Source organism: Neorhizobium sp. SOG26, assembly GCF_003491345.1.
GTDB lineage: Bacteria > Pseudomonadota > Alphaproteobacteria > Rhizobiales > Rhizobiaceae > Neorhizobium > Neorhizobium turbinariae.
The window spans coordinates 458,723-542,500 of sequence record NZ_CP025513.1; the positions used below are offsets into that span (position 1 = coordinate 458,723).

Genomic DNA, 83,778 nt, shown 5'->3' on the forward strand with positions numbered 1-83,778 from the left:
AGTTCTACGGCTACCGCCGTGTCGGTGCGGCCCTGCGACAGCAGGGTCTTGTCGTGAACCACAAGAAGATCCGTCGCCTCATGCGCGAACACGATCTGCGTCCGAAGATCAAGCGACGTTTCATTGCCACGACCGACAGTGACCACGACGGCCCGATCTTCCCGAACTTGGCGAAGGACATCATCCCGAGCGGTCCCAACCAGCTCTGGGTCAGCGACATCACCTATGTCGCTTTGCCGGCCCGGTTCATCTACGTCGCCATCATCCTCGATGCCTGGTCGCGGTTGATCGTCGGTTACGCCATCGGTCGGTCGATCGACGCACGGCTGACGATGGCAGCCTTGAAGGCGGCCATTGACCAGAGAAAGCCGCCGCCGGGCGTGGTCCACCATTCGGATCGCGGCTCGCAGTATGCTGCCGAGCTCTACCGCGAGACACTGGCCGTCAACGGCTTGATCGGCTCGATGGGCCGCCGCGGCAATCCGTACGACAACGCCAAGGCCGAAAGCTTCATGAAAACGCTGAAGGTCGAGGCGGTCTATCCGATGGCCTTCGAAACCTTCGAAGAGATCACCGAGCACCTTCCCCACTTCATCGAGGAGGTCTACAACAAACGCCGGCTCCATTCAGCGCTCGGCTATTTGAGCCCGCAACAGTTCGAGGATCAACACATCCGGCAGACTGGCAAATCAGCAGCCTGATCCTTGTCCACCCCAAGGGGCGCACTCCATATCGGCGTCCAATATTGACCCCTCCTACAGACGATCAGCGCTTGGCCTGCCCGGCGCTGGCCTGGGTTGCAGAGGGCAGGCCAAGTGCGGGTGATGGTTATCTTCGGCTTTAGCCTTGAGAGCGGTTCTTGAAGCGCCAGGACTCGTTACCGGTTTCGACGATCTCGCAGTGGTGGGTCAAACGGTCGAGGAGTGCCGTCGTCATCTTGGCATCGCCAAACACCGACGGCCATTCACCGAAGGCAAGGTTCGTGGTTACGATGATTGATGTGCGCTCGTAGAGCCTGCTGATCAGGTGGAACAGGAGTTGGCCTCCGGCCTGGGCGAACGGTAGGTATCCCAGTTCATCGAGAATGATGAAGTCAAGGCGTGTGAGGTAATCGGCGGTCCGTCCCTGCTTGCCGTTGCGCGTTTCCGTTTCCAACCGATTGACCAGATCAACGACGTTGAAGAAGCGGCCGCGCGTGCTGTTGCGGATGAGTGCGCGGGCAATTGCGATGGCCAGATGGCTCTTGCCGGTTCCCGTGCCGCCGACGAGAACGACGTTGCGCTGGTCGGCGACAAAGGTGCCCGTGGCCAATTCCCGGACCAGGGATTCATTGACGGGCGTTTCATCGAAGTTGAAGTCGTCGATATCCTTGGCGAGTGGAAGCTTGGCGATGCTGAGCTGGTACCGGATTGAGCGGGCCTGCTTCTCGGCGATCTCCGACTGCAGGAGGTCACCGACGATGCGCGGTGGCTCGTGCTGCCGTTTGATGCCGTTTCCCATGACCTCGTCGTAGGCGCTGCGCATTCCATAGAGCTTCAGCGTGCTCATCAGTTCGAGAACCTGCGTGCGTTCCATCAACTTGCCCTCCTGAGCCTGTCGTAACGGGCGCAGTCGGCGACCGGCTCATGGGCAAGCCGAAGCGCATCCGGGATTTGCAGGGTTACAGCGGGAGCCGGATCGCGGCTTCGAGCCAGAATGTTGATGATCACCGAGGCCGAGCAGACACCGTGATCAAGCGCTTCCTGGCAGGCAGCCTCAACTGCCGCCAAGCCATCGGCGGGAACACATCCGAGTATGGTGACCATCTGCCGATCACCGTCGTCTACGTTCTTCAGCCGTTTGCGAACCTTCTCCATCGCGGCTGGCAAAACCCATTCCCGGAAGGGAGCGCCGTTGCGCAATGCACCGGGTTTGCGAGCAAGGACAGGGACATAGTGCCAGGGATCATAGACGGTATCACCACGGCCGAAGCTGCGCTGATGTTCAGCGACCGTCACGCCATCCTGCTTGATGACGATCCGATCCGCATAGGCATGAACCTCAACTGGGCGGCCGACGGCCGTCGACAGGACCGAGTATTTGTTGTTGTCGAAGCGGACAGTGCAGGTCTTTGACACTGAGGCGGGCACGCAGTGGAAGCCGTCGAAGGGTCCCACATAGTGCACGAGGCTGCCGCGTTCAGCTTCGAACATCTGCCAGATCGTCTGTGCTGTCTGTTCGGGATGGCTATGAGCCTTGGCATAGGCAATGCACTTGTCGAGCAGCCAGACATTCAATTCCTCCAGGCTTTTGACCCTGAGGCGCGGCGTGAAGAAGCGCTCCCGCACAAGGCCGACCTGGTTCTCGACCTGTCCTTTCTCCCAACCGGATGCAGGCGTGCAGGCAACTGGATGAACGAGGTAATGGCTGCACATCTGCAGGAAGCGGCGATTGTAGAGCCGCTCCTTGCCGATGAAGACTGTCTCGACTGCCGTCCTCATGTTGTCGTAGATGCCGCGCGTGCAGGTGCCACGGAAGAAGGCGAAGGCCTTGTCGTGGGCATCGAAGACCATCTCTTGGCTCTCACGCATGTAGGCGCGGGCGAACATCATCCGGCTGTGGCAGAGCCGGACATGAGCAACCTTCACTGTCGTCGTCACGCCCTGGATCAGAACAATCTCGTGGCTCCAGTCGAACTGGTAGGCCTCGCCGGGCGCGTAGTAGAGTGGCACGTAGGCTTGCGCCGTCACAGCCCCTCGATCTTTCGACCATCCCTTCGCATAGCGCCGGATCGCATCGTAGCTGCCGTTGTAACCCAGCGCCCGAAGCTCTTCGTAAATCCGGATCAGCGTCAACCGTTCACGAGATGGTTTGCCTTCGTTCGCAGCCAGGAAGCGCTCGATCTCGGCCTTCCACCGGCCTGTCTTCGGTAAAGGTTGCCGCTCTCGCTCGTAGGAAAAGTCCGTCTCATTGGATCGTAGAATCTTGCGCACCGTGTTGCGGGACACATGCAACTCCCGGACGATCCTCTTCACCGACCACCCCTGCACATGGAAGGCCCGACGAACACGCGCAATCGTATCCACTCGCTTCAACTCCCCCTCCATCCGCCAGCAAAAGGCGGATGGTCAGACGAAACAGGTGGGGGGTCAAAATTGGACGCCGATCACCCCGCCAGAGGGGTCAATATTCCACGCCGAAACACAATCACTGGTCCTGTACGAGAGTTTTTTTTGCGAAGTAACGAAGCTCTGCGGCAGCAGACTGGTTCTGGGCGCGCCGAGTCATCGGCAAAACCTCCCTCATGCTCCAGACAAGCTCGTGAGGCCGTCGCACCTGCGAGCTTCCAGTATGTGAGATGATCAGGATATGCGGTTCATTACAGGCCCTCAGAGTTGGCAGCATGCAAAGCATGCGGGCCCCCTCTGTCATCGGCCTGAGAGTTTGATCACCACCGATACGCAGCAGTGACTTACACCTTCGGCGGGAGCGACTGCTCCACCTTCCAGAGTTCTTCTCCAGCGAACGGTCCATGTGCCTGAGAGTTTCCGGGGCGGTTGCTCCTTCGGCGGCCGCCTACGGCGACTCTCTCCCACTCGCTGTCTGCACCAAGAAGGCATCACGGAGATGTTTCCAGTGAAGCAGGACCCAGCGCGACTTCATTAAGCATTAAGTAAGCCGTTAATGCAACATCAATTGCATTAATCGTCGCGAATTATCCTTGGCCCGAATCTCGGGAGGGATTCCAAAGCGTGACTCGGGACGCGAAAGGAGCAGCGCATGGCAACGATCTCCCATATATTCAGGCGTAGGAGCCGATCGCACCTGCGCCTGGAAGCGAGTGGTCGTCCTGAGGCTCCTATTGTTCTTGCTAGGGCCACCCAACAAGTTCGGATGGGCAAGCACCGGCTTGGCCTGATCATGTTCTCGGTTGCAGCCATCTATCTGGTAATAGGAGGCCGGCTGGTTCAGTATGGCCTGGCAGCATCCGAAACCACCCATTCCATTAATGCCATCCCGCCTCCCGCGGCTCGCCCTGACATCATCGATCGCAACGGCGACCTCCTTGCAACCGACCTCAACATGATGTCGCTCTATGCCGAGCCGATCAGGATCGTGGATGCCAACGAGGTGGTCGAGAAGCTCGCAACCGTGATTTCCGACCTCGACTGGGGCACCACCCACCGCAAGCTTCGCTCCAAGTCAGCTTTCCAATGGCTCAAACGCCAACTCACCCCTCGACAGCAGGCCGATATTCTCGCGCTCGGCATCCCAGGGTTAGGGTTCCGCCCCGAGAAGCGCCGCTTCTACCCGGGAGGCCCCACTGCCTCGCACATTCTCGGCCACGTCAACGTCGACAACCGCGGACTGGCAGGCATGGAGCGCTACATCGATCGCCAGGGGCTTGCCGACCTGATGGCGGCAGGCATGACAGGCGACACACCACTCGAACCGGTTCGGCTCTCCATCGACCTTCGCGTCCAGAGCATCGTTCGCAGCGTCATTCAGAAGGCGATGAAATCGTACCAGGCGGAAGCCGCCGGCGCGGTTGTGCTTGATGCCCACACAGGAGAAGTCCTGGCAATGGCATCAGTGCCGGACTACGACCCCAACGAGCCATCCCGGACATTACCAGACGGCAGCATTGACAAGGAATACGAGAAGGGCTGGTTCAACAGGATGAGTAATGCGACCTTTGAAATGGGGTCGACCATCAAGAGCTTCACGATCGCCATGGGGCTGGACAGCGGCAAGATCGGCTTGGGGTCCATTGTGGATGCGTCGCGCCCGATCAGGATGGGCGGCTTTACGATCAACGATTTCCACGGTCGCCACCGCCCTCTCACGATCCCGGAAGTGTTCCGCTATTCTTCCAACATCGCTACGGTGAAGATTGCCGACATGGTCGGAATTGAGGGACACAAGGAGTTCCTCACCCGGTTGGGGCTCCTGACAAGACTGGAAACAGAGCTTCCTGAGATCGCTACACCGACGCAGCCTCGAGTATGGAAGAAGATAAATTCTGCGACCATCTCCTACGGTCATGGGATGGCGACGACACCATTGCAGACGGCCGTCGCCGCGGCCGCACTGGTGAATGGCGGGAAGCTGATCGCGCCTACCTTCCTGGCACGGAACCAGGAGCTAGCTCCTGCGGCTTCGGTCCCTGTCCTGCAGGAGAAGACCAGTGCACATATGCGCCACCTCTTCGACTGGAACGGCAAGACGGGTTCTGGCCGCAGCGCCGACGTGCCTGGCTTTCATGTCGGTGGCAAGACCGGTACTGCCGACAAGGTCGTCAACGGTCGTTACGCGACCGACCTGAACTTCAACGCCTTCCTCGGCAGCTTTCCCATGCACGAGCCCCGCTACGTCGTGCTGTCGATCATCGACGCTCCCCTGACCGGCGAATCCGGTCGTCGCCTGGCGGCCTACACGGCAGCCCCCATGATCAAGGAGATCGTCAGTCGTGCAGCACCATTGCTCGGGGTCAGGCCTTACTTCGGATCGGATCCATCAACTCTGCTGACCGGCTACTGAGCCCCATCCTCGTAGAGGACATAGTCTTTGATGGAGGCCTGAGCATCGAAAGGTCGAATGCCTATCGGCGACTGCAGCGCGTTGTGGACGAGCTCCGCCTGATACTGGCTAGAGATCGTCTGCCCTGCGAAGAAAATCCGGTAGATGACGGGGGCAACGAGGAGGTCCATGAGGCGGTCGGGGATCGGTGCCGGTTCACCTCGGCCCTCGCATCGACCGCACAGCAGGACCAGGTTCTGATACGCATAGCCGGCTGCGACCCGCGCAGCCCGCACATCCGTCATCCGTTCACGCAACAAGGCATTGCCGGGCCCTGAGGAAAGGTCGTCCACTAGATGCTCGAGCCAGAGCGTCAGATCACCTTCCAGGGTCCCCGTATCAATGGGCAGCGTGTCCGGCAGAAAGCGCTCGCTTGCGACGTCGGCAAGGAGTTGCTGGAGTGTCTGCCAGCGGCGATAAATTGTTGAAGGGGGCACCTGCGCCCGTGCCGCGATCATTGCCACTGTTAAATGCTGATCGAGCTGCTCTTCCGTCAGCTCCCGGACCGCTTTGTGTACCGCAAGCTGTATGCGTTCGCTTCTACCGCCGGGCCGGATCAATGTTCGCGCCAAGAGGATCCCCCTTTTCTTGCTAACGACGAACTAGCACAGGCTCACGGCTTCCGAAACAACAAGCGTTTCAAGCTTCGGAAACAGCGCCCTCTCGGCTCAATAGTCGGCGTCACCGTAGATGAACTTCGGTAGGCTCCAGTGGAAGCGGATTGCCGCAACTCTCAAGGCTAGTCCGATCAAGCTCGCCCCCAGAAGGGCAAAACCTTCGCCGACGCCCGATGTCATCAAGGCGAGATAGGTCAAGGCGACAAGCACAGAAACTGTCGCGTAAAGCTCTGCCCGAAAAAGCAGCGGCACTTGAGCACAGAGTACGTCTCGCAAAACACCGCCCACGCAACCCGTGATCACGCCAGAAGCAACCACCACGATCAGTGGAAGACCAAGGCCTTCCGCAATACGGCAGCCGATGATGGTAAACACCACGAGCCCTATCGCATCGAGGAAGAGGAACAGGTGACGCAGTCGCGGCATCAGTTTGGCAATGGCGATCGTCGCAAGTGCTGCTCCACCCGTGACGAAGAGGAGGTAAGGCCGCTCCACCCATGAGAGCGGATGATGATCCAGCAAAATGTCCCGTACTGAGCCACCCCCAAGTGCTGTGACGCTACCGAGCACACACACGCCCAGCCAGTCCATCTGCCTGCGACCGGCCGCGATAGCTGCGGTCATTGCTTCAACGACTATCGCGACAAGATAGAGAACACTGATGACTGTCTCAACAGAGATACTGTACACATCAAACCCAACTGTTGGAGCGCACCGTCCTCCCCGCTGCGCGCCCATAGACTGATACATTAGGATCCCGGATAGCAGTGAAGAACAGAAAGAGGAAGCTCCGTGGGCAGCGACAGTGAGCCTGGTGGACGCGCAGGCGCACAAACGCGCCTCAACTAAAGCAGCCATTCGATTGGCAGCAGGCCAAGCAGCGTAAGAGAAAACCTCGAGAAAAAACTCGTCTCGGGCTCCTGCCCATGTCGCACGACCGATCCGTCTGCCGCTATTTCTTGCCACACAATCTCGCCGCCGTTCAATGCGGGGATGTAGCTCGCTGCCGGGAAGCGCTCCGAGAAGGCACGCGAGAGGGAACCGGCCAGGATGGGGCTGTCTATGACAACGCCCATTTCTGTATTGAGGAGCAGCGAGCGAGGATCGAAGTTGAAAGAACCGACGAAGATGCGGGTCTTGTCCACCGCCAGCGTCTTGGAGTGCAGAGACGAGCGTGACGACCCGGAGGGGCTGACTGTATCCGGTTCACGTGCCGTTCCGAACGTGGGCTTCAGTTCATAGAGTTCCACGCCGGCTTGCAGAAGTTCGGCCCGATACTTTACGTAAGCGCTATGAACGACGGTCACGTCCGTTGCCGCCTGTGAGTTCGTCAGGATTCGGACACGAACGCCGTTCCGTGCCAGTTCCTCAAGCTTGGCCGTGAACTGACGCCCGGGAACGAAATAGGCCGACACGAGATCAATCGAACGAGACGGATGCGACAGCAGGTTCATCAATTGCGGGAACAGGAGATCCTTTTCCTTGGCCTCGCCCAGCCCCTTGGCTGGATCGTCACTGACCAGATAGACCTTGGTCCACTCGAATGCCAGCTTCCCTCCGGTCAACTGCCCTACGAATGGTGAACTTTCCAGCCGCTCAGCGTAGAGTTTTCCCTCCGGCGAATTTGCTGCAGTATGCGCCTCTTGAACCAGATCGCGCAGCGCACTAGCAGAACTCCCGCTCACCACGCGATCTAACGGATGCGCTGATCGGCTATGCCAATAACGATCGAAATCGGCTCCTATCGCTCCAGCCACCGCACCGGTAACCATCACGTCCGTGTCGATGAACTGGATGCCGGATCCGAAGCCGAAATACACGTCACCGATGCTGCGCCCACCCAGGATGCCTACGGCTCCGTCAGCCGTCAGCGACTTGTTGTGCATCCTCCGGTTCAGCCGGACGAAGTCGAATGCGTAGCCCAGCTGCTTTATAGTCCGGAGGATGAACGGATTGAAGAGCCGGACCTCCACCCCTGTGGCATGGCAGCTAGCGCCGCAAGATCGCCATCCAACCCGGTGATCCCGTTATCATCGAGGAGAAGCCGGACACGCACTCCTCGTTCTGCAGCCTTACGCAGTTCATCCAGCAGAATGAGCCCGGTATCGTCGCGCTGCCAGATGTAATACTGCACATCGACCGCGACTTTTGCCGCGCGAATCAATGCGATCCTTGCTACGAATGCGTCGGGCCCACTGAGTAAGGGTAGAACGCCACTTTGCTCAACCTGTCCGTCAGGCCGCGACAATGCCACCCTGCCAAGAGGTGTTACATCGCTCGCCTGCACGGCATACGTAACGGTACGTCCTTCGAGAGAGGGCGTCTGGAAGGCAAGATGTGCGACCCCCAATGACGCAAGCGCCGCAGCAATAGCTAACGCAAGGGTCCTGATCACGATGACGCAGGATGGTTTGTCAATAGTCGGCTGCAATGCCGATCATTGCCGGCGTCATCAGACGCACCACGCTGTCCGGCAGAGATCATTGACGTCTCCATTCAGCCTTGTCCCTTTCAAAAGAAAGTAGCCGACGCTGCTTCATTGATCTGCTGGTTGATCAGAGGATAATCTGGGTGAGTTTGCAAGGTCTCAGCGAATGGAGGATGTAGGTCCCTCTGCGGCAGGAAGACGCGCTCGCCCAGTTTGACTTTGCGTGCTGGATGTCCGAGACAACGGCCATGTTCAGGTTCCTGCTCATACAATCTGTGAACTTCAGGGCTAGCTGCAAGATCGGCTAGTTGCCTGGCGCCACTACCTGCAAGTGCAAGAGCGGCGCCAGGTCTTTGAACCCCACCTCATCATTCGTGCGACCGCGCCCTCCTGCGAGAGGATGCGCACAATCGCGCGCGACAGATTGGATATCATGATCATGACTTTCAGATGCAGTTGCACCTTCCCCATCAGCGGCCCCAACAAGTTGCTCCGCTTCAAGCAATGGGCAGCAGCGAACGCTCCGGGCATCGCGTTCAGCGCACCTCCGCAAGTGCCTGTCAAAAGCGAGAAGATGACGATACGCGTACGATCGATCGCGGACCGCGACTCGCTGATGGCTTTGCTGGAAGGGGTAAAGCTCTAGGATTGGAGGATGTCAGCTCTTGGGCTGCCATCCTCCCCCGCCGAACATCGCTGCGTGCAGACGCTTCATCGCCGATGCGGCTGTCAGTTGACGCCGGGGACAGCGCTCGCCAGCGGCGTCATGGCCAGGCAACGCGGTCAGGCCGAACGATGCCGCCCTCACCTTCCAGGACGGCCAGTCGCCGCGCCGTTTCGCAGTCAAACTTCAAGCGGACACCGACACCCACTCCTCCCCTCGTCTCCGGCAAGAAGACCGCTCCTGCATATTCGAGGGCGTTCTTGAGTTTACTGATCACGTCAGCGGGTGGCTGGGAAATCTTCCTCAGAATTCTGAACCAGAGTCACATCGACATTGGCAAGCTGTGCAAGCCTCGCCGTGGACATATCAACCAGCGCACGGGCAGCATGGTCTGCCCCCTGAAAAGTGGTCCTCCCTGAATTAGGCTATTGAGCCATTTGAGAGGACGTTGGAATGCCCCAGAAGAAGCACAAGCCCGAAGAGATTGTCGCAAAGCTGCGCCAGGTCGATGTTCTGTTGTCTCAGGGCCGATCTGTTGGCGAAGCGGTTCGTTTGATCGGCGTGACGCAGTTCACCTATTACCGCTGGCGCAAGGAGTTCGGTGGCCTGAAGGGTGACCAGGTAAAGCGGCTGAAGGACCTTGAGAAAGAGAACGAGCGGCTTCGCAAGGCGGTGTCGGACCTGACGCTCGAGAAACTGATTTTGAAGGAGGCTGCCTCGGGAAACTTCTGAGCCCTTCCCGCCGCCGCCGATGCATTGACCATGTCATGGCGAAGTTCTCCGTCTCGGAGCGCTTCGCCTGCAAGGTTCTGGGCCAGCACCGTTCGACCCAGCGCAAGAGGCCTGGAGGCAGGCCAGATGAAGAGGCATTGACCGCCGACATCATCCGGCTCGCTTCCCGCTATGGCCGTTATGGCTATCGCAGGATCACCGCGATGCTGCGGTGCGAAGGCTGGACGGTGAATGCCAAGCGCGTCGAGCGCATCTGGCGGCGGGAGGGGCTTAAGGTTCCCCAGAAGCAACCGAAAAGAGGACGTCTCTGGCTGAATAACGGATCGTGCATCCGGCTTCGACCGGAGCACCCCAACCATGTCTGGTCCTATGACTTCGTCGAGGGCCGCACCCACAATGGCAGGAAATTCCGCATGCTCAACATCATCGACGAGTTCACCCGGGAATGCCTGGCAATCCGCATCGATCGCAAGCTCAACTCCACCGACGTCATTGATGTCTTGTCGGACCTGTTCATCCCGCGCTGCGTGCCGGGTCATGTTCGTTCCGACAACGGCCCGGAGTTCATCGCCAAGGCCGTGCGGGAGTGGATTGCTGCTGTCGGTGCGAAGACCGCATTCATCGAACCAGGAAGCCCATGGGAGAACGGCTACTGCGAGAGCTTCAACTCGAAGCTTCGCGACGAACTGCTCAACGGTGAAATCTTCTATAGCCTCGCCGAGGCAAAGGTCATCATCGAAGCTTGGCGACGCTACTACAACACCGAGCGGCCGCACTCATCGCTCGGATATAAACCGCCGGCACCGCAGGCCACCATCTGGCCTGCGCCGCCGCCCGGATCGACACCGCCATCTGCCCAGGCCATGGCCGAAAAGCCGATCATACATTAAGACTGAAACCGGGCCACCTAATGGGGTCAGGCCAGGCTGATCCCAGCGACGAGCGTTCAAGCGTCACGTTCAAGGTGAAGCTGCAGATCTCTTGGTAGAGCTGTTCCTGACAGGAGCGTCGACAACGCTTCTTGCCGTCATCGCCGGTGAGGCTGGCGCCTTCTCAATGCCCATCGATGGCGCCCCAATCCGGATCAGATGACCTGCGAGGGCGCCCTGAAGAGATTGGCAACCTCGTGGTTTGCACGGTCGGACGTTGTGTGGTGGTGCTCGCGCACCACGGGCATCGAACGGCGGCCCGAGGGACGCTTCGATGGCAGATATAGCAGTTTCTTGATCTCAGCACGGTATCTCCGGTATCGGCGAGGCGCCGATTCAAACAGACAAAATGAACTGTCGATGGCCCGGAGGATCAGGCTTAGGAAAAGCTCCACGACCTCCGGGCGGAGACATCCGATTGCAACGGTGTTTGGTGCATTGTCTTAGGCATACCATTAACTTAGGCGTTCTCGCCGGAAGTCCAGGGTCGGCTAGGTGCGACCCTTTGTACCGCGGCGCAGGCGCCCCTCGAGCATGGTGATCTTGTTCGACGGCATCTTGATGCCGCTGTAACGATAGATGAACTCTGCCATCTGGTTGAAGGTGGCGAGGTCCAGGGCTTCGGATCGCTGCCTTTGGCCGACGCCGGCATCCACAGCAAACGTTGTTACCTGCAGAATCGCATATTCCGGGTCTGACAACGCGAAAAAGCGATCATGAATCGCGACAGGATAAATTGAGATGAAGCGTGTTGATGTGCAGGCAACGTAAATCACCCGTGATCCGAAGGACCCTGCGTCGTAACAACTTAGCGGCAAATGGTTGCGATGACGTCGACGCAACCGCCTGAACCATGGGACATCCTCTCTTGATGTGGCATGAGCCAGCAACCTGCAAATGAGCTTCGAACATCCGGAAACAGCTTAGCTTCATAGGAGGTCGGTACGTACGTTAAATCCCATACTGAATGATCTGCGGAAGGTGGGTTTGATACGTTTCAGTGGGCGGTTGAACGGTTCACCTCTGCTTCCTGGTCTCCTCTTGAAAGCCGCTCATTCTGACGCTATATAGCGTCATAATCATTGGCTCCAAAAGTTGGAGGTAAAGCCATGGGTATCGCGCAATACGCTGACGAAGGGCTTTTCTCGCCACGGAAGATTGCCGACGTCCTGCGCACCACGAGCGAGGAAATCGCCCGGACGGCCGGGCTCGGCAAGGATGCAATCCAACGGAAGGATCGGATTCGGTCCGACAGGACGCAGCGCCGTCTGCGCGAGATGACCGAGGTCGTCAACAAGATGGAGCCGCGCTTCGGATCGGCCCTTATGGCCTATGCCTGGTATCGCTCAGAACCTTTACCGGGCTTCTCAGGAATGACCGCGATGCAGTTGGTCCGGGAGGGCCGTGCGGACGAGGTTCTCGATTATATCGACGCGGTCGATGCCGGCATCCACGCCTGACAAGAGGATGCGATATGAAGGCACACTCTATCGAGCCCTGAACCCGATCTATGCACGCGAGCCAATGTCCGGGCGGGGGGCGGAGCTGTATGGAGGTCGCTTCAACAAGAAGGGCACACCAGCGCTCTACACCTGCCTCACGGTGATGACTGCCCTTCGCGAGGCCAACCAGGCCGGTAGCCTGCAGCCGACGACGTTGATCTCTTACGACGCCGACATAGGTCGAGTATTCGACACCAGGGATGAGATCGCATTGCTGGCCGAAGGGATGACCCCGTCATCTCTCGCAGACCCGACATGGCGAGACCAGATGAAGGCGGGCGGCGAGGCCCACACCCAGGCTTTCGCCCGACACCTCGCCGCCGCAGGTTATCACGGCCTGCTTGTCAGAAGCTTCGCGCCCGGCGCGAACGCGGATGATCTCAACCTGGTCCTGTGGCAATGGGGTGCAGTCGGCCCCGCCCGCCTGACGCTGATCGATGACGAGAGGCGACTCTCCCGATAGCGACAGGCGTCGTCGGCCTCATTGCCGCATGGCGAGAACCAACTGCACCGTCTCAATACTGGTCGAAGGCCTATCAGGCGGATCGCGGCAATCGTTCTTTCGAGCTTCGACCTTCCTCGAACACTATTGGATCGCGCACGAGACAGCGTCACCGGCTACGTCAAAGACGTAGATATCTTTTTCCCGAACAGAGACCGAAACGTCCTGCGCGCGCGAAGGCTGTCTCTCCATCCACCTTGACAACGAATTTCTCGCTGTTTCCAGGTTTCACACGGCCCCAACGCATAAGTTGATCCCCCGCAGGCCACCGAACCTGGCACCTCGTCCTCCCCAAAGTTGACCGATGGGCTGTTACCCTCTGCCTACACCACCGGACGCGGAAATAATTTCCGCATCCGTTCCCCCCTGTGATCTCCCGGTGAGGAGCCCTTTGCCGGGTACATCACGTCTACATTGCGCGGATATTCCCGCACCACCGCCTTGCTCACCAGATTAGCCACGATCCCGGCAACCGGCGCCATGCTTCCGCAGGAGGTTCTGTTGTGGCACCACGTCAGACAAACTTCCCAAGCCCGTTATTTTTCTGGCTGCAGGACGCGGAGTTGAAACGGGTGACGGCTCCCTAGAGACCCTCAGAACCCGCTAGCTCCGCCGAAGGGTGGCAAGAAAAGCCAGGCTTTTTTCGATTCCACCGCATACGCCGTGATAGGGAGTAACGGGGGAGACGAGATGTAGGATGAACGGCGTTTGCGGAAGTAGCAGGACGGACCGGCGGCAGGCTCGGATCTTGGAGTTCTTCTGGCTGCGAGCCGCCGTAGTTATCAGCCACGAGCGCGCTTGAATAGTTGTCTCGGCTTCGTCGAACCCGCGTGCTCGCTCGGAGCGCCCCCGCTGCTGGCGCACTGTCTCTGCGGCGTGCGTTTCTGCTCCTCTGAACCCCTTGACGTCTTGGCTCCTCGTTATCGCCGGCAGCCTCAGTGTCGGCCGACCACTGATACATCATGAAGCCGGATCGCTACCTTTGGCCGACGGGATCCACTGCAAACGTTGTTACCTGCAGAATCGCAGACTCGTGGTTTGACAACGCGAAACGGCGATCATGAATCGCGACAGGATAAATTGAGACGAAGCGTGTTGATGTGTAGGCAACGTAATCACCCATGATCCAAAACACCCTGCACTAAAGCAACCCGGCCGCGGCAGCGCCGCTGAGGCCTACAAGTGAGACACGCCCGCCTGCAGCCCTCGCTCTTGAGAGGAATCGATCGGGCGACCTTAGAACGTGATCTCCGGCTTCATCAGCATCAGCCAGAAAATCCCGATCACTGAGAAGAACGCGGGGAAGCCGCACGCAACCCAAACGCGGTAGAGCCTGTACCATTGCTCCGGCAGAGGACCGTTGCGTGATGCCGCCAGCCGCGCAAGGTCGCGCAGCTGGATCTGTATCCAGACCACCGGGAGCCAGAAAAGCCCGGTCAAAACATACAGAAATAGCGACAACACAATCCAGCTCTCGGTCAGGGGCCAGCCGACCGTTCTCGCCAGAAGATATCCGGTCACTGGCTGCACGAGGACAGCCGTCGCTGTGAAGACGGTGTCGGCAACGACCACTGTGTTGGAGACGTGGGCGATCAACGCTGGATCATCCGTGCGGCGGGCCATGACCATGAAGAACGCGATACCGGCACCGGTGCCAAACAGAACTGTCGCGCCAATGACGTGAACAAGGCGCAGCCATGGTTCGAAGTCCATCAGCGTTCATCCAGTATGGCAAGTGCAACGACGCATAGGGACAGGAACGGCAGAACTTTCACGAGAGGTCCTAAGGGATCGAGCCAGAGGTCAGGCTTCAGGACCGTTCCTCCAAGCAGGTATGAGAGAGCCACAACCAGCATGGCAATAAGTGCCTTTCTGGTGAAGGGTCGGATCAAAATGAGCAACCCCAACGCAATGTCTATCGCGCATGTTGCAAGGGTCAGGGCCAGAGCCAGCGACGGGGTCATGAAAGGCTCGAAGTGCGCTGCGGCCCGCGAGGGGTCTGCTAGTGGAAATGTCCCAGACAGAAACCAGAAGGCTGAGATCGAAACGATGACGACCGGCTTCAATAAGTACAGCCGGGCGAACCATAGGTCCTGAACACCGGAGGGATTGGCGCCGAGAGCCTGTTGAGCTGTACGAAGTGCATGACCTGCGGGAAGATCGGGAAGCTCAAACTGCGTCGTTACTCCATGCTCCATGACCGCCAGAGCCGTTGAGCGAAGTGGTGAGCGCCAACCAAGGCGTCCCGCTAAATCGGCAAAGCGGGAAATCATGCTGCCAAACCAGGAGGGAACTTGAACCACCCTTGCCGAAGGTAGCCCCAGCCACTGCCGATGCAGTTGCACAAGTTGCCCCAGTGTCAGCCGCTCCGGCGCGGCCAATTCGATATCGGTCCCGCTCGGAAGAGCGCCTTCCACCGCCATGGCAACTATATCGGCCACATCGTCCACAGCGACGGTTTGAACCGAGCTGTCAGCATGGAGAAGCGGAACGGCGAAAGGGGTGCTGGCAAGAGCTCGGATTAGAGCGCTGCCGCCGTGCGCATTGCGGCCAAGGACCAAGGCAGGTCTTAAGATGACATACTCGACACCGCTTGTAGCCAAGGCATCATCAGCGCGGCGTTTGGTCGCCATGAAGGGCAAGTGGCCGGATCGACTATTGTCCGAGGCAGAAATCTGCACGATGCGTTTGTTGCCAGCCGAACTGGCTCGTTCGTACAGGGCTCGCATGGACTGCTCCTGCGTTGCCGCAAGATCGTCTGAAAGCCCATCTTGGAGAGCACCAGCACAATTGACGATGACGTCATGGTCTTCCACCAGACTTCGCCAATCATCGCTATGCAACATCTTGGAAAGATCGCTCTTGATCCATCCTGCGCCAGGCCATTTGCACGCTGCGCGATTAGGATGCCTCGCAAGACCAGTAACGGCATGCCCACCGGACATCAGGCGCAACAGGATTGACGAACCGATGAAGCCGTTCGCGCCTAGAAGAAGTACTCTCATACTCATTGTGACCCAGCCGCTCTACAACGCTGCCAGATGACATCCCCAAGCAGTCTTCTCCCTCATCCTTACGTGATCAAGTGCGGGGCTCGCAAGCACCAAGCCTCCATGTCCCCTGTTGGCGCTTCCAGGCCATCCTGCCCCGTCTCGTGTCGGCGGATAGCGGTCTTGGGAAGTCACCAACCAATCACGTGGCTGCGTGTGTTGAGCGGCAGGAACTGCCTGTATACTCAGGCCCAGGATTGAGACCTGGTGAAGCTCGCACACGCGGAAATTGTTTCCGATATCGGCCCAAAGCCAACTTCCTGCACGCGAAGATCGTCATACGGTTGACTTCATCCTTGCGCGGTTCCCCAAACTCTACCCCGAGCAGGTGTCACACTGACGTTACATCTGTAACCTATGAAGGCCTCATTGACGGACGCTAAGCCGTTCGCTGCCTGTTGAGCAGGTACGCACGCGGCGGTTGAGTTTCGGATTAAGAACCAAAGCACTCCAGAAGCTTTGGCGTTTCACCAAGGATGGACAGTGGACAGAATGGTGACAGATCTAGTCATTTTCGATTGTGACGGTGTTTTGATAGACAGCGAGCCGGTTGCAAGCAGGGTGCTGTCGAAAGTGCTGAACGACGCGGGCGTCTCGATTTCGGTCTCTGAAGTTCATCGTCGCTTCACCGGCTCCTCCGAGGACGACGCGCAGCGGATCTGCATCGCTGAGCTTGGGTTGGCCGAACCCGCTCCAGTGTTCAGAGCTTACCGCAACGCGCTATATCCGCAGTTCGCTTGCTCCCTTACGTCGATGCCAGGTGTGCATGATCTCGTCCGGGGTTTAGCGATTCCCAAGTGCGTAGCGTCGAACAGCAGCATGGAACGCCTTCAGAACAGTTTGGGCCTTCTGGATCTGTGGCATGAGTTTGACGAGCACATTTACAGCGCAGAAATGGTTGCTCACCCGAAACCCGCCCCAGACCTCTTCTTGCTTTGCGCAAACGAGTTCGGAACCGCTCCGGGCCGCTGCGTCGTAATCGATGACAGTCCACACGGGATCGTTGGGGCAGTGGCGGCTGGCATGGCGGCGATCGGCTTTGTTGATCCGGCTGACCCTCAGCCAGGTCGTCCGACAGTTCTTGCTGAGGCTGGCGCGATCGCGGTCGCGACAGGGTCTTTAGAACTGCGGAAAGTTCTGGAAACGTTGCTCCCGGAGACCGCCTTTAGAAGCTCACCGCGGCTAGCGGCGTTGGCCTGAACATCCAGAGCCGCGACCTCTGCGGCCTTCCTGACACATCATGAGCCCATCGATCCCTGCGTCCAAGAGGCGCGGGAGGAACTCGGCTTGCCCATTTTTGATCCCATAGGAGATTATCGATGCTTTCCATCAATCGACGCGGCGCTCTCGGTCTGATCGGCGCGGCCACCAGCACTATTGTCCTGCCGCGGATGTCTTTCGCTCAAGACAAGCGCCCTTCGGTCAAAATTGCAGTCCAGAAAATCACCAACAACAACACGCTTTGCGTATGGAATGAACAGTCCAACGCGGGTGAGCGGGTGTTCTTCCCGAACCTTTGGGAGGGTCTCATTCTTCGTGACTGGATGGGCAATCAGGGCCCTGTCGCCGGTCTTGCGACCGAGTGGAGACGTATAGACGACAAGACGCTTGAGCTTAAATTGCGCAAAGGCGTCAAGTTTCACAACGGTGATGAGTTGACGGCAGAGGACGTTGCGTTCTCGTTCTCCAAGGAACGATTGTTTGGAGAGACTGAGCCGAAGGGCGGGAAGACGATTTTTGCTGACGAGCACAAGCCCGCGACAGCCAAGGAGCTACCGGCTTCCGTGCCCGGGATCGGTCGCCGTGTGTGGCCGGCGCTTGCGGGCGTCGAAGTCATTGATAAGCACACTGTGCGCTTCCACAATGCAACACCCGACGTGACGCTTGAAGGCCGCCTCTATGCCTTCGGGTCACAAATCACAAACCGCCGTGCCTGGGATGAAGCAGCCTCATTCACGGAATGGGCACGCAAGCCCATTACCACCGGCCCATACATGGTCGAAGACTTCAAGCCGGATGTTTCCCTGACCCTCGCTGCCTTTGACGAATACTGGGGCGGTCGTCCGCCGCTCGAAAGGATCCAGTTCGTTGAGGTTCCGGAAGTCGCCTCGCGCGTCAACGGGTTGCTGTCCGGCGAATACGACTTCGCGTGCGACTTACCGCCAGATCAGATTGCAACGGTTCAGTCCGCATCCGGCTTCGAGATCCAGGGCTCGACGATCCTCAATCACCGCATCTCCGTATTTAACACGCAGAATCCGGTGCTCGCCGATCCGCGGGTGCGTCGGGCAATGACACACGCGATTGATCGCAAAGCGATCGTGGAAGCTTTGTGGGGTGGTCAGACCGTTATCCCAGCAGGTCTTCAATTCGAGATCTTCAAGACAACCGATATGTTCATCGATGGCTGGCAGGTGCCGGAATACAACCCGGGACTCGCCCAGGATCTGCTGAAGCAGACCAATTACAAGGGTGACGCCATCCCATACCGCCTGCTCAACAACTACTACACGAACCAGACAGCTAACGCGCAGATCATGGTCGAGATGTGGAAGCAGGTTGGACTGAACGTCGAGATCCAGATGAAGGAAAACTGGGCGCAGATCCACGATCCTGAAGGGATCAAGGGCGTCCGCGACTGGTCGGCATCGGCCAATATCAATGATCCGGTCACGCCGATGGTCACGCAGTTTGGTCCAAATGGCGAGATGCAGCAGAAGAAGGACTGGACAAACGCCGAAATGAACGAGCTGTCCGTGGTGCTGGAAACGTCGACGGACCGGGCGTTGCGCAAGAAAGCGTATGCACGCATGCTGGAAATCTGCGAGCGCGAGGACCCGGCCTATCAGGTGCTGCACCAGAACGCCGTCTTCACGGGCATGAAGTCCTCGTTGAAGTGGAAGGCAGCACCTGCCTTCGCCATGGACTTTCGCTCCAACAACTGGGCCATGTAACGGGCTGCTTCTCGTCGGCGAGCTAAAGGCTCGCCGACGGACCTTCCGACGCACGCAGTTGTCACAATGACCTCCCGTGCGATCAGGCAATGAAGAAGGAAAACGCCATGTCTCATCTGGTGGAAATCCGGGACCTGAAGGTTGCGTTCGACAGCGTTCAGGTGCTGCACGGAATTGATCTGAATGTCGGCCGGGGAGAAGCAATCGGTCTCGTCGGAGAATCCGGTTGCGGTAAGTCCGTCACCTGGCTTGCCGCACTCGGTCTCCTGCCCGGGAAAGCGGCCGTGTCAGGTTCGGTTCGCATCGAGGGGCGAGAGCTCCGCGGGGTGCACCGATCCGCGCTGGAGAGCGTTCGCGGCGGACGCATCGCCATGATATTCCAGGACCCGTCAAGCGCGCTTAATCCGGTTCTTCGGGTCGGCCGTCAAATCACTGAAGCGGTGAGCCTTCACCGTGGCCTACGTGGAGAGACTGCAAGAGCTGAGGCGCTGCGGCTCATGGACATGGTCGGAATTCCTGACGCGCGCCGACGCTTCGATCTATACCCGCATGAGTTTTCCGGTGGACAATGCCAGCGACTGATGATCGCCATCGCGCTTGCGGGCGAACCCGACCTGCTGATTGCCGATGAGCCCACCACTGCGCTTGACGCCACCATCCAGGCCCAGATGCTCGACCTTCTTATCCAACTCCGTACCGAGACCGGCATGGCAACCGTCTTCATCAGCCATGATCTCGGCGCGGTGAGCCAGGTCTGTGAGCGCGTCTGCGTCATGTATGCTGGTCGTATCGTGGAGCAGGCCTCGATCGCGCAGCTTTTCGCCAACCCGCGACACCCGTATACCCGAGGTCTCTTCGACGCGATCCCGCGCCTCGATGGGCCGCGCGATCGGCTGATCCCTATCCCGGGAACTGTACCGGACCCGAGATACCTTGCAGCCGGCTGCGCCTTTGCGCCACGCTGCCCCAATGCCGCAGCATACTGCGACTTCCAAAGGCCGGCTCTTGATACGCTGGCGGACGGACGGCACCTGGCATGTTTCAATCCTGTACCGCCCGCTAATTCTCTGCCTGTTCGGCGGAAGATACTGGAGGGCGTGTAGAATGGTCGCCCCGCTCATTGAGGCCGCAGCGCTTTCTCGCGTCTATGAGACGCGGCGCGGGGTCTTCGGCAAGGTCTCCTCGGTGCGCGCCGTTGACGATGTTTCGTTGAAGGTATCGCCAGGCGAGACGCTGGGTGTTGTCGGCGAGTCCGGTTCGGGGAAGTCCACGCTCGGCCGGCTGCTGCTCGGCATCGATCCGGCGCAGCACGGCAGAGTAACCTTCGAAGGAAAGCCTATGCCGACATTCGGAACAGCCGAATGGCGAGCATCTCGTGCAAAAATGCAGTTCATTTACCAGGACCCGTTAGCAGCGCTCGACCGGAGGCTGACGATCGCGACTCAGATCCGGGAGCCGATGGATATCCATGAGTTGTTCGAGGGCAGTGCGCGCACGGATCGCGTCGCGGCCCTGATGGCAGCGGTCGGACTACGGCATGACCAGGCTAACCGTTACCCGCACGAATTGTCCGGCGGGCAACGTCAAAGAGCAGTGATTGCCCGGGCTTTGGCTACTCGCCCGAAGCTCATTGTTTGCGACGAGCCAGTTTCGGCGCTTGACGTTTCGATCCAGGCACAGGTGGTGAATATGCTGCGCGACCTGCAGGACGAATTGGGACTCGCCATGGTCTTCATAAGCCATGACCTCAAGGTGGTGCGTAACGTGGCCAATCGGGTCGCCGTCATGTATCTGGGGCGGATCGTGGAGGAGGCTCCTTCCGACATGATCTTCGCATCGCCACGTCACCCCTATACTCGGGCGCTGGTGTCGAGCGTCCCGGTTCCAGGGCAGCCGCTGAAAGGTCGAATGATCCTGCAGGGCGAGCCACCAAACCCTGCCGACCGGCCCTCCGGCTGTGCCTTCCATCCTCGTTGTCCGTTTGCGATCGAGCTTTGCCGGGCCAGCGTCCCGGAACTGCGGCCGGTCGAGGATCTCCGCGCCGCAGCCTGTCACCTCGTAGACAGCGCGAACGCGCCTATTGCCGCTTGAGGAGCGTGGAATGATCCGCTTCGTTTCTATCCGCCTGCTGCGGGCACTCGTTACCATTCTTGCGGTTGTCACCTTTGCTTTCGTAGTGCTGAGGATATCCGGTGATCCGGCCCAGGTCATGCTCGGCCCCGACGTACCGCAGGACGCGGTTGATGCCTTTCGAGAAGCCTGGGGACTCGATCAGCCATTGTGGATCCAGTATCTCGCCTATATCCACTCCATCTTCACCGGCGACCTTGGCATTTCGATGCGGGACAAGGAGTCTGCGCTCCAACTGGTGCTGGAGCGAATCCCTGCGACGCTGCAACTGACGATACCGGCGCTGCTCTTGAAGCTTATTATTGGTATCCCGGCAGGAGTTTACGCAGCACTCCACCGGCAGAGTGGTATTGATCGGGGCGTGATCATGCTCTCGATCCTCGGGTTCACCATTCCGTCCTTCGTCATGGGCCTGCTTCTGGTCCTCATCTTTTCCGTGACCCTTGGTCTACTTCCTTCTGGCGGCCAAGGCACATGGATGCACAGTCTGCTTCCGACGATCACCATGAGCATCGGCGGAATAGGCCTTCTTGCCCGCTTTTCGCGCAGCGCGATGATCGAAGTGATGGGCCAACCGTATATTCGCACCGCCTCCGCCAAAGGACTGAGATGGTCCGACGTCGTCTGGCAACACGCCCTCCCGAATGCCGCGGTTCCGATCGTCACTATCGTTGGCTTCATGGTTGGTGCGTTGCTTGCTGGCGCGGTCGTGGTGGAGTCGATCTTCTCCTGGCCCGGCATCGGTCGCCTGCTTGTGGTGTCTGTCGCGAACCGCGATCTCGCTGTCGTTCAGTGCATTCTTCTGTTGATCGCCGCTACCATGGTGGTCTCCAATCTCATCGTTGACCTGCTTTACGGCTGGCTCGATCCGCGTCTTCGCGGACAGGCCGCGCATTAGGAAGGCAAATCGTGACTCCTGTAGAAATCACCCACCCATATGGTGGGAAAGCCCGCCGGCCGAGCTGGACCGCGATCCTTCGCCACACTGTCCCGCTGTCGATTTGTCTCGGTATGCTGTGGCTTTTGACAATGGTGCTGGTCGCCGTCTTCGCCGATCTGCTCCGGCCCTATGGTATAACGGCGATGGACCTGTCGAACCGCCTCGTTGCGCCGGGTAGTACAAGGCACTGGCTTGGGACGGATGAACTCGGCCGCGACGTGCTGGCTCGCCTGATCCAGTCAATCCGGGTCTCACTCGTCATCGCCTTCAGCGCGACCATACTCTCCGCTTTCTTCGGTACGGCACTGGGTTTTGCCGCAGCGAAGTTCCGCGGCATCGTGGAGCACATTGTGCTTGTTCTGGCAGATTTCCAGGCGGCGCTGCCTTTCCTCATCATGTCGCTCGCGGTGCTCGCGTTCTTCGGTTCGTCCATGACGCTGATCGTTTGCCTGATGGGCTTCTATGGCTGGGAACGCTACGCGCGTATCGCACGTGGATTGGCCGTTTCAGCCAGCGCGCAAGGGTATGCTTCTGCCGTGGTCCAGCTCGGCGCATCACCGTTCAGGGTCTATTTCCGTCATATCCTCCCGAACGTCGCTTCTACCCTGATCGTCTCGATGACACTCACCTTTCCGGAGATCATCCTGATGGAAAGCGGGCTTTCGTTTCTCGGCCTCGGCGTTCAGCCGCCGGAGACAAGCCTCGGTAACATGGTGGGCTTTGGCCGCGAATACCTGACGCGCGCGCCCTGGATCATGCTCGCGCCCGCTACCGTCATCATGCTTACAACGCTGTCGATTTCGCTTGTGGGCGATTGGCTGCGGGACAAACTCGATCCGACCGTTCGCTAACCTCCAATCAATATCCGGGGCAAAAGACATGACCTTGATCACCGGCCACCGCGGCGCGCGCAATCTCTGGCCCGAAAATTCGCTCGAAGGCTTCAGCAACGTGCTCGGCCTCAGAGTCGATGCGGTCGAGTTCGACGTCCATATGACAGACGCCGGCGAGCTTATCATCATCCATGATGCGACTTTGGAGCGCACGACGGAAGGCCGGGGGCCTGCCCGCGCGATCTCGCCCGAAGCACGTCGTACCACAAGGTTGAAGCACAGCGACGAGACGTTACCCACCCTTGCAGATGTCCTCGACGTTCTAGGGCCAGCGGACCTGCCTCTGCATGTCGAACTCAAGAATGACGAAGCCGGAGACCCCTACGATGAGATTGTGGCAAAGGTCACGACCCAACTTTTCGACCGCGGCCTTTCGCAACGCAGTTATCTTACGTCGTTCGACGTCTCTGTCCTGAAGGAGTGCCGCCGCGTAGCCCCGGGGATCAAGCGCCTCGTCTCCGTCAACACCGCATCGGCCGAACGGCACGGCGGGCTCAGCCGCTTCATCGAAACCGTCGATGAACTGGTCGAGATTGTCGCGGTCCACCACGACCTGCTGGAAGCCGAATGGGCGCTGATCACCGACCTACTGCCACTCGAGCGGCTTTGTGTGTGGACGCTCAACGACGAGGCAATGATTGCGAAATGGCTAGAGCGCGGCATTGGCCACCTCACCTCTGACAATCCAGACAAGGCGATACGGCTTCGACAGACTTTCGCATCCGCAGCGTAAGCGGCGTCATCTTTGCCAAACTACCCGGAGAACCAACATGGGCAATATAATTGCAACCGGATTCAATGCCGCTTCCAAAACTGGGGAGGTCGACAGCCTGGAAGCCGATCTTCGTGCACTCGCCGAGATTGGCGTGGACACCGTAGAGCTTGGCGTGACCACACTCGATGTAATAGCCGGCGGCCGCATCATGAGGGACCGCGCAGATCGACTGGTCGCGATGGCCCGTAGCTTTGATCTTCGCTATACGGTGCATGGGCTGGTCTCATCGAACTTCATGGATCCAACCACCTGCCGTTACCAGCTTGATGCGGCCAAGGCCTTGGTCGAACTCTGTGATCGCCTCGAGGCTCGCATCCTCGTGCAGCACAGCGGCTCCCTACGTGCTGATCAGATCTTCGACCGGAGCGAAGCCGATAGCCGCGAGCGCGAAGCGCTGCTGGAACTTGCCGACTTCGCGAAGCCCTATGGAGTCAGGATCGCACTAGAGAACATTTTCACCACGGAACCCGGCCAATATCGCCAGACTCCGGCACAGGTCGCCGAGACGGTGAAGGCCGTCAATCATCCCAACGTCGTAGCGCTTATAGATTTCAGCCATGCCTATATCGAATCGACGTATCGCGGCCTGAACTTTCGCGAACAAATAGCCGCGATGGCACCAGTTGCGGGTCATCTGCATCTGCATGATAGCTTTGGCCGTCCGCAAGGCTTCTACAAGGGCTTCCACCCTCAGGAGAATACGGCCATGGGCCTTGGCGACCTGCACATGCCGCTCGGCTGGGGCGACATCGAGTGGGAGAGCATCTTCAGTGAACTAGACTTCCTTCCCGGCACGATTGCGATGATGGAAATCGGAGCCCGGTACAGGGCCGAGCAGCCAGAGTGCCTGGAACGCGCTCGCAGGTTGATGGCGATCAACAGCAGTGATCCCGCGATAGCGGCAGAGTAACAGCGCCCGGTTCCTTGACAAACAGAACAACGTTCCTCGAAGAGGCTGTTAGAGGCCTTGGAGCAGGTTCTGTAAGAAAGGCTGCGAGGAGAGCTTTGAATGATCCCGCAGCTAGCACACGCGGAAATTATTTCCGCGTTCGGCCCTGAGCGGACAGAGCAATGAGGGTCAGACCCATCCTCTATCCTGTTCAAAGAAAGCGAGTGAAGCCGGGATCGGGCGGCAATGAACGCACCCTGACCGCATTTGTTCGTGAGACGCTTTCCTCCGAGGAACAAGCTGTCAACGAAATCGTCGCTACTCTTCGCGAGTATGTTGAGGAGCTACAGCGGAAGGGCGATCCCGTTCCTTTTCAACGCGTCGACATCGTCGATGAGGATGGTGCGCTTGTCCAATCCTTCTCGTCAGCAGAGTGTTTTGCATCCAATCATTGGCTGCCGGTATTAAAGGAGCCGAAACATTAGGCGGACCCGGCTCCGGCTTTCTTATGCCTTACCGGAACCTCGGCGCACGTGGCGGGGAATTAGACCTCAACTCATGGAGTGCGGCGCGCTTACCAAGAAGGGCTAGCAACTTCTTCTGCTCGGCCAGCGTCACTCCCGACTTTCTGCAATACTCAACGACGCAATGGTCCTGAGCCGGTACAAGTCTTACAATCTTCGGCCTTCGATGGTCCGACATTTTCGTCTCCTCCTTGGCCCCATGGGTAAGATGATGCTCACGAGAATGACGTTCAACTAGGCCTTTTGAGCTAGCGCTGCAGCCGCCCGGGACGTGGAGGGACTTTGGTCCCATTGCTCCGGAAGCGTCGCACGCTAGCTTCGTGATCACAGCCATCGTGGCTCCGGCCGCGACGCTGGGTTCAACTTTGAGCGTCCCTTCAAAGAGAACATTGGCCCGTGTCAATCGGCGTCCAATATTCCACGCCGAAACACAGGCCCGCTCCGGCGGGTCTTTTTTTGCTGGTTTGCCACCGTCCGAAATAGTCTCAGAGAATTCGGAGGTGCGCACCGGGCTGGAGAGGACTCAGCCGTTTCGCGGCTGAACCATCTCTTGTCCCGTGAGCGATGACGCACCGCAAGCTGAGACAATAGATCTTTGGGTTAGGTTGCCGCGTTACTGTAGAAGCGTACAATTCTGACTTAGCCGGGCAGCGAGGAGCCTCGACTTGTCAGGAGCGCGTGTTCAGTGGCATGGCACGCGCTCCTAGCACTCTCCGTGGAAGGGGAAGCATATGCAGGAGATCACCGGCGGACAGCACTGGAGGTATCCCGTCACCATCAGGATCGGTTATGGGCTACCTGAGGCAATTCGAGGCCCCTTAGAGGCCATTGAGTGCCTGGAGCACCGATGGCCTCAAAACGCAGGTCTTTATTTCGAACTGGCACTCCGACGATGCGAGACAGCTGCGAGACGAGCCTCCTCAAATGAGGAAGCTCGCGAGATGTTCATGTCAGCGGCAATAGAGGCTTACGTCTTGGCCTGACCCGCTTCCCATCCTGCAATGACCATCCTTTCCGCCGTTGCAGCTAGACGGCCGGATCGTGCTGCATCGGTCCGGTCGTCGACTACTCCCGGAGGGGCATCTGTGAAGAAGAGCGCACCGCAATTGCTGAAAGTGCGGATCGCGTTAGCACAGGCGATTGCCGCATCGCTGATCCTCGGCATTACCTCTTACCTCTGCACCTACGATGTATTGACAGCAGTCTGGTACACCCTGGGCACGCTTGTTCTGATGCAGATCTGGTACTTCGCCAACGTGGTCCTGCTCGTGTGGCAGGAGCGAAAGAGGAGCAATTGAGAAAGGCGGCAGCAAACGAGGGTATGTGGCAGGCGACTATCCCGTACTCCTATTTTTGCCTCCGGCGAGAAGACGATGGGGCTTCCAACAGCCACGCCTGAGATGCAAGATCTAGGGCTCATCCCGTAACGCTAAATTAGGACTGACAAAGCATTCGTTGTGCTCGATAGCATGCCGAGTGGACGTCCTGCCATGCGGAACAAGACAAGTTCGCTCATCCATAAAGGTATCATCGCGGTCCTTGCCGCAGCTGCAGCTGCTTGCTTTGGCGTGAGCCTGTTCAAATGTGCAGCTTTCGCGATTTCAATGCTATTGATGTTTCAGATCGTGTCGTTATTGGCCGAAGCAGTCAGCAGACTGGGTGGTTCCCCTGACAGTTCCCCAGGGAAGGTTTCGAGATAGAACATTAACCATCTTCTGCGACAACGGCTGCGGGTAGTAATGTCATGCGCCCGTTCGATAGACGGGCTCAGACGGGAAAAACGGCAGAGCCCTTCAATCATTTAACGATCGCTCATCCTTGGCCGCACAAGGTTCAACACCTATCCAGCGCCTGCCTCACCGCCAATCGAGGCACTCAAAGGAGAGCTGCCCCCGCCCCGGGTAGCTCTCCTTTGCTTGTTCACCGCCCGCCTTAGACGTTGGGGTAGTGGATCACCCGAACGGTAATGTTAATGTCACAATGAGATGCTTTACTGCCTCCTGAGGCTCCTGTTTGCCTCCATCTCTGAACTTTCGCCAAACCCAAGGCGAGTTCTAGTCCGCGGGGCGGGATTACTCAGGTTGACCACCGGTCAGGCTGCTGCAGGCTTGGACGTGGGTTTCTCGCCCTATACCCATTCGGGAGTCGTCCCTGATCCACCAGGGGTGGCTCCTTCTCAACATTGAAGCGAAGGTGCTGTTTTGGGCAAGAAGCTAGACCGGGTTTACCACGCCATCATTGAAGGGGCTTCCAAAGGCCTGTACGGCGACGAACTATGTAGATACGTGATCGATGTCTACCCGAAGGCTTCCAGCAAACGCATCGTGCGAGCGTCTCTGTTGGCTCTGACTGACCCTGACGTTACGGACAGGAATGTCCTTAGCGTTGTTTACGCATTGGCCATAAAGCACAGAATGATCTCGCTCGGTGCGGACGAGGATCAGCATGAGGACGATGAAGAGGGGCCCAGCACGGCTTCTGTAGCCGCAAAGAAAAAGAAGAAACTTGAGACATCGGCCGCTGACATTCCGTCGTCACACACCTGAGCGATGATCAAAACGCCGGATGATCCTCCCATTTCTTCTTCTCGGCTGCATAATATAGCACGCTTCGTGCGGGCTTTTTTATTCGCTTCACGCCCAAGGGCAGGTGCCACAGAATAAGCCGGCTGCCCTACTGCCCGGAGCCTACCGCGCTTTGGGCCATCTATCGAAAGTTAGTCATTAAACCGAGCGCATGGGATACCCACCGCTGAAGGTCGCGCTGCCGTCTTGCGCTTGCTCCGCCAGAAAGCGTCGAGTCTTGATCAGATGCAGCAGGCGTTCGACGCGAAGGACTCAGTAGACTTCCTTCACACTTTCATGGGCTATAAACGTCTCCGCAATGAAACGGTGGCCGTGATCATGGCGAAATCCTGCAGAAGCATCGGACCTTGGTCCGATCGAAGCAAGCAAGCACGGCGTCATATCCCTTGGATGAAGATCTGACCGGAAATTCTCGCATTACTGATCGCGATCGTGCTAGTCGCCGTTGCCGGTTTGGCGCTGGCTGAACTGGCTGATCTAACCCTGTCTGCAAGATTTAGCTTTTGATGTTTTGCAAGTTGGACATGCAGCTAGACGAGGCTCAAATACCAGGACCATACAAAGTATGACCCAAAGGCCAGCGCCACGAGCCAGATGCAACCGATCGCCATCAGCCCACCTTTACTGATCGGCCGGTCCTCTCTAGCCTTCGCCTGCTCACGGAACTCCTCCATCAATGGCGTAGGAATCAGCCGAACCGCCAACATGATCCCCAAAGGCAATAGGATGACCTCGTCCAGATAACCAAGGATCGGGATGAAGTCGGGGATGAGATCGATGGGCGATAACGCGTAAGCTGCGAAAGCCCCTGCGAGAAGCTTAGCAGCAAGAGGTGTGCGAGGATCGCGTGCTGCGATCCAAAGCGCCACCGCGTCTCGCTTAATCGTCCTCGCCCAATTCTTCAGATCGACAAACAACGCCATGCCTCATCGTAGATTGCTGCGTTGGAGGCTAGCTTAACTCATCCACTCGCAACTGAACGGCCCAAAGCTGCCCGCCTTTAGATGCTGGAGCGGCGGAATAAGAATACTGACCTCGTATTACTACCTTCGGACGAACAGACGAACAGACGAACAGACGAACAGACGAACAGACGAACAGACGAACAGACGAACAGACGTCCCATGAGGGATTTTGGCCGTAAAGGAGCGGACTACATCATGTTCAGAATTATCCGTTTATTTTTTCAAGCGCGTAGGCCAGCACCTAAAATGATTGCAATGCACGTCGGCCAGCAACCATCGCTCTTGAAAGCATTCAAACCACCGGCCCCACGCGATCGTGGTCGATCAGCTTAGCGGCAGATATTCCAGCCATTCCTGCGCGCCTCGTAGTACACGAAGAATTCGAACTGTCGTCTCGGTGAGGGCGTAGGCGGCGATATAAGGCATACCGTTGATGACGATTTTGAGGTCCCCTGCGCGCCATTAGTCAGGCACGCCATGGGTCCACGAGGACAACGCCGGTGCCTTGGAAATCTTGAATGTTGCGTGTAACGACCACAAACCCGTGCACGACTGCCGTGGCAGCGATGAGTGCATCAGCTTCATTGCGGCGATCCGAAATATGCATGTGGGCACATCGCGTCGCAATCGCTTCATCGATAGCAATGATGCGCTGAGCGAACTCCGGGCGTACTCGGCTATCCATCCAGGCTCGTAAGCGAGCGCCCTGCTCAATGTCACGCCGTTGAATGCTGAGTATCCCGCGCTCAAGTTCTAGAATTGTTATGGCAGAAATATACAGATCGCGGGAATCCTGCGCGCTTACCCAAGCGGTCACGTTCGGATCAGCTTTACCGTCACCAACCTTACGGAGTTCGGAGACAACGTTTGTGTCGAGCAGAAATTTCAAGACAGATCAACTTCGCGAGTTGCGATGACTGATCGAGACGGATCGAAATTGATATTCGACAATCCAGGCATGGAAAGGGCATCGACAAGATTGTGACGCTTACCTGTCAGACGCTCAAACTCACCGTACGTCATCAACACGTGCGAAGGTCGGCCTCGATCAGTGATAACGACAGGTCCCGCTTCAGCAGCTTTTTTTGCTCTGCCAACATCATGATTCAATTCGCGGCTGGTCAAGCTAATAGTGGCCATATGCGCCTCCGTGTAGGAACATACCTACATATAGCGCCTTCATGCTCCCTGCGCAATGCCCCCTGTACCACGTAGCTTCCCACGCTTTTACGCCTTGGCTGGAACCGCGGAAAGGTTCTTCAGCTTTGCTCCGCCGGAACACCGCCGAAGTGCGCGGAAAAAACATGCAAAGGATGACAAGATGGCGACGACTTCCTGTGTTTGGCCGCTTTACACAATTTTAAGCGCCCGCCCCTAATTCCGCACGCCCTCGGCCTGAGGCCCCGAGAAAAGATGCGGAATGACACATGCCAAACGAAGACCTTTTCAAACGCCATTTTCAGAAGAAGATTTCGGCTTACTGCGACGTCCGCCTTGCTCCCGTCGCGCCTGATTGGGTGATGGACAACATCCGCTCCTACCTCCTGGCGTTGATCACATTTCGAAAGACACCCGCTCTCTCGAACAATCGCTACGCCTGGCGGCAGATCGCACACGATTGCGGGATAGATGAAGCGCTGACGACAAAGTTGAAGAAGCAACTGCGGCCAGCGCTGGATGCGATCATGCGCTGGCTAAAGGAGCCGCCTGTAGAAGACGACGCTCCGAAAAACAAAAGACCGCATGCAATGCCGAAGGCCGGTGCCAGGAAAAGGCTCTCGCCTTCCTCGACAAGCCAACATCACGAAGTCGAGGAGGTCGAGAACTCGCCCTCCCCTGGCCGCGCCGGCCCTAAGCCGAAACCAGTTTCTGGTAGACCAGAACCATTGTTTGAGGCGAAGGAAGATCCGAGTTCGTTCGCCGATGCACTGGCCTATCACATGCGTCGCTTTGGCGAGAGTTACTGGCAACTCCACCGGGCGGTCGTTCGCATAGACGAAACTTTCGATGCAAAGACCTTGCTATCGTGGATCGAGGGCCATCGTGTGCCTCGATCCATCGCAAGCTTCACCATCCTCGGCCGGGTCGAACACAGGTACGGGCTGGCGCAGGGATACTTCAAAGCCAAACTGCCACATCAGTCCCGGTCGCTCTATGGCCACGATCTAGATGACGTTAGTCCGGCCGAACGCCGTCGCCTTGCCTGGCATCTTCCCGACGACTTCGGCAGCATGCCATTTTCAAAGCGCGAAGAGATCCTGGAATAGGTCCGGCGCGTCATCATCTCAGGGTCGACGGATTACAGACGTTTCCAGGCGGCAGCGACGAAGCAGCGCTACGCGATCCGGTTCCCTGGGGTCACATATGGCGGGAGTGCACTCACTCCTCGACCAGCGGCTTCCAAAGGGCTACGGGATAATGACGAAGAGGCCTCTACGACAGAGGCGCTCGCAGATCCCGATCTGCTATCCGGCGTCGTCGATGCACCCCCTCGCCTAGCCATGGAGATGGCCGACCTCATCCGCTTCAAGACGTCGACACTGACCGAAATCGGCTACCGCAGGAATGGCGTCTGGAATGAGGAGACAGCGAGCCAAAAGGTCGAACACCTCGGCCTGATGTTTGGGGCACTTGCGGCATCCCCAAACGGGGTTGTCAAAGGTCGAGGCGTGCCGCTCAGCCAACTCACCTTCGGTCTCCTGATCTTCCCGGGGGTGTGGGATTGGTATCTGCAATGGCGGGAGCGCCGTCGCGGCTTCTTTACCAAGTGGGAGGATGACATGCTGATGGTCGCCATGGCCCTCACCCGCGCTGAAGTCGGCTGGATCCGCCAGCACCCGGAACTGCTGCGCCACGTAAAGCCGATCGAAGGACTTATCACGCCAGACGAGATTGGGGCGGCTCATCGTGATTGGGATGGCGCCTGCGAGGCCTTCCATCGCCACGCCGCCAATCGATCGAAAGAAATCCAGCGGGTTATGCGTGTGCACCGTGATCCGTTCGAGCCGATCATGTGTGTATTGGAGGCAGACAGCCCGCTTGCCGAGTATCGCAAGATCACCGAGGAGATCTTGAAGCGAATGCCGGATGAGGACCGTTACCCGAGAGCAGCCGCCGAAGCTGTCCGGTCCTTTCTGATGCTGAGGCTGGGCTTACATCTCGGCCTCAGGCAGAAGAACCTTCGGCAATTGCTGCTCTGCCCCCGCGGACAATTTCCGACAGCAGAACGACGGCTCGAAGACTTAAAGCGCGGTGAGCTGCGCTGGAGTGAGCGCGAGCGCGGCTGGGAGGTCTTCATCCCGTCCAATGCCTTCAAGAACTCCGGCTCTTCCTTCTTCGGACAAAAGCCATTTCGCCTGGTGCTACCGGATTTGCTTGATCTCTACACATATCTCAATGCCTACATCGATCGACATCGGAAGGTGCTACTGGGTCGCGCACCCGACCCAGGCACGCTGTTCGTCAAGACAGTAAAGACGACCAGCGTTGACGCAGCTTACAATCAGACGACGTTCTATGAGGCTTGGCGGTTGGCGATCCAGCGCTACGGCATCTACAATCCGTATACGGGCCGCGGCGCGATCAAAGGTCTGCTACCACATGGCCCTCACAACGTCCGAGACGTGCTCGCCACGCACATCCTAAAGCAGACAGGATCCTATGAGCAGGCAAGCTACGCGATCCAGGACACGCCTGACGTCGTGCAGCAACACTACGGACGCTTTCTGCCGCAGGACAAGGCAGCACTGGCAGCGAGGATTCTAAATCAGGTATGGGAGGCAGCGTAGTGTGCTGACTGTGTCGTTTAGCCAACTGCAGGCAGATGCCAAAAAAGTGTTCTCGTCCGTCTAGGACACTGCCTATCGTCTCGCTCTTGAACGGTATCGAACCAGCGATCCCGTGCCACTGCTTCCGGTTTAAACCATCCCCGAGGCCGGCCACATCCTTGATGTGCTCATCCTGCTAATGTCGCCACTTAGGTGATGCCAGCTGGAAGCGCTCGAGGCCACAACGCTGCCTCGTTCTTCGTCGATGAGAGGCCAGAGGAACTCCAAAAAAGACGCGCGCGGCTTTCACCCCGTGCTCTGCTACCCGAAATCTACACGACAGCCGCGACCTCGATTGCGCTGAGCACTGTCGGCACTAGCTCAAGCGTATCGATATTAGCACCCGGGAGAGAAGCGCCTTCGCATTTCGAGCGCATCAATGCCCCAAAGCGGCACGGGACCGCTCGGACAATCATCTGACGGGCGGCCCACTGCGACCGGCAGCACCTCGACCTCACGGCAGCTTCCATCATCAGCCAAAGTCAGTCTCGCCGCAGCACTTCGCCAGACATCGACGCCCTTTTCATCATAGGTTGCCGGACGACGGGTATGGAATATAAAATTCCCAAGGCCCGGCATGATGGCTTTGCCACGATGAAAGGTGATCGACTGCATCACTGGCGCACCGGTGCCGACCATAAGGTCCGCACCGTCATCGATCAGGCCACGGCAGAGTTCAAGCAGCCAAGTCGGCGTCACCGTCCAATCCGCATCCCAGTGGTGACAGTGAAGTGCAACGGCCACAAGATGACCAGCCGCTTTCGCCGCCTCAATACCACGGATCAAACGTGCCCTGTCGGTCTCGTCAGCACTCCAGTGGGAGGCAATCTCGTCCCCTAAAGCTACTGCCGTGCCGAAGGCTTCCAGATCGGGACGCTTACCAACGTCATAACCAACAGCAAACCGTGCGGCGTTACGCCTGTCGTCGCCAAGCGTCGAGACGATTTTGCGCAGCATCTCGAACTCTGCGGTCGGAACGGTAACGGTTCGCCTCATGCGCAGCGGTGCGATGCCGGCTCGATCGGCAGAGGCGTAGTTGATCGCGGGTTGTGGCCCGAGGTCTACTGAGAAGATAGCCAGAGACTTCCCGTGACTCTGCACGACGACTGGTGCCGCCGCTTCCTCGATATCCGATCCGCTGCCAGTGAGTTTTAGGCCTGCAGCTTTGGCCGCTGAGCGCGTCGCGGCTATGCCGGGCGGCCCAAGATCGAAAGAATGATTGTTGGCATGGGAGACTGCATGGAAACCCAGTTCCCGAACCGAAACGAGCGCATCCGGCGACGCCAGATGCAGCGTCTTGGCTTTGGTCGGCCACGCCCCTGTTGCTTCGACGGTCGCTTCCAAATTCGCGAACGCGACGTCCGCCTTCAGGAATTCCATCACCACCCGCTGCCCGTGACCTGAGAGGTCGAGGGGGCGATGGAGAAGGATTTGGCCGGTGACGGCGACGGTCAGCGGCATGGCCTACTTCCCGAGCGGCGGCAGTGCTGTGAGCGCATCTCCTGCTACAATAGGCAGGCGGATGGAAGACGGCTTGGCCGCGTCGCAGAAGACCGTATTGCGGGCTACCTGCGTGGTCCGGCCACGGCCCTCAGGTGCATAGGTGTTCGGGTTGACATCATACTTAGGAAAATTCGATGACGAAATATCCAAACGAATACGATGCCCCTTGGCGAACAGGTTCGCCGTGGCGAAGGGCTCAATTGTGACCTTGAAGACCTCACCCGCAACGATCGGTTCTGGTTTCTCGAACGACTTCCGGTAGCGGCAGCGGATGATGCCGTCGGTGATATTCAGGGCATAGCCGGTCGGGTAATCCTTGCTCGGTGGGTAAACGTCAACAAGCTTGGCAGTGAAATCCGTATCCGGCGCATCGGAGGACACATAAAGCGTAACAGTTATGGGACCGACCACCGCGACATCCTCCGCCAGGACATCCGTCTCAAACGACAGCACATCGGGACGCGCCGAAAGCGGCAGGCCCGGGTTCTTCGAGCCGAAGAACCTTTCGTCCTCACGTTGATCGAAACCACCCCCTTCGAATATCGGCTGGCCACTGGTCAGTGATCCGCCAATGGTAGGCACGGGATCCTTCGGATCGAAGTCGTAGATGAAAGGTGCAACATCCGCCCGTGGCGTGTCGGTGGACAATGAGCCGTTGTGGTGGACGTAGAAGTCGCGGTACTCTGTGCCTGGCAGTGGCCAGTCAGCTGCCTCAATCCATCTGCCGCCGTGATCAAGCAACCCTTGTGCATCTCTTGCGCCCGACCCGCCACCCATCAAGAAAGCTCGCACCGTCGGCTGTTCTGATATCCCGTTGTTCTCGCCCTTCAGCCAGCGATCGAACCAGTCGCGGCGGAAGGCGAGCCAACTCTTGGTGACGTTGCCCCCAAGTGGAGCAGACGACCCGAAGGACGTATCGCCGGCCAGCGTCGTATTGCGGTTGCCATGCAGCCAGGGACCCATGATGAGCTGCATTGGACGGCGCTCGTTGCCGGAAAGGCCACGGTAGTTGTCGAGGGTTGATTTGACGTAAGCGTCGTACCAACTGGACATCAGCACACAGGGCACCTCCGGGAAAGTCTCGTAGTAACCTTCCATATAGAGGCCGACGCGGCGCCAGCTGTCGTCAAAAGTGCCGCTGCGCCATTGCTCCAGCAGATAGCTTTCGTATTCCGGCATCCAGCGCACTGGCGAGACACCTTCTCGCCACGGCAACACTGAAAACCATGCCCGGATATCCTCGGCCTCTATCGCGGCGCGAGTAAAATCATCCCCCTCCCCGATCGCCTGGTTGTAGGCCCACGTCGCCTGCTTCAACTCGAACGCACCTCCTTGACGAATGCCGCACTGGTAAGCATTCGAGAAGCCCCCTGAGTCCATCACCATGCACGCAAGTCCAGACGGATTGAGGCAGGCCAGAGCCGCTTGGGTATGCGCGGCGTAGGAGAGACCCATGGTCCCGAATTGGCCGTTCGACCAAGGTTGCTTGACCAGCCAGACAGCGGTGTCGTAGCCATCTGCGGCTTCGGATATGTATTTGCTGAACTTGCCTTCGGAATTGTAGCGGCCACGGCAATCCTGGTAGATGACGGCGTAGCCGGCGCGCACGAAGTAAGACGCCACCTCATGGCGTTTCATCGGCACGTCCATGCCGACTTCAATTTCGGAGCGGGACCGCTCGCTTTTCCCATACGGCGTGCGTTCCATAATCGCCGGAAGCCTGCCGTCGATCACCTTACCGTCCTTTGCCGGTCGATAGACGTCGGTCGCAAGCCTTATCCCGTCTCGCATGGTCACCATAACGTCGCGTTCGACGACAACGTCGTCGGCAATCACCTCAAATCGCGATGGCGTCAGGGTATCCATGTCCGTTTCCTTCAAAGTCTTGGCAAGGAATCCGAGCCAGCGCATGTGAGCCAACCGGATAGAAGCCACCCTGCGTAAGCAGGGTAGCGACCAGTTTTGAGTTCTTATTTGGCGAGGCCGGCGAGCGTCGGAACGGTATCTTCCGTCATGTTGGCGACATAGGTGAGGTTCGCCTTGCCGGCCCAGTGGACCTTCTGCCAGAAGAGCGGAATGACCGGAACGTCGGAGAACACAAGGCTTGTCGCCTTCTGCAGCCCCTCGATACGCTTGGCGGCATCAAACTCAGCCGTCGCAGCCCGCATGGCCTCATCGAAGGCCGGGTTCGAGTACTTCGTCCGGTTGAAGGAACCTGTACCGGCCTCCTTGTTGACCGTCATCAACAGGTTGCGCAGGCCCGTCGCAGAGGTTGGGGTCGAATTGCCGAGCGAGAAGATGAAGGCAGAGAAGTCGCCGCCGGAAGCGCCCTTGGTATAGACGTTATAAGGCTGCGCCACGACGCCGTTCACCTTGAGGCCGCCGCGGGCGAACATCTGCCCGAGCGCCTGTGCCGTATCGGCATCTCCGGGAAAGCGATCGTTGGACGTATGGAGTGTGATGCCGAAGCCGTCCGTATAGCCGGCCTCTGCCAACAATTTCTTGGCGCCTTCGACGTCATAAGCCGGAGCTTTGACCGACGGATCGTTTCCGGCGACACCGTTCGGAACCAGTTGGCCAGCCGGCTCCCCCGAGCCCTCAAGGATGCGGTCAACGATAAGCTGCCGATTGATCAACTGGGAGAGCGCCTGACGGACCTTCACGTCCTTCAGCGGGTTCTTGTCGAGCGGCTTGCCATCCTTGTCAGTGATGAAGGGGCTCTTGTCACGGACACTGTCGAGCGCGAGGTAGATCATGCGGGACGAAGCAATGGAGAAGACCTTGAGGCCCGAGATGCCCTCGAGCGTCTTCACATCACGCGGCGGAACCGCATCGATCAGATCGACCGACCCCGAACGCAAGGCGGCCACCCGCGAGGCATCGTTGGAGATGAACTTGATCGTGACGTTCTCAAAGTCTTGGCTGTTGCCCCAGTACGCCTCGTTCTTCGTCAGCGTCAGGTTGTCGCCCGGCGACCAGGCTTTGAACTTGTAGGCGCCAGTCCCGATCGCCGCCTTCCCGCTGTTATAGTCTTCGATCGTGGCGCCTTCGGCCACCTTCTTTTCGAGGATGTAGACAAAGCCTATCTGCTCCATGAAGTCCGGCGTTGGCTTCTTCGTTTTGAACTCTACGGTAAGGTCATCGAGCGGCCTCATACTGTCGATCGAAGCAACGTTGCCCGAGAACGGAGCGGGACTGTTAGGGACGTCCTTGGCGCGCGCTAGGGAGAAGATCACATCTTCAGCCGTCAGCGGATTTCCGTCGTGGAATTTAACGCCTTCCCGAAGCTTCACCTGCCAAGTCAGGGGATCCGTGTTGGTCCACGAAACCGCGAGCGCCGGCTCCATGTTGATTGCCGGGTCAGTCTGGACGAGGCGGTCGAAAATCGCCTGCGCCACGTTCTGGTTGTTACCGGTGCGCGAGAATAGCGGATCGATGGATGACGGCTCGGTGGCGCTGCCGATCGTCAGATCAGCGGCGTAAACGGAATTCATCGTCGTGACGGCCGCGGCAACGCCCGCCAACAGCAGTTTCATAGGCTTCATATTGTTCCCTTCCTCTTTTAGATGGCCGGTTCGGCCGTTGCTGTCTCGTTGTTGCGCGCCGGGAGATCGTTCAGATGACAGGCACTGACATGACCGGCGGAATTTGGCTTCAGGATCGGTCGCTCCCCCCGACAGCGGTCGAACGCCTTTGGGCAGCGGGGATGGAAATGGCATCCCGAGGGTGGATGAAGCGGTGACGGAATCTCACCTTTGATCGGCGTGAAGACGCGGCGGCGATCGGTGACGGATGGCAGTTCCCGGATCAGAGCCTGCGTATAGGGGTGCCTCGGGTTGTCGAAGAGGTCGTCGGGCGTTGCGCTCTCAACCACCCGACCGAGATACATAACCACGACGCGGTCGCATATATGCTTCACCACTCCGAGATCATGGCTGATGAACAGATAGGTCAGGCCGAATTCCCGCTTCAGATCCATGAAGAGATTGAGGATCTGCGCCTGGATAGAAACGTCGAGCGCCGCTACGGACTCGTCGCAAACGAGAAGTTTCGGCTTGACGGCCAATGCGCGGGCAATACCGATGCGCTGGCGCTGGCCGCCGGAAAACTGGTGAGGGTAGCGGTCAAGATAGGACGCATCCAGACCAACGCGCTCGGCAAGCGAAGCGACATATTCGCGGATCTCGCGAGCCTTGATTATGCCGTGCACCTTCGGCGCTTCGCCAATCAGGTCGATGACCTTCTTACGCGGATTGAGCGTGGACATCGGATCCTGGAAGATCATCTGGGCCGCAAGACGCATGTCGCGCTTCTCCTGCCCCTCGAGAGCCATCAGCGGCCTGCCCTGCCAACACACTTCGCCACCGCTCGCCGGCATGATGCCAGCCATCACCCGGCCAAGCGTCGATTTTCCGCAGCCGGATTCTCCAACTAAGCCAACAACTTCACCCGGATAGACAGCGAGATTGACGTCATCGACCGCGTGCACCGTCTTTTCTTCAAGACCCGCACCAAAGAGGTTCGCTATCTTCTCCGCGTGGTCGAGCTTTCGGGAGAACCGACGGCTGACGTTAACGGCTTCGATAAGGGGCATCTTCATGCGGCTCTCTCGACGTGCGGATGGAAGCATCGGAACTCACGGCCAGCCGCAATCTCCAGAGCAGGTTCGGTGGAGCAGATCTCCGTTGCCCTCACGCAGCGGTCGCGAAAGGCACAACCGGAGGGGCGCGACAGGGGCGATGGAGCAAAGCCCGGGATCGGCCGCAATGGCTCGCCCCGCGGGACCGCGGCGGGTATCGCGCTGAGGAGACCGGAAGTATATGGGTGACGGGGCTCAGTGAGCACGCCATCGACCTGCCCGGCCTCAACGATCCGGCCCGCATACATGACCATCACCCGGTCCGCGAGTGCGGCGACGACGCCGAGGTCATGGCTGATCCAGATCAGGGCCATGCCGAACTCGGTCGCCAGCCTCTTGATCTCGAACAGGATCTGCGACTGGATCGTAACGTCAAGCGCAGTGGTGGGCTCGTCTGCGATGATCAGGTCGGGCCTGTGCAGGAGTGCGATGGCGATGGCGACGCGCTGGCGCATGCCACCAGAGAACTGGTGCGGGTAGGAATCGAGCCGCTCTTCCGGCGAGGGGATGCCGACGAGGCCGAGCGCATCACGCGAGCGTTGTCGCGCCTCGGTATGGGAAACCCTGTCGTGCGCCTGGACCGTCTCGATCATTTGCGTGCCGACCGAAAGCACCGGGTTGAGCGTCATCATCGGATCTTGGAAGATCATCGCGATGCGCTTGCCACGGATCGTCCGCATCGCTGCCGGGGGCATCTTCAACAGGTCTTGGCCGTTGAACAGGATCTGGCCGGAAACGACCCTGCCCGGCGGATCGACGAGGCCGAGGATCGAGAAGCCGGTAATCGACTTGCCCGACCCGGATTCGCCGACCAAGCCGACGATCTCCCGCTGGCCAACCGTGAAGCTTACGTCGTCCACCGCCTTCAGAACGCCGCGTCGGGTCATGAATTGGGTGGAAAGGTTCCTGACGTCCAGTACGGGTGTCATCGCGCTCACCTTTCACCCAGACGAGGGTTCAGCACTTCGCGAAGGCGATCCCCAACGATGTTGATCGAGAAGACCAACACGAGAAGCAGCACGCCCGGGTAAACGCTGATCCAGTATTCGCCGGACATCAGCAACTGATAGCCGTTGGCGATCAGCAAGCCGAGCGATGGCTCGGTGATCGGCAGCCCGATGCCAAGGAAGGAGAGCGTCGCTTCTGCCGAAATTGCATTGGCAACCTGCAACATGCCGATGACGATCAGCGGCGGAAGACAGTTGGGCAGCAGGTGGCCGATAAGGATGCGCGGCGTGGAAATTCCGAGCGTACGTGCCGCTTCTATATAGTCCTTGTTTTTCTCGACCAACGCCGCGCTTCGCACGGCGCGCGCGAATGTTGCCCACTGAACCAGGACAAGCGCGAAGATGACCTTCCAGAGCCCCTGCCCCAGCAGAGCCAAGAGCATCAGCGCGACGAGAATGGTCGGAAAACCGAGCATCAGATCAACGATGCGCATGATCAGCGCATCTATGCGGCCGCCGAAATATGCGGCAATCAGGCCGAGGACCGTGCCAACCAGGAGCGCCACCATACCTGAGAAGACGCCGACGCCGAGGCTAGTCCGCAAGCCGTAGATCATCGCGGAAAACATGTCGCGGCCCTGGCCGTCGGTGCCGAGCCAATAGACGAGCCCGTCCATGCTCTCCGAGCCCGGCGGCAGCTTTGAATCAAGAATATCGAGCACAGCGAGATCGAATGGGTTCTGCGGCGTCAGGTAAGGACCGACGATCGCGGCGAGCAGGAGGACGACACAGACCACCGAAGCGAGGATCGCCTTGGGACTACGCGAGATCCCCACAATCAAGCGGCCGAGCATCACGTCATCGCGGAAAAGCGCGGTTATGCTCATGATGCTTCTCCGATGCGGACACGTGGATCGACCAGTGAGTAGAGCACGTCGACCACGAAGTTGATGAAGATGAACAGGCTGACGATGACCAGCAGGTAGGCGACTACCACGGGACGATCCAGCCGCATGATGCTGTCGATCAAGAGCTTGCCGATGCCTGGCCATGCAAAGATTGTTTCGGTAACGACGGCGAAGGCCAGCATGCTGCCGAGTTCGAGGCCAATCACCGTGATCAGCGGGATCAGGATGTTCTTGAAAACATGCACGAAGACGATACGGTTTTCCGACAGGCCCTTGGCGCGCGCGAATTTTACGAAGTCGAGCGGCATTGTTTCGCGCACGCCGGTGCGGGTCAGCCGGATCACCAGTGACACCTTGAAGAGTGAAAGATTGATCGCCGGCAGGATGAGGTGCTTGAGGCCGTCGAGCGTAAAGAGGCTGGAATGGATGCCCAGCAACTCGCCGACCTGGCCGCGCCCCGTTGAGGGCAACCATCCAAGCCAGACCGAAAAGATCATGATCAGCATCATTCCCTGCCAAAAGCTTGGCAGAGAAAAGCCGAGGATCGAGCCCGTCATGATCACTTCGTCCGTGGCGGTATTTGGGTTGAGACCCGAGATCAGGCCAAGCGGTATGCCGATGATCAAGGCTAGGCAAAGCCCGAACAGTGTCAGTTCGAGAGTCGCCGGCAGGCGCTCGAGAATCAGAGTGATCGACGGGCGGTTGAAGACGAATGAACGCCCTAAGTCACCGTGAAGTGCATTCCAGATGAAGGTCCCGAACTGTTCCCAAAGCGGCTTGTCGAGGCCAAGCGAGGCGACAACCTGGGCACGTTCCGCCGCGCTCGCATCCGGAGCGATCAGCATCTCGGCCGGATCACCGATCGCATAGACGCCGATGAACACGATGATCGCAGTCACTGCCAGGACGGCGATGCTCTGGAGGAACCGGCGGATGACGAAGACCGTCATAACGCGGATTCCTGCTGTCGGCTCGTCCCGTGCGGACCCAGTATCGGCATGAGAGCTGTTCCCGTTGTTCTGTTTTGTTAATCGTGACCATAGCGGTACCGGGCGGATCTACAATACTATGCGTGTGGCGCATGATCCTATGCGTTTTCAGAGGTTCACCTTCCGACGTATCCACTTGTGTTCCCTACGGCCTCCCGTAGGATCGACGGATGAATTTCAAGCAGCTCGAAGTCTTCAAGACCATCATGGATACCGGCTCGACCATGGCAGCCGCAGCGCAGCTAGGTCTGTCGCAGTCCGCCATCAGCAGACAACTTGCCTCGCTTGAGGCGGAGATTGAGCGCGAGCTTTTTCTGCGTGACAAGGGGCGCCTGGTCCCAAGGCCAGAGGCCCACCTACTTGTATATGAGGTTGAGGAGGTAGCAGAAGCCGTTGGGCGCCTACGAATGAAGGTTGGCGACGTTCGCTCCGGCGCGTTCGGCGAGGCGCTGCTACGGGTCGCGTTCCCGCACAGCTTGTCTACAACGATGCTGCCGCCCGTTATCGCGCGCTTCAAAGCAGATCACCCACGAGTAACCGTGGAAATCCTCAGTGGCCCATATGCAGCTATCGAGGGAATGGTCCGTAATCGCGTCGCCGATCTGGGCTTCGTCCGGCTTCCGCCGGAAGAGCACTCGTTTGACACCCGCCCACTGTTTTCAAGTGGCACGACCTGCGTGATGCCATTCGGACATCCTCTTGCGGCCAAGCAAGCCATCGACGTCAACGACCTGGCTCGCAATGACCTGATCTTGCTCGGCCGACAGCGCATCAATCGCAACGAACTTGAGCATGAGCTACGGCGCATGGTCCCGACGTACCGCTGCAGCCTGGAAGTTCATTCTGTTGAGACCGCCTGCGCTTGCGCCGCGCGTGGTCTCGGCATTGCGATTGTACCCACCTTGATCGCGGAGTTCTTCCGCAGCGGCGCAATTTCAATGCGACCCTTCATTCCCGACAAGCCCGCAAATTACGGAATTATTTCAATGGCAGGCGTTCCGTTATCATGGACAGCCGAGGCGTTCATCGAAGCATTGAAAGCCGATGGTACGAGCGCAAGCTAAACTAGAGCAGGTAACGAAGGTCCGTGCATCGCGACCGGTCTGCAACGATAGAAATCCGCCGCATGCTCCAGTCAAATACTTCCCTCAATCTCCCGCTTCGGGGTAGCGATCTTTATCGGCAGTAGTTTGCCTCAGAACTGCGTGTCGATGAAGGGTGACCACCTGCATTGAGTGTGTCGACGGAAAGGGGTGAGAAGAGACTTGTCTGATCGGAAAAGATTCATAGATCGGCGGAGCTTCTCGAGGCCGCAGACCGGCATCGACCGATAGATCGCCAGGCCCGCAAAGATGTCGGCGAGCAGGTGGAGAACCTCTAACGGAAGGTGATACAAGAACTGGTCACGACCCATCTGCGAGAGCCGCTTGCAACGCAGGCGAACCGCGTTGAAGTCGCCGCTTGTTGATGAGATACGAACCTGTGACCTACTATTGGGAATTCATAAGCCGGCGCCTTCATTAGGTCTTCACTGACGCAAGACAGATCGCGGCGACCTTTGGATCAAGCGTCGCCGCTGCGATGCATCGGCTGTTCACGGGCTCCAAGCGCATGTCGGCGCTTTGCGCTATCAACTTGCTTCTTCTCACCTGGATGACGCTCAACGATAGCGTCTAAGCGTTCAGTGCGTTGCTGAGGTCTTTCAATCCGATCATCAGCATCATCGGATCGGACGGAGAAGGCAGAAATCCGACAGCTTCATAGAAGGCACGTGCATCATCCGAAATGGCATGCACCAGTACGCCTCGGATACCAAGTATTTCGGCGGCATTAAGCAGGCGCAGGCCTGCATCACGGACCAACGCCCGACCTAGACCTCGACTCTGGTAAGATCGATCAATAGCCAATCGACCAAGTACTGCGACTGGGATCGGGTCCGGCATGTTTCGCCTGAAACGGCCTGGTGCTTCTGCCGGCTTCACTGCGCCGGAGGCGAGCGCGTAGTAGGCAATAACGCGATTTCCCTCGCAGGCCACAAACGTACGAGATGCCCCACCTGCCTGATTGGCACGGGCTCGTCGACGCAACCAATCGTCCAGTTGTGGAACGCCGGAATCAAACTCGTCCAGTTCATGATAATCGGCTAAAGGAGCAGGCGCAGTTAGTATCACGCCTCGTCCCACGGCGCTTTGGTCGACATTGTGCGCTTCAACCGCTCATTCGACTGGGCGGGCGCATCGAGGCGAGCAAGGTATTCGGTATAGACCTCGGGGCTTACTGTGAAGACGGTGCGGTCTAGCAGCACTTCCTCAGCTCGCCGTTCAGAGGCCTCCAACATGAAATCCGTGCGCGTCTTGCCGAGCAGCTCAGCCGCACGATCAATAAGGTTGCGAGTCGCAGGCTTGATACGGATATTCAATGGAACACTTGCGTTCACATTCTTGCTGGTGTGTGACGTCGGCATGGGCAGCTCCTATGTCCTAACGCTATCTAGTGTAACGACACCGTCATTACAAGAGCCGCAACGATGGTGTTGCTCCGGTGTGGTTGTCGGCGCATTAAACCTAGTCATTCTCGCCTTGAAAGGAATCGAACCCGCTCCCCCTTCGATTCGTCCCTCTACGTGTGGCTGATTGACTTCTTATAATGCCAGGGTTCTAGCGGAGCCTCGTAGTCCTGACCTGAGCTTTCCCTCGCCGGCTGCGTAGGATGGCCTACCCTCGCGAAAGTTCCTCATTTAAGTCTTAGCTTTTAGCCCCCACCGCTCGATTGTTTGCGGTATCCAATCGAAGCGCTGAATTCTGCCGTCTGTTGAATGAGCAGGCTCGAGAGGAACTCCTCCTTGGTCGGCTCAAACCGGATTTCAGGAACGGTAATGCAGAAGCTGCCAATAACTTTCCCATCGCCGCTGCGGACAGGAGCGCCGATACCGATTGCTCCAGTGACTTTTTGGCTGCGCGTGAGTGCATAACCTCGAGCTTTGATGGCATCCAGTTCAAGCTTCAGGTTGTCAAAATCAGGCGGGAGTGCGCCTGTCGAAGGTGACGGTACTCCCGTCTCAACGATAGTCTTCTGCTCGTCATCTGGAAGAAACGCAAGTATCGACCTGCCTGTTGCGCCCCACAAGACGGTGTGCGGTACGTACAACTCGATCTCGTAACGCAGAGGATGGAGCGAGTTGATCGCTGCCATGATACTGACCTGCTGCGTTGCTGGCAGATATGCGACAAACATACAGGCCTCCCCGCAGGCCTCGGCGATCTTCTGCAAGTATGGCAGTGTCTGGTCCTTGAAACCCTTCTTGTAGCTCAGGAGCGTACCGAGGCGTTCAAGATCGATTCCAGCGCGATAGCGCGACGTCTTTGGGTTCTTCGCGACCATGCCTTCCTGCATCAGCAGGCGTAAAAGCCGGTGCGTGGTGCTTGCCGGTAAGTCGAGATGACTAGCCGCGTCCTTGATTGAGATATCCGTATCGATTTCAGCAAGAAGGCGGATGAGCTTCAGGCCGCGAACGATCGGTCCGTCGAGACGAGCGGCGTCTTTCTTGGTCATAAATAGTTTCCGTCAGTTCGCAACGAATATGCCGCACCTTTTTTCGGGAGCGGCATATTCATGTCAATATTCAGCGCGGTCCAAGCAGCAGATCTGGAAGCCACAAACTGATCTGCGGGAATATCATCAAGACGATGAGCATCATCACGAGCAGAAGAGTGTAGGGCAACGCCCCCTTCACCACGTCGCTCATTGGTTGCCCGGATATCGCTTTCACGATGAAGAGGTTCATGCCCACCGGCGGGGTAAGCAACCCGATTTCCGTGTTGACGACGAAGATGATCGCGAACCAAACCGGGTCGTAGCCGTAGGAGGTGATGACCGGGAAAAGCAACGGGATAGTGATGACTGTCATCGCCGCGCCGTCGAGGAACATCCCCAGGAACAGAAGCAACAGCATGATCCAGATCATAACCATCCAGCCGGGCTGCCCAGCGCCCTGGATCAGGTCAACAAGGTCCTGTGAGATCTCGAGCATTGTGATGGCACGACCGAGGATAAGACCACCGAGCAGGATCGTCCCGATCATGGTAATCGAATAGATCGAGCGGACGGCGGCCTTGTGAACGCCGCTCCAAGTCAGGCCCTTCAGGACGTAGACGCCGATAAGCATGGCCGAAAGGGCACCAAGGGCCGCTGCTTCCGTTGGGGTGACGACGCCAAAGAAGATGCCTCCAAGTACAGCAATCATGAGCACGATCGCCGACCAGATCTGGCGTAGCGAAGCCCAACGTTCGACCCAGGTTACGTCAGGCTGGCTGATGAACGGCGCCTTGCGTTCCTCTGCGCGCGAGACAATCATGGTGTAAATCATGAACACCGTGAGGATAGCGAGCCCGGGTACGATACCCGCCATGAAGAGGCGCGCAACGGACGTTTCCGTGAGCTCACCATAGATAATGAAGCCAGTGCTCGGCGGAATGAGCACGCCAAGCGTGCCTCCAGCGGCGACCGCGCCCATGCCGCGTTTCACGTTCAGGCCGCGGCGCTGAAACTCCGGAATGACTACGCCGCCGATTGCGCCTGCAGTAGCGACGCTCGAACCTGAAAGGGTAGAGAACGCGCCGCAGGCGGCCAGAGCTGCGTTGTACAGCGCGCCAGGCATCTTTGAGAACCACTTGTCGGTAAAGTCAAGCAGCTTGGGGCCCATGCCGCTTTCGGTAATATAGGCGCTCATCAGCATGAAGAGCGGGATCGCCAGGAGGCTTGAGCTGGATAGATGCATTGTCGCGCCGGAGGTTAGCGCAATCCATGCGCTAGAGCCGCCGGTGGCAGAATAAAGCCCAAATATGCCGGTCAAGCCCAAGACATAGGCAATTGGAATGCCAAGAAGAAGAAGGGCTAGAAGTCCGGCGGTGACGACGCCGGCGGAAATGCCAAGGTTCATGAATGTATCCTCCCGATTTGGCGATCAATCTTGCGTTTTGAAGTCACGGAAAGACGCCCGTAAAACTCGCCGCAGGAGATGAAGCAGAAGAAGAAGGATAAGCAGGCTGCAACCGAACGGGACGACCGCATTGAACGGCCACAGCGTGATGTAAGGCTGACTCGGCGTCGTGGTACCGCGCATGTACATCTGTAAGGTCGTCTTCCAGCCCGACCACCCGAGCAGCCCAAGAAAAATGATGCTGGCAAGCGGCACCAGATACCCGTTGATGATGGATGTCAGCGATCTTGGAAGAACCGCGAGCAACAGGTCAACCTTGACGTGGCCACCCACCATGTGCGTACCGGCTAGCCCGAGAAAAACGACAATCAGGAGCGAAAACCGCGCGCCTTCATCGATCAAAGGAAAACCGCCGCCGACTGTGTAGCGGTAGAGAGCATTGACGACGAGAGCAACAGCCGCAATTTGCAGTACAATGGCTGCGATATGGATCGCACCGGTTGCTATCTTTTCGAGCGGGTTCTGACCGGCCGGCTCGACTGAGCCGTCCGCATGGCCGTTGTTTTGAGACATCTGGTTACCCTCGTCGTCGATCGATCAGCGAGCGGCTTCTACGACCTTGAGAACTTTCTCAAGGACCGGCAGCTTAGCCTTATAGTCGTCATAGACCGACGCTACCTTTTCTTTCAGAGCAGCCTTCTGCTCGGGCGTCGTGACCTGCACGTTAACCTTGCGCTCTTCCCAGTCCTCGAAGCAGTCCTTGGATTCAACACGTTCCATTAGTTCCCACTGGACTGCTTCCATCTCAGCAGCGGCGTCCGTAACGACCTTCTGCTGAGCTTCGGTGAGACCGTCCCAGACGTCGAGGTTAAGGCCCAGGCCCTCAACGTCATTTTTCAACGAAACGATAGATGCATACGGCGACTGCTCAAACCAGGAGCGGCCGATATGAGCAACGCAGTTGGTGACAATACCGTCCACGACGCCCCTCTGTAAGCCTTGGGTAACTTCGGTCGTGGGCAGACGAACAACGTTTGCACCCAGCGCTCGCAGAACGTCGTCAGATGCACCACCAACGCCACGAATTTGTGCGCCAACGAAATCCTCCGGAGCCATCAGGAATTTCGATTTGTGGAAGACCTGATCGTTGCCCTTAGGGAAGAACGACAGCAGCTTGATGCCCTTGCCTTCGTACCAGCCCGATACCAACTCGCGTAGACCTCCGTCGACCGAGCGCTTGTAGTGGGCATAGTCATCGAACAGGAACGGCATGGTGATAGAAGCGAGTTCGGGAATGTCGCCGGTCTGGAAGCCACCGATCATATTGGATGCGGAGACCGATCCCGAGGACACCGCGCTGAAGGACTCGTCCGAGCCAATCAGCGTGCTGCCAGGGAAAACCTTTACCTTGATGTCGCCATTGCTGAGCTCTTCGACGCGTTTAGCCCAAAGATTGTAGCCATCGCCGATCGGTTGGGTAGATGGATACTGGTGAGCGAGCGTCATCGTCACTGACTGTCCGTACGTGGTGCTGGACGCCAGGACCAAGGCTACCGCGCCGGCTGCAAGTGTGGCTAAGAATTTGCGGGTCATGCTTATTTTCCTCCCTTTGGATGAATTCTGAAGCGCGCCGATCTTCCGCGCGCTTCGCGAGATTTCGGCAATCAGTCGACCAGGATTTTACCGTCGCTAGAAACCTTGATCCCATCGACTGTGATCTCCGGCTTTGAGATTACCCCTTCAAGGCGGAGCTTCGCGTGGCAGGTGCCGCCGAGCGTAATGGTGTCACCCATTCCAATGTGCGCGGTGCCGTACATTTTCTTGTCGGTGCGCATGGAGCCAACCGGCTTGACATTGGGATTGAGCCCAAGCGCGATTTCCGCGGGGGCGTTGTAGCTTCCGGCGTCGCCGTGTTTCTCAAGAATGCTGCGCCAAACCTCTGCCTGAGCACCGCCTTCGATCTTGGTGACGAAGCCCTTCTCGATGGTCAGGATGATGTGCTCTTTGAGAGCTCCGACCGAGTGCGCGGTAAGATCAAATACAACTCGGCCATCGCCGGTGCCTTCAACGGGGCAGATGTGCGTCTCGCCATCCGGGAAGGCGCAGCCGCCGCCGCCGTTTTCACGCATCTTGAAGACGGTTCCGGTGATCGCGCGGCCAGGACGACCTTCGATGCTGGCGGTGAGATCCGTTCCGTTCGGGCATGTGACGCGGATAGTCTTGCCCTCGGTGAAGATCTTCTCGACCTTCTTGCCTAGAACGTTCATCGCCGGATAATCCGCGCCCGCAGGACCGTCAGGACGCAACATTGCGGGCGTCAGCTCTTCCATCAGGAGATGTCGCTTACCAATCTCGAGCAGGCGAGCGTTGAGAGGGGAATGCGCAAGCGCCGTGCTGGTGAGGTAAACCACCAGATCCGTCTCCGGATCTTCCGCAGCCGTGCAGATTGCGCTCGTGGGGTTGAGCGCATGGGTCGCCCGCGGCGACATCAGCGCAACCGTGTACTCGATGTTCATCGTTCCAGCCGCAGCTGCGAAAGCCTGCCAGACGATCGGATCAATCGCAGTGTCGGTGACGATCAGGATCTTGTCACCAGGCTTGCAATTCAGCTCCAGTGGCGTGCGCAGCATCCGGACAAGATCGATCATTTGTATGCTCAAGAGTGTACTCCGTAGGTCAGTGTCAAAGTGGGTCTTCGGGTCAGTTGGAAAGCCAGCGGTTAAGGCTAAGGTCGCCAGCGCGCTCCAGGATCGGGAAGCTGGAGCGATTGGTGTCGTTGTAGATGCGCAGACAACCGGCGAACTTCTCGCGGAGCGCGGCGAAAGCTGGCGGATCAAGCGGTGAGCCAGGGAGCGCAGAGCGGGTGAAAACGCAAGGTGCGTGCCCCTCCTTCATCACGGTAAACGTGACGGTTCCGAACTCAATATCTCCCGCACTTGGCTGCGTGTCGTCCTCCAAGATCTCGATGCGATCAATTATGGACGCGACCTGTGCATCGGCGATGGCCGCATCAGCGAAGTCCGCAAGTGTCGGGGTGCCGCGAAGTAACGCGACCGCCACTGGATAGGTCGGGGAAAATTTGGCCTGCATGCTGTCTTGCGGGCGGTGATGCTTGAGAAGACTGATGCTGCTTGCTGGAACGCTCATTACGTAGCGGGTGTCTGCATCGGAGATCGACGCACCGATCTTGGAGCGCGCGTCGAGCGCGATCGCGACCAGTCGGTGCGAGGCATAGCAACACGGATAGAGCTTCACGGAGATCATATCTGGACGCAACTCAAAGGCGCTGTCCGTAGGATTATCATCACCATCCCCGGCACCATAGAGCGCGGCATATCCACGCTCGCGGAAGATGTCGCGTGAGCCGGTTACACCAGCCTTGGCGAGCCGTGCCGCACGGTAGCCAGCCGAAGCTGCGAGGCCAGCATGGACCGGCTTTGTCTGCGTCGAGAAATTGACCTGAAGACCTGCCGACATCGAAGCAGCGAGGGCGAATGCATTCGCCATCTCGTCGGCGGTCAGGCCTGCGAGGCGGCCACATGCCGCCGCCGCAGCAAACGTGCCAATCGTCGCAGTGCCATGGAATCCCTTGTGATAATGGCCAGCGCCGACGCGGCGCGCGACGGCCTTGGCGGCAATTAGACCTGCGGCAAACGCTTCAAGTATAGCTTCAGGATCATTCACGCTCGGACGTAGCACCGCGGGGACCAGCACGGTGCTGATATGCGCCATGCTCTCCAAATAAACGTCGTCAAAGTCGAGTGCATGCGCAGCTGCACCGTTTACCAGGATTGCTGCTTCCTCGCTCTCACAAGGCTCGCCCGACCATGCCACGGGTCCGTTACCGCCGTACGCCTTCAGCACGTTGCGCGTAACCGGCTCTGGGAAACCCGCAGCTGCGACAGCAAGCGTATCAGCAATGGCGCGTATGATAAGATCGCGGTTCTCATCCTTGGAAAGGATATCGGGATTGAGCACCGAGTCACAAAGGCGGTCTAGGAAGGTCTTGGGCATGCGTTAACCGTTATCCTGAACCCGCGTTCGGGCGAGGTAGATTGAGTGAGCAAGAGCGATGTCGAGTGCAGTTGTGCCCTGAACGATCGCCATAACGTGACTGTCGGTTTTGATAGCCTCGAGTTTTCCAACGGCGAGCTCTGCGACTGTCCCTGTCAGATTTGCCTGGAAGGCTGACTGAGAAAATTTGCCTTCCTTGATCCAGGCGGCGGCATCACCCTGATGCAGCGCGTAGCTGAGGTCATCAACATACCGGGCCGAGGCTGAGGCCCAGACACCGTGCGCGACTTCGAGCCCGCCGCCCATTGAAAGCACAACGGCACCCTCTGAGACGTGCTCAGGGCGCACCAACTCCTCATTCGCGTTAGTGATGGTTACGATAACGTCGGCGTTCGCCGTCGCCTCTGAAATTGTCTCCGCAACGACAACCGGTTCACCACGCTTTGCCGCGTCTGCCGCGAAGCGCTTCGCGGACGCGACGCTACGGGCGGAGACCGCAATCTCCGTGGGTCGAAAGGTCTGGTGGATAGCAGAGGCAATCTGCTGTGCAATTGCCCCTGCACCGATGATCGCGGCGCGCTCGAGCTTCCGATCTTGTAGAAGGTACTTCGCGACCACCGCTGCAGAGACACCCGTGCGGAAGCGGTACATCTCACTCTCATCGAAGAACGCGACCGGCTCTCCAGTCTGGAGTGACCAGAGCATCAGGCGCGACGCCTTCCGGGAGGTGATGCGGACGCCCGCTATGTCCAGATGGTTGAGGACCGCTCCCTTAGCGCCAAATCGAAAAGGTGTCGACCCGACCCGCATCATCGAAGGCGACGATGCTTCGACGCGCCCCTGGCCTATCGCGCGATAGGTTTCATCGAGCAGCGGCGCAGCCCGCGCGACGCTGAGCATACCTCTCGTGTCCTCTTTGGTGAAATTGAGCATCGTTCCTCCCGCTGCGTGGGACGATCTTTCATATCAACCGCGTCATGTCAATCAACGAAAATGCATTCTATTCAGCGGAATAGTAGCGTTCTTCAGATTGGGTGCCGTCTGAACGTATGAAAGCAACTCGTCTTCCAGCTTAAGGAGTAGGTGGGAGTTAGCGCCGACATGACGGGGACACGTGCGGATTACGAACATACGGCCTCCTTAAGCGCGGAGGCTGCTTCGTTCGGCGGTAGAGGTGAGGCAATAACGGCACAAGCGCGTCGCTGCACTCGGCCGGCCGTGGTGCTTACTTCCGACGTTGACAGGGAGATATTTTCGTGAACTATATTCGCTTGGAGGAATACTTTTTCGCTGATGCGAAAACGTTAAGATGAAGAGTCAGGCTCGTTTAGGCGTGCTATCTGGGAGAGAGAGAATGAACAGAACTGATCTGTCGTGTGGACTTGATCGACGATCCCTGCTCGCTGGTACGGCGTCCTTCGTTGCCGCGGCTCTTGTCGGGCCCGCTTTCGCGCAAGGTGCGCCGGCAATCAGGCGGCTCGAGGTCATCATCCCGCTGTCGGCCGGCGGCGGCAGCGACATCCTGGTGCGGCAGCTGATGGAACATGTTCGACCGCTGCTTTCGTCACAGATTGCAATCTCGAATGTTCCTGGTGACGGATCCCTGCTTGGTCTCAGCCGCGTGGCGCGTGCCAAGCCGGACGAAGCAATGATCGGCGTGCATAACCCGCCGAATACCGTATTGTCCCAGTTGGCGCGCGGCGCCTCGGCACCGGTGGACATCCGCACACTCACCCCGATCGCCGGCTTCGGTCGCACCTTTACAGTTGTAGCCACCTCCACAAGGTCCGGCATCGAGTCCTTCAAGCAATTGCAGGGAGCCTATGCCGGCGGTGCCCAGCGTCTTCTCGGCGGGACCGACCGCGCCGGCTCATCCGAACTGACGGCCGAACTGCTGAAGAGCCAGGCCGAACTGAAATTTGCCGAATACGTGGCCTATGACGGCAGCGGTGCCGGCAATGCTGCTATTGCACGAAACGAAGTACCCGCTGGTCTTGCGTCCTATGATGCGGTCATCGACGGCATTGCCTCCGGCACGCTGCGGCCGCTGCTGGTTCTCGGCAATGTCGAGCGCGTCGAAGGCATGCCGGACACGCCAACGGCCGCCGAGCTGGGCTATCCCTCGATGGCCGAGGTTGCAGCCCCCATCCGTGTCATCGTCGGTCCGCCGAACATGGAACCGGCGCTGCGCGATTATCTGGTCGGCCTCTTCCGTGACGTCGTCACCAATCCCGAGGTGGTCAAGACGCTGGGCGATGCGGGCGTCAAGCTCGAATACATGACACCGGAGGCCGTCGGCCAATCCATCAACGACGCTTTCGACAAGCTCGAAAACCTGCCTGTGCTTCAGCAACTTCTGAGCCGCAAGTAAACCGAGATCATGACAGCAAAGACCCTGACCCGGGTCCTGGCCGACTATGTCGCCGGAAGCTCTTATGAAAAGCTTCCGGCCAATGTGGTCGAACGGACCAAGCTCATCATTCTCGATGAGATCGCCTGCGCCATTCTCGGGCGCGAACTAATCGCTGGCGAGCTAATTGGCCGATATGTGGCAGCACAGGGAGGTAATGCCGAAGCCACGATACTGGGCGCCCGCCATCGGGTTCCCGCCGCCATGGCCGCCCTCGCCAACGGCACCGCCGGCCATGCCGATGAATTCGACGGCGCCCATGTGACCGACGGCCATCCGGGCGCGGTGATCGTTCACGCCACGCTTGCCGTGGGCGAAGCGAGACGGACAACGGGCCGTGAATTCATCCATGCTGTGTCGGTCGGCTACGATGTTGGCACGCGGCTTGTGGCCTCGCTGGGCGGTGCGTTTGCCCTCCGGAAAGCGCATCACGTACATTCGGATCACCTGCACAGCTTCGGTGCCGCAATGGCCTGCGGCCGGCTCCTGAGGCTCGATTCCGATGGCCTGCGGCACGCCGCGGCACTTGCCGGAGGCCATGCAGGCGGCCTGGCCGTCGTGTTTGAGGAGCGCCGCCACATGAGCAAGGCCCTGTCTACGGGCCAGGCGGCATTTGGCGGCGCGACCGCCGCGCTGCTAGCTGCGTCCGGCTTCGAGGGACATGACGACGTCTTCGATTCCGGGCACGGACCGCTTGGATGGGCGCCGGCCGGAGGGCCTGAGGTGCTGACCAAGGGGTTGGGCACCGACCATGCCGTCATGGGCGCCAACTTCAAGTTCTACTCCGCCGGCTATCCCATCCATGCGCCGGTGGAAGCTGCTTTGACGATCAACGGGCGGGAGAAACTCGGCCTCGATGACATCGCATCCGTCACCATCAGGCTGACCACTCACACCGCCGACACCGTATCCAATCGCGACATGCCGAGCATCTGCGTCGAGGACATGATGTCGGTGGCGATCGTACACGGCAAGCTCGGCTTCGAGGAAGCCCATTCCGCCGCCGCTCTGGCGCGGCCCGAAGTAAAGGCCATCCGTCCGAAAATCCGGGCGGTCGCCGATCCCGAGATGGACCGCACACAGCCGAACGGTCGCGGCGCCAAGGTGGAGATCGAGACCGTCGATGGACGAAGCTTTCTGATCGGCGTCGATCATCCACGCGGCCATGCCTTGCGTGGCGGCGTGGACTGGCAGTCCCTGCGCGGCAAGTGGGACGAACTGCTGCCGCGGCTGATCGGCGCGTCGAACTTCGAGGCCTTCACCGATATCTGCCAGAACCTGGAGCGGCTCGACGATCTGGCCGAACTGACCCATCTCTTAAGAACCTGAGGAGTGTACGCATGCAGTTTGACCATGGAGGCCGCCCGGAAATTCCCGCCCTCGAGGCTGCGGTCGTGCGCCACATCGTTTCGGCCCGCTTCCAGGATCTGGACGTGGACGCGGTGGATGCCGCGCGGCGGACCCTGCTTTGGGCAACCGCCACGGCGGTGGCCGGCTCGGCGGCAGACGGCTCCGACGGTGTCATCCGCTTCGTGACGGAACCGGGCGGGCATGAGCAGGCCACCCTGATCGGCACCGGGCTGAAGGCGCCAGCCGCGGCGGCAGCCTTCGCCAATGCGGTCTTCGCCAAGGCCCATGAATACGAGGACAAATACTGGCTCGACAATGCCGGCGGTTTTGCGATGGGCTTCGCGGTTGCACCGGCCGTGCTGGCGGCCGCCGAGGCAGCCGGCGGCATCAACGGCAAAGACGTACTCACCGCCATTGCCGTCGGCATCGACATGCAGGCGCGACTGCTGTCGGCGATCCGCGGAGAGATCTCGCCGGTCTGGACGCCCTGGAACTCAACCTATCTGTTCTGCAACTACGGGGCCACGGTCGGGGTCGGCAAGGTGCTCGGATTGAACGAAGAGCAGATGCTGGACGCCTTGGGTCTCATCCACGCGCAGGCCTGCGGCAATTTCCAGGGCCAGATGGAAGGCGTTCTCGGTATTCGCATGCAAGGCGGATTTGCAGTCCGCAACGCGTTTGCATCGGTGGAACTGGCCCGCAACGGCATTTCCGGCGCCCGTCAGTTTCTGTCCGGCCGGTTTGGCTTCTACAAGCTTCACTACCCCAACCACACCATCGACTATGAATCGATCCTCGACGGCCTCGGCAAGAATTTCCTGGGACGCCGCCTCGGCTTTAAGGGCTATCCGTGCGGCGTCGTTGCCCATCCCGTGCTGGATGCGGTCCGCCAGCTGAGCTCCTCTTTCGCGCTCAAGGATCTCGAATCCGTCCATGTGGAGGGGAGCCCGACGCTTTACATCATGACGGAGCCGCCGGAGCGCCGCCTCAACCCGCATAACGGCATCGATGCGCAGTTCAGCCTGCCTTGGGTGATCGCCTGCACGCTGCGTGACGGCACCTTGAAGCTCAATCATTTCGACAATGCTCTAGTGAGCTCTCCCGATCTGATCGCCCTTGCCCACAAGGTGACCGTCGACCGCCAGGAGGGGCGCGAAAGCGTTACTGTGGAGATCCGTCTGAAAAATGGCTCGCGGCTGCGCTCGCAACCGGTGGCCTTCTGCTTGGGGCACCCGGACAATCCCGTCACCACCGAAACCATGATACAGGTTTTCCGGGATCATCTGGATATTGCCGCCAAGCCGATAGCAGCTGAGGCAGGTGAGGCGTTGATTCGACGGTTCGTGGGGATCGACGGGATTGACGACGTAACCAGGCTCTTTGACGGAGTATGAGGCCGACCGGGGTGATGGCACGGCGCGCTGGCGTAACACCATCGGGAGCGGGCGCGGATGCCCGGCCCGCTTTGGTTCCATGAGGTTGCTGCACGGAGGAGGTGCCGATGGCCATTCAGGAAGACCAGATTGCCGATCTGCCGGAAGACGATGATGATGGCCCTGCCAACGAGGCCAGTCTCGGAAGCATTGGCTTTGCCGCTGTCGTGGCGATCGTCGGCATCGTCTTTTTTTGGCAGAGCCTGCAGAACAACTCGCCGGCCGGGCTGTGGCCGCGCATGCTGGCAGGCGCGCTGGTTCTGCTGGCAGGGGCGCAAACGGTAACAGCGATCCTGACGCGACTGCGCGCACCGCAGCAAGAAACTCATTCCGCACCGCCGCGCGCTTCTCTCCACCGGAAGATTTTTACGGCCGCATGGCTGTTGGTGTATTGCCTGGTCGCCCAGTTGACGGGATTCGGCCCTGCGATGCTGGTCTTCGTCCCCGCCTACATGCTGGTTATGGGCTATCGCAACCCGATCTGGATCGTTGTGGTAACGGCCGCCTTCGCCCTTGGTTTGACGTTGATGTTCGACACGGTCGCCAATGTCCCCGTCTGGAGTTCGCGCCTGTGACACGGCGCTTCTCCCGATTTCAACAGGACCAGACACCATGAGCTCTATCTGGGAATCCCTCTACATTGTTTTTTCCCTCAACGGCCTTATCCTGGCAACCGTCGGTTTCCTGATCGGTTGCATCGGTGGCGCAATGGTGGGCATCGGCGGAGCGCTTACAACCGCGCTCGTCATTCCCTTCACGCTGTCCATGACGCCCGCCAGCGCGATGATCGTTTTGATTGGCATCTATAGCGGCGTCTCGTATGCCGGAAGTATTCCGTCCATCCTGATCAACACGCCGGGCGCGCCGAGTTCTGCCGCCGTGGCTTTAGACGGATATGCGATGGCCAAGCGTGGAGAGGCGACCACCGCTATCGCCATCTCGGCCACCGCCTCCGCCATCGGCGCCCTCGTGGGTGGGCTGTGTCTGATCGTCGCCCTACCGTTCCTGCAATACCTGGCACTCGCCTTCGGATCGCCGGAATTCCTGATGTTCGGGCTGTTCGGGCTTGCCTCGATCGTTGCGGCCTCGGATGCCGGCTATCTCAAGGGCTTCACCGCAGGCATTCTCGGCGCCCTGCTTGCCACCATTGGCGCGAGCCTGCTGGATGCCAATCCGCGCTTCACCTTCGGCATCGCCGAGCTCATCGATGGTGTCGACCTGGTGGCCGTGATGATCGGCCTGTTTGCCTTCTCGGAGATGGTCAGGCTGTCCCGCAATCCGAACTCGATCGCGAAGTCCATCGCTGGGCTGGGCAGCATGTGGCGCGGCATTATTTGGGCACTGAAGGAATGGAAAGCTATCCTGCGCGGCTGCGGCATGGGCATCGTCGTGGGTTTCGTGCCTGGCGAAGGCGGCACGGTCGCTACCTTCATGTCCTACATCACCGAAAAACAGCTGAGCAAGGAGCCTGAAAGGTTCGGCAAGGGCCATCCCGCGGGCATCGCCGGACCGGAGGCCGCCAACAACTCGGTGATCGGCGGCGCCCTGGTGCCCACCCTGTCCTTTGGCATTCCGGGGAGCGTCTCTACGGCCCTGCTGCTGACGGCGCTGATGCTGCACGGGATCCGGCCGGGCCCAACGCTCTTCACCAACGACGTCGTCATACTCTACACCATCATCGGCTCGATCCTGTTGGGCGCGGTATTGACCATGGTGGTCGGCCTGACGATGTCGCGACCGCTGGCCCTGCTCACCGTCATCCCCATCCCCGTACTGGTTCCGGTGGTTTGTGTCATCTCGGTCATCGGCATCTATGCCGCCAGCTTCAACTACAGCCACATCTATGTCGCGCTGGCGGCAGGTGTGCTCGGCTATGCCTTTACCCGGCTGCGCTATCCCGTGGTGGCTTTCCTACTGGGCTTCATCGTCGGTCCGCTGGCGGAAGAGAATTTCATGCGCACCTGGCAACTCACGCAGGGCAACATGTGGGAGATCCTGGCTCGGCCGATCTGCGCCATTCTCTTCCTTCTGACGGCCATCGTGCTGCTGCGGCCGCTGTGGAAACTGCTGATCGGCCGACTGGCCAGGCAGGCCAGCGCCTGACGCGCCTCGGCGCCAAGGATCATCACCAGCCATCATGCCAGAGAACCCCGAAGGCGAGCACCGCCTTCGGGGTTCGTGCGTTCAATTTCCCTTTTGGCGCCGCGTGTACCCATGCGCATCCTGCGCCGAGGTCGCGTCATCGGCCGATGCCACCCGGCAGTCCTGCAACTGGTCGCGATCGGGAGTAAATCCGAGACCGGGAGCTTGCGGAATGACCAGCGTGTTGCCATCCGGATCGGGTGCCCCCTTGAAGAAGCGCTTGCCGGCCTCCCACATGCCATAGTGGAATTCGACGCGGCCGCCGTTCATCAATCCCGCCATCAGGTGCATGTTGAAGATCGGCCAGCCGCCGCCATTGGCAATCGGCAGGTTGAAGGCCTGGGCCATGTGCGCCACCTTCAGCGACTCCGTGTATCCACCATTGTAGCAGCAGTTCGGCTGGACGAAATCGATGGCCTGGTGCAGCACCAGGTCGCGGAAGCGCCAGCGATGCCCCTCCATCTGGCCGGCAGCCAGCGGTATGCCTGTGTGCATCCGCAGGTCGGCCATCGCGCGGGTATCGTTCTGGTGGACGGGTTCCTCGAACCAGGTTATGCCGCAATCCTCGATCTCCCGGCACAACAGGCGGGCCTCCGCGGGGCTGAAGAAATAGTTGCCGTCGATCAGAAGCTCCACCTCGTCCGGAATGGCCCGCCGCACCGCCTTTACCCGACGTGCGTCTTCCTTCCAGTCGTGGCCGTCGTCGCCGACGACCATTTTGATAGCATCGAATCCCATGTCGACGAATTTGCTGGCATATTCGGCAAGTTCCTCATGGTTGAAATAGGAATAGCCGAAGGTGGCATAGGCCGCGCACCGATCGGAATAGCCGCCCAGCAAGCCGGCGACCGAACGTCCCTCGGCCTTGCCACGCAAGTCCCACAGGGCGATGTCGACCGCAGATAGCGCGTTGGAAATCACACCGGTATAGGCACGCGGATTGAGCTTTTTCCAGACGGCATGGTGGATCTTCTCCGTCTCCCGCGGATCCATGCCCTTGAGCACCGGAAAGATGTGGTTCTCGATGCACGGAATGACGGCCCAGGGCAGAAACTGACCAGTCACGCCGAAGCCCGTATGGCCCGTGTCGGTCTCCACCTCGACATAGACGAACTGGCGTTGTTCGAGCGCTTCGGCGATGCCGTCAACCCTGATGGCGTGCCGGTGAAGGCTGGCCTTGATGCTGACTATCTTCAATCGATCCTCCCGAATGATACGTGTGAGACGCGCCCGCCCGCGGACGCGCATTGACACCTATATCGTGACCACTTTAATCATAACACCGAAAATTCTTTCGCTGTTATGAAGTTTTTTGGGGGAGGGGAATATGAGCCACGAGGAACTGATGTTCAAGGGAGCGATGAAGGTCGTCACCGACTGTGCCAACCTGCGACCGGGTGAGAATGTGCTGATCGTCACCGATCCCGAGCGCTATCGTTCGGCGTCGATGGTGGCAGCCGCCGCACGCGCCGTCGGGGTCGAGCCGGTGATCGTATCGACGTCGCCCAACAAGTTGGATGGTCAGGAACCGCAGCCTTTGGTCGCCGCTATGATGACATCCGGAAAGGTCGATGTGCTGTTCATGATGGTCACCCGGTCGATCGGTCATTCGCGGGCCGCCATTGAGGCCGTCCGCCGGGGAGCCCGCTCGCTGTCGATGACGAAGTTCGAGGAGGAGCAGTTCTATCGCGGCGGCATGCTGGCCGATTTCGCGGCGCAGAAGCCGCAATGCGACGCCATGGCGCGACGGCTTGGCGAGGCGCGCACCGCGCGGCTGACGAGCGCGGCGGGCACCGACATCACCTTCGATCTCGCCGGGCGCACCGGCAATTCACACTCCGGCATCGTCAAGGAGGCCGGCGATGTCACCGCTTTGGTTCATATTGAGGCAAATATCTCGCCTAATGAAGGCCTGAGCGACGGGCGCGTCATCGTCGATGGCAGCATTCCCAATTTCGACATCGGCGTCATTCACCAGCCAATCGAGCTGATCGTAGAAAAGGGAAACATCGTCTCGATCTTGGGCGGCGCGCAGGCACAGACTCTGCGGCGCATTCTCGCCCAGAACGAAGGGGAAGGGATCTACAACATCGCGCAGCTGGCGGTGGGACTTAATCCCGAATGCGTGGCCTTCAACGGGCAGTTTTCCAACGAGCACGGCGTTTATGGCAGCTGCCACATCGGCATCGGCACCAGCGAGACCATCGGCGGCTCGGTCAGGGCGGATCTGCATTTCGACGTCATGCTGCAGGCCCCCACACTGACGCTTGACGGAGTCGACGTCGTCAGGGATGGAGCCGTTTTGGTCTAGCCGACCATCTGCTCAGGTGTGGCGCGACCGGCTGATGATCAGGGCCGGCAGCGCCACCAGCGGGAACACCAACAGCGCGGCGAACGCGCCTTCCCAAGACCCGGTCAGGGCGATCAGCGGCGGGAACAATGCCGGGCCGATGATCACGCCCAGACCAGTCGTGACCATCACGCCGGAAGCGGCATCGATCAGCCGTTCCGGCGCCGCCAGCCGCATGACTTCTGCAATCTGGACCCCGCTCCACCCGGCTGCCACAACGCCGGTCAGAAGTGCAAGGCCGCCGAGCAGCCAGGGGTCACCATTGGGCGCGATGACGGGGAGCAGGCATGTGGTGGCGCCGGTTCCAATCAGTGCCCAGATCAGCACCGCGCGGGGAGACAGCAGCCGGTCTGCGCCCCAGCCGAGCAGGATTCGTCCAAAGAAAGAACCGGCCTGCAGCAGCGCGAAGATATAGCCCGAAATGACCGGCGTGATGCCGATCTCAATCGACAGATAGCTTGGGAGATAGACCAGCCAGGCGCTGTGGACGAGCGCCAGGAAGAAGCCGGTCACGGATAGATGACGCAGCCGTTTGTCGACCAGGACCGTGTGGACGGGTCCAGACAGGTTGCGCCAGTTGAACATACGGCCGGGACCGGCACTTTTCCTATCCATGACGCGAAGCCGGCGATACAGGGGGATCAGCGCGAGAAACCCGCAGACAAGCGGCACGGCAGCCGCCGCAAGGGCCCAGTAGAACCCGAACATGGCCGCGATGGCCGGCAGTGTCAGTCCCGCCATCACGCCGCCGAGCGCGGGTGCCGACTGCTTGATCGAAAAGATCAGAGAGCGATGGGCCGCCGGCGCGTGGGCGTACAGCAGGTCGTTGCCAACCGGATGCGACGGTGCATGGGAAAAGCCGAGCAGTATGCCGGCAAGAAACGGCAGGCCGGTCAACGGCATCGCCATCACCAGGAGGCCGATGACGCCGCTCCCCAGACCCAGCAGGATGCCCCGGGCCGCACCCAGTGCGCGGAAGACCCCCGCGCCCACCATGACGAAACCGACGGAGCCGATATTGGCAATTGTGGAAACGTGACCGACCAGTTCTGGGGTCCATCCGTGGTCGACGATCAGTTCCGGCCCAAGCACGGGCACGAGCCTCATCAGCGCCGTCGCTGCGCAATGGGCAATGCAGACGATCAACAGCACCAGCCGCCAGTCTGGCGGCGCTTCCCCGGTATTCGGATGAGTCACGGTCTTGCCTCTGGCCGCCAGCGATCTCGGCGCTGAGCAAGGACCTCCGCCAGCATTTCGGTATCCATCCCGGCAAAGGCGAGCGGGGCAAAGCCCATCGCCACGAGCGCCCGCAGATGGTCGGGACCCGCAGTTCCGCCCGCAACGGCGACGATGCCACGCTCGCGGCAAGCCTGCGCGACCTTTCGGCATCCTTCCAGGATGTCGGGGTGATCAGGCATCCCGATATGTCCCCAGGCGGTGGACAGATCGTTGAGGCCGACTGCGACCATATCGACCCCCGGCACGGCGACGATCTCCTCGATGGCGCCGATGCCTTCCGGGGTCTCGATCAGCAGTTGCACAATCGCGGCGGCATCCGCCCTGCGCATGGTATCGACAGGCGCATTGCGGACATAGCCAAGCTGGGGCAGAAAAGCGTTCTGCGAGCGGCCGCCGAGCGGCGGGAAGCGGCAGGCCGCCACCGCCTCGCGCGCCGAGGCCGCCGACCGGATATGCGGAAAGATGATGCCGCCCGCGCCACCATCCAGCAATGGTCCGACAAGCCCGGTCATGCCTTCGGGAATTCGGATCCATCCTCCAAGGCTAAGGGATGCCGCGGCTGCGGCTAGGCCGGCGGCGGTCTCCATGCCAAAGGGCGCGTGTTCCATGTCGATCCAGGCAAGGTCGAAGCCGGCGGATGCGGCGATACGGAGAATTTCCGGCGTGCGCGCATTGCGCAGCCCCACGGCAAGGCAGGTCTCCCCGGACCTCAGTCGCGACAGCAACCCCCTTCCTCCCGTTTCGGAGGGGTCGCCCGGCATACCTGCCAGCTTAGGGTTCATGATCGTGGTCCTCCGCCCGCCGGTCGGCTAAAGCGCCTTTTCGAGTTCGGGCAGGGCTTCGAAGAGATCGGCGACGAAGCCGTAGTCCGCGACCTGGAAGATGGGTGCTTCCTCGTCCTTATTGATGGCGACGATGACCTTCGAGTCCTTCATGCCGGCGAGGTGCTGGATGGCGCCCGAGATGCCGCAGGCGATGTAGAGATGGGGGGCGACCACCTTACCGGTCTGGCCGACCTGCCAGTCGTTCGGCGCATAGCCGGCATCGACAGCGGCGCGGCTTGCACCGACGGCCGCCCCCAGCTTATCGGCGAGCGGCAGGATCACCTGCTGGAACTTCTCGGACGAGCCGAGCGCGCGGCCACCCGAGACGATGATTTTGGCCGAGGTCAGTTCCGGACGGTCCGACGACGACAGCGCATCGGAGACATGGCTGGACAGGCCCGGATTGGCCACGGCTGCAACGCTCTCCACCGCAGCCGATCCGCCTTCGGCCGCTGCCGCGAAGGAGGCGGTGCGCACCGTGATCACACGTCTGGCGTCGGTAGATTGCACCGTCTGGATGGCGTTGCCGGCATAGATCGGACGCTTGTAGGTGTCGGCCGACACCACCTCGATGATCTCCGAGATCTGCATGACGTCGAGCAGGGCGGCGACCCGCGGAATGACGTTCTTGCCCGTCGCCGTCGCCGCCGCGATGATGGTGTCGTAGCTGCCGGCGAGCGAGACCACCAGCGCCGCCAGCGGTTCGGCGAGGCTGTTGGCATAGTCGGCGCTGTCGGCAAGCAGCACCTTGGAGACGCCGGACAGTTTGGCCGCCGCATCGGCAGCACCCTTGGCGTTGGCCCCGGCCACCAGCACATGCACATCGCCGCCTATCTGGATGGAAGCGGTCAGCGCCTTGGCGGTCTGGTCGGACAGGGTTGCGTTGTCGTGGTCTGCGAGGAGAAGGATAGCCATGGTCTAATTCCTTTCTATCCGATCAAAGCACGCCAGCGGACTTCAGCGAGGAAACCAGCTCCGCGACGCTCTTGACCTTGACGCCCGCCTGACGACCGCCCGGCTCCTCGGTCTTCAGCACCTTCAGCCGCGCCGTCGTATCGACCCCGAATTCACCAGGGCTCTTCTTGTCGAGCGGCTTCTTCTTGGCCTTCATGATATTGGGCAGCGAGGCATAGCGCGGCTCGTTGAGGCGCAGGTCGGTGGTCACCACGGCCGGCAGCTTGACATTGATGGTCTGCAAGCCGCCGTCCACTTCGCGGGTGACATCGGCCGAGCCGTCCTTGAGCTCGAGCTTCGACGCAAAGGTCGCCTGCGGCCAGCCCAGAAGCGCCGACAGCATCTGGCCGGTCTGGTTGGAATCATCATCGATCGCCTGCTTGCCGGTGATCACAAGACCGGGCTGTTCGGCGTCGATCACGCCCTTGAGGATCGTGGCGACCGCCAGCGGCTCGACCACATCGTCGGTCTCCACCAGGATCGCCCGGTCCGCACCCATGGCAAGACCCGTGCGCAGCGTTTCCTCCGCCTTGGCCGGCCCGATCGAAACGACCACAACCTCAGACGCCTTGCCGGCTTCCTTCAGCCGAAGCGCTTCCTCAACCGAGATCTCGTCGAAGGGGTTCATCGACATCTTGACATTCGCAAGCTCGACACCCGATCCATCCGACTTCACCCGGATCTTCACGTTGTAATCAACAACCCGCTTTACCGTGACTAGGACCTTCATCTCAATTTCTCCTTCGGCCCCGTGCTATTCGGCCCAGCGCGGCTTGCGCTTGTCCTTGAAAGAGGCGAGCCCCTCCTTGGCATCGCTGGTCTGGGCCGTCAGCATGATCTGCCCCTCGGCATAGGCGATCGCCTCGTGAAAGTTCATCTGCTCCATCGTGGCAATCGCCTGCTTCATCCGCCGGGTCGCAACCGGCGAGGCGCCTTTCAGCTTTTCCAGCACGCTTTCGACCCGTCCGTCCAGTTCGTCCGCCGGCACGACCCAGTTGACCAAGCCGATTTCCCGCGCCCGCTGCGCGTCGATCAGGTCCCCCGTCAGAATCAGTTCCAGGGCGTGGCGCGGCAGGATGAGATTGCGGAAATAGACCTGCACCTGGACGGGGATGACCCCGACCTTCGTCTCGGGAAGGCCAAAACGGGCATGGTCGGCGGCAACCACCAGGTCGCACAGCGACATCAACGCCGTCCCGCCCGCTACGCAGGCGCCGTTGATCCGGCCAACGATCGGAATGCCCATCTGCCGCACCACCCGCGCGAGACGGCCGAAATCAGTGGTCGGTTCATCGATCAGATCGCCGAATACCGAGGTTCCCTCCTGCAGGTCACCACCGGCACAGAAGGCCTTGTCGCCGGTGCCCGTCAGCACCACCGCGCGAACATCCGGATCGCCGGAAGCCATGATCATGCCGGCCTTGATACCCTCAATGACCGATTCATTAATGGCGTTGCGCCGTTCCGGACGGTTGATCGTGATCCACAGCGTTGTCCCGCGACGCTCCGCGACAACAGGAGATTGCTCCGTCATCTTGTTCTCCTCACGCCTTGACCAGCCCCTCGGCGACCCATCTCTCGGGAACCGCCACTTTCATCTCCAGCGCCATCTGTCCGAAGGCCTTTCCCTGAGGATCGATCCGCAGGGACGCCATGCCGCCCCCGCCAAGCGCAGACTGCATCAGGAAGTTGAGCGCGTTCAGACCCGGCGCTTCGAACCGTTCCGCAGGCCCGTCGACCAGTCCGGCAAAATGCGTCAGCATCTTCTCCGGCGTCACTTCGCGCCGGATGACGGGCAGGAATTCCGGCCGCCGCGCTATGATGGCGATGTTGGAGGAATCCCCCTTATCGCCCGATCGGGCATAGGCGATCCGCAGGAGCGGCACGTGCACGGTGGGCCCGTCCGCCGCCGGCGCTGTCTGCCCGTCGGCAGGCGCGGCTGCCGTCACCTCTACGCCTCCTGGGATGGTGATGGACCGGCTCTGCCTGTCCAGGCTAACCACCGGTGGCGGCATGTCATGCTTTCCGATGAAGAAGGTGAACAGCCGCACCACCGGTGTGGCCTTAGGCCGCCCGCCGAAGATGCCGGTCGTGCCTGGCGAAAAGGAGAGGCCGATGGAGCCCGTTTCCTTCGAAAACAAGTCGAGTGCCTGCCGGCTCGGATGCTGCACGACGCAACGCAGCAGTACCTCGCGGGTGGCGCGGGACTGCGAAGCCCCCGCATAGCTAGCCTCGGCGCCCAGCGCCTCGACATGCGTGGCGGTGAAATCCGGCAGGCCGCGGGCCGCAAACTGAGCCCTCGCCCGCGCGATCAATGCGGCCGCGGTGCGCTCCGCCTTGCGGGCAGCATCGGGCCCGACGATGGAAATGGTCGCCACCGCACGAAAGCCGTCCTGCCAGGTTGCCGATACCTTATAGTTTCGGCTTGGCGCACGGCCGCGTGCACCGGCGACATGCACCCGGTCTGGCCCTTCCTGCGTGATTGTGACATGCGAGAAGTCGGCGATGACGTCCGGCAGCATGTAGGCTGCCGGATCTCCGATCTCGTACAGAACCTGCTCGGCGACCACCTGCGGCGCGATCAGGCCGCCCGTTCGCGTGGGCTTTGCCAGCACGAAGGTTCCATCCTCGCGGCATTCGGCGATCGGATAGCCGATATTTTCCCAGCCCGGCACGTCCTCCCAGTCCGTATGGGTGCCGCCGGTCGCCTGGGGACCGCATTCGAGCACATGGCCAACGAGGCTGCCAGCGGAAAGGCGGTCGTAATCGTCTTCTGCCCAGCCGAATTCATGCATCAGGATGCCGAGCGCCAAGGCACTGTCCGCGCATCGTCCCGAAATGACGATGTCCGCTCCCTGGTCGAGAGCCGCCTTGATCGGCAGCGCTCCGAGATAGGCATTGGCGGTCAGCATCTCTGCCGGCAATTCGTGTCCCGAATGGGCGTCGCGCACACCGTCGGCCCGAATCCGGTCCAGCAACGGCATGACGTCGTCGCCGGTGACAAAGGCGATCCGGAGCGACAGCCCCAGCTCGTCTGCCACCGCCTGCAGGGCATCGCAGCAGCCGGCCGGATTGACGCCGCCGGCATTGGTGACGACCTTAATGCCACGAGCGAGGACGTCCTTCAGCACAGGCTTCATGTAGGCGATGAAATCAGGCGGAAACCCTGACGACGGGTCCTTCATCCGTGCACGCGCCAGCAGCGACATTGTTACCTCGGCGAGGTAGTCCATCATCAGATAGTCGACTTCGGCGGTCAGCAGTTGTGGAATGGCCATGGGGCTGTCGCCCCAGGCACCCGATGCCCCGCCGATGCGTATGATCCTGTCGTTCACGCTCACCGCTCCGCCTTAGTAGGATTTCGGCAGACCAAGCACACGCTCGGCGATGTGGCACAGGATTAGTTCGCGAGAAACGGGGGCTAGTCGCATGCCGACGGCTTCGCGGAAATAGCGTTCCACGTTGAACTCGGACGCGTATCCCATGCCGCCATGCGTGCGCACTGCACGGTCGCAGGCGTTGAAATTGGCATCGGCGCTCATGTACTTGGCCGCATTGGCCTCCGGCCCGCAGGGCTGTCCGGCATCGTAAAGTTCGGCGGCGCGCAGCACCATCAGTTCGGCGGCCGTCAGTTCCGACCAGCTTTCGGCAAGCGGATGCTGGATCGACTGGTTCTGTCCGATCTGTCGGCCGAAAACGACGCGATCCTTAGCATATTGCACGGCTTTGGATAGGGCGCGGCGACCGACGCCGATGCATTCGGCGGCGTTGAGGATCCGCTCCGGGTTGAGGCTGTCGAGAATATAGCGAAAGCCCTTGCCTTCCTCACCGATGCGGTCCTCGACGGGAATTTCAAGATTGTCGATGAACAATGCGTTGGAGTCCACAGCGGCACGGCCCATCTTGTGGATTTCCCGGGCCTCGATCCTGCTGCGATCGAAGTCGGTGAAGAAGATCGACAGTCCATCCGTGGGCTTCTTGCATTCCTCCACCGGCGTCGTGCGGGCCAGCAGCAGGATCTTGTCGGCGATCTGCGCCGTGGAGATCCACATCTTGCGGCCGTTGACGATATACTTGTCGCCCTGGCGCACAGCTCTCGTCTTCAGCTTGGTCGTATCCAGCCCGGCATCGGGCTCGGTGACGCCGAAACAGGCGCGGATCTCGCCCTTGATCAGCGGCACGAGCCAGCGCTCCTTCTGTTCAGGCGTGCCGTGGACCACGATAGAATGCGGTCCGAAGATGTTGATATGGACGGCCGAGCAGGCGGCGAAGCTGCCGGCGGAGCCGCCGATCACCTGCATCATGATCGCAGCCTCGGTGACGCCGAGCCCCGCCCCGCCATATTCTTCTGGCATCGCGATGCCGAGCCATCCGCCCGCGGCGATCGCCGAGGTGAATTCGGTGGGGAACGAGCCGGTCCGATCCTTTTCCTGCCAGTACTGGTCGTCGAAGCGATCGCAGATGGCCTTCACCGCATCGCGGATTTCGGCGCGGTCGGGAGTGGTGGCAAGAGCATCGAAATTCATGGGATTGTCCTCGTCATCTGGAGCGCGCGATATTAGTTCGCGGCGGAATTTCGGGCGGGCACGGAGCCCAGGACTTCCTCGGTGTGCTCGCCGAGATTGGGGGCAAGCCGGCGGATTGATGCCGGCGAGTCGCTGAACTTGATCGGAAAGCGGGCAAAGTTGATCGTGCCCTCGGTGGGATGTTCACGCTGTTCGAACATGCCGACCGCCTTCAGGTGCGGATCATCGAACAGATCGTCGATGCTGTTGACGCCCGCCACGGGAATGTCGATCGAGCGACAGAACTCAATCCACTCGGCATTGGTGCGCGACGGCAGGTAGGTCGCCAGATACTGGCCGGCAAGCTCCGCATTCTGCGTCCGCAACTCCTGGGTCGCGAAACGCGGGTCTCGTTCGATCATCCCGGGATCGCCGACCAGTTCGCAGAAGGCGTGCCAGTGCTTGTCAAGATAGACGACAAGCGACAGGTATCCGTCCTTGGTCCTGTAGGGTCCGCGGGAGCGCGACAGCAAGCGCTTGTAGCCCATCTGGCCGAGCATGGGCTCGAAGGCGCGGCCTCCCATGTGGTCGGCGACAACGAACTGCGCCATGGTCTCGAACATCGGCACCTCGATCTCCTGGCCCCGGCCGGTGACGGAGCGGTGATAGAGCGCGCTGGCTAAAGCTATCGTAAGGTAGAGGCCGACGACACGGTCGCAGATGTTGACGGGGGCATAGCGCGGCGCTCCGTCCACAGCCTGGAACAGGCCGGAAATGCCGGACGCCGCCTGCATCAGATCGTCATAGACCGCCTGTCCCGAGTTCGGACCGTCGCTCCCATAACCGACCGCCCCGCAGAAGATCAGCCTCGGATTGATGGACGACAGCGTCTGGTAGTCGATGCCCAGCCGCTTCATTGCCTGGGGCCTCACATTGTAGACGAGGACGTCGGCATCCGGCACCAGCGACAGAAGGGCTTCCCGGCCTTCACTCGACTTCAGATCGAGGACGACGCTGCGCTTGTTGCGATTGGACTGCAGATAGAGCGGGCCCATGTCCTGATGGTGGGCGGGGCCGATGTAGCGCATGGAATCGCCACCGGGATTCTCCACCTTGATCACATCGGCGCCGAGATCGCCGAGGATCTGAGTGGCGGCCGGCCCCATGATGACGGTTGTCAGATCAAGCACGCGCACGCCCGCTAGCGGTCCGCCGACCGCGTCCAGCCTTTCAGGCCTCGAATCCTCGTTCATGAAACCTCCCGCACACTTCGGCAGAGCGAGTATTCCGCGTTACCGAAAAAACTTTCATCAAAGCGAATTGTTACCGGAATGCTTCGACCGGTGTCAAGGAGCCTTGGTGCCAATTCCGACGACGGTTTTGATCAATCCATGGACATCGCGAGCATCGCCAAGCGTCTCGATGGTGGCGGCCAGCCGCTCCATGGCCGCAGCACCTGCGCCGATCTCCCCCGCAAGTCCCGCCGCGAAAGCCCGGATTTCCTCGGGGTGCGGCCGGCCTACCGGCGTATCGAGGCAGCGGTCGATCTCGCCGCCTGCCCTCGTGCGAATGCGGATGCGACAAAAGCGCTCGGCGATGGACGGCGTGGGAACCACGCGCACTTTGTCTGCCTGGGCCAGCACATCTGGGTTGCCGAGTTCTTCCAGGTCGTGCAGCGCGAGACGACCGTAGGTGAGCGCGTTGCCGAGGCAGAACTGCGCGCTCATCTTTGTCGCCGTCGCGCTGGCAAACGGACCGCGATTGTCGATGCCGGTGTAGGCGGCCTCATAGGGATTGAGCTGCAGCTCGAGGCAGACGACGTCGGCGCAGGACAAGCCCTCCTCATCCAGGATGCGGCACAGCAGCTGCAGCGGCCCCTGCAGGATTGCGCAGGCCGGATAGGGTTTGACCGTCACTTCCTCGATCTGCCAATGGTCGAGCTCGGCCCGGGGTTCCGTCATCGCCGCCGTCATGCCGGCATAGGCATGGTAGAAGCCACGCGGGCCTTCAAGGGCGAAGGTTGCCGCCGTCGCCCCGGCTTCGGCCGCCCGTGCCGCAATGATACCGTTGCGGGCGGCGAAACCCAGCTGCAGCGGAAACTCAGCGCTGCCCTCGTGCCAGACCTGTGCCAGTCCGCCGGCCATATGCGACGCCAGTCCGAGCGCGTGGCCCGTCTGCACCGCATCGAGCCTCATCAGTCGGGCCGCGGCCGCAGCCGCGCCGAAGATACCGAAAACGGCTGCTGCTCGATAGCCGCGTTGGGTCACCTGCTGGTCGAAGTCCCTCCCCACGCGACACAGGATCTCATAGCCAAGGATGACGGCGTCGATGAAATCACGACCGCTGGCTCCTCTCTCCTCCGCCAGTGCCAGGGCGGCGGCCATGACTGGCGCTCCGGGATGCGAGGTGGAATCGGGATGGGTGTCGTCCTGAGAGCGCGCATGAAACAACGCGCCATTGGCAAAGGCCGCGGCATCGACCCCCACGCGTGCGCCATTGTGAAGAAGCGTGGCGAGCGACGTGGCCTGCTCCGACTGGGCAATCCGATAGGCGACCTGTTCACGCCGGCGGCCCGCCATGGCGACAGCGAGATTATGGACGAGGGAAACTCCCGCCCTCTGACGCGCGGAGGCGGAAATGTCGGCCGAGGCCGTTGTTGCGACAAGGTCGCCCAGAAATTCGGTGATGCTGTTCGCCATGGTGTCTCCTCCGGCAGGCGCCTGCAACTTTTCGGGAGCGCCAAACAAATTCGTGCTGGCGAATGTTTATCCGCCACAGGGAATTTGATAGTAGGTCGTTGCACCGACCGTCAAGACACGACGCGCGCCAAGCTTCGGAGGAGAACCCACGTGACAAATTCCCTGCCTGCCTCAGAGACCGGAATTCGGGCGTCCCTACGTCACCGCCGGTTGCGCGACATCCACACGCCGGCGGATTTTCGGGCGGCGGCGAAACGGCGGCTGCCCGCCATGTTGTTCGACTATGTCGACGGTGGCGCGGGAGGTGAGCTGACGGTGCGGGAAAATCGGCGAGCGATCGAAGCCGTCCGCCTGCTGGCATCCGCCCCTCACGACGTCAGTACCTGCGACACCAAGGTCTCCCTTTTCGGACAGACGCTGTCGCTGCCGGTCATCATCGGGCCGACCGGGCTTGCCTCGGCGTCATGGCCCCGCGGCGAACTGGAATTTGCAGGAGCCGCCGCGCGTGCCGGCACCCGCTATGTCATGCCGAATGCCGCGAGCATCGCCCCGGGCGAGGTCGCCAGGGCGGCAGAAGGCAATGCCTGGTTTCAGCTCTACCCACCGCCGGACCGTGAGCTGGCACGGAAATGGGTGGCTCAGGCTCAGGACGCCGGCATATCGGGACTGGAGGTGACCGTTGATGTCGCCGCACCGGGGCAGCGGCTTCGGGATGCCCGCAACGGCTTCGTAATGCCCTTCCGCTGGGGACCTAAAAAGGCGTTTGACTGCGCCTTGCGGCCGGTCTGGGCCATGAAGATGCTCTATCACGGGCAGCCGACGCCCTATCTCGAGATCGACGGCGGCAAGGCCGCAAGCGCGGCTGCCAATCAGTCCGAAAACCGCCGGCATCGCTTCACCCGTGCCCTGAGTTGGGATCTGCTCAAGCTGTTGCGGGACGAGTGGCGAGGACCCCTGCTGGTCAAGGGCCTCGTCGATCCGAGCCAGGCCCTGCATGCCGTTGAGGCCGGCTATGACGGGATCGTCGTCTCGAATCACGGCGGCCGCCAGCTTGACGGCGCCGTGTCATCGATGGAGGTCCTGCCGGAGTTCCGGGCCGCCGTGGGTGCCGGCTTTCCGCTGCTGGTGGATGGCGGATTTCAGTCGGGTGTGGATGTGGTCAAGGCCATCGCCTCGGGCGCCACGGCCGTCCAGATCGGTCGCGTCGGGGTGTTCGCGCTGGCGACGGCTGGCGGCCAGGGTGTCGATCACCTGCTTGGGCTGTTTCGCGCGGAAATAGAAAATACAATGGCGCTGTGCGGGGTGACCCGCCTCGACCAGCTCGGACCCCACTGCATCCGCCCCCAATCCTGGAGGAGTTTCGAATGCTGAGAATCGCAGTCCTGGACGACTACCAGAGGGTTGCCGCCGGGTTCGCGCCGTGGTCCGAGCTGGACGGCAACGCCTATGTCACCTTCTTCCATGATACGCCGCCGGACCGGGATGCGCTCGTGGAGCGCCTTGCCGGTTTCGACGTCGTATGCGTGATGCGCGAGCGAACCCCCATTGATGCAGTCTTGCTGGCGCAGTTGCCCCGGCTCCGGCTGCTCGTCACCACCGGCATGCACAATGCCGCCATAGACGTGGCAGCCGCGTCTTACCATGGTGTGACCATGTGTGGCACCCGCTCGATCGGCCATTCCACCGCCGAACTGGCTTTCGCTTTCATTCTCGGCCTGGCGCGCGGAATTCCCGGAGGAACCGCCTCGCTGGAGCAGGGCGGCTGGCAGTCCGGCGTGGGCAGAGATCTTCACGGCGCGCGCCTGGGGCTCATCGGCCTTGGCCGGCTCGGCAGTCTCGTGGCGGGTTACGGTCGCGCCTTCGGCATGGATGTGGCGGCCTGGAGCAGCAATCTCAGCGGAGAGGAGGCCGTGGCCAAGGGAGCGCGGCGAATGAACAAGGCGGAGCTGTTCGAGACATCCGACTTCATCAGCATCCACACCCGCTTGTCGTGCCGCAGCGAGGGACTGGTCGGCAGGGAGGAACTCGACCGCATGCGGTCGGACGCCTTCCTGATCAACACCTCCCGAGCCGCGATCGTCGACGAGGACGCCCTGGTGGACGCGCTCCGCGAGCGGCGCATTGCCGGTGCCGCCCTCGACGTCTTCGATATCGAGCCGCTGCCGCGCGAGCACAGGCTGCGGACCGTACCGAACCTGCTGCTGACCCCGCATATCGGTTACGTAACTCGCGATACCTATCGCGCCTTTTACGGCGATACGCTGGAGGCCGTACAGGCCTGGATCAGCGGGCAGCCTATTCGCGTCCTGACCTGAGCAACCTCAGACAAACAGGCCGCGGTCGCGGGCCAACCTGGAGACTATGGCGGCGATCGTTTGGAGCGCCGGCGCGTCGATCCCGGCCGATCGGGCGAATTCGAGCGGCGCCAGCACGATCTCGGCTACTTCCATCGCCCGGCCTTGCTCGTAGTCCTGGAGGATCGATGGCTTGTGGTCCAGCGTTGTCTTCAGCATGTCCTCCGGCACAAGCTCCTCCTGCAGGCGGTAACCATGCGCGGCCGCGATGGCCAGCCCCTCCCGGACGATGCGAACGTAGACCTCCGCCAGACCCGGATCCTTGCGGGCGATAGAGGACTGGTTGCCGGTTGCCAGCGCAATGACCGATCCGCTCATGTTGAACAGCAGCTTCTTCCAGATCGCCTCGCGGATATCGGCAACCGGCAACGAGGCGATCCCTGCCCGGCGGAAGACCTCGCGATAGGGCTCGGCATCGGTGTCGCCAGCGGCGATCGCGCCGATGTCCACGCGGTTTGCGCCCGGCGAATTGTTGAACACGACCCCCGGCTCGCGCACCTCGTTGGCCGAATAGACTAGTCCGCCAAGGATGTGTTCGGCCGGCACTGCGGCCAGAAACGGCTGCGCCAGTCTAAATGACGGTAGCTCGGGCGGAGTAGCCAGGTTTTCCGGCGAACCGACTGGATACCACCAGGGCATGCCGTTCTGGGTGAACAGAACCCGGGTCCGCTCGCCGACGAGCGGCTTCAGGCCTTCAGCCACGCCGGCGAGGGCTGTCGCCTTGACGGTGACGATCACCAGGTCCTGCGGACCGAGGCTTGCCGGGTCATCGGTCGCCACCGGCCGCGCGACCAGCCGTTCTTCCCCTGACAGAAGCGTCAGGCCATTCTCACGGATCGCCACGAGGTGGTCGCCCCTGGCGATGACCGAGACCTGATGTTCGCCCTGAGCCAGGCGTGCCGCGAAGTGACCTCCGCCGGCGCCGGCGCCATAAATGCAGATCCGCATGGGTAGGACCTCCTCCCTTATCCACTATAAATTTCGCATTGTCGAAAAGAAATTCTCTATCACGGAGGTAGTTGCTGTCAAAGGCAGTCTTCCCCATAATCATCGGGGCAGGCGCAGCGCTTAGCTTGACCTGGCCAACGCGATACGGGAATGAGACGTGCCGGAGCGAGCATCGGGGAAATCATGTCGAAGATCGTCAAGAGAACGCTGGAATTCTTTGAACTGTTCGCAGAACACAAGCGCCCCCTGTCGCTGTCGGAAATATCCAAGCTGTTGGACATTCCGGTTTCCAGTTGCCACGACGTGCTGCAATCGTTGCTAGAACGCGGCTATATCTACGAAATCGGTCCGCGGGCCGGTTTTTACCCGACCTTAAAGCTCGATAACCTCGCGGGAAAAATCGCGGAGAATGACCCTATCCTGATGCGGGCGGACATGGCGTTGCGCGAACTGCGCGACGAGTTCGACGAATCCGTCTCTCTGGCCAAGGCAACAGGCGCCAGTGCCACCTACCTGATCGTATTTGAACCATCCCATGCCCTGCGCTTCCTCGTTCATATAGGGGGACAAGTGCGAAGTCTCTACGCCACCTCGGCGGGTAAGGCGGTGCTGGGGACGTTGGGGCCGGAGGAGCGCGAGAAGGTCTATCGAACGCTGAAATTGGTGCCATTCACTGAGCACACCATTAAGACCATCACTGAATTACGTGAGGAGGTCGATCGCGGCGTGGAGCGCGGCTGGCATCTCAATCGGGAGGAAAGTGTGCCGAGCGCCACGACCCTCTCGGCAACCTTCGTCTGGAACCGCACGTCCTTCATCATCACCGTGGCCGGCCCGACATTCCGCATGGAGCCCAAACTGCAGCAGGTGGCTGACCGCATGCTTCAGATCTGCCGCGGTCTCGAGGCTCCCGGCATGGAGCCGGCATCGGGTAACACGCGGCCGCGAAGGCGCTAAGGAATACGCACCGCCCACTGCATCCTCACCTCGTCACCCCTTAGCCACCTAATCAGACAGCCGGTCGACTTTATTAGGGCGGGATGAAGCGTGGCCCCTATCCGAAGCCGACTGCAGGCCTTTCGACCTCGGTCTTCCCCGCGCCGGCATTGCCGCCTTCCCCACCGGACTGCTTGACTTCACGCGCTTGATCGCATCTATTTGATCGCAGATACGCAAACCTTTTCGTGGAGGCGAATAAGCTGCGCATCTTCTTGTCCGTCGGACCGCACTTCCGAGCAAACGGACCACATTGGGAGGAACACTTGAAAGCAGCATTCAGACTTCTGTTCGCCGTCGGCATCGCATGTGGCCTTGCCGGCACAACCTCTGCGCAAGATTATCCATCGCGCGATATCACCGTAATGGCACCCTACCCGCCAGGCGCCCTCACTGATGGCGTGGCCCGCCTCCTGCAGCCGAAGATCGCCGAGTACCTCGGTGGCGCGACGATCCTGATCGACAACAAAGCGGGCGCTGGCGGCGCTGTCGGCGTCGGCCAGGTAGCTCGCTCCAAGCCTGACGGCTATACGCTGTTGATGGTCGTCAACGCCCCGATCGTCATGGCGCCGTCTCTGCAGGCGAGCCTGCCCTACGACCCGCGCAAGAATCTCAGGGGCGTCGGAGTCATAGCGGAGACGTATCTCACGCTCGCCGTCCACGCGGACTCACCAATCAAGTCGCTCGACGATGTCATTCGCATGGCAAAGGAACAGCCCGGCAAGCTCACCTTCGGCAGTGCCGGAATCGGCTCGGCTCACCACATCGCCGGAGAAGTGCTCAATAGGAAAGCCGGAATCAAGATCACCCATGTGCCCTTCCAGGGCGGCGGCCCGGCCATTCAAAACCTCGTCGGCAAGCAGCTCGACATGAGCTATGGCACGTTACCTACCGTCCACGCGTTCGTCGAAAGCGGCGACCTGCGCATAATCGCCATGGCAGAGCCTAAAAGGGTGGAGTCTCATCCGGACGTGCCGCTGATCACTGAAACCATTCCCGGCGTCGAAACCACCACATGGCTCGGCTTCTTTGCGCCGGCCAATACGCCCGATGACGTAGTGGCCAAGCTGAACGAAGCGCTGAACTACGCCCTCGCCCAGTCCGACGTGCAGGAAGCCATGACCCGTCTCGGCCTCGTCGTGCGCCCCAGCACCCCGGCAGAACTGGACGCGCTGGTTGCCAAGGATCTCGATTTCTGGGCGGAGGCCGTCTCGACCGCCGGTATAGAGAAGCAATAGGCTTTGACGGCGCGTACCGCCGTCGGCGCAACAGCGTCGACGGCATTTTCTACGCCCGATGCGGGTCATGAAAGGAGGAGCCGATGCTCATCAACAAAAAAGACGGAGCAGCCGGCCTGTTCTTCGTCGCGGTGGGACTGCTGTACGGCGGCATCGCCTGGTCGACCCTGCCCTTCGGCAGCGCCCTTCGAATGGGCCCTGGCTACTTTCCGATCGTGTTGTCCGGCATCCTAGTCGTGCTTGGTGCCGTCATCTTCGGTCGGTCGTTCTTCAGCGGCCCCGGCATGCCCTTCGGCATCGTCCCATGGCGTGGGCTCTTGATGATTCTGCTCGCCACCGTCATCTTTGCCGCCTTCATCGATGACCTGGGAATGATCCCCGGGTTGTTCGTGACGACCCTGGTGGCGACCCTTGCCAGGCCGCAGACGACGATTGGCCGGGCTTTGGGTGCCAGCATCGGCATCACCGCCTTCTGCACGCTGGTGTTTTCCTTCGCCGTGCGCCTGCCGATCCCGGTAGTCGGCCCCGTCTTTGACGGACTGAGGTAGAACGATGGACCTGCTGACCAACCTAGCGCTCGGCTTCGGTGTCGCCTTCCACCCGATGAATCTCGTCTATTGTTTCGTCGGCGTGCTTCTCGGCACGGTGGTCGGCGTTCTGCCCGGTCTCGGGCCGCTGGCCACCATCGCCATGCTGCTGCCGCTCACCTTCGGTCTCGAGCCGACCGAATCGCTGATCATGCTCGCAGGCATCTACTACGGCTCCCAGTATGGCGGGTCGACCACCGCCATCCTTGTCAACCTGCCCGGCGAAAGTGCCTCGGCAGTAACGACCATCGACGGTTACCAGATGGCGCGCAAGGGTCGCGCCGGCCCGGCATTGGCGGCGGCGGCCATCGGCTCCTTCTTCGCTGGCACGGTGGCCACCGTCCTCGTGGCTGTCACCGCCAAGCCTCTGACCGCCATCGCGCTAACTTTCGGTCCCGCCGAATATTTCTCGCTGATGGTGGTTGGCCTGATCTCCTCGATCGCCCTCGCATCCGGATCGCTGGTCAAGGCGCTTGCCATGATCTGCCTTGGTCTCCTCGTCGGCCTCACGGGCACCGACATCTATACAGGAGCGCCGCGCTTCACTTATGGCCAGTTCGAGCTTCTTGACGGGATCGATTTCGTGGCGGTCGCAGTCGGGATCTATGGCGTCGGCGAAATCGTTCGCAATCTCGAAAGCCGCTCGGGCGCACAGGCCTTAATCGCCAAAATCACCAGCTTATGGCCGTCGCGGGACGATCTGCGCCGTATGATCGGCCCCTCGGTGCGCGGCACCGCCATCGGCTCGATGCTTGGCGTGCTGCCCGGAGGTGGGGCCCTGCTTTCGTCCTTCGTGGCCTATAATGTCGAGAAGAAGACGTCGCGCAACGCCGCCGAATTTGGCCACGGCGCTATCGAGGGCGTGACCGCTCCGGAGGCTGCCAACAATGCCGGCGCACAGACTTCCTTCGTGCCAATGCTGGCGCTCGGGATCCCCTCCAATGTCGTCATGGCATTGATGATTGGGGCGATGATCATGCAAGGCATCGTGCCGGGACCCAATGTCGTTGTCAACAACCCCGAGCTGTTCTGGGGCCTGATCGCCTCGATGTGGATCGGCAATGCCATGCTGGTGGTTCTCAATCTGCCGTTGATCGGCCTCTGGGTCTCGCTCCTGCGCATACCTTACTGGATCATGTTCCCGGCCATCATCGCCTTCTGCTGCATCGGGGTGTATTCCGTCTCCAACAGCGCCTTCGCAGTCTACACCGTCACCATCTCCGGAGCCATCGGTTATTTCCTGATCAAGCTCGACTGCGAGCCGGCACCATTCGTTTTGGGCTTCGTCCTGGGGCCGATGCTGGAGGAACACTTGCGCCGCGCCATGCTGATTTCGGGCGGGGATCCTGGTATCTTCGTCACTCGGCCGATCAGCGGCGGACTGCTGCTGGTGGCTGCTGTGCTGCTCGTGATCGTCAGCCGCCCGACCGTTGCCCGGCGGCGCGAGGAAGTTTTTGTTGAGGATGACTGAGCCCCCCGCAACGGCCCTTGTTGGAGGAAATACCGGCATGACCGCCGCCAGCGAAGGCGTGGAAGCGGAGTTAAGAGAGCCGCTCCCCGGATCGCTGATGTTGCTGCTGATGGGGATAGCGATGCTGGGTTCCCTTGCAACGCATCTGGTGGTGCCGTCGCTTCCCCAGCTCCAGAGGGAGTTTTCCACCGACTACGGCACGGTCCAGCTGCTGGTCTCGCTGTTCGTGATAGCCTATGGCGCATCGCAGATCGTCGCCGGTCCTCTGGCCGATGCCTATGGCCGCCGACGGATGCTGATCACGGGCCTCTCCGTATTTACGGGCGCCAGCCTGTTATGCGCGGTGGCAGCGAACCTCGAAACGCTGATCCTCTTCCGTATCCTGCAGGGCAGCAGTGCCTGTTTCGGCCTTGTGATGGCACGCGCCCTGATCCGCGACATCTCTGCAGGCCGCAACGCTTCGGCCCTCTTTGGCTACCTTGCCGTTGGAACCTCGGTCGGCTCAACGCTGGCACCGCTATTTGGAGGTCATCTATATCAGTCGTTTGGCTGGTCCGGGCCATTCTGGTTCATGGCCGCCTTCTCGCTGGCCGGTCTCGCCCTTGCCATTCGCCTAGTTCCGGAAACCGTCTCTACGGCCACCGGCTGGGCCTCGCTGCGGCGCATGCCGTCAGACTTTGCGGGGCTGCTGCGGCAGCCCTCCTTCCTGATCCACAGCGGGAATATTTCTATCAATACAGCGCTCTTCTACAGCTTCATCGTCGGCGGTGCGCTTGTATCCAATCGCGATCTTCATCTCTCGCCCGCAGAGTATGGGCTGTGGTTCTCCATGACCGCTGTCGGATATGCGATGGGCAATGTATTGTCCGGGCGTGCCGGTCAGCGCTATTCCGCCCGCCCCACCATCGTGGTTGGTGCGGTGGCTGTCCTGGCTTCAATGTTGGCCATGGCTCTCCTTGACGCGTGGGTGGAACGGAGTCCGCTGACCTTCTTCCTACCCATGACAGGCGTAACGCTTTCCAGCGGACTTATCATGTCTAATTCGATGGCCGGCGGCATGGCTCTCGATCCCCGACGTAGCGGCTCTGCCTCTGGCCTGCTGGGGTTTTTGCAATTCGCAGCGGCCGCCCTCTTCTCTTTCATCGCCGGACATGTGGCGCAGGTTTCCCAGTCCGCTCTAATACTGTTGATGCTCGCACTGGCAGTATCTGGTCTCGCCAATGCGACCATCGTCCGACCCGCAACTAACTGAATGCCTGGACGATGCAGTCATTGCGGTGCTCGCACCACAACGGCAAAGGCTGGCGCTTACCACCGCGTACGTCCGGGGTGGCCTGAGACCCAACTTCCCTCCAGTTTTCGAGAGAGTCTGGGTTTTCAATCTGGCCTCATGCGGCCTGTTTTTCCATAGCCATTTTCATTGCGAATTCGCTGGGGGTGATATTGCCCAGCGACGAGTGCGGTCTGTTCCTGTTGTAATCCTCCTTCCATGCAGTGATGGCGGCGCGGGCCTGGGTGAGCGACGAGAACAGCGTCTCATTCAGGCACTCGTCACGGAAGCTGCCGTTGAAGCTTTCGACGAAGCCGTTCTGCATCGGCTTGCCGGGGGCGATGTAGTGCCAGTCGACCTTGGTCTCCTGGCACCATTTGAGGATGGCCATGCTGGTCATCTCCGTGCCGTTGTCCGAGACGATCGTCCTCGGTCTTCCGCGTCTGGCGATGAGACTATCCAGTTCCCGAGCCAGCCTTGCGCCAGACAGCGATGTGTCTGCCACCAGGCACAGGCATTCACGGCTGAAGTCGTCGACGACCGCCAGCACCCGAAACCGGCGACCGTCGGTGAAGGCATCGCTGACAAAGTCCAGGCTCCAGCGCTCATTGGGGCGTAAGGGCAGAGCCAGAGGCCGCCTTGTCCCCAAGGCCCGTTTTCGGCCGCCACGCTTGCGCACCGTCAGCTTCTCCTCCCGGTAGAGACGCCGAAGCTTCTTCAGGTTCATGACGATCCCCTGCCGGCCCAGCATGACGTGGATACGGCGATAACCGAAGCGGCGTCGCTCAGATGCCACCTTCTTCATCGCCTCACGAATGACCGCATCGTCAGGCCGCACGCTGCGATACCGCATGCTCGAACGATCAACCGACAGAACCTCGCACGCCCGACGCTGGCTCACCCCGTGCTGCACACAGACATGAGCCACCGCATCCCGCTTCACATCGGGCGTCACCATTTTTTTGCAGCGACATCCTTAAGGATCGCATTGTCCAGCATGGCCTCGGCGAGCAGCTTCTTCAGTTTGGCATTCTCGTCCTCAAGCGCTTTCAGCTTGCGCGCATCCGACACGTCCATGCCGCCGTACTTCGCCTTGTATTTGTAGAAGGTCGCACCCGAGATGCCGTGCTTGCGGCAGACATCAACTGTCTTCGCGCCCGCCTCCTGCTCCTTCAATATCCCGATGATCTGTTCTTCCGTGAACCGTGAACGCTTCATCCGTCCGTCTCCTAGCTGTGACGGACTCTACCAAATTCTGGAGGAAGTTCAGGGGCTCAGGTCATCGGCAAAACGCCGGGACATCAGCCGGCGAGCCTGCAGGTCCACGGTCTGATCGGTTCGATCCTGGCTCAGATGGATGTCCTGGACTACATGGAGCGCCGTTTCCTAGCAGAGGTGCACGAAGATTTCGTAGACAAGCTGGACGCTGGCCTGATCGAGACCAAGAACAAGCAGGAGGCACTCATCGACAGCTACTGTGAGGAGATTTTGAAGCGCTATCCGGAATGGGCAGATTTACAAGTTTCGGTGGTTGCGGGGGCAGGATTTGAACCTGCGGCCTTCAGGTTATGAGCCTGACGAGCTACCGGGCTGCTCCACCCCGCGTTGTTTTTGTTTCGGGTTTATGGCCCGTGAGGGAGTGTTGTGTGTCGAGAAGATTGGGATCCATCTTTTTGTGATGGCATTGCCTTTAATAGACCTGGCAGCGACCTACTCTCCCGCGTCTTGAGACGAAGTACCATTGGCGCTGGGGCGTTTCACGGCCGTGTTCGGAATGGGAACGGGTGCGGCCGCCCCGCCATGACCACCAGGTCAATTAAGGGCAATGCGATGAGAAGCTGGTTCACTTTGTGAGTGATTGTCTTGAACACGTCTTTTTCAGCGTTGCGTCTGCCGCTGTCGGCCAAAGGCCGCAAGCGCAAGGCGCGTCGCCGGTCGTCCGGCGCCCTCGCGGAGCATAGGCTCGTTTACGAGCCGCTCATGCGTGAGCGCTGAACGGATGGCACATCTTCGCGTCTTGCGACGCGTGATGAGCATGGTCAATGGGAACGATGAAGTCGATCGGGCTATTAGTACCGGTAAGCTTCATGCATTGCTGCACGTCCACACCCGGCCTATCAACGTGGTCGTCTTCCACGGCCCTGATAGGGAATACTCGTTTTCAGGTTGGTTTCCCGCTTAGATGCCTTCAGCGGTTATCCATTCCATATATAGCTACCCTGCTATGCCCTTGGCAGGACAACAGGTCCACCAGAGATATGTCCATCCCGGTCCTCTCGTACTAGGGACAGATCCTGTCAATATTCCTACACCCACGGCAGATAGGGACCGAACTGTCTCACGACGTTCTGAACCCAGCTCACGTACCGCTTTAATTGGCGAACAGCCAAACCCTTGGGACCTGCTCCAGCCCCAGGATGCGATGAGCCGACATCGAGGTGCCAAACAACCCCGTCGATATGGACTCTTGGGGGTCATCAGCCTGTTATCCCCGGCGTACCTTTTATCCGTTGAGCGATGGCCCTTCCACGCGGGACCACCGGATCACTATGACCGACTTTCGTCTCTGCTCGACTTGTCAGTCTCGCAGTCAGGCGGGCTTATGCCATTGCACTCGACGACCGATTTCCGACCGGTCTGAGCCCACCATCGCGCGCCTCCGTTACTCTTTCGGAGGCGACCGCCCCAGTCAAACTACCCACCATACACTGTCCCGGATCCGGATAACGGACCGCGGTTAGACATCCATGACGATAAGGGTGGTATTTCAAGGATGGCTCCACGAGAACTGGCGTCCCCGCTTCAAAGCCTACCACCTATCCTACACATGCCGACACGAATGCCAGTGTAAAGCTATAGTAAAGGTGCACGGGGTCTTTCCGTCTAACCGCAGGAACCCCGCATCTTCACGGGGAATTCAATTTCACTGAGTCTATGTTGGAGACAGCGGGGAAGTCGTTACGCCATTCGTGCAGGTCGGAACTTACCCGACAAGGAATTTCGCTACCTTAGGACCGTTATAGTTACGGCCGCCGTTTACTGGGGCTTCGATTCAAAGCTTGCACCTCTCCTCTTAACCTTCCAGCACCGGGCAGGCGTCAGACCCTATACGTCGTCTTTAGACTTCGCAGAGCCCTGTGTTTTTGATAAACAGTCGCTACCCCCTGGTCTGTGCCACCCCTTCATACTTGCGTAAAAAGGGGTCACGCTTCTTCCGAAGTTACGCGTGCAATTTGCCGAGTTCCTTCAACATAGTTCTCTCAAGCGCCTTGGTATACTCTACCTGACCACCTGTGTCGGTTTCGGGTACGGTCTGTACGGTGGAGCTATTTCCTGGAACCGCTTCCCCGCCCACTCAATCCAATAAGAGTGAACAAGTTACGCAATCCGTCACTACCACCAGGCCCACGAATATTAACGTGGTTCCCATCACCTACGCGTTTCCGCCTCGGCTTAGGGGCCGGCTAACCCTGCTCAGATTAACTTTAAGCAGGAACCCTTGGTCTTTCGGCGAGAGGGTCTCTCACCCTCTTTATCGTTACTCATGTCAACATTCGCACTTCCGATATCTCCAGCACTCCTCACGGATATGCCTTCACAGACTTACGGAACGCTCCGCTACCACGTGGATAAATCCACATCCTCAGCTTCGGTGCATGGCTTTAGCCCCGTTACATTTTCGGCGCAAAGACCCTTATTTAGACCAGTGAGCTGTTACGCTTTCTTTAAATGATGGCTGCTTCTAAGCCAACATCCTGGTTGTTTTGGGATCCTCACATCCTTTCCCACTTAGCCATGACTTGGGGACCTTAGCTGGAGGTCAGGGTTGTTGCCCTCTTCACGACGGACGTTAGCACCCGCCGTGTGTCTGCCGACTAGTACTCCTCGGTATTCGGAGTTTGGTTAGGATCAGTAAGACGGTGAGTCCCCATAGCCCATCCAGTGCTCTACCCCCGAGGGTATTCGGTCGACGCTCTACCTAAATAGATTTCGCGGAGAACCAGCTATCTCCGAGTTTGATTGGCCTTTCACCCCTAGCCACAAGTCATCCCAATCTATTGCAACAGATGCGGGTTCGGTCCTCCAGTTGGTGTTACCCAACCTTCAACCTGCTCATGGCTAGATCACTCGGTTTCGGGTCTAATGCAACTAACTAAATCGCCCTGTTCAGACTCGCTTTCGCTGCGCCTACACCTACCGGCTTAAGCTTGCTAGTTACACTAAGTCGTTGACCCATTATACAAAAGGTACGCCGTCACTCTTTCGAGCTCCGACTGCTTGTAGGCATCCGGTTTCAGGTTCTATTTCACTCCCCTTGTCGGGGTGCTTTTCACCTTTCCCTCACGGTACTTGTTCGCTATCGGTCATGCACGAGTACTTAGGCTTGGAGAGTGGTCTCCCCATGTTCAGACAGGATTTCACGTGTCCCGCCTTACTCAAGGACAATCAGTGTTCTACGCCTACGGGACTATCACCCGCTACGGTCGACCTTTCCAAGTCGTTCGGCTTTATTCCTGATTGCCACTGGCCTGGTCCGCGTTCGCTCGCCACTACTTGCGGAGTCTCGGTTGATGTCCTTTCCTGCAGGTACTTAGATGTTTCAG

69 protein-coding genes, 1 tRNA gene, 2 rRNA genes, 2 pseudogenes and 1 riboswitch (2 of these 75 only partly in view) are annotated in these 83,778 nt (G+C 59.8%); of the genes and pseudogenes, 32 read left to right on the forward strand and 42 right to left on the reverse strand.

Annotated features, from left to right (window positions below):
- Positions 1-701, forward strand: partial view of an IS3 family transposase gene (locus CYG48_RS18705; RefSeq protein ID WP_245450493.1) — the 3' portion only. Its footprint begins 124 nt before the window's first position; 701 of the gene's 825 nt are visible here — the last part of the coding sequence; its start codon lies beyond the left edge, outside the window; it ends in the stop codon at positions 699-701.
- Positions 702-840: 139 nt separating this feature from the next.
- Here CYG48_RS18705 and istB read toward each other — a convergent pair whose 3' ends face one another.
- The gene (gene istB / locus CYG48_RS18710) at positions 841-1,575 is read right to left on the reverse strand and encodes an IS21-like element helper ATPase IstB (RefSeq protein WP_118849513.1); all 735 of its coding nucleotides are present in this window, start codon (positions 1,573-1,575) and stop codon (positions 841-843) included.
- A 5-nt stretch (positions 1,576-1,580) separates the two neighbouring features.
- Positions 1,581-3,074: pseudogene (gene istA / locus CYG48_RS18715) on the reverse strand (IS21 family transposase); the annotation flags it as partial.
- 421 nt (positions 3,075-3,495) lie between these two features.
- Positions 3,496-3,584, reverse strand: a riboswitch (glycine riboswitch).
- A gap of 175 nt (positions 3,585-3,759) precedes the next feature.
- Between istA and CYG48_RS18720 the strand changes: the two are divergent.
- On the forward strand, positions 3,760-5,520 hold the full coding sequence (locus CYG48_RS18720) for a peptidoglycan D,D-transpeptidase FtsI family protein (RefSeq protein ID WP_118852063.1): 1,761 nt from the start codon (positions 3,760-3,762) through the stop codon (positions 5,518-5,520).
- Here CYG48_RS18720 and CYG48_RS18725 read toward each other — a convergent pair.
- From CYG48_RS18725 to CYG48_RS18735, 3 genes are all read right to left on the reverse strand, one after another.
- Complete coding sequence (locus CYG48_RS18725) at positions 5,514-6,131, reverse strand: TetR-like C-terminal domain-containing protein (protein WP_118852064.1); 618 nt, start codon at positions 6,129-6,131, stop codon at positions 5,514-5,516. The genes CYG48_RS18720 and CYG48_RS18725 overlap by 7 nt on opposite strands.
- A 96-nt stretch (positions 6,132-6,227) precedes the next feature.
- Entirely contained in the window at positions 6,228-6,800 is a 573-nt protein-coding gene (locus tag CYG48_RS18730) for a trimeric intracellular cation channel family protein (RefSeq protein WP_245450605.1), read from the reverse strand.
- A gap of 221 nt (positions 6,801-7,021) precedes the next feature.
- Positions 7,022-8,062 (reverse strand): phospholipase D-like domain-containing protein, encoded by a 1,041-nt coding sequence (locus CYG48_RS18735; RefSeq protein ID WP_118852065.1) that lies wholly within the window; start codon positions 8,060-8,062, stop codon positions 7,022-7,024.
- A gap of 1,659 nt (positions 8,063-9,721) precedes the next feature.
- On the opposite strand from CYG48_RS18735, the gene CYG48_RS18755 reads away from it, so the two are divergent.
- A protein-coding gene (locus tag CYG48_RS18755) for an IS3 family transposase (protein ID WP_118852067.1) occupies positions 9,722-10,890 on the forward strand; the annotation gives its coding sequence in 2 pieces (ribosomal slippage) (positions 9,722-9,986 and positions 9,986-10,890; 1,170 coding nt in all).
- Positions 10,891-11,420: 530 nt separating this feature from the next.
- On the opposite strand, the gene CYG48_RS22715 is transcribed toward CYG48_RS18755, so the two are convergent.
- Entirely contained in the window at positions 11,421-11,705 is a 285-nt protein-coding gene (locus CYG48_RS22715) for a hypothetical protein (protein WP_245450637.1), read from the reverse strand.
- Between the two features lie 333 nt (positions 11,706-12,038).
- Between CYG48_RS22715 and CYG48_RS18765 the strand changes: the two genes are divergently transcribed.
- The gene (locus CYG48_RS18765) at positions 12,039-12,389 is read left to right on the forward strand and encodes an MbcA/ParS/Xre antitoxin family protein (protein ID WP_118852068.1); all 351 of its coding nucleotides are present in this window, start codon (positions 12,039-12,041) and stop codon (positions 12,387-12,389) included.
- A 7-nt stretch (positions 12,390-12,396) separates the two neighbouring features.
- Positions 12,397-12,894 (forward strand): RES family NAD+ phosphorylase, encoded by a 498-nt coding sequence (locus tag CYG48_RS18770; RefSeq protein ID WP_118852850.1) that lies wholly within the window; start codon positions 12,397-12,399, stop codon positions 12,892-12,894.
- A 1,275-nt stretch (positions 12,895-14,169) separates the two neighbouring features.
- Here the strand turns inward: CYG48_RS18770 and CYG48_RS18775 are convergent.
- Both CYG48_RS18775 and CYG48_RS18780 read right to left on the reverse strand, forming a co-directional pair.
- Positions 14,170-14,646, reverse strand: a complete 477-nt coding sequence (locus tag CYG48_RS18775) for a DUF2269 family protein (protein ID WP_118852069.1) — start codon at positions 14,644-14,646, stop codon at positions 14,170-14,172.
- Positions 14,646-15,938, reverse strand: a complete 1,293-nt coding sequence (locus CYG48_RS18780; protein WP_118852851.1) for an SDR family oxidoreductase — start codon at positions 15,936-15,938, stop codon at positions 14,646-14,648. Before CYG48_RS18780 ends, CYG48_RS18775 begins: the two co-directional genes overlap by 1 nt.
- A gap of 537 nt (positions 15,939-16,475) precedes the next feature.
- On the opposite strand from CYG48_RS18780, the gene CYG48_RS18785 reads away from it, so the two are divergent.
- The 12 genes from CYG48_RS18785 (at position 16,476) to CYG48_RS18845 (ending at position 27,634) form a co-directional block, all read left to right on the forward strand.
- On the forward strand, positions 16,476-17,183 hold the full coding sequence (locus CYG48_RS18785; protein ID WP_118852070.1) for an HAD family hydrolase: 708 nt from the start codon (positions 16,476-16,478) through the stop codon (positions 17,181-17,183).
- Positions 17,184-17,302: 119 nt separating this feature from the next.
- Positions 17,303-18,937 carry an ABC transporter substrate-binding protein gene (locus CYG48_RS18790; RefSeq protein WP_118852071.1) on the forward strand — a complete coding sequence of 545 codons (1,635 nt, stop codon included), beginning with the start codon at positions 17,303-17,305 and terminating at the stop codon, positions 18,935-18,937.
- Between the two features lie 107 nt (positions 18,938-19,044).
- Positions 19,045-20,040 (forward strand): ABC transporter ATP-binding protein, encoded by a 996-nt coding sequence (locus tag CYG48_RS18795; protein ID WP_118852072.1) that lies wholly within the window; start codon positions 19,045-19,047, stop codon positions 20,038-20,040.
- Position 20,041: 1 nt separating this feature from the next.
- A complete protein-coding gene (locus tag CYG48_RS18800; RefSeq protein WP_118852073.1) occupies positions 20,042-21,028 on the forward strand; it encodes an ABC transporter ATP-binding protein in 987 nt (328 codons plus the stop codon).
- A gap of 10 nt (positions 21,029-21,038) precedes the next feature.
- Positions 21,039-21,965, forward strand: a complete 927-nt coding sequence (locus tag CYG48_RS18805) for an ABC transporter permease (RefSeq protein ID WP_118852074.1) — start codon at positions 21,039-21,041, stop codon at positions 21,963-21,965.
- Between the two features lie 74 nt (positions 21,966-22,039).
- Entirely contained in the window at positions 22,040-22,858 is an 819-nt protein-coding gene (locus tag CYG48_RS18810; RefSeq protein WP_245450614.1) for an ABC transporter permease, read from the forward strand.
- A 28-nt stretch (positions 22,859-22,886) separates the two neighbouring features.
- Complete coding sequence (locus CYG48_RS18815) at positions 22,887-23,633, forward strand: glycerophosphodiester phosphodiesterase family protein (RefSeq protein ID WP_118852076.1); 747 nt, start codon at positions 22,887-22,889, stop codon at positions 23,631-23,633.
- A 37-nt stretch (positions 23,634-23,670) separates the two neighbouring features.
- On the forward strand, positions 23,671-24,585 hold the full coding sequence (locus tag CYG48_RS18820; protein ID WP_118852077.1) for a TIM barrel protein: 915 nt from the start codon (positions 23,671-23,673) through the stop codon (positions 24,583-24,585).
- A 161-nt stretch (positions 24,586-24,746) separates the two neighbouring features.
- Positions 24,747-25,049, forward strand: a complete 303-nt coding sequence (locus CYG48_RS18825; RefSeq protein WP_150132737.1) for a hypothetical protein — start codon at positions 24,747-24,749, stop codon at positions 25,047-25,049.
- Between the two features lie 770 nt (positions 25,050-25,819).
- The gene (locus CYG48_RS18835) at positions 25,820-26,071 is read left to right on the forward strand and encodes a DUF982 domain-containing protein (RefSeq protein ID WP_118852080.1); all 252 of its coding nucleotides are present in this window, start codon (positions 25,820-25,822) and stop codon (positions 26,069-26,071) included.
- Positions 26,072-26,173: 102 nt separating this feature from the next.
- Positions 26,174-26,386 carry a hypothetical protein gene (locus CYG48_RS18840; RefSeq protein WP_118852081.1) on the forward strand — a complete coding sequence of 71 codons (213 nt, stop codon included), beginning with the start codon at positions 26,174-26,176 and terminating at the stop codon, positions 26,384-26,386.
- Positions 26,387-27,289: 903 nt separating this feature from the next.
- Positions 27,290-27,634, forward strand: a complete 345-nt coding sequence (locus tag CYG48_RS18845) for a hypothetical protein (protein ID WP_118852082.1) — start codon at positions 27,290-27,292, stop codon at positions 27,632-27,634.
- A gap of 569 nt (positions 27,635-28,203) precedes the next feature.
- Here the strand turns inward: CYG48_RS18845 and CYG48_RS18855 are convergent.
- The 3 genes from CYG48_RS18855 to CYG48_RS18875 form a co-directional block, all read right to left on the reverse strand.
- A complete protein-coding gene (locus CYG48_RS18855) occupies positions 28,204-28,596 on the reverse strand; it encodes a YkvA family protein (protein ID WP_118852084.1) in 393 nt (130 codons plus the stop codon).
- A 508-nt stretch (positions 28,597-29,104) separates the two neighbouring features.
- On the reverse strand, positions 29,105-29,527 hold the full coding sequence (locus CYG48_RS18870) for a type II toxin-antitoxin system VapC family toxin (RefSeq protein ID WP_118852086.1): 423 nt from the start codon (positions 29,525-29,527) through the stop codon (positions 29,105-29,107).
- Positions 29,524-29,778: a type II toxin-antitoxin system Phd/YefM family antitoxin gene (locus tag CYG48_RS18875; protein ID WP_118852087.1), complete on the reverse strand. Its 255-nt coding sequence runs from the start codon at positions 29,776-29,778 to the stop codon at positions 29,524-29,526. The genes CYG48_RS18870 and CYG48_RS18875 overlap by 4 nt, the downstream gene beginning before the upstream one ends.
- A gap of 287 nt (positions 29,779-30,065) precedes the next feature.
- On the opposite strand from CYG48_RS18875, the pseudogene CYG48_RS22610 reads away from it, so the two are divergent.
- Positions 30,066-32,426: pseudogene (locus CYG48_RS22610) on the forward strand (hypothetical protein).
- 375 nt (positions 32,427-32,801) lie between these two features.
- Here the strand turns inward: CYG48_RS22610 and CYG48_RS18895 are convergent.
- The 7 genes from CYG48_RS18895 to CYG48_RS18925 form a co-directional block, all read right to left on the reverse strand.
- Complete coding sequence (locus CYG48_RS18895) at positions 32,802-33,926, reverse strand: CapA family protein (RefSeq protein WP_118852090.1); 1,125 nt, start codon at positions 33,924-33,926, stop codon at positions 32,802-32,804.
- 3 nt (positions 33,927-33,929) lie between these two features.
- Entirely contained in the window at positions 33,930-35,834 is a 1,905-nt protein-coding gene (locus CYG48_RS18900) for a CocE/NonD family hydrolase (protein WP_245450606.1), read from the reverse strand.
- 104 nt (positions 35,835-35,938) lie between these two features.
- On the reverse strand, positions 35,939-37,513 hold the full coding sequence (locus tag CYG48_RS18905) for an ABC transporter substrate-binding protein (RefSeq protein ID WP_118852091.1): 1,575 nt from the start codon (positions 37,511-37,513) through the stop codon (positions 35,939-35,941).
- A 17-nt stretch (positions 37,514-37,530) separates the two neighbouring features.
- Entirely contained in the window at positions 37,531-38,568 is a 1,038-nt protein-coding gene (locus CYG48_RS18910; RefSeq protein ID WP_245450607.1) for an ABC transporter ATP-binding protein, read from the reverse strand.
- On the reverse strand, positions 38,565-39,536 hold the full coding sequence (locus CYG48_RS18915; RefSeq protein ID WP_118852093.1) for an ABC transporter ATP-binding protein: 972 nt from the start codon (positions 39,534-39,536) through the stop codon (positions 38,565-38,567). The genes CYG48_RS18910 and CYG48_RS18915 overlap by 4 nt, the downstream gene beginning before the upstream one ends.
- A gap of 5 nt (positions 39,537-39,541) precedes the next feature.
- On the reverse strand, positions 39,542-40,441 hold the full coding sequence (locus CYG48_RS18920) for an ABC transporter permease (RefSeq protein ID WP_118852094.1): 900 nt from the start codon (positions 40,439-40,441) through the stop codon (positions 39,542-39,544).
- Positions 40,438-41,412: an ABC transporter permease gene (locus CYG48_RS18925; protein WP_118852095.1), complete on the reverse strand. Its 975-nt coding sequence runs from the start codon at positions 41,410-41,412 to the stop codon at positions 40,438-40,440. The genes CYG48_RS18920 and CYG48_RS18925 overlap by 4 nt, the downstream gene beginning before the upstream one ends.
- 209 nt (positions 41,413-41,621) lie before the next feature.
- Here CYG48_RS18925 and CYG48_RS18930 point away from each other — a divergent pair, with 209 nt between their 5' ends.
- On the forward strand, positions 41,622-42,515 hold the full coding sequence (locus CYG48_RS18930; protein WP_118852096.1) for a LysR family transcriptional regulator: 894 nt from the start codon (positions 41,622-41,624) through the stop codon (positions 42,513-42,515).
- A gap of 609 nt (positions 42,516-43,124) precedes the next feature.
- On the opposite strand, the gene CYG48_RS18940 is transcribed toward CYG48_RS18930, so the two are convergent.
- The 9 genes from CYG48_RS18940 to CYG48_RS18980 form a co-directional block, all read right to left on the reverse strand.
- The gene (locus tag CYG48_RS18940) at positions 43,125-43,622 is read right to left on the reverse strand and encodes a GNAT family N-acetyltransferase (RefSeq protein WP_118852098.1); all 498 of its coding nucleotides are present in this window, start codon (positions 43,620-43,622) and stop codon (positions 43,125-43,127) included.
- Positions 43,619-43,915 carry a type II toxin-antitoxin system TacA family antitoxin gene (locus tag CYG48_RS18945; protein ID WP_118852099.1) on the reverse strand — a complete coding sequence of 99 codons (297 nt, stop codon included), beginning with the start codon at positions 43,913-43,915 and terminating at the stop codon, positions 43,619-43,621. The genes CYG48_RS18940 and CYG48_RS18945 overlap by 4 nt, the downstream gene beginning before the upstream one ends.
- A 287-nt stretch (positions 43,916-44,202) precedes the next feature.
- The gene (locus tag CYG48_RS18950; RefSeq protein WP_118852100.1) at positions 44,203-45,003 is read right to left on the reverse strand and encodes an IclR family transcriptional regulator; all 801 of its coding nucleotides are present in this window, start codon (positions 45,001-45,003) and stop codon (positions 44,203-44,205) included.
- A gap of 70 nt (positions 45,004-45,073) precedes the next feature.
- Positions 45,074-46,390, reverse strand: a complete 1,317-nt coding sequence (locus CYG48_RS18955) for a TRAP transporter large permease (protein ID WP_118852101.1) — start codon at positions 46,388-46,390, stop codon at positions 45,074-45,076.
- Between the two features lie 24 nt (positions 46,391-46,414).
- Entirely contained in the window at positions 46,415-46,963 is a 549-nt protein-coding gene (locus CYG48_RS18960) for a TRAP transporter small permease (RefSeq protein WP_118852102.1), read from the reverse strand.
- 24 nt (positions 46,964-46,987) lie between these two features.
- Positions 46,988-47,983: a TRAP transporter substrate-binding protein gene (locus CYG48_RS18965; protein ID WP_118852103.1), complete on the reverse strand. Its 996-nt coding sequence runs from the start codon at positions 47,981-47,983 to the stop codon at positions 46,988-46,990.
- 71 nt (positions 47,984-48,054) lie between these two features.
- Positions 48,055-49,050, reverse strand: a complete 996-nt coding sequence (locus CYG48_RS18970) for an aminopeptidase (RefSeq protein ID WP_210211178.1) — start codon at positions 49,048-49,050, stop codon at positions 48,055-48,057.
- Positions 49,051-49,090: 40 nt separating this feature from the next.
- Positions 49,091-50,404, reverse strand: coding sequence for an MmgE/PrpD family protein (locus CYG48_RS18975; RefSeq protein ID WP_118852104.1), 1,314 nt, complete (start codon positions 50,402-50,404; stop codon positions 49,091-49,093).
- A 3-nt stretch (positions 50,405-50,407) separates the two neighbouring features.
- Positions 50,408-51,337: an NAD(P)-binding domain-containing protein gene (locus CYG48_RS18980; protein WP_118852105.1), complete on the reverse strand. Its 930-nt coding sequence runs from the start codon at positions 51,335-51,337 to the stop codon at positions 50,408-50,410.
- Between the two features lie 421 nt (positions 51,338-51,758).
- Between CYG48_RS18980 and CYG48_RS18985 the strand changes: the two genes are divergently transcribed.
- The 5 genes from CYG48_RS18985 (at position 51,759) to CYG48_RS19005 (ending at position 57,700) form a co-directional block, all read left to right on the forward strand.
- Entirely contained in the window at positions 51,759-52,775 is a 1,017-nt protein-coding gene (locus tag CYG48_RS18985) for a Bug family tripartite tricarboxylate transporter substrate binding protein (RefSeq protein ID WP_199925353.1), read from the forward strand.
- Positions 52,776-52,784: 9 nt separating this feature from the next.
- Positions 52,785-54,143, forward strand: coding sequence for an MmgE/PrpD family protein (locus CYG48_RS18990; protein WP_118852107.1), 1,359 nt, complete (start codon positions 52,785-52,787; stop codon positions 54,141-54,143).
- Positions 54,144-54,154: 11 nt separating this feature from the next.
- A complete protein-coding gene (locus tag CYG48_RS18995; protein WP_118852108.1) occupies positions 54,155-55,558 on the forward strand; it encodes an MmgE/PrpD family protein in 1,404 nt (467 codons plus the stop codon).
- A gap of 107 nt (positions 55,559-55,665) precedes the next feature.
- Positions 55,666-56,172 (forward strand): tripartite tricarboxylate transporter TctB family protein, encoded by a 507-nt coding sequence (locus tag CYG48_RS19000; protein ID WP_118852109.1) that lies wholly within the window; start codon positions 55,666-55,668, stop codon positions 56,170-56,172.
- 37 nt (positions 56,173-56,209) lie between these two features.
- Positions 56,210-57,700: a tripartite tricarboxylate transporter permease gene (locus CYG48_RS19005; protein WP_199925354.1), complete on the forward strand. Its 1,491-nt coding sequence runs from the start codon at positions 56,210-56,212 to the stop codon at positions 57,698-57,700.
- Positions 57,701-57,781: 81 nt separating this feature from the next.
- Here CYG48_RS19005 and CYG48_RS19010 read toward each other — a convergent pair whose 3' ends face one another.
- On the reverse strand, positions 57,782-58,936 hold the full coding sequence (locus tag CYG48_RS19010) for a mandelate racemase/muconate lactonizing enzyme family protein (protein ID WP_118852111.1): 1,155 nt from the start codon (positions 58,934-58,936) through the stop codon (positions 57,782-57,784).
- Between the two features lie 130 nt (positions 58,937-59,066).
- Between CYG48_RS19010 and CYG48_RS19015 the strand changes: the two genes are divergently transcribed.
- Entirely contained in the window at positions 59,067-60,050 is a 984-nt protein-coding gene (locus CYG48_RS19015; protein WP_118852112.1) for an aminopeptidase, read from the forward strand.
- Positions 60,051-60,062: 12 nt separating this feature from the next.
- Here the strand turns inward: CYG48_RS19015 and CYG48_RS19020 are convergent, their stop codons facing one another.
- The 9 genes from CYG48_RS19020 to CYG48_RS19060 form a co-directional block, all read right to left on the reverse strand.
- Positions 60,063-61,286: an MFS transporter gene (locus CYG48_RS19020; RefSeq protein WP_199925355.1), complete on the reverse strand. Its 1,224-nt coding sequence runs from the start codon at positions 61,284-61,286 to the stop codon at positions 60,063-60,065.
- A complete protein-coding gene (locus CYG48_RS19025; RefSeq protein WP_118852114.1) occupies positions 61,283-62,110 on the reverse strand; it encodes an HpcH/HpaI aldolase family protein in 828 nt (275 codons plus the stop codon). Before CYG48_RS19025 ends, CYG48_RS19020 begins: the two co-directional genes overlap by 4 nt.
- A gap of 27 nt (positions 62,111-62,137) precedes the next feature.
- A complete protein-coding gene (locus CYG48_RS19030) occupies positions 62,138-63,067 on the reverse strand; it encodes an electron transfer flavoprotein subunit alpha/FixB family protein (RefSeq protein WP_118852115.1) in 930 nt (309 codons plus the stop codon).
- A 22-nt stretch (positions 63,068-63,089) separates the two neighbouring features.
- Positions 63,090-63,836: an electron transfer flavoprotein subunit beta/FixA family protein gene (locus CYG48_RS19035; protein WP_118852116.1), complete on the reverse strand. Its 747-nt coding sequence runs from the start codon at positions 63,834-63,836 to the stop codon at positions 63,090-63,092.
- A gap of 24 nt (positions 63,837-63,860) precedes the next feature.
- On the reverse strand, positions 63,861-64,640 hold the full coding sequence (locus CYG48_RS19040) for an enoyl-CoA hydratase-related protein (protein WP_118852117.1): 780 nt from the start codon (positions 64,638-64,640) through the stop codon (positions 63,861-63,863).
- Between the two features lie 10 nt (positions 64,641-64,650).
- Positions 64,651-66,441 carry an acyclic terpene utilization AtuA family protein gene (locus CYG48_RS19045; RefSeq protein WP_118852854.1) on the reverse strand — a complete coding sequence of 597 codons (1,791 nt, stop codon included), beginning with the start codon at positions 66,439-66,441 and terminating at the stop codon, positions 64,651-64,653.
- Between the two features lie 15 nt (positions 66,442-66,456).
- Positions 66,457-67,632, reverse strand: a complete 1,176-nt coding sequence (locus CYG48_RS19050; protein ID WP_118852118.1) for an acyl-CoA dehydrogenase family protein — start codon at positions 67,630-67,632, stop codon at positions 66,457-66,459.
- Between the two features lie 32 nt (positions 67,633-67,664).
- Positions 67,665-68,864 carry a CaiB/BaiF CoA transferase family protein gene (locus CYG48_RS19055; RefSeq protein ID WP_118852119.1) on the reverse strand — a complete coding sequence of 400 codons (1,200 nt, stop codon included), beginning with the start codon at positions 68,862-68,864 and terminating at the stop codon, positions 67,665-67,667.
- A 93-nt stretch (positions 68,865-68,957) separates the two neighbouring features.
- Complete coding sequence (locus CYG48_RS19060; protein ID WP_118852120.1) at positions 68,958-70,310, reverse strand: MmgE/PrpD family protein; 1,353 nt, start codon at positions 70,308-70,310, stop codon at positions 68,958-68,960.
- Positions 70,311-70,460: 150 nt separating this feature from the next.
- Here CYG48_RS19060 and CYG48_RS19065 point away from each other — a divergent pair, with 150 nt between their 5' ends.
- Positions 70,461-71,681 (forward strand): alpha-hydroxy acid oxidase, encoded by a 1,221-nt coding sequence (locus tag CYG48_RS19065; RefSeq protein ID WP_245450608.1) that lies wholly within the window; start codon positions 70,461-70,463, stop codon positions 71,679-71,681.
- Positions 71,675-72,625 carry a D-2-hydroxyacid dehydrogenase family protein gene (locus tag CYG48_RS19070; RefSeq protein WP_118852121.1) on the forward strand — a complete coding sequence of 317 codons (951 nt, stop codon included), beginning with the start codon at positions 71,675-71,677 and terminating at the stop codon, positions 72,623-72,625. The genes CYG48_RS19065 and CYG48_RS19070 overlap by 7 nt, the downstream gene beginning before the upstream one ends.
- Before the next feature lie 6 nt (positions 72,626-72,631).
- On the opposite strand, the gene CYG48_RS19075 is transcribed toward CYG48_RS19070, so the two are convergent.
- Positions 72,632-73,612, reverse strand: coding sequence for a ketopantoate reductase family protein (locus CYG48_RS19075; protein ID WP_118852122.1), 981 nt, complete (start codon positions 73,610-73,612; stop codon positions 72,632-72,634).
- 183 nt (positions 73,613-73,795) lie between these two features.
- On the opposite strand from CYG48_RS19075, the gene CYG48_RS19080 reads away from it, so the two are divergent.
- The 5 genes from CYG48_RS19080 (at position 73,796) to CYG48_RS19100 (ending at position 79,156) form a co-directional block, all read left to right on the forward strand.
- Positions 73,796-74,569 (forward strand): IclR family transcriptional regulator, encoded by a 774-nt coding sequence (locus CYG48_RS19080; protein WP_199925356.1) that lies wholly within the window; start codon positions 73,796-73,798, stop codon positions 74,567-74,569.
- A 305-nt stretch (positions 74,570-74,874) separates the two neighbouring features.
- Positions 74,875-75,846 (forward strand): Bug family tripartite tricarboxylate transporter substrate binding protein, encoded by a 972-nt coding sequence (locus CYG48_RS19085; RefSeq protein WP_118852124.1) that lies wholly within the window; start codon positions 74,875-74,877, stop codon positions 75,844-75,846.
- A gap of 83 nt (positions 75,847-75,929) precedes the next feature.
- A complete protein-coding gene (locus CYG48_RS19090) occupies positions 75,930-76,394 on the forward strand; it encodes a tripartite tricarboxylate transporter TctB family protein (RefSeq protein ID WP_118852125.1) in 465 nt (154 codons plus the stop codon).
- Between the two features lie 4 nt (positions 76,395-76,398).
- Positions 76,399-77,904: a tripartite tricarboxylate transporter permease gene (locus CYG48_RS19095; protein WP_118852126.1), complete on the forward strand. Its 1,506-nt coding sequence runs from the start codon at positions 76,399-76,401 to the stop codon at positions 77,902-77,904.
- A 37-nt stretch (positions 77,905-77,941) separates the two neighbouring features.
- A complete protein-coding gene (locus CYG48_RS19100; RefSeq protein WP_199925357.1) occupies positions 77,942-79,156 on the forward strand; it encodes a multidrug effflux MFS transporter in 1,215 nt (404 codons plus the stop codon).
- Positions 79,157-79,292: 136 nt separating this feature from the next.
- Here the strand turns inward: CYG48_RS19100 and CYG48_RS19105 are convergent.
- The 4 genes from CYG48_RS19105 to CYG48_RS19120 form a co-directional block, all read right to left on the reverse strand.
- Positions 79,293-80,392, reverse strand: a protein-coding gene (locus CYG48_RS19105) for an IS3 family transposase (protein WP_118852128.1) whose coding sequence is annotated in 2 segments (ribosomal slippage) — positions 79,293-80,140 and positions 80,140-80,392 — 1,101 coding nt in all. Because the reading frame shifts where the segments join, the coding sequence is not laid out codon by codon here.
- Positions 80,393-80,702: 310 nt separating this feature from the next.
- Positions 80,703-80,779 (reverse strand) — tRNA-Met (locus CYG48_RS19110).
- A gap of 92 nt (positions 80,780-80,871) precedes the next feature.
- Positions 80,872-80,986 (reverse strand): 5S ribosomal RNA (gene rrf, locus CYG48_RS19115).
- 236 nt (positions 80,987-81,222) lie between these two features.
- A 23S ribosomal RNA gene (locus CYG48_RS19120) occupies positions 81,223-83,778 on the reverse strand (it continues 243 nt past the right edge of the window).

Coding starts and splice junctions, on each gene's coding strand:
- istB (WP_118849513.1), bottom strand. CDS start 1,575: ATGGAACGCACGCAGGTTCTCGAACTGATGAGCACGCTGAAGCTCTAT.
- CYG48_RS18720 (WP_118852063.1), top strand. CDS start 3,760: ATGGCAACGATCTCCCATATATTCAGGCGTAGGAGCCGATCGCACCTG.
- CYG48_RS18730 (WP_245450605.1), bottom strand. CDS start 6,800: ATGACCGCAGCTATCGCGGCCGGTCGCAGGCAGATGGACTGGCTGGGC.
- CYG48_RS18735 (WP_118852065.1), bottom strand. CDS start 8,062: ATGCACAACAAGTCGCTGACGGCTGACGGAGCCGTAGGCATCCTGGGT.
- CYG48_RS18765 (WP_118852068.1), top strand. CDS start 12,039: ATGGGTATCGCGCAATACGCTGACGAAGGGCTTTTCTCGCCACGGAAG.
- CYG48_RS18770 (WP_118852850.1), top strand. CDS start 12,397: ATGCGATATGAAGGCACACTCTATCGAGCCCTGAACCCGATCTATGCA.
- CYG48_RS18775 (WP_118852069.1), bottom strand. CDS start 14,646: ATGGACTTCGAACCATGGCTGCGCCTTGTTCACGTCATTGGCGCGACA.
- CYG48_RS18780 (WP_118852851.1), bottom strand. CDS start 15,938: ATGAGAGTACTTCTTCTAGGCGCGAACGGCTTCATCGGTTCGTCAATC.
- CYG48_RS18785 (WP_118852070.1), top strand. CDS start 16,476: ATGGTGACAGATCTAGTCATTTTCGATTGTGACGGTGTTTTGATAGAC.
- CYG48_RS18790 (WP_118852071.1), top strand. CDS start 17,303: ATGCTTTCCATCAATCGACGCGGCGCTCTCGGTCTGATCGGCGCGGCC.
- CYG48_RS18795 (WP_118852072.1), top strand. CDS start 19,045: ATGTCTCATCTGGTGGAAATCCGGGACCTGAAGGTTGCGTTCGACAGC.
- CYG48_RS18800 (WP_118852073.1), top strand. CDS start 20,042: ATGGTCGCCCCGCTCATTGAGGCCGCAGCGCTTTCTCGCGTCTATGAG.
- CYG48_RS18805 (WP_118852074.1), top strand. CDS start 21,039: ATGATCCGCTTCGTTTCTATCCGCCTGCTGCGGGCACTCGTTACCATT.
- CYG48_RS18815 (WP_118852076.1), top strand. CDS start 22,887: ATGACCTTGATCACCGGCCACCGCGGCGCGCGCAATCTCTGGCCCGAA.
- CYG48_RS18820 (WP_118852077.1), top strand. CDS start 23,671: ATGGGCAATATAATTGCAACCGGATTCAATGCCGCTTCCAAAACTGGG.
- CYG48_RS18825 (WP_150132737.1), top strand. CDS start 24,747: ATGAGGGTCAGACCCATCCTCTATCCTGTTCAAAGAAAGCGAGTGAAG.
- CYG48_RS18835 (WP_118852080.1), top strand. CDS start 25,820: ATGCAGGAGATCACCGGCGGACAGCACTGGAGGTATCCCGTCACCATC.
- CYG48_RS18855 (WP_118852084.1), bottom strand. CDS start 28,596: ATGGCGTTGTTTGTCGATCTGAAGAATTGGGCGAGGACGATTAAGCGA.
- CYG48_RS18875 (WP_118852087.1), bottom strand. CDS start 29,778: ATGGCCACTATTAGCTTGACCAGCCGCGAATTGAATCATGATGTTGGC.
- CYG48_RS18895 (WP_118852090.1), bottom strand. CDS start 33,926: ATGCCGCTGACCGTCGCCGTCACCGGCCAAATCCTTCTCCATCGCCCC.
- CYG48_RS18900 (WP_245450606.1), bottom strand. CDS start 35,834: ATGGATACCCTGACGCCATCGCGATTTGAGGTGATTGCCGACGACGTT.
- CYG48_RS18905 (WP_118852091.1), bottom strand. CDS start 37,513: ATGAAGCCTATGAAACTGCTGTTGGCGGGCGTTGCCGCGGCCGTCACG.
- CYG48_RS18910 (WP_245450607.1), bottom strand. CDS start 38,568: ATGAAGATGCCCCTTATCGAAGCCGTTAACGTCAGCCGTCGGTTCTCC.
- CYG48_RS18915 (WP_118852093.1), bottom strand. CDS start 39,536: ATGACACCCGTACTGGACGTCAGGAACCTTTCCACCCAATTCATGACC.
- CYG48_RS18920 (WP_118852094.1), bottom strand. CDS start 40,441: ATGAGCATAACCGCGCTTTTCCGCGATGACGTGATGCTCGGCCGCTTG.
- CYG48_RS18925 (WP_118852095.1), bottom strand. CDS start 41,412: ATGACGGTCTTCGTCATCCGCCGGTTCCTCCAGAGCATCGCCGTCCTG.
- CYG48_RS18930 (WP_118852096.1), top strand. CDS start 41,622: ATGAATTTCAAGCAGCTCGAAGTCTTCAAGACCATCATGGATACCGGC.
- CYG48_RS18945 (WP_118852099.1), bottom strand. CDS start 43,915: ATGCCGACGTCACACACCAGCAAGAATGTGAACGCAAGTGTTCCATTG.
- CYG48_RS18950 (WP_118852100.1), bottom strand. CDS start 45,003: ATGACCAAGAAAGACGCCGCTCGTCTCGACGGACCGATCGTTCGCGGC.
- CYG48_RS18955 (WP_118852101.1), bottom strand. CDS start 46,390: ATGAACCTTGGCATTTCCGCCGGCGTCGTCACCGCCGGACTTCTAGCC.
- CYG48_RS18960 (WP_118852102.1), bottom strand. CDS start 46,963: ATGTCTCAAAACAACGGCCATGCGGACGGCTCAGTCGAGCCGGCCGGT.
- CYG48_RS18965 (WP_118852103.1), bottom strand. CDS start 47,983: ATGACCCGCAAATTCTTAGCCACACTTGCAGCCGGCGCGGTAGCCTTG.
- CYG48_RS18975 (WP_118852104.1), bottom strand. CDS start 50,404: ATGCCCAAGACCTTCCTAGACCGCCTTTGTGACTCGGTGCTCAATCCC.
- CYG48_RS18980 (WP_118852105.1), bottom strand. CDS start 51,337: ATGCTCAATTTCACCAAAGAGGACACGAGAGGTATGCTCAGCGTCGCG.
- CYG48_RS18985 (WP_199925353.1), top strand. CDS start 51,759: ATGAACAGAACTGATCTGTCGTGTGGACTTGATCGACGATCCCTGCTC.
- CYG48_RS18990 (WP_118852107.1), top strand. CDS start 52,785: ATGACAGCAAAGACCCTGACCCGGGTCCTGGCCGACTATGTCGCCGGA.
- CYG48_RS18995 (WP_118852108.1), top strand. CDS start 54,155: ATGCAGTTTGACCATGGAGGCCGCCCGGAAATTCCCGCCCTCGAGGCT.
- CYG48_RS19000 (WP_118852109.1), top strand. CDS start 55,666: ATGGCCATTCAGGAAGACCAGATTGCCGATCTGCCGGAAGACGATGAT.
- CYG48_RS19005 (WP_199925354.1), top strand. CDS start 56,210: ATGAGCTCTATCTGGGAATCCCTCTACATTGTTTTTTCCCTCAACGGC.
- CYG48_RS19015 (WP_118852112.1), top strand. CDS start 59,067: ATGAGCCACGAGGAACTGATGTTCAAGGGAGCGATGAAGGTCGTCACC.
- CYG48_RS19025 (WP_118852114.1), bottom strand. CDS start 62,110: ATGAACCCTAAGCTGGCAGGTATGCCGGGCGACCCCTCCGAAACGGGA.
- CYG48_RS19030 (WP_118852115.1), bottom strand. CDS start 63,067: ATGGCTATCCTTCTCCTCGCAGACCACGACAACGCAACCCTGTCCGAC.
- CYG48_RS19035 (WP_118852116.1), bottom strand. CDS start 63,836: ATGAAGGTCCTAGTCACGGTAAAGCGGGTTGTTGATTACAACGTGAAG.
- CYG48_RS19040 (WP_118852117.1), bottom strand. CDS start 64,640: ATGACGGAGCAATCTCCTGTTGTCGCGGAGCGTCGCGGGACAACGCTG.
- CYG48_RS19050 (WP_118852118.1), bottom strand. CDS start 67,632: ATGAATTTCGATGCTCTTGCCACCACTCCCGACCGCGCCGAAATCCGC.
- CYG48_RS19055 (WP_118852119.1), bottom strand. CDS start 68,864: ATGAACGAGGATTCGAGGCCTGAAAGGCTGGACGCGGTCGGCGGACCG.
- CYG48_RS19060 (WP_118852120.1), bottom strand. CDS start 70,310: ATGGCGAACAGCATCACCGAATTTCTGGGCGACCTTGTCGCAACAACG.
- CYG48_RS19070 (WP_118852121.1), top strand. CDS start 71,675: ATGCTGAGAATCGCAGTCCTGGACGACTACCAGAGGGTTGCCGCCGGG.
- CYG48_RS19075 (WP_118852122.1), bottom strand. CDS start 73,612: ATGCGGATCTGCATTTATGGCGCCGGCGCCGGCGGAGGTCACTTCGCG.
- CYG48_RS19080 (WP_199925356.1), top strand. CDS start 73,796: ATGTCGAAGATCGTCAAGAGAACGCTGGAATTCTTTGAACTGTTCGCA.
- CYG48_RS19090 (WP_118852125.1), top strand. CDS start 75,930: ATGCTCATCAACAAAAAAGACGGAGCAGCCGGCCTGTTCTTCGTCGCG.
- CYG48_RS19095 (WP_118852126.1), top strand. CDS start 76,399: ATGGACCTGCTGACCAACCTAGCGCTCGGCTTCGGTGTCGCCTTCCAC.
- CYG48_RS19100 (WP_199925357.1), top strand. CDS start 77,942: ATGACCGCCGCCAGCGAAGGCGTGGAAGCGGAGTTAAGAGAGCCGCTC.